We start from the raw sequence: 109568 nt of genomic DNA on the forward strand, positions 1-109568 counted from the left end.
GTCCCTGGGCGGCGGCATCCACTTCACCGGCGAGGGCTATCCGCTGGACCGGCTGGCCGACCGGCTGAAGGCCTTCCAGGACCGCTATGGCGTGCAGGCCTATCTGGAGCCGGGCGAGGCCAGCGTCACCAAGACCACCACGCTGGAGGTGAGCGTGCTGGACATCATCGACACCGGCAAGCTGGTCGCCATCGTCGACAGCAGCACCGAGGCCCACATGCTGGACCTGCTGATCTATCGCGAAGAGGCCAAGCTGCCGCAATCGGGCGAGCATGTCTATCAGATCGCCGGCAAGACCTGCCTTGCGGGCGACATCTTCGGCGAGGCGCGGTTCGAGCGGCCCCTGCAGATCGGCGACCGGATCAGCATCTCGGATGCGGCGGGCTACACGATGGTCAAGAAGAACTGGTTCAACGGCCTGGCCCAGCCCTCGATCGCACTGCGCGACGAGGATGGCAGCATCCGCACCGTGCGCAGCTTTTCCTATGACGAATTCAAGGGCAGCCTGTCCTGACGGCGCCCCCTTTGCGACCCCGCGACAAGGAGAGTGACTTGGCGAAGAAGAACCTGCTCATCATCGGTGCCGGCGGCGTGGCCCAGGTCGTGGCTCACAAGGTCGCGCAATGGGCGGCCGAATTCGGCGACCTGCATCTTGCCAACCGCACCCTGTCCAAGGCCGATGCGATCGTCGAAAGCCTGCGCGCCAAGGGCCATGACATGCCCTTCGCCACCCATGCGCTGGACGCGATGGACCCGGATGCGGTCGAGGCGCTGATCCGCAAGCTGGACGCCGCCATCGTCATCAACGTGGGCACCGCCTTCATCAACATGACCGTGCTGGAGGGCTGCATCCGCACCGGCGCCGCCTATGTCGACACCGCCATCCACGAGGATCCTGCCAAGGTCTGCGAGACGCCGCCCTGGTACGGCAATTACGAATGGACCCGGCGCGAGGACGCGGCGAAGGCGGGCGTTACCGCCATCCTGGGCGCGGGCTTCGATCCCGGCGTGGTCAACGCCTATGCCCGGCTGGCCGAGGACGAATATTTCGACAAGATCGACAGCATCGACATCGTGGACATCAACGCCGGATCGCACGGCCGCTGGTTCGCCACGAACTTCGACCCCGAGATCAACTTCCGCGAATTCACCGGCACGGTGTACAGCTGGCAGAAGGGCGCCTGGCAGGAAAACCGCATGTTCGAGGTGGGCCGCGAATGGGATCTGCCCGTCGTCGGCAAGCGCACCGCGTATCTCTCGGGCCATGACGAGGTCCATTCGCTCTCCGCGCGCTATCCGCAGGCCGATGTGCGCTTCTGGATGGGCTTCGGCGAACATTACATCAACGTCTTCACGGTGCTGCAGAAGCTGGGCCTGCTGTCCGAACAGCCGGTGACGCTGGATGACGGGCGGGACGTCGTGCCGCTGAAGGTCGTCAAGGCGGTCCTGCCCGACCCGGCCAGCCTGGCGCCGGATTACGAGGGCAAGACCTGCATCGGCGATCTGGTCAAGGGCACCCGCGACGGCAAGCCGGGCGAGGTCTTCATCTACAATGTCGCCGACCATGCCGAGGCCTTCGCCGAGGTCGGCAGCCAGGGCATCAGCTATACCGCAGGCGTGCCCCCGGTCGCGGCGGCGATCCTGATTGCGCGCGGTCCCTGGGACGCCGGCAAGATGTGCAATGTCGAGGATCTGCCCGCGCGCCCCTTCCTGGAACTGCTGGGCGAGATGGGCCTGCCCACCCGGGTCATCGACGCCTCGGGCGACCATCCGCTGTAAGCATCGGTTGATCTTTGATGCGCGTCGGGCGGCGGGTCGGAACATCCGGCCCGCCGTCTGCGTTCGACGCTGAAATTGCGTCGGGATGCGGCGTCGATCGGGGGTCTTCATGCCACGTCCCAAGGGACATATGTTTCCGGGCTTCACGGAAAGCGAAAACAGCCGCATGCCGCGACTGGCGAACTGGGCGATCATCGGGATCTTCCTGATCATGGCCTTTTCGGCCGTGGCGGCGGGCCGCGACTTCCTGATGCCGGTGACCATGGCGGGTCTTCTGTTCTTCGTCTTCACGCCGCTGCGCCGCTTTGCCGAACGCCGGGGCATTCCCGACGCGCTGACGGCGGCGGGGATCACCCTGTCGATCCTGTTGACCGTCGCCATCGTCGCCTATGCCGCCAGCGGGCCGCTGAGCCGGGCGATGAACAACATGCCCACGATCAGCGCACAGCTGGAAACCAAGTTCCAGAACGTCCAGGAAAGCCTGTCCGGCCTGCGCGACGCCGCGCAGCGCATCGACGAGGCCCAGTCCTCCGATGACGAGGAGGGGACACGCCCCGCCATCCGCGTCGAATCCGAGGGCCAGACGACGCTTGGCATGGTCATGACCACCACGCCGCTGCTGCTGGGGCAGGTGGTCTTCACGCTGATCCTGCTGTTCTTCATGATTGCCTCGGGCGACCTTCTGTACCTCAAGATCGTGCAGAGCTTCGACCGGCTGCGCGACAAGCGGGGCGCCTATCTGGCGCTGCGCCAGATCGAGGATTCGCTTGGCAACTATCTGGGCGCCATCACCATCATCAATGCCGGTCTGGGTCTGGCCGTGGGTCTGGCGATGTGGGCCTGGGGCATGCCCGGCGCGCTGCTGTTCGGGCTGGGCGCCTTCATCCTGAACTTCATCCCCTATCTGGGGGCCATCGCGGGCGTGGCGATCGCCGGGCTTGTGGCGCTGGTCGTGATGCCGGGCGTCTTCTGGCCGGCGATGGTCGCGGTGACCTATCTGGGGCTGACCTCGCTGGAGGGGCAGATCATCACCCCCTATTTCGTGTCCCGCAGGCTGCAGATGAACACGGTCGTGGTGTTTCTGGCCGTGGCGCTGTGGGCTTGGCTGTGGTCGGTGATCGGGATGGTCATCGCCGTGCCGGTGCTGGTTGTCATGCGCGTGCTGGCCGACCATGTGCCCGGATGGGAGAAGTTCGGCAACTTCCTGGCCGGAGAGGCGCCAGCCGCCCTGGCCGGCGAGGACGAGGACGAGGCCCGCGACCTGGTCGAGGCCGGAGCCGTGGCCGAGGACGAGCCGACCGCCCGCCTGGCCACCGCCGAGGTCTTTGACACCCCGCCCCACGATCCCCGCGGCTGATCGGGTCACAATGGACAGCAGAAAGGGGGCCGGTGCAGACCGGCCCCCTTTCGTCATGTTCGGCATGTCGGGCCCTCGATCAGCCGGCGGGCAGGGAGGGAGCGACCTCGTTCACCGCCGCCTCGATCTGCTGGCAGGTGATCTCGACGGTATTGCCCTGGCTTTCGGCGGCGTCGGCCAGCGACAGTTCTGCCTCGCCCACGGCCACCATGCCCTCGACCCCCTTCTCTTCGGCAGCGGTGCCGGCGGTGGTGTCGCCCTCGGGCAGCAGCCCGATCAGCTGGGTCTGGGCCGCGACGGCCTCGGCGCCGGTGAAGCCCTGATCCTGACAATATTGCAGGATGCCCAGCTGGTTGCGGGCGGCCTCGTAGGTGGCGCCGGTGTCGGGCTCCTGCACGGCCGGAGCCGGAGTGCCGGCCTCCTGGGCCAGGACGGCGGCGGGGGTCAGGGTCAGGCCCAAGGCAATCGCGATGCTGCGGATCATGGTCATGTCTCCATCTTTGTCTGGTCGTGGCAGCCTCCCGGTTTCCAGGCCGGGCGGCGATGCGCCCTTGCTAGACCCGGCGCTTTGGGAATGCCCAGAGGCCGGGGCCCCTTCGGCATCCAGACAGCGAAACCCCGCCGGAACCGGCATTTCCGGCGGGGGTCGGCCAAGCGGAGAGCAGCCACCAAGGGGTGTGACGCGCTCCGGTCCCCGCACGATCGCTTGATCAGTCGCGTGATCGGGTGCGGGCAAATCATGTCGGCGGGTCAACGCCTTGGGGCAGGACACGGGGGGTCATCGTTTCGTGATTGAACTTTGCGGGTCGGGCCCCGGTTGTTCGATCATCTGCGGCACCGATGCCGCGCCCCGAACAATGGACTGGAGACAGCAATGACCCATCCCGTCGAGACGCTGAAGCTGGGTGGCAAGGCCGCCATTCTGGCCACCCTGATGGCCACCGCATCCTTCGCGCAGACCGCCACCACCGAGGCACCTGCCGGCATGACCACGATGGAGGAAGTCGACTTCCCGACCCTGACGACGGTCGAGACCGACGAGGCGGTGGCCGCCGAGATCGTCGCCCAAGGCTACGAGAACGTGGTGGTCGTGCGCACCGATGAGGCGCTGACCGTCGCCGCCGAGCGCGGCGGTGTGCCGACCGAGATGGTCTTCAGCCCCGTCGACGGCACCCTGATGATGGTCGACGGCGTCGAGCCGATGGGGCAGGCCCCGGCCACCGGGACGGACATGGTCGACACGACGGCCTCGACCGATGGCGACGAGCCGATGTCCGAGACGCCCCAATCGACCGACTTCAGCGGTCAGGATGACGTGGTGCTGGATGAACCCACCGGCTCGATTGATGGGGAAGAGACCGATCCCGTCGCCGAGACGATCCCTGCGGAGTCCACCGTTCCCATGACCGGCGAGACCGGTCAGGACGAGGATGGCGGCGCCGAGACGGATGGCACGTCCGACAATGAAGACGTCGAAGGCTGAGCCTGACTGGCCGACGACACGGAAGAACCGGGCCCCGCGCCCGGTTTTTTCATGTCCGGCAGGGCGCGCTCAGACCAGCCCCAGCAGCAGCGGGGTGGCGATCAGCGCGGCCAGCGCGGCGGTCTGGACCAGCAGCATGCCGATGGCGGCAGGCCCCACCTTGGCCAGCCGCACCAGCGAGGTCTTCATGCCGACCGCCGCCACCGCCGCGACCAGCAGCGCCCGCGACAGGGTCGAGGCCGCGTCCACCACCACCCCGGGCACGACATGCGCCGAATTGGCCGCCGCCAGGATCAGGAAGGCCAGCACGAAGCCCGGCAGCAGCGGCGGGCGGGTCTGCGTGCCGGAACTGGCGCGACGCAGGACCAGCGCCGCGATCAGCACCACCGGAGCCAGCAGGGTCACGCGGATCAGCTTGACCACCGTGGCCAGATCGCCGGTCTCGTCGGACACGGAATAGCCCGCGCCCACGACCTGTGCCACATCGTGGATCGTGCCGCCCAGGAACAGGCCCGTCTGGTGCGGGTCCAGCCCCAAAGCCGAGGCCAGCATCGGATAGATGATCATCGCCACCGTCGACAGGGCGGTGACGGTGATGACGGTGAAGGACAGGTCGCGCTCGGTCGTCTCGCGCGCGGGCAGGACCGAGGCGATGGCCATCGCCGCCGAGGCGCCGCAGATCGCCACCGATCCGCCGGTCAGAAGCCCGAAGGCGCGGTCCTGCCCGACCCGTCGGGCCAGCGCGACCGAGGCCAGGATCACCGCGCCGATGGACAGGGCCAGCAGTCCCACGAAGGGCCAGCCGATCGCCGCCACCATGTCCAGCGACACGCGCAGCCCCAACAGCGCCACCCCGATCCGCAGAAGCCCGCGCGCGGCAAAGTCGATGCCCGGCCCGGCCAGGCTGTCCTCGGCCAGCCCGTGCAGCGGCATCCCCAGCAGGATCGCCATCAGCATGACCGGGGCGCCGTAATGGCTGGACAGGAACTGCGCCGCCATCGCGACCGTCACCGCCAGCATCAGGCCCGGCGCCAGCAGGCGGGCGCGGTCGGGCAACTGGGCAAGGCGGGGCAGGGGCATCGGCATCCCGGATCAGATCGGAAGGGTGGGCGGCGAGGGTCGCCCTGAAGGGTTGGCAGGGGCCATGACGGCCCCCGCCCGGGGTCACTGGATGTCGCGGGCGCGCTCGTCGGCCAGCTCGGTCTCGGCCTGGGACACCGCCTCGCGGAAGGTGGCCAGGATCTCCTCTCCGCCATCCACGCTGCCGGTGAACCAGTCATAGACCGGGGCCGCGGCCTCGGTGAAGGCGGCGCGTTCCTCGGCGGTGGGCACATAGACCTCGCCGCCGCCGGCGGTGAACTCCTCGTAGGCGGCGATGGACTTGCGCTTGGGCGAGGCGAAGGTCGCCTGCTGCAGCTGGTAGAAGCCGTCGACGACGATGGCGCGCATGTCCTCGGGCATGGCCATGAAGGTCTCGTTCGACATCCACCACATCGCGCCCATATAGGCATGCCCGTCCAGCGTCAGGTATTGCAGCCCGGCCTCGGGGAAGCGCATGGACATGATGTCGGTGATGCCGTTCGCGGTGCCCTCGACCACATTGGTCTGCAGCGAGGTGAACAGCTCGGCCCAGGGGATCGGCGTGGGCGAGGCGTCCAGCGCGCGCACCAGCTCCTGCGGCAGGTCGGCGACCACGGTGCGCATCTTCAGCCCCGACAGGTCGGCGGGCGTCTGGATGCGGCGCTCGGTATTGGCGAAGTTGCGCCAGCCGCCGGTATTGCCGATGGTCATCAGCCGCAGCATGTCGCCGCTGTCGGCCAGCGCCATGTCGCGCAGGGTGCGGGTGAAATCGCCCGACAGCACGCGTTCGGCCACGCGGTCGTCGGCCATGATATAGGGCAGGTCCAGCACCTGCAGATAGGGGAACAGCCCCGCCGCCCCGTCCGAGGTCGAGATGTAGACGTCGATCGACCCGTCGGCCACGCCCTGCAGGCATTCGGCGCCGTTCGAGCACAGCTGCGTGCCCATGAAGATCTCGACGGCGATGGCGCCGTTCGAGGCCGCCTCGACATGGGACTTGAAGACCTGGAGGCCGTCGTAATCCTCGTCGTTCTCGTTGGAATTGGCGACGGCGCGCAGGGTATAGTCCTGCGCCATCGCCGGGGCGGCCAGCATCAGCGCGGCGGCCAGGGTCAGTGCGGGTTTCAGCATGGTATCCTCCCTAGGTGGTCTTAATCCGCAAAGCCGGTCAGGCGCGGAATGGTCAGCGAGATGGCCGGGACATAGGTGATCAGGAAGATCACGAAGACCTCGACGGCCAGGAACGGCAGGATGGCGCGGGCGATGGTCATGACCTTCTCGCCCGATACGGCCGAGGCCACGAACAGCACCAGCCCCATGGGCGGCGTCGCCAGCCCCACCGTCAGGTTGACGCACATGATGATGGCGAAATGCACGCTGTCCACCCCCATGCCGGTGAAGACCGGGCCCAGGATCGGCGCCAGGATGATGATCGCCGGGCCCGCATCCAGGAACATGCCGACGACGAACAGCAGCATGTTGATCATCAACAGCAGCAGCAGCGGATTGGCGGTCAGCGTCAGGATCCAGTCGGCCATCATCTGCGGCGTCTGCGACAGCGATACGACCGTCTTGAACGACATGGCCGCGCCCACCAGCAGCAGCACCACGGCCGAGGTCAGCGCGGCCCGGCCCAGCACGTCGGGCAGGTCGGCGACCTTCATGGTGCGCAGCACGAACAGGCTGATGATCAGCGCATAGACCGCCGCCACCGCCGCCGCCTCGGTCGGCGTGAAGATGCCGCCCAGGATGCCGCCCAGGATGATGACCGGGGTCATCAGCGGGAAGAAGGCCTTCAGGCTGGCCTGGCCGCGTTCCGGCCAGGTCTGGCGGCGGGCGGCGATGGGAAAGTCGTACTTGTCGGCCATCAGCTTGACGACCGCCATCAGGCCAAGACCCACCAGGATGCCCGGCACGATGCCCGCCAGGAACAGCGCGGCGACGCTTTCGCCCATCACATAGGCATAGATGATCATGATCCCCGAGGGCGGGATGATCGGCCCGATGACCGAGCTGGCCGCGGTGATCGCGGCGGCGAAGCGGCGGGTATAGCCCTGCTTCTCCATCGCCGGGATCAGCATGGACCCAAGGGCCGAGGTATCGGCCACCGCCGAGCCGGACAGGCCCGCGAACAGCATCGAGGACAGGATGTTCACATGCGCCAGCCCGCCCCGGAAATGGCCCATCAGCGCTTGGGCGAACTCGACCAGCCGCAGGGTGATGCCGCCGCGGTTCATCAGCTCTCCGGCCAGCATGAAGAAGGGGATGGCCATCAGCGGAAAGCTGTCCATCCCGTTGTAGAGGTTGCGGTAAAGAAGCGTCAGGTCGCGCTCCTGCCCGTTCAGCCACAGGATCAGGCCGGGGGCGGCCAGCATGCCGAACACGACCGGCAGGCCGACCATCAGGAAGACCAGGAACAGCGGCAGGAACCAGATCAGCGCCATCATTCCGCCCCCCTCAGGCCGGGATCCAGCCCCTCGATCGGCGGCAGGTCCCGCACCCCCGCCAGATCGGCCAGGGTGCGCAGGATCAGTTCCACATTGACCGAGATCAGCAGGACCAGCCCCACCGGGATCGAGGCCATCATCCATCCGCGCGGCACCCGGTACCAGCTGCTGAAATCGACCGAGGTGGGGATGAACAGCGACGCGCTGGCGAAGCGACCGCCAAGGCCGGTGACCTCGCGCCAGCCGATCTGGACGGCCACGACCAGCACCAAGAGCGACAGGCCCAGCAGCAGCAGGTTCAGGATGCGGGCCAGCGTGGCGGGCAGCAGCGCGGGGATCATGTCGATTGCCACGAAGCCGCCGCGCCGAAAGGCCGTGGGCGCCATCAGCCCGGTCATCCACAGCATGCAGAACCGCGCGGCCTCGTCGGGCCAGGCCAGCGCGCTGTTCAGCCCATAGCGCGCGACGACCTGCGCGATGGTCACCGCGACCATCACCGCGATGGCCAGGATGCCCACCGCGCGTCCCGCGCGCAGCAGATGGTCGTTAATCCAGGACAATGGCCGGATCACGGCATGTAGCAGGCTCATCCGGCCCTCTCCCCCCATGTGCAGTCGCAGCGCCCGTCTTGCGGTGCCAGTCTTGCGGTGCCCAGTCTTGCAGTGCCGGTGCGCCTCACCCCGCCCGGCACCGATTGTTCAGGCCGGCGCGATGCCGGCGACGCGCCCGCCATAGAAGGCCAGCGGCGCGCCCTCGCTGACCAGCGCATGCAGCACGCGGCCCAGGATGATCACGTGATCTCCCGCTTCGTGCATGTCGAACTGCGCGCAGTCGAACCGCGCCAGGCAGCGGTCCAGCACCGGCACGCCCTGCGCGTTGCGCGCAAGCCCGGCCTCGTCCAGCGCATTGCGGTTGCGCGCCACCGCCCAGGCCAGGTCGGCCTGGTCGGCGGACAGGACATGGATGGCGAAATGCGCGGCCCGCGCGAAATCCGGCAGGCGCGAACTGGCCCGCGCGGGCGACCACATCACCAGCGGCGGGTCCATCGAGATCGACGAGAAGCTGTTGGCTGTCATCGCGGCGCAGCCCTCGGGGCTGGCGGCGGTGACCACGGTGACGCCGGTCGCGAAGCGCCCGAAGGCGTCGCGCAGCAGCCGCCCGTTCTGCGGGTCGGGAACGAAGCTGAGCGGCGTGGCCTGCGTCATGGCACCTCTTGCCCGAGGGCGGCTTGGTAAAGCTGGAACCACTGGACGCGGCTCAGATCGACCCGTCCGGCATCTGCGATCCGGGCGATCCGCGCAAGCGAATTGGTGCCCAGCACCGGCAGGATCCGCGCCGGGTGGCGCAAGAGGAACGCCACCGCCACCGCCGACCGGTCCACCCCGAAGACCTGCGCCATCGCGTCCAGCGCCTGCCCGAGCGGGCCCTGATCCGTCATCAGCCGTCCGCCGCCCAAGGGCGACCAGCCCATGACGACGTCGCGGCGGCGCTGGTGGAAGGCCAGATCGCCATTGGTGAAGGGCGCGGTCGCGGCCAGCGAGATCTCGATCTGGTTGGTGACCAGCGGCGCCTGCATCGAGCCCTGCAGCAGGTCCACGTCCCAGGGGCGGAAGTTCGACACGCCCACCGCGCGCACCTTGCCGCTGGCGATCAGCCCGTCCAGCGCGGCGCCGGTGTCGTCGGGGTCCATCAGCGGATCGGGGCGGTGGATCAGCAAGAGGTCGATCCGGTCCGTGCCCATGTCGCGCAGCGAATTTTCGACCGAGGTCCGGATATGGTCGCCCGAAGTGTCGTAATGCTTGCAGGCCGCATCCGAGTATTTGCCCATCGGCGCGACGATGTCGCATTTCGTCACGATCTCGATCCGGTCGCGCAGGCCGGGCGCGGCGCGCAGGGCGTCGCCCAGGATGCCTTCGGCGGTGTAGCCGCCATAGATGTCGGCCTGATCCATCGTGGTGATGTCCTGGGCCAGGCAGGCCTCGACCTTGGCCTGCACATGGGCCGGGCTGGTGTCCGGATCGTCGCCGATCCGCCACATGCCATAGACGAGCCGCGACAGGCTCAGATCCTCGGTCAGGGTCACGCGGTTCATCATCAGCGCCTTTCGCCGGTGCCCAGGGGCGTTGAGGGGGTGGTATCAGGGACGCGGCCCTGCACGCGGTTCAGCTGGCAGGTCCGCATCTGCGGCAGCACGCGGCTGCCGAAATGGTCGGCCTCGTCCAGATGGGGATAGCCGGACAGGATGAAGGCGCGGATGCCCATCTTCTGCAGCTCCTCCAGCTTGGTCAGGACCTGATCGGTGGACCCCACGATGGCCGCGCCGCAGCCGGACCGCGCCCGGCCCACGCCGGTCCACAGGTTCGGCTCGATATAGCCCTCCAGATCCGCCAACTCGCGGTTGCGGGCCTGGCGGCTGACGCCAAGCGAGCCGGAATCCAGCGCCCGCTCGCGGATCGCGCGGCCCTGGTCGTCGTCCAGCTGGCTGACCAGATCGCGGGCATAGTCGCGGGCCTCGGCCTCGGTGTCGCGTACGATCACATGGGCGCGAAAGCCGTAATCCAGCGTGCGACCGTATTTGTCAGCCGCCGCATGGGCGGCGCGCATCCGGTCGGCGATATCCTCGGTCTTTTCGGGCCACATCAGGTAGACATCGCAATGCTGCCCGCAAAGGTCCAGCGCATCGGGGGAATAACCCCCGAAATACAGCATCGGCCCCCCGGTCTGGTAGGGTTGCGCCGGATCGGTCGCCACATCGGTGAAGTCGTAGACCTGCCCGTGATAATCGATCCGGTCCTGCGTCCAGGCCTGCTTCAGGATCTCGACCACCTCGCGCGAGCGCTGATAGCGGAAGGGGCTGGGCGCGGTCTCTCCGGGGAAATCGCTGCTGATGACGTTCAGCGTCAGACGGCCCTGCAGCATGTGATCCAGCGTGGCGATGGTGCGGGCCAGCATGATCGGCTGCATCTCGCCGCAGCGGATCGCGGCCAGCAGGTTGATGCGGTCGGTGATGGGCGCGCAGCCCGCCACGAAGGACAAGGTGTCCTGACCCACCTGATAGGAGGACGGGCACAGGATGTTGCCGAAGCCCTGCGATTCGGCCGCCCTGACGATTGCCGAGCAATGCGCCCAGGACGACCGCAGCGACCCGTCGGGCACGCCCAGATGGCGGTAATCGTCCGAACAGAGCGCCGAGAACCAGGCGACCTCGACCTCGCTCAGATCGGCCGAGGTGACGGGAACGACGGTCATGATTTCCTCCCAGGACAGCGCCGGATTTCCCTTTGCATAGCCCTGTCCATGATGTAAATCAATGGTGCATCAATTTTTGGGCGGGGAGCATCGTGGCCGAACCGGGCGACCATCGCAGCGACGCGCTGCCGATTCATCTGCAGATCGCCGAGATGATGATTCGCGACATCGCCGCGGGCCGGCTGGTCGATGGCCAGCGCCTGCCCCCCGAACGCGAGATGGCCGCCGCCCATGCCACCACCGTGCGCACCCTGCGCAAGGCCCTGGCCGAGATGGAGGAGCAGGGCCTGCTGGAGCGCCGCCAGGGATCGGGCAACTATGTGCGCGCGGGCGGGCCGACGCGGGCGGTCTATTCGATGTTCCGGCTGGAACATGCGGTGGGCGGCGGGGGCCTGCCGCGCGCGCGCATCCTGTCGGTCGATCGCCTGCCCAAGGACGCGGACCAGCCCGCCTATGGCAGTTCGGACCATGGCACCCGCTTCCGCAGGCTGCGCTTTCTGGACGACGTCCCCATCGCGGTCGAGGAGATCTGGCTGGATGCGGGCGCGGGCGCGGTCCCGCCCGAGATGGTGCAGGATTCGCTGTATCTGACCTACAAGCGCGCGCTGAAGCTGTGGATCACCCGGGCCGAGGATCGCGTGGGCCTGGGCATCGTGCCGGACTGGGCGCCGCCCGCCTTCGCGCCCCCGCCGGGGCAGGTGACCGCCTTCATCCGCCGCCTGTCCTGGGCGCAGGGGGCCCATGCGGTCGAGTTTTCCCGCACCTGGTACGACACCGAACGGGCGCTGTATGTCCAGCGCCTCATCTGAGGAGATTGCGATGACCACGATGGCGCCCCTGGGCCTGCGCACGATCACCTATGGCGTGATCGGCTGCGGCATGATGGGCCAGGAACACCTGCGCAACATCGCGCTGCTGCCCGGCACCGCGATCGGCGCGATCTATGAGCCCGACCCCGCCATGCGCGCCAGCGCCGCGGCGCTGGCGCCCCGCGCGCGGCTGGTCGACAGCTTCGACGCGCTGCTGGCCGATCCCGATCTGGATTGCCTGCTGATCGCCAGCCCCAACTTCCGCCATGTCGAACAGTTGCAGGCCATCGCCGCCCGCCGTCCCTTGCCGGTGCTGGTCGAAAAGCCGCTGTTCACCGATCCGCGCGATCTGGCCGCCGTGCAGACCTTCGCCGACCGCTATCCCGCCCCGGTCTGGGTGGCGATGGAATACCGCTACATGCCCCCCGTCGCCCGCCTGCTGGCCATGGCGCCCGAGGCCACCGGCGGCATCCGCATGCTGACGATCCGCGAGCACCGCTATCCCTTCCTGTCCAAGGTCGACCACTGGAACCGCTTCAACCGCTATACCGGCGGCACCTTCGTCGAGAAATGCTGCCATTTCTTCGACTTGATGCGGCTGGCCATCGGCGCCGATCCGGTGCGGATCATGGCCATGGGCGGGCAGGCGCTGAACCATCTGGACGAGGATCACGGGGGCCAAACCCCCGACATCTTCGACCACGGCTATGTCGCGGTCGAGTTCGAGGGGGGCGTGCGCGCCATGCTGGAACTGTGCATGTTCGCCGAAGGCGCGCGCTGGCAGGAGGAGATCAGCGCCGTCGGCCCGCGCGGCAAGATCGAGGCCTTCGTGCCCGGCCCGACCCGCTTCTGGCCCGAGGATCTGGGCGCGGCCCCGGTGGCGCAGGTCGTCGTCTCGCCCCGCGATCCCAAGGGGCCGCAGGTCCATGCCATCCCGGTCGATCCGGCCCTGCTGGAGGCGGGCGACCACAACGGCTCGACCTTCTACCAGCATCAGCGCTTCCTGGATCTGGTGCGCGGGCAGCGCCGCACCCCCGAGGTGACGTTGCAGGACGGGATCTGGGCCGTGCGCATGGGGCAGGCCGCGCAGGCCGCGATGACCGAGGGGCGGGTGATCACCCTGTGACGGGCCGCACAGCCGCTGTGCGTCGGAACCCGTCGCCTTTCGGGCGGCAATGGCGCTAGGATCGGCGGCAGCGACCCGCCAGAGACCTGAACGAGGCCCCCATGCGCCACAACACCGCCCGCAGCTATGGCTCGGTCACCCGGACCTTCCACTGGCTGACCGCGCTTCTGATCCTGTCCAATATCGGCCTGGGCCTCTGGGCCGAACGCATCCCGCTGGAGGCGATGGCGCTGAAGGTGCAGGTCTTCTCGGTCCACAAGACCCTGGGGCTGGCGGCGCTGGCGGTGGCGCTGGCGCGGATCGGATGGGCGCTCAGCCAACCCCGCCCCGCCCCCGTCCATCCCGACCGCCGGGCCGAGACGCTGCTGGCCGAGGCGGTGCATTGGACACTCTATGGGGCGATGGTGCTGGTCCCCGTCACCGGCTGGATCGAACACGCCGCGACCGATGGCTATGCCCCGATCCTCTGGCCCCTGGGGCAGGGCCTGCCGCTGGTGCCGAAATCGCCCGCGCTGTCGATGACCATGGCGGGGGTGCATCACATCCTGGCCTGGATGCTGATCGGCTCGATCGCCCTGCACGTGGCGGGCGCGCTGAAGCACGCGCTGATCGACCGCGACGGGGTGCTGGCGCGGATGACGCGCGGGCGGCCTGCGGGGCAGGGCGCGGCCGGCCGCCACCTGATGCCCGCGCTGGTCGCGCTGGCGGTCCTTGGCGCGGGTGCGGCCTATGCCGTGGTGACGCGCCCGCAGGACGCGGGCCCGGCCACGGTGCTGGACCAGGCCGCCTCGGACTGGCGGGTGACCGAGGGCGATCTGGGCTTTGCCGTGGTGCAGATGGGATCACAGATCGAGGGCGGCTTTTCCGACTGGACCGCCGCGATCGCCTTCGATCCCGACAGCGGCTCGGGCGAGGTGCGCGTGACCATCAACATGGACAGCGTCACCATCGGCACCGTGACCGATCAGGCCAAGGGTTCGGATTTCTTCGATGTCGCCACCAACCCCACCGCCGTCTTCGAAGGCACCATCCGCCCCGAGGGCGAGGGCTATGTGGCCGAGGGTCCGCTGACCCTGCGCGGCCAGCAGACGCCCGTGACCCTGCCCTTCACGCTGCAGATCGACGAGGCGGGCGTGGCGCGGATGCAGGGACAGGCCGTGATGGACCGCCGCGACTGGCAGATCGGTGCGGGCTATGCCGACGAATCGACCGTGGGCTTCGAGGTCCAGCTGACCGTCGCCCTGACCGCCGACCGCTGAGGCGGCCCTGACGGGGATGTGCGCTGGCTGACAGGCCCTGTTCGCCCATCGCCAGTTGCCCCCTGGGCCCGTTCCGGCAAGGATGGGCGCAGCTTTACAGGAGATGACCATGCTCAAGACCACCGCCCTGACCGCCGCCTTCGCCCTTGTCGCCGGCGCTGCCCTGGCCGAGCCGCAGGCCTATAGCTTCGACACCTCGCACAGCCAGATCGTGTTTGACTACAACCACCTGGGTTTCTCGACCACGACCGGCATGTTCGGCGACATCACCGGCCAGATCAGCTTCGACCCCGAGGATCCCGCTGCCTCCTCGGTCGAGGCCAGCTTTCCCGTGGCCTCGCTGATGACCGGCTTCGCCGGCCGCGACGAGCATTTCCAGTCGCCCGACTTCTTCGGGGCCGAAGGCGCCGCCCCCGAGGTGACCTTCGTCTCGACCGGCATCGAGGTCACCGGCGACACCACCGCGATGATCACCGGCGACCTGACCCTGAACGGCGTCACGCAGGAGGTCGTGCTGGACACCACCCTGAACCAGCAGGGCAACCACCCGATGGAGAACAAGCCCTGGCTGGGCTTCGACGCCACCACCACCCTGCTGCGCAGCGACTACAACATGGGCATGTTCGCCCCCGCCGTCTCCGACGAGGTCCAGGTGACGATCTCGGTCGAGGCGATGGCCGCCGAGGAATAATCCCCGTCGCTGCCCCGTGCAGCGCGACATTCGGCCCGTGGCGCAGATCCTGCGCTGCGGGCCTTTTGCTTGGCGGCGGGGCGGCTTGGGGTGGGGGTCCCGCGCTGGAAGACGGATCTGTCGCTGCCTAACAAAGGTTCAGTCGTGATTCCCCTGAGATGCCGAAAGCGGCAGGGCTGCAAGTAAAGGTTGCATGACGGGAATTTTACATTCTATGCTGAACGTATCAGTTTCATAAGGTTCGGCCATGGATCACTCGCTGAAGTCTCACATCGCTTTCGCCGCCCTCACGGCACTTGTCGGGCTGCTGGTTCATGGACCGGCAGGGGCCGTTCTCGGTCTTCTGGTCGGGCCGCTCGTGCTTGCGGTCGTGACGGGCGTCGCAAGCTTTGCCCAGAGCGTGAAAACCTCGGTCGACAGAAGCTCGACCGGGCCCATGGGTCGGCACCGGAGCTATCAATCCGTCCAGGGTGTCGCCGCACGCGACGGTCAGCGGGGATCGAACAGGCCCTGACGGCGCGATGCGGCAGGCGACATGGGGCCTGCCCGGAGTCGCTCGGTGATGTCGTGAGCGCCCGCCTGCGGCCCATAGCGATCTTCGGCGCCAAGACATGTCCTGCGGGCCCGGGCAACATGCATCCGGGTTCCTCGGATCCATGCGGAGGGACGTCTTCGACCGAAAACTGGCTGTTCGCTCCGGCGCGGGTCGCAATCGGAGGCCGGCCCGACATGCGTCCTTCGAAACGACGCCGCATGTCCGCTGCCGGAGTTTCCTGAAGGCCGCCCGGTCCCGAGCGACCCTCATTCCGAGGGCGATTTCGGGGCGTGGCAGAGAAAGACCGAAGATCCCCCCCTGCGCTCCGGCTCCACGGAACATCGTGGTGACCCCGACTGGATTCGAACCAGTAACCTGCCCCTTAGGAGGGGGCTGCTCTATCCAGTTGAGCCACGGGGCCATGCCACGGCATCTTTACCGGCCCGATGGGGCGTTTGGCAAGCGCCGGGTGGCGCGCGGGCGGGGCGTCTGTGCCCGGGATGATGGCGGCGGTTGTGGGCATCCCTGTCCTTCGCTAACATCGATCGGTACAAGCCAGGAACGTCCCCCTCATGATCCCCACCCGCGCCCGTCGTCCCCTGACCCTTCGCGACGTGTCCGAGGCGTCGGGCGTGTCCGAGATGACCGTCAGCCGGGTGCTGCGCAACCGCGGCGATGTCTCGGCGGCGACGCGGGAAAAGGTGCTGACGGCGGCCAAGGCCCTGGGATACGTTCCCAACAAGATCGCGGGTGGGCTGGCCAGCCAGCGGGTGAACCTGGTGGCGGTGGTCATCCCGTCCCTGTCGAACCTGGTCTTTCCCGACGTGCTGGGCGGGATTTCCGCCGAACTGGACGATACCGGCCTGCAGCCGGTGATCGGCGTCACCAACTATTCCCCCGCGCGGGAAGAGATGGTGCTGTACGACATGCTGTCCTGGCGGCCCACGGGGGTGATCCTGGCGGGGCTGGAACACAGCCGTGCGGCCCGTGCCATGCTGCAGAATTCGGGCATCCCGGTGGTCGAAATCATGGATGTCGACGGCGAGGGGATCGACACGCTGGTAGGCATCTCGCATATCCGCGCCGGGCGCGAGATGGCGGCGCGGATCCTGGCCGCCGGCTATCGTCGCATCGGCTTTGTCGGCACGCACATGCCCGAGGACCACCGTGCCCGCAAGCGCCTGCTGGGCTTCGAGGAGGGGCTGGCCCTGGAAGGCGTGCAGCTGGAGGCGCGGGAATATTATCAGGGCGGATCGTCCCTGCTGAAGGGCCGCGAGCTGACCGAGCGCATCCTGACCCGCGCGCCGGATCTGGATTTCCTCTATTTCTCGAACGACATGATCGGGGCGGGTGGGCTACTGCACTGCCTGGACAAGGGCATGGACATTCCGGGCCGGATCGGGCTGGCGGGCTTCAACGGGGTCGATCTGCTGGACGGGCTGCCGATCCGGCTGGCCACCACCGATGCCCGGCGCGTCGATGTGGGGCGGCGTGCGGCGCGGCTGGTCTCGGGCAAGGATGTCGCGCCCGAGAACCGGATCATCGCGCTGACGCCGACCTTCCTGCCGGGCGACACGATCCGCGCCGTGCCCGGCTGATCGCTGTGCCGCAGCGGGTCCGGCTTGTGACAAGGCCGGCTTCCGCCTATCTCTGATCCATGCGTATTCCCCTCATCTCCCGCCTTCTGTCCCGTCGGCCGCGCGTTGCGGTCCTTCGCCTGTCCGGCACCATCGGCGGATCGGGCCGGGGGGGCGGGCTGAACGACGCGGCCTTGGCCCCCCTGATCGAGCGCGCCTTCAAGCGCGGCAAGCCCCTGGCGGTGGCGCTGATCGTCAACTCTCCGGGCGGATCGCCGGTGCAGTCCTCGCTGATCGCCGCCCGGATCCGGCGGCTGGCGGAGGAGACGAAAACCCCCGTCCATGCCTTTGTCGAGGATGTGGCGGCCTCGGGCGGCTACTGGCTGGCCTGCGCGGCGGATGACATCTGGGCCGATGATAGCTCGATCCTGGGCTCGATCGGGGTGATCTCGGCCGGTTTCGGTTTTCACGAGCTGATCGACAAATGGGGGATCGAGCGGCGGGTGCATACGGCGGGGGAATCCAAATCGACGCTGGACCCGTTCCGCCCGCAATCGCCCGAGGATGTCGCCCGGCTGCACACGATCCTGGAACCCATCCACGCCGCCTTCAAGGATCATGTCCGGTCCCGGCGCGGGGCGCGGCTGGCCATCGATCAGGACCTGTTCACCGGCGCCTTCTGGGCCGGGCGCGAGGCCGTGCGTCTTGGGCTGGCCGATGGCATCGCCCATCCGGTGCCCAAGCTGAAGGCGCTTTACGGCGACAAGATCCGCTTCGAAGTCCACGGCATGCGCCGGCCCCTGCTGCGCCGCCTCGGGCTCTCCGCCGAGGCGCTGCTGGATGCCGCCGAAGACCGCGCCGCCTTCCAGCGCTTTGGAACCCGGGGATGAGCCTGCGCGTCATCGTCCTGTTCCTGCTGGTCATGATCGTCATCGCCCTTCTGGGCGGTCCCGGCGCCCGGCGCATGTTGAAGAAGATTTTCGGGGTCGGACGACGTGATAAATGAGATTCTGCTGGTGCTGGGCGGCTTGGCCCTGCTGGTGCTGGGCGGCGACCTGCTGGTGCGGGGCGCGGTCAATCTGGCGCTGAAACTGGGCATGACGCCCCTTGTGGTGGGCCTGACCGTGGTGGCCTTCGGCACTTCGGCGCCCGAACTTCTGGTCTCGCTGTCGGCAGCGCTGCAGGGCTCCAGCGGCATCGCGATGGGCAATGTCGTCGGCTCCAACATCGCCAATGTGCTGGTGATCCTGGGGGTGACGGCGCTGATCTCGGTCATCGTGACCAAGGGGCACGACCTGCGCGAAAGCTGGGCGATGATGATCGGCGCCTCGGTCCTTCTGATCGCGCTGTCCTTCGCCGGAGAGATCGGGCGCCTGCAGGGGATCATCCTGCTGCTGGCCCTGGGCGCGGTCCTGTGGCGCCAGCTGACCACCGGGCGCGCCGAGCCCGGCGAACTGGAGGGCGCGGCCCTGGGCGCGGGCTGGGGCAAGATCATCTTCTGGCTGGTGGCCGGGCTGATCGCCCTGCCGATCGGCGCCAACCTGTTGGTGACCGGGGCGACCGTGATCGCCCGCGAGTTCGGCATCAGCGAGACGGTGATCGGCCTGACGCTGGTGGCCATCGGCACCTCGCTGCCGGAACTGGCGGCCTCGGTCGCGGCGGCGCTGCGGGGGCGGGCGGACATGGCGCTTGGCAATGTCGTCGGCTCGAACATCTTCAACATCCTGGCGATCCTGGGCATCACCACCGTGGTGGCGCCGCTGACCGTCCCGCCCGAGATGCTGCGGCTGGACCTGTGGGTCATGCTGGGATCCTCGCTGCTGCTGGCCCCGTTCCTGTTCCGCAGCCTCAGCCTGACGCGGATCGTGGGCGCGGTCTTCGTGCTGGCCTATGGCACCTATGCCTGGGTGCTGCTGTGAGGGGCACGGCGCTGGTCACCGGCGGCGCCCGCCGGCTTGGACGCGCCATGGTGCTGGAACTGGCGCGTCAGGGTCATGACGTCGCCATCCATTATGCGGGCTCGGCCAAGGCCGCCGAGGACACGGCCGACGAGGCGCAGGCCCTGGGCGTGCGGGCGCAGGTCTTTCAGGCCGACCTGCTGGACGCCGATGCCGCCGCCGCGCTGGTGCCGCGGGTGGCAGAAGCGATGGGGCCGTTGACGGTGCTGGTGAACAACGCCTCGATCTTCGAGCATGACACGATCCGCAGCGCCACCATGGCGGGATGGGACCGCCATCTGGGCTCGAACCTCCGCGCCCCCTTCCAGCTGATCCAGGCCTTCGCCGCCCAGGCCCCCAATGCCGTTCCCGACGAGAATGGCGAGCCGCAGGCGCAGGCTCTGGTCGTCAACATGGTCGATCAGCGGGTGCTGAAGCCCACGCCCGAATTCATGACCTATTCGCTGGCCAAGGCGGCGCTGTGGTCGCTGACGCGTACCGCCGCGCAGGGACTGGCCCCCGACATCCGCGTGAACGCGATCGGACCCGGCCCGACCCTGATCGGCACCCGGCAAAGCGCGGATCATTTCGCCGCCCAACGCGCCGCGACGGTGCTGGGCCGGGGCAGCGATCCGCAAGGCATCTCCCAGGCCCTGGCCTATCTGCTGGACGCGCGGGCGGTGACCGGGCAGCTGATCTGCGTGGACGGTGGCCAGCATCTGGCATGGCGCACCCCCGACATGCTGGAGCGCGGCTGACGCACGTTACGGCAGGCGGCGCGGCGTCTTGTCCACGCACCGCAGGGACCGTGGACAAGGCGCGGATTCTGCAAGGTTTTTCCGTCCAGCCCCTAAAGTGGATATAAATTTTCCAGCAAAATCAAAGTCCTTTAGATATGCCTTAATATTGGGCAAGGTCACGGAACTGTAACGATTGCTGGCCGACCACCCCTCTCCCCACAGCTCGCCCACAGGCTTATCCACAGGTTTGGTGGAAAGCTTCCTGCTTGCGTCCGGTCCCCGGAACTTGCAGCGAGGGGCCAGAATCACCACTCTGAAAGACATGACCCAGAAAACCGGCCACGCCCTGATCCAGGACTACCTCAAGACCCTCGACGCCAGCCCGGGCGTCTACCGGATGCTGGATGCGTCCCAGGCCGTCCTCTATGTCGGCAAGGCGCGCGACCTGCGCGCGCGGGTGTCGAACTATGCCCGCCCCTCGGGGCATTCGGGGCGCATCGCGCGGATGATCCGCGAGACGGCCAGCATGATGTTCCTGACCACCCGCACCGAGACCGAGGCCCTGCTGCTGGAGCAGAACCTGATCAAGCAGCTGAAGCCCCGCTACAACGTGCTGCTGCGCGACGACAAGTCCTTCCCCAACATTCTGGTGGCCAAGTCCCACGGCTTTCCGCAGATCAAGAAGCACCGCGGCGCGAAGTCCGAAAAGGGCGACTATTACGGCCCCTTCGCCAGCGCAGGCGCGGTGAACCGCACGCTGACGCAGCTGCAGCGGGTCTTCCTGCTGCGCAACTGCACCGACAGCACCTTCGAGTCGCGCACCCGCCCCTGCCTGCTGTTCCAGATCAAGCGCTGCAGCGCGCCCTGCGTGGGGCGGATCACCGAACCCGACTACAACGCGCTGGTCAGCGATGCCGAGCGTTTCCTGCAGGGCAAGACGACCACCATCCAGTCCGATCTGGCCGCCGAGATGGCCAAGGCCGCCGAACAGATGGAATATGAACGCGCCGCCGCGTTGCGCGACCGCATCAAGGCGCTGACCGCCGTGCAGTCGGTGCAGGCCATCAACCCTAAGGGCGTGGCCGAGGCCGATATCGTGGCCCTGCACATGGAAGGCGGGCAGGCCTGCGTGCAGGTCTTCTTCATCCGCGGCAACCAAAGCTGGGGGAACCGCGATTTCTATCCGCGCCTCGGCGGGGCGGAAAGCCCGGACGAGGTCATGCAGGCGTTCCTCGTGCAGTTCTACGACGACAAGCCGCCACCGCGACAGATCCTGCTGTCCCATGCGCCCGAGGATCCGGAACTGGCCGCCGACATCCTCTCGGACCGCGCGCGGCGCCGGGTCGAGGTGCTGGTGCCCCAACGCGGCGAGAAATCCGACCTGGTGACCAATGCCCTGCGCAATGCCCGCGAGAGCCTCGCGCGGCGCATGTCGGAAAGCGCGACCCAGGCCCGGCTGCTGGAGGGATTGGCCGAGGCCTTTGATCTGCCGGTCGCGCCGCGCCGGATCGAGGTCTATGACAACAGCCACATCATGGGCACCAACGCGGTCGGCGGCATGATCGTCGCGGGCCCCGAGGGCTGGATCAAGAACCAGTACCGCAAGTTCAACATCAAGGGCACCGAGATCACGCCGGGCGACGATTTCGGCATGATGAAGGAGGTGCTGATGCGCCGCTTTCAGCGCCTGCTGAAGGAGGATCCCGACCGCCAGACCGAGGCCTGGCCCGACCTGCTGCTGATCGACGGCGGCGCGGGCCAGGTGAGCGCGGTCGAGGAGATCATGGCCGAGCTGGGCGTCGAGGACATCCCGATGATCGGCGTCGCCAAGGGCCAGGACCGCGACCACGGCAAGGAGGAGTTCCACCGCCCCGGCAAGCGGCCCTTCGCGCTGCGCATGAACGACCCGGTGCTGTATTTCGTCCAGCGCCTGCGTGACGAGGCGCATCGTTGGGCCATCGGCACCCACCGCGCCAAGCGCGCCAAGGCTGTGATGGCCAATCCCCTGGACGAGATCGCGGGCATCGGGGCGGCCCGCAAGCGCGCGCTGCTGACCCATTTCGGCAGCGCCAAGGCGGTCAGCCGCGCGGGCCTGACCGACCTGCTGGCCGCGCCCGGCATCTCGGCCGCGATGGCGCAGAGGGTGCATGATCACTTCAATCCCCGGGGGTGAGGGGTGGCTGGACATGCCCAAAGCCGGGGGCCAGCCCCCGGACCCCCGGGATATTTCGGGACCAATGCAGGGGGAACCGAAGCGAGCGGTGCCGGCCTGCGGACCGGGGCATCGGGGATCGGTCACGGTTTCGGGGGGCACGGGCGGGCGGCGGCATCCCCCCTTTCCAAGCGCGGCGACAGCGACTAGCGTGCCCCCATGCGCTGGAACCTTCCCAATCTTCTGACCCTTCTTCGTCTGCTGGCCGCCCCGGGCGTGCCGCTGATGTTCCTGTATTTCCATCGGCCTTGGGCGGATTGGGCGGCGCTGGCACTGTTCTTGCTGGCGGCGATCACCGACTGGTTCGACGGCTACCTGGCCCGCGCCTGGAAGCAGGAGAGCCGCTTCGGCGCCGCCATGGACCCGATCGCCGACAAGGCGATGGTGGTGATCGCGCTGGTCGTGATCACCGGCTATTCCGGCATGAACCCCTGGCTGATCCTGCCGGTGACGGTGATCCTGTTCCGCGAGGTCTTCGTGTCGGGCCTGCGCGAATTCCTGGGCGACAAGTCGCGCATGCTGGCCGTGACCAATCTGGCCAAGTGGAAGACGACGCTGCAGATGGTCGCGATCTCGGTCCTGTTCCTGGCGACGGGGCTGGCCTATGTCGAACACGGCCACGCCCCCCGCGTGGGCGAGACGGGGCTGGTCTGGTCGGGCAGCTGGGCGGCGCTGGCCACCTATGCCGGGCTGACGCTGATCTGGATCGCGGCGGCGCTGACCGCCTGGACGGGCTGGGATTACTTCGTCAAGGCGCGGCCCTTCCTGAAGGATCCGGGCCATGACGATTGAGATCCTGTATTTCGCCGCTCTGCGCGAGCGCGTGGGCCATCCGCGCGAGACGGTGACCAGCGACGCGCGGACGCCCCGCGATCTGGTGGCCGAGCTGGCCGCCCGGTCCGATGGCCATGCGGCGGCCTTCGCCGACATGGCCGCGCTGCGCTGCGCCGTGGACCAGCAGCTGACCGATCTGGACGCGCCCCTGGGGCAGCCGCGCGAGGTGGCCTTCTTTCCCCCGATGACCGGCGGCTGAGGCCTCATGTCGGCCCGGGTCCAGACCGCGCCCTTTGATCTGGCCACCGAGCTTGCGGGCTTTGGCGCGGGGGCGGGCGCCGTGGTGACCTTCACCGGCCTTGTGCGCGACGACACCGGCAGCCTGGCCGCGCTGGAGATCGAGCATTATCCCGGCATGACCGAGCGCGCGCTGACGGATTACGGGCAGGCCGCCGCCGCCCGCTTCGGCCTTTGTGACTGGCGCATCGTGCATCGCCATGGCCGCATCGCGACGGGCCAGCCGATCATGATGGTGGCCACCGCCGCCCGCCACCGCCGTGCGGCCTTCGAGGCGGCGGATTACCTGATGGACTGGCTGAAATCCCGCGCCCCCTTCTGGAAGCGCGAGATCGGCCAGGACGGCGCGGCGCGATGGGTGGCGGCCAAGACCGACGACGAAGACTCGCTGGCCCGGTGGTGAGCGCCCGGCGCCCCGTCCTTGCGGCCGCGCGGCCATGATCCGGCCCCGCCTGCAGGCGATGCTGCGCGCGAATGCCGAACTGCTGGTTTTTGCGGGGCTGGCACTGTTCGGCCTGTGGGTGGCCTTCTGGGGCGGCTGGTTCTTTGCCGCGCTCGGCGTGGCGGTGGCGCTGGTCGGCGGCAGCCTGGCGCTCGGGGCGCTGCGGCGGGGGCCGTTCCGGCGTCCCGTGGGGGCGCCGGGCGTGGTCGAGATCGTCGAGGGCGCGATCCGCTATTACGGCGCCACCGAGATGGGCGGCGAGATCCCGCTGCGCGACTTGGTCGAGATCCGCCTGCTGCGCCTCGAGGGCCGCGTGCATTGGCGGCTGCGCAGCCAGACGGCCGAGGCCCTGCTGATCCCCGTCGATGCGGCGGGCGCCTCGGCGCTGGCCGATGCCTTCACCGCACTGCCCGGCTTGCACATGGGCACCGTCTCGGCGGCGCTGGCGCAGGTGGCCGATCAGGGCGAGGCGATGCGCACCGTTTGGCGCAGGCCGGTCTGACGCGGCTTGACTTGACCGGCGGGCATTGCCACCTGTGGCCGACCGAAACGCAAGAAAGGCCTCTGCCCCATGTCCATACCCCAGCAGGGCGGCGGCCCCATCGAACATCGCGACCAGCTGGCCGCCTATATCGCCAGCGGCGAAAAGCCCAAGGCCGACTGGCGCATCGGTGTCGAGCACGAGAAGTTCGGCTATGACGATGCGGGCAAGATGCCCTTGCCCTACGAGGGGCCGGTGTCGATCACGGCGATGCTGGAGGGGCTGCGCGACCGCTTCAACTGGACCCCGGTGCTGGAGGCGGGCAAGCTGATCGGGCTGGAGCGCGACGGCGCCAATGTCAGCCTGGAGCCGGGCGGGCAGCTGGAGCTGTCCGGCGCGCCGCTGGAGACGATCCACCAGACCTGCGACGAGGTGAACGGCCATCTGGCCGAGGTCGAGGCCGTGGCCCATGACATCGGCGCGGGCTTCATCGGCTTGGGCGCGGCGCCCATATGGGCGGCCTCCGACATGCCGATGATGCCCAAGGGGCGCTATCGGCTGATGACCGACTACATGGGGCGCGTGGGCACGTTGGGCACGCAGATGATGTACCGGACCTGCACCGTGCAGGTGAACCTGGACTTCGCCTCCGAGGCCGACATGGTGCAGAAGATGCGCGTGGCGCTGGCTTTGCAGCCGGTGGCGACCGCGCTTTTCGCCAATTCGCCCTTCCTGGACAACAAGCCCAACGGGATGAAATCCTGGCGGGCGCATATCTGGCAGAACCTGGACGGCGCGCGCACGGGCATGCTGCCCTTCGTCTTCGAGGAGGGCTTCGGCTATGAGGCCTGGGTCGATTACGTGCTGAACGTGCCGATGTATTTCGTCTATCGCGACGGGAAATACATCGACGCCCTGGGCCAGAGCTTCAGGGATTTCCTGAACGGTCGCCTGCCGGCCCTGCCGGGCGAGGTGCCGACCCTGTCGGACTGGGCCGATCACATGACGACCGTCTTCCCCGAGGCGCGGGTCAAGAAATACATCGAGATGCGCGGCGCCGATGGTGGCCCCTGGCGGCGGCTATGCGCGCTGCCGGCGCTATGGGTCGGGCTGACCTATGATCAGGGCGCGCTGGACGCGGCCTGGGATCTGGTCAAGGGCTGGGACGCCGAGACCCGCGAGGGGCTGCGCGTGGCCGCCGGCCGCGACGGGCTGCAGGCGCAGGCCGGCGGCGTGAAGATGCACGATCTGGCCCGCGAGGTGCTGGCCATCGCCGAAGGGGGCCTCAAGGCCCGCGCGCGGTCCGGCAATGACGGGCTGGTGCCGGACGAGACGCATTTCCTCAATGCGCTGAAGGAAAGCGTGGACAGCGGCAAGGTACCCGCCGACGAGCTGCTGGAGAAATATCAGGGCGTCTGGGGCGGGGATCTGTCGCGGATCTACGACGAATACTCCTATTGACCCGGTGAGCTGCGGCGAGGGCTTCGGGGCGGCGCCCTGCCTCTGCCGAACCCCGCGATCTTGGGCCGGTCAGAGGGATATTTGGGCCAAGATGAAAGCTCTGGCGCACGGGAAGGTGACGCGCGCCGCTGTTGCTTCGGGTTGAACCGAGGCGCGCGTGGTGGCACCCCCACGGGACATTCCGGCGAGGAGGAGCCGTCATGGGTGGTGGTGATGTGATGCAATGGGTCGGGCGGCTGGTCGCGGTCGTCTTCGGGCTGGGGGTGCTGGCCCTGCTGGGCGCGGTGGCCGTGCTGGTCGGCCAGGCCGAGGGCGTGCCGCCGATGCCGGTCTTCCTGGGGCTGGTGGGGCTGGTCGTGTTGATCCTGCTGGCCGGGGCCTGCCTGGCGCTGATCTCGATCGCCGTCTCGGCGCGGCGGGGGGCCGAGGCGCTGCGGCATCTGGCCGGAGCTGCGGTGGCCGGCGATGCGGTGGTGGGCCCCGAGGTCGCGACGCCCGAACCCGTGATGCCCGCACCCGGGGCGCCGGCGGATCAGGGGCCGTTCACGCAGGCCGGCCCGCCCCGGGCGATGGCCGCGCCGCCGCGCGGGGCGGCGCGCCCGAACCGGGTGCTGGTCGCGGAACGCTAGGCGCTATTTTTGACCGATGCGGGGCTCGGTCCCCGACAGCAGGCGGCGGATGTTGGCGTGGTGGCGGATGAAGATCAGCGCCGCCATGAAGGCCGTCACCGCCGCGATGTCCGGCCGCCCCAGGCCCCAGGCAAGGACCGGGGTCAGGGCGGCGGCGATCAGCGCGCTGAGGCTGCTGATCCGGGCGACGGCGGCGACCAGCGCCCAGACCGCGCAGGCGATCAGCCCCAAGGGCCAGTGCAGCGCGGCCAAGGTGCCGAGGAAGGTCGCCATGCCCTTGCCGCCCTTGAAGCCCAGCCAGACCGGGAAGCAATGGCCCAGGAAGGCCGCGCCGCCCGCCAGCAGGCCGGCGGTCTCGCCGCCGAACTGGCGGGCCAGCAGGACCGCGATGGCGCCCTTGCCGCTGTCCAGCAGCAGCGTCGCCAGCGCGGCGGTCTTGTTGCCGGTCCGCAGCACGTTGGTCGCGCCGATATTGCCCGAGCCGATGGCGCGCAGATCGCCCAGACCCATGGCCTTGGTCACGACGATGCCGAAGGGCACGGCGCCCAGAAGATAGCCGAAGATCGTCCAGAGGATCATGCGAGGTCTCCGAAGACGGGGGTGCCCGCGACCCAGGTGCCCAGGACGCGGCCCTGCATGCGGGCGCCGTCGAAGGGGGTGTTCTTGGATTTGGACAGCAGCGCGAAGCGGTCCAGCACGAAGGGCGCGTCGGGATCGAAGAGGATCAGGTCTGCGGGCGCGCCCTCCGACAGCCTGCCGCCGGGCAGGCGCAGGCGGCGGGCCGGGTTCAGCGACATCGCGCGGAAGAGTTGCGGCAGGCTCAGCCCGCCCTGGTGATAGAGCCGCAGGGCCGCGGGCAGCAGGGTCTGCAGGCCCACGGCGCCGGGGGCGGCGGCCTCGAAGGGCAGGCGCTTGGATTCCTCGTCCTGGGGCGTGTGGAAGCTGGCGATGGTGTCGATCAGCCCCTCGGCCACGGCCTGGACCATGGACAGGCGGTCATCCTCGGACCGCAGGGGCGGCGTGAAGCGGAAGAAGGTGCGATAGTCGCCCACGTCGAATTCGTTCAGCGTCAGGTGGTGGATCGAGATGCCCGCCGTCACGTCCAGCCCCGCCTCGCGCGCGCGGATCAGGGCGGGCAGGCTGGCCGCCACCGTGATCTGGTCGGCGTGATAGCGCCCGCGCGTCATCGCGACCAGCGCCAGATCGCGGTCCAGCCCCATCACCTCGGCCATGGGCGAGACGGCGGGGATGCCATAGAGGGACGCGAACTTGCCGCTGGTCGCCACCGCGCCGTGGGTCAGGCCGGGATCCTGCGGATGGCCCATGATCAGCGCATCCAGACCGCGTGCATAGGTCATGCAGCGCGACATCAGCTTGCTGTCACGCACCACGCGCACCCCGTCGGTGAAGGCCACGGCGCCCAGATCGGTCAGGAAGCCGATCTCGACCATCTCGCGGCCCTCGCGGCCCTTGGTCAGCGCGGCCATGTGGCGGATGTTCACCGGCGCATCGGCGGCGCGGCGGGCGACGAATTCCAGCGCCTCGGGCGTGTCGAGGGGGGGCGTGGTGTCGGGGCGGGCGATGATCGTGGTCACGCCCGCCGCCGCCGCCGCCAGACCCGCGCTGCGGAAGCTTTCCTTGTGACGCTCGCCCGGCTCGCCGATCTTGACGCCCCAGTCGATCAGGCCCGGCGCCAGCGCGCGGCCCTGCGCGTCGATGACGGTGGCGCCCTCGGGGGCGGGTTCCTCGGGGGCGCCGCGTCCGGCGATCACGCCATCGGTGACGCGCAGGCTGCCCAGGGCGTCCGTCTGCGCCTCGGGGTCGATCAGGCGGGCATTGCGGAAGATCAGGTCCATCACGGCTCTCCGACGGCGGTGCGGCCACGGCTGGCGCGCAGGTTGCGGGCCAGAAGGTCCAGCGCCGCCATGCGGACGGCGACGCCCATCTCGACCTGGTCCTGGATGACGCTGCGGTTGATGTCGTCGGCCAGCGTGCCGTCGATCTCGACGCCCCGGTTCATGGGCCCGGGATGCATGACGATGGCATCGGGCGCGGCGAGGGCCAGTTTCTCGGCATCCAGTCCGAAGCGGTGGAAGTATTCGCGTTCCGAGGGGATGAAGCCGCCATCCATCCGTTCCTTCTGCAGGCGCAGCATCATGACGACATCGACGCCCTTCAGTCCCTCGCGCATGTCCTCGAAAAGTTCCACCCCCATGTCGCCCACGCCGGCGGGCATCAGCGTGGCGGGGCCGATCAGGCGGATGCGGTTCTCCATCTTGCCCAGGAGGATCAGGTTGGACCGGGCCACCCGGCTATGGGCGATGTCGCCGCAGATGGCGATGGTCAGGCGGTGCAGGCGGCCCTTGGCGCGGCGGATGGTCAGCGCGTCCAGAAGCGCCTGCGTGGGATGTTCGTGCCGCCCGTCGCCCGCATTGATGACCGCGCAGTTCACCTTTTCGGCCAGCAGGTTCACCGCGCCCGATTGCGGGTGGCGCACGACCAGCAGGTCGGGCTGCATGGCGTTCAGCGTGAGCGCGGTGTCGATCAGCGTCTCGCCCTTCTTCACGGAGGACTGGCTGACGGCCATGTTCATCACGTCGGCGCCAAGCCGCTTGCCCGCCAGCTCGAAGCTGGCTTGGGTGCGGGTCGAGTTCTCGAAGAACATGTTGATCAGCGTCATGCCGGCCAGTGCGTCGGAATGCTTGACCGTGCGGCGGTTCAGCGCCGCGTAATCCTGTGCCAGGTCCAGCAGCTCGGTGATCTCGTCGGGCTTGAGATGGTCGATGCCCAGAAGGTGGCGGGCGCGAAAGCTCATGGCGGCCTCTTGCGTCGGGGATCCGAGGGGTCCGGGGATCTATTGCAGATGGCGCAAGGGGCGGCAAGCGCCGGCGGGGGGCCGTCCGCCCCCCGTCGCGTTCCGCGACTCCCCCCGGAGGATATTTGCGGACCGCCGCAGGAGGCATGCAGATCGTGCAATCTGGGCTCTTGCCGGACGCGGCGCGCGGGGCTATGGCAAGGCCATGCAACGGCACCGGTACCGCCCCCATATCCTTGCGACGCTGTCGCTTGGCCTGCCGCTGATCGGCAGCCATCTGGCCCGCATGGCCATCGGGGTGGGCGACACGGTCATGATCGGCTGGTACGGGGTCGAGCCCTTGGCGGCGCTGGTCATCGCGACCTCGTTCTTCCACATCCTGTTCTTCCTGGGCATGGGCTTCGGCACCGGCCTGATGGGGCTGATCGCCAGCCACATCGCCTCGGGCCGCGAGGTCGAGGTGCGGCGCGGCGCCCGGATGGCCCTGTGGCTGTCGGCGGGCTTCGGGCTAGCCGTCATGCCGCTGATGTGGTGGTCCGAGCCGATCCTGCTGAGCCTGGGCCAGACCGCGACCGTGTCCGCCCTGGCGCAGGAATACCTGCGCATCGCGGGCTGGGGGCTGGCCGTCGTGCTGGGGCAGCTGACGCTGGCCTCGTATCTGGCGGCGCTGGAGCGGACGCAGATCGTCATGTGGGTGACGCTGGCCGGGCTGCCCCTGAACCTGTTCCTGAACTGGGTGCTGATCTTCGGCAATCTGGGCGCGCCCGAGCTGGGCGTGCAGGGCGCGGCCATCGCCAGCGTGACGGTGCAGGTGATCCAGCTGCTGGCGCTGGTGGGCTATGCCGCCTGGCTGCCCATCGCCCGGCAGTACAACCTGTTCCAGCGCTTCTGGCGCCCCGACTGGCAGGCCATGCGGCAGGTGGCCTGGGTCGGCTGGCCCATCGGCCTGACCATGGTGGCCGAGGGCGGGCTGTTCGTCGGATCCAACATCATGATGGGCTGGATCGGCACGTCGGAGCTGGCCGCCCACGGGATCGCGCTGCAGATCACCTCGGTCACCTTCATGGCGCATCTGGGCCTGTCCAACGCGGCCACCGTACGGGTGGGCCAGGCCAAGGGGCGCGGCGACCGGGCCTGGATGCGCGATGCGGCGCTGACCATCTGCTGGATGTCGCTGGTCTTCTCGGCCATCTTCATCGCGATCTACCTGCTGTTCGCCGAGGCGCTGGTGCGGCTCTATCTGGACCCCGCCGATCCGCAGGCGCCGCAGATCGTGGCGCTGGGGGCCATGCTGCTGATGTATGCGGCGCTGTTCCAGTTGACCGACGCCTTCCAGGTGATCGCGCTGGGCTTCCTGCGGGGCGTGCACGACACCAACGTGCCGATGTGGATCGCGGGCTTCAGCTATTGGGTCGTCGGCATGCCGGTGGCCTGGGCGCTGGCCTTTCCCCTGGGCTTCGGCCCGGCGGGCCTGTGGCTGGGCATGTGCGCCGGACTGACCGTCGCGGCCGTCCTGCTGATGCGCCGCTTCTGGCGGGGCCATGCGCGCGGGGACTGGACCCGCGCCCCGGCCCCGGTCTAACCTGCCCCGAAAAGGAACCACCCATGCGCCCCGTCTTCGTCCAGTTCCGCTGCGAGCCCGGCACGACCTATCAGGTCGCCGAGGCGATCTATGACCGCGAGGTGGTCAGCGAGCTGTTCTCGACCTCGGGTGATTACGACCTGATCGCCAAGGTCTACATCCCCGAGGACGAGGATGTCGGCCGCTTCCTGTCGGACCGGCTGTTCGACATCCCCCATATCAGCCGCACGCTGACCACGATGACCTTCCGCGCCTTCTGATGCCCCGCTTTGCCCCCTTGCCCGACAGCCTGCCGCAGACCGTCCCCTTCATCGGCCCCGAGACGCTGGAGCGGCGGCGCGGCACCCCCTTCGCGGCCCGCCTCGGCGCCAATGAAAGCGCCTTCGGCCCCAGCCCGCTGGCGGCGCGGGCCATGCGCGAGGCGGTGGGCGGCATCTGGAAATACGGCGACGCCCCCGGCCACGATCTGACCCATGCGCTGGCTACTCAACTGGGCGCGGCGCCCGCCAACATCATGCTGGGCGAGGGGATCGACGGGCTGCTGGGCACGCTCGTGCGGCTGATGGTGGCGCCGGGCGATGCCGTGGTGACCTCGGACGGGGCCTATCCGACCTTCAACTATCACGTGACGGGCTTCGGGGGCGTGCTGCACAAGGTGCCCTATCGCGACGATGCCGAGGATCCGCAGGCGCTGCTGCAGGCCGCCCGTGAAACGCAGGCGCGGCTGATTTACCTGGCCAATCCCGACAACCCGATGGGCAGCTGGCACAAGGGTGCGGCGATCGAGGCGATGCTGGACGACCTGCCCCCCGATTGCCTGCTGGTGCTGGACGAGGCCTATGCCGAATTCGCCCCCGCCGAGGCGATCCCCCGGATCGACCCCGCCGATCCCCGGGTAATCCGGATGCGGACCTTCTCCAAGGCCTATGGCATGGCGGGCGCGCGGATCGGCTATGCGGTCGGCGCCCCGGACCTGATCGCGGGCTTCGACCGCATCCGCAACCATTTCGGCGTCAACCGCATCGCGCAGGCGGGGGCGCTGGCGGCGCTGGCCGATCCCGGCTGGCTGGCCCATGTCGTGGCCTCCGTCACCGCCGCCCGCGACCGCATCGCCCAGATCGGCGCGGAAAGCGGCCTGACCGCGCTGCCCTCCGCCACCAATTTCGTGGCCTTGGACACGCATCGCGACGGCGCCTTCGCCCGCGGCCTCGTGGCCGCGCTGGAGGCCCGCGACGTCTTCGTCCGCATGCCCGGCGTGGCGCCCCTGGACCGCTGCATCCGCATCAGCTGCGCCCCCGACCCAGAGCTGGACGTGCTTGCCAAGGCGCTGCCCGCCGCCCTGCAGGACCTCGCCTGAACCCCTTCTTCTTTGCTGAAATACCCCCGCCGGAGGCGCCCGCAAGCACCCTCGGCGGGCTGGCGGACCTCACATGGCCGCCAGCTGATCCAGCGCTGCGCGCAACCGGGCCAGATCATCGTCCAGAGCGGCCAGCTTGGCTTGGGTCTCCTCGATCACCTCGGCCTCGGCATTTTCCACGAACCTGGGATTGGACAGCCGCTTGCGCAGGCCCTCGGCATCCTTTTCGGTCTTGCCGCGCGCCTTCGACAGCCGCGCCGTCTCGGCCGCCACGTCGATCACCCCGCCGATGGGCAGCGCGAAGCTGGCGCCCTGGGCCGAGACCGCGATCATCCCCTTGCCCGCCGCGCCATCCACCGCCGGGTTGACCCGGGCCAGCCGCTCGATCAGCGGCGCATTGGCGGCCAGCGCCGCGCGGGCCGGGGCATCCGCCTCGGTCACGATCAGGTCCAGCTTCGCGCCTGCCGGCACGCCCATCTGGGCGCGGGCGGATCGCACGGCCTCGATCAGCGCGATCACCCAGTTCATCTGCCGGTCGGCATCCGCGTCGATCAGCTCGGCGCCCAGTTCGGGCCAGTCGCCATGGACCAGCATCTTCGCGCGATCCCCGGTCAGCGCCCACAGCTCCTCGGTGACGAAGGGCATGATCGGATGCAGCATGGCGTAACACTGGTCCAGCACCCAGCCCATCGTGGCCCGCGTCTCCTCGGCATCCGCGCCATCGAACAGGGGCTTGGCGAATTCCACATACCAGTCGCAGACCTTGCCCCAGACGAAGGCGTACAGCCCGCCCGCCGCGTCGTTGAAGCGGTACGAGGCCAGTGCCTCGTCGGTGGCCATCAGCACACGGGCCGTCTCGCCGATGATCCAGCGGTTCACGGTGTTCGCCGGATCAGGCCGGGCCCCGCCGCCGCGCACGCCGTTCATCTCGGCAAAGCGGGTGGCGTTCCACAGCTTGGTGACGAAGTTGCGGTTCACCTCGACATGCTTCGGCCCCAGCTTGGGATCGCGCCCCATCGCCGCCATCGAGGTCAGCGTGAAGCGCAGCGCATCCGCCCCGAAATCATCGACCAGCACCAGCGGGTCGATGACATTGCCCTTGGACTTGGACATCTTCGCGCCCTTCTCGTCGCGCACGAGGCCGTGGACATAGACCGTGTGGAACGGCACGTCACGCGCCACCTCCAGCTGCATCATCATCATCCGGGCGACCCAGAAGAAGATGATGTCGAAGCCGGTGACCAGCACGTCGGTCGGGAAGTATTTCTTCAGCTCCTCGGTCGGCTCCGGCCAGCCGAGCGTCCCGATGGGCCAGAGGCCGGAGGAGAACCAGGTGTCGAGAACGTCGGGATCGCGCCAGACCGGATAGACCAACCGGGTCGGATCCTGGGACAGGTTGTACTCGGCCAGGCTGCGGGCCAGCATCTCGACGGCGGCCTCGCGATCCGCGACCTCGACCACGCGGCTGCGCTCCAGCGGCTGGGGCAGGGCGGCAAGGTCATCGGCACAGAGGGCTGCCACATCGGCGAAATGGGCCGCGCAATGCTGCCGCTCGCCGGCATTGACCAGCCCGTCCGCCAGCAGCCGGAACAGCTCGACCTCGTCCAGCGCCCCGTCGCCCTCATCATCGGCAAAGCCGGATGTCTGCAGGTCCAGCCCATACCACACCGGGATCTGGTGCCCCCACCAGAGCTGGCGCGAGATCGTCCAGGGCTCGATATTCTCCAGCCAGTTGAAATAGACCTTCCTGTGCTGCTCGGGCAGGATCTGGGTGCGGCCGTCGCGGACGGCCTCCAGCGCGGGGCCGACGATGCGCTTGGTGTCCACGAACCACTGGTCGGTCAGCATCGGCTCGATCACCACGCCCGAGCGGTCGCCGAAGGGCTGCATGATGGGCTTGGCCTCCACCACGGGGCGGCGCTCCAGATGCTCGGCGCCGGTCTCGGGCTCGATCTCGCGGTGCAGGTAGGTGACGGCCAGACCCTCGGCGGTGACCTGCTCGATCACTCGGCTGCGGGCCTCGAACCGGTCCAGACCGCGCAGATCGTCGGGCACCAGATTGACCGCCGACACGTCGCCCACATCCTCGCCCTGCGCCGCGCGCGTGGCGATGGCGGCGCTGTCGGCATAGGACAGCCCGTCGCCGCGCATCGCGCCCTTGGTGTCCAGAAGCGTGTACAGCGGAATGCCGTTGCGCTGCGCCACGCCATAGTCGTTGAAGTCATGCGCGCCGGTGATCTTGACCGCGCCGGACCCGAAGGTCGGGTCGGGATAGTCGTCGGTGATGATCGGGATCAAGCGACGGTGTTCCTTCGGGCCCACCGGGATCTCGACCAGCTTCCCCACGATCGGCGCATAGCGCTCATCGGACGGATGCACCGCCACCGCGCCGTCGCCCAGCATTGTCTCGGGCCGGGTGGTGGCGATGCTGATATAGTCGCGCGTCTCGCGCAGGGTGACGCGACCATCCTCGTCGCGTTCCACGTACTCATAGGTGGCACCCCCGGCCAGCGGGTATTTGAAATGCCACATATGGCCCGGAACCTCGCGGTTCTCGACCTCCAGATCGCTGATCGCGGTCTCGAAATGCGGATCCCAGTTCACCAGCCGCTTGCCGCGATAGATGATGCCCTTGTTGTAGAGGTCCACGAAGACCCGGATCACCGCGTCGTGGAAATTCCCCTCCTCGCCCGCGGGCGCACCCGGCGCACCGGACATGGTGAAGGCGTTGCGCGACCAGTCGCAGGAGGCCCCGAGGCGCTTCAGCTGGTTGATGATCGTGTCGCCGGATTCCTGCTTCCACGCCCAGATCTTCTCGACGAAGGCGTCGCGCCCGATCTCGCGCCGGCCCGGTTCCTGACGCTCGGCCATGCGGCGCTCCACGACCATCTGGGTCGCGATGCCGGCATGGTCCTGCCCGGGCTGCCACAGCGTGTCGAAGCCGCGCATCCGGTGCCAGCGGACCAGGATGTCCTGCAGCGTGTTGTTGAAGGCGTGGCCGATATGCAGGCTGCCGGTGACGTTCGGGGGCGGGATCATCACGGTGAAGGTCTCGGCCCGCGAGGCATTGGCGCCGGCGGCAAAGGCGCCGAGCCGTTCCCATTCGGCACTGATCCGGGCCTCGGCGGCCGTGGCGTCAAAGCTCTTGTCCATCGTCATCGCAAATCCCCTTGGTTGGGGACGGGATTACCCAATGCGCGGCCAAAGGCCAAGAGATCCCGTCGCCCCAACGAATCCGGGCTTGGGCCAGACAGTGGATCCGAGGTCAGGGCAGGTCGACGACCGGGGTGAATCCGCCCCAGAACATCCGCTTGCCGTCGAAGGGCATCTGCGGAAAGTCGTGTCCCTCCATCCCCGCCGCCATCTTCGCGGCTGCGGCGTCGCAGGTGGCGCGGTCGGGCCATTCGACCCAGCTGAAGACCGGCACCTCGTCGGGTTTGGCCTGCACGGCGCGGTAAAAATCGGTGACCTTGCCATGGGGCACATCCTCGCCCCAGCATTCGGTCTGGAAGGTGGCGCCCAGATCCGCGAACATCCGGGTCGCGCCTTGGGCCATCTCGACATAGGCCTGCCTGGCGTCCGCCGAAACGGCCAGCACGAAGCCCTGCACATAGGCGCCCCGGCGGCTGTCGCCCACCGTCACGATCGGCGCGAAGCCGCCCCACATCATCCGCATCCCGTCGAAGGGCATCTCGCCCATCAGCGCCATCTCGGGCTCCTGCCCCTCGGCCATCTTCGCGCCGGCGGCATCGGCGGTGGCACGGTCGGGCCATTCGATCCAGCTGAACAGCGGCGCCTCGTTGTCGCGGGCCTGGGTGGCGCGATGGAAATCGGTCTGCGTGCCATGCGGCACATCCTCGGCCCAGCATTCGACCATGCGACGCGCGCCCAGGCGCTGGAACATCGGCCAGGCCTGCCGCGCGTGATCGACATAGGTCTGCCGGTTGGCCACGGGCACGGCCAGCAGAAGCCCGGTGTAATAGGTCATCGTCATCCCCCTGTGTCTGACGGCGCGGGCGCCGGGTCGCCGGCCCCGCAGGACCAAATGTCGCAGGCGGGGTCGGAAAAATCAAACGTCCGGGGGCGTCCGGCGCGCCGCTGGCACCATCCTGCCTGCCCTTGGCCACGCCTGCACGGCCTGCCGGACCCGGGTGTCGACCGGCAGGCGCGCATGGGGCTTTTCCGCCTGCCGGTTTCGTTGAACTGACATCCGTTCCGGCATAGATACGGGCCTTGGCGCACGACTCGTCCGAAGGATCGGAACCCGGCGCTGCCACCTTGGGTTGTGCGAAGGCCACCCGCTCCTGTCTGTGCGAAAGGAACCGCAATGGGACAACAGAAGACCGTCTGGGACAATCCGGCCGAGGTCATCCGACATCTGGCACCGGAACATCCGGTCATGGTCTTCGCGCCGACGGTGCTGCAGGACCGTGCGCGGCAGTTCATCCAGGGCTTTCCGGGGCTGGTGACCTATGCGGTCAAGTCCAATCCCGACGAGGTGGTGATCCAGAACCTGGTCGCCGCCGGCATCCAGGGCTTCGACGTGGCCTCGCCCTTCGAGATCGACCTGATCGGCCGCATGGCCCCCCATGCCGCCCGCCATTACCACAACCCCGTCCGCGCGCGGTCCGAGATCGCGCATGGCGTGGCGCAGGGTATCCGCGCCTGGTCCGTGGACAGCCGGTCCGAACTGGACAAGCTGTTCGACCAGGTGCCGACCGAGGTGGACGGCAAGGGCGTCGAGATCTCGCCCCGCTTCAAGCTGCCGGTGCTGGGCGCCGCCTATGATTTTGGCTCCAAGTTCGGCGCCTCGCCGGAACTGGCCGCCGAGCTGCTGGCCGAGGTCGCGCGGCGCGGCTACGTCCCTTCGCTGACCTTCCATCCGGGCACGCAATGCACCGACCCGATCGCCTGGGAAAGCTATATCCGGGTGTCGAAGGACATCTGCGACATGGCGGGCGTCCGCGCGGTGCGCCTGAATGTCGGCGGCGGCTTCCCCTCGCATCGTGTGGTGGGGGTCGAGCCCGACCTGACCTCGATCTTCCAGGAGATCGCCGACACCACGACCGAGATGTTCGGCACCGACGCCCCGGCGCTGGTCTGCGAGCCCGGGCGCGGCGTCGTGGCCGATGCCTATGCGCTGATCACCCGTGTGAAGGGCGTGCGCGACGGCGGCCATGTCTTCCTGAACGACGGCGTCTATGGCGGTCTGGCCGAGCTGCCGATCATCGGCAATATCGACCGGATCGAGGTGCTGACCCCGCAGGGCCATCCCCGCGCGGGGGATCATGGCGGCCGGGTGATCTTCGGCCCGACCTGCGATTCGGTCGACCGCCTGCCGGGCGAGCTGAGCCTGCCCGAGGATGTGGCCGAGGGGGATTTCGTGATCTTCCACGGCGCCGGCGCCTATTCGACCGTCACCAACACCCGCTTCAACGGCTTCGGCGCCATGAGCCATGCAACCGTGATGGCGCTCTCCTGAACCGTCGGTCCTGCCCCCCTGACGCCGGGAGCAGGACCGCATTGCCCGCCTGAGCGCCGAATCGCGCAAAGGGCAGATTTCCCGCCGCCCTGAATCCTTACGCCGCTCCTGCGTTGGTCCCCAAATATCCTCTGGGGGTCCGGGGGGCGAAGCGCCCCCGGTCTGCGCCAACCACGAATTCAGGCCACCGCGTCCAGGCTTCCCGCAGGCCGCACGCCCAAGGCGGCGCAGACGTCGCGGGTCAGTTCGGGCCGGTTCAGCGTGTAGAAATGCAGCCGGTCCACGCCGCCCGCGATCAGCGCCTCGCACAGTTCAACGCTGAGGCTGGTGGCCAGGGTCCGTTGCGCCTCGGGGCCGTCCAGCGCGGCCATCTGGAACGCCTCCTCGGCCCAATCGGGCACGGTGGTGTTGCAGGTGGCGGCGAAACGCTTGGTCCCGGCCCAGCTCTGCACCGGCAGGATGCCCGGGATGATCGGCACGTCGATCCCGGCGGCGGCGCATTTGTCGCGGAAGCGGAAGAACGTGTCCGCCTCGAAGAAGAACTGGGTGATCGCACTGGACGCCCCGGCCTCGATCTTGCGCTTGAGCCAGGCCACGTCGGCATCGCCGTCGGGGCTGTCGGGATGCGGCTCGGGATAGGCGCCTGCACGGATGGTCATGTCGCCACGCGCGGCGATCGCCTCGATCAGCTCGACCGAATTGGCGAAGCCGTCGCCATGCGGCACGAAGCCGTCCGAGCCCTTGGGCGCGTCGCCGCGCAGGGCCACGATCTCGCGGATCCCGGCATCGGCATAGGATTGCACGATCTCCATCGTCTCGGCCTTGGTGGCCTCGACGCAGGTCAGGTGGGCGGCGACCTGCAGCCCAAACTGGCGGTTGATCGTGGTCACCGCCTCGTGGGTCAGCTGCCGGGTGGTGCCGCCCGCGCCATAGGTGACCGACACGAATTCGGGGGCCAGCGGCGCAAGAACGCGCGCGGCCTCCCACAGCTTGAACGAAGCCTCCAGCGTTTTGGGCGGGAAGAACTCGAAGCTGATCTTCGGCGGGGTCATGGCGAATCCTCTCTGTTGGCGGGACTTGTGCCACGCGGCGCGGCGTGAGACAAATTCATAATCCTCAAGATAAACGTGAAAGCCGCTCATCATGCATCTGGAACTGCGGCATCTGCGCACCGTCCATGCGATCCACGAACAGGGCGGTCTGGCCCGCGCCGCCGAGGCGCTGAACATCACCCAATCCGCCCTGTCCCATCAGGTCAAGGCGCTGGAGGAACAGGCCGGCACCCTGCTGTTCGTGCGCCGCGCCAAGCCCATGAGCCTTTCCGCCGCCGGGATGCGCCTGCTGCGGCTGGCCGAACAGGTGCTGCCGCTGGTCGCCGCCACCGAGGCCGAGTTCAAGGGCGTCGAGGCGGGGCGCATCGGGCGGCTGCACATCGCGATGGAATGCCATGCCTGCTTCGACTGGCTGCTGCCGGTGCTGGACATCTTCCGCCGCAGCTGGCCCGATGTCGACGTGGACATCCGCCAGCGCCTGGCCTTCGGCGCACTGCCCGCGCTTCTGCGCGAAGAGGTCGATCTGGTCATCTCGTCGGACCCCGAGGATCTGGCCGACGTCACCTTCCAGCCGCTTTTCGACTATGCGCCCACGCTGGTCGTGCCTGCGGGCCATCCGCTGATCGCCAAGGGATACGCCGATCCCGCCGATCTGGCGCCCGAGACGCTGATCACCTATCCCATGGACCGCAGCCGGCTGGACGTCTTCAGCCAGTTCCTGACGCCTGCGGGGATCGAGCCCGCCCGCGCCCGCACGGTCGAACTGACGGCGGTGGCGCTGATGCTGGTCGCCTCGGGTCGCGGGGTGGCGGTCATGCCGGACTGGGTGCTGCGGCGCGAGGCGGCCAATCCGGAACTGGCCATGCTGCCCCTGGGCCCGCAGGGCATCCGGCGGCGCCTGTTCGCGGCGGTGCGCACGGCGGATCTGGCGCAGCCCTACATGGCCCATGTCCTGCGCCTGTCGCGAACCGAGCCCCTGCGGATGCTGCGCGGCGCCGTGGCCTGACCCGTTTCGCTTCACATTCCGGCCGGCCTCGCCTAAGAGGCGCCAACCCCAATCTCCGGAGCACCCGATGGCAAGCGCCAATCTGAACGTCATGATCAAGGCCGCCCGCAAGGCCGGGCGCGGCCTCGTCAAGGATTTCCGCGAGGTCGAGAACCTGCAGGTCAGCGTCAAGGGCGCCGGCGATTTCGTCACCCGGGCCGACCGCGAGGCCGAGCGCGCGATCAAGGAAGAGCTGATGAACGCGCGGCCCAGCTATGGCTGGCTGGGCGAGGAGACCGGCGCCGAGCCGGGCGAGGATCCCACCCGCCGCTGGATCGTCGACCCGCTGGACGGGACCACGAACTATCTGCACGGGTTGCCGCATTGGGCCATCAGCATCGCGCTGGAGCACAAGAAGGAGATCGTCGCCGCCGTCATCTTCGACGCCGCCAAGGACGAGATGTTCATCGCCGAGAAGGGCACCGGCGCCTATATGAACGATGCGCGCCTGCGCGTGTCGGGGCGCACCCGGCTGGCCGATTCGGTCTTTGCCACGGGCATTCCCCATGCCGGCACCGGGCCGCTGCCCGCGATGATCCAGGATCTGGCGCAGCTGATGCCGGTCTGCGCGGGCGTGCGGGGCTTCGGCTCGGCGGCGCTGAACCTGGCCTATGTCGCCGGGGGCCGCTTCGACGGCGCGTGGGAGCGCGGTGTCAAGGCCTGGTCCGTGGCGGCGGGCCTCTTGCTGGTGCGCGAGGCCGGCGGCTTCGCCCATGGCATCCGGGAAAACGACGATCCGCTGGAATCGGGCCGGCTTGTGGCCGCCAACCCGACTTTGCTGGAGCCCTTCGCCAAGATCATCCGCGCCCGCGACTAGGCCTGCGGCCCGCGACGGGGCGTCCCGGCCACAGGGGCAGAGTTGCATGACGTGCAACCCTGCCCCCCGCTTGACCTTGCCGGGGGCGGGGCGCAACAGGGACCATCCCCAGAGGCGCGCCCATGTCCGACGACCGATCCCACCCGCCCTACGCCGCCTCTGCCGCCGTCTCGGCGCCGCCGCCGATCCCGCCCCGGACCCCGCCGCCCGTCCGCGACCGCACCCGGCTGGCCATCGCGCTGATGTGCGCGGTCAGCCTGATCTTTGCCTTCCAGGACGTGTTCTCGCGCATTCTGGGGGGCGGCTATCCGCCCGTGCTGATCGTGATGATCCGGTACTGGGTCTTCGCGATCTTCGTGATCGCGCTGGTCGCGCGCCAGCCCGGCGGGCTGAAGCGCGCCATCCGCACCAAGCGCCCGCTGACCCAGATCGCCCGCGGCGTCATCCTGGCGCTGGAGGTCACGCTGATGGTCGAGGCCTTCGTGCAGCTGGGCCTGATCGAGACGCATGCCGTCTTTTCCGTCTATCCGCTGCTGGTCGCGGCCCTGTCCGGCCCGGTCTTGGGCGAATCGGTGGGCTGGCGGCGCTGGACCGCCATCGTCATCGGCTTCACCGGCATCCTGGTGATCCTCAATCCCGGCGGCGGGGTGGTCAGCATGGCGGCGCTGCTGCCCTTCGCGGCCGCGCTGATGTTCGCGCTCTACGGCCTGCTGACGCGGCATGTGTCGCGCGACGATCCGGCGATGGTCAGCTTCTTCTGGACCGGCGTCTCGGGCGCGGTGGCGATGACGCTGATCGGCATCTGGGACTGGCAATGGCTGGCGCCGGTCGACTGGATCTGGATGGCCTGCCTCTGCGCCTGCGGCATGTCCTCGCATTACCTGATGATCCGCAGCTACGAGCTGGCCGAGGCCTCGGCCCTGCAGCCCTTCGCCTATACCCAGCTGGTCTGGGTCAGCTTCCTGGGCGTCTGGCTGTTCGACGAGACCTTGCGCAGCAATGTCGTGATCGGCGCGGCCATCGTGGTGGCGGCCAGCCTGTTCACTCTGTGGCGGCAGCGGAAGACATCGGCATAGGCCAGCCCTCGGGCAGGCGCGGGCCGATGAAGGGCTTGGGGTTGGGCCGGGCCGACAAAGCCAGCGTCAGCCGCGCGGGCGGGGGCGGCACCGCGCCGCCGCCCGACAGGTCCCACCGGGTCACGACCGGCGCGGGCGTGCCATGGATGCGGGCGCGATAGACAGGCAGCGCCTCGGCCACGCGCATGACATAGTTGCGGGTCTCGTCGAAGGGGATCAGCTCGACCCAGTCCACCGGATCGGCGTCGCGGCGCAGGTCGCCGAAATCGCCCAGCCAGCGTGCCGGACGCCCCGGCCCGGCATTGTAGCCCGAGGCGATCAGCGCCACCGAGGGTCCGAAGCGTTCCGTCAGCCCGATCAGATATTGCGATCCGATCCGGGCGTTATAGGCCGCATCATTCGACAGCCGCGCCAGGTCATAAGGGATGCGCAGCTGCCGGGTGACCTGCTCGGCGGTGCCCGGCATGACCTGCATCAGCCCCTGCGCGCCGACCGGGCTGCTGGCGGTGAAGTTGAACTCGGATTCCTGCCGGGCGATGGCCATGACCAGCTCGGGCGGCACACCCAGATCCTCGCGCTCGAGGCCGGTCAGCGGGAAATGCGCGACGGGCCAGATCACCCCCTGGCTGGCCGACTGCTTGGCCAGCCGCAGCCCGTGCCAGGGCGTGCCCGCCTCGTACATCAGGCGCGACATGCGGGCGATGTCCTGGGGCGTCGAGGATTGCGCCAGATGCAGCAGGAAGCGCTGCGCCTCGTCACGACGCCCGCTGGCGATCAGCCACAGGGCGGCGCGGAACTGCCCGTTCTCGCGCAGCGCGCTGCCGCGCCAGTCGGGCAGGCTGTCGATGCCCGGATCGGCCACGGCATAACCGGCGGGCAGGGCGGCGCCGGTCTTCTCCATCGCCAGTTGGCCGTAATAGGTGCCGGGGAAGGCCGCGGCGGCCTGATAGGCGGCCTCTGCGGCGGCGGCGTCGCCAAGCGCCTCATGCGCGCGGCCCTGCCAGTAATGGGCGCGCGATGTGCTGATCGCCGCGCCGACCACGGTTTCCAGATGCCGGAAGTGATCCAGCGCGCGGGCGGGATCATCGGTCTTCAGCGCCGCGAAGCCCGCCAGCCATTCCAGATCGGGATAATGGCGATTGTCGGGGGTCAGGAAATGCGGATGGGCCAGCCGCAGCGCGCGCGGCCAGTCGCCGTTGCGCATCGCCAGCCGCGCGTAATCCACCCGCATCGACGCCCATTGCGCCGGATCGCGCAAGGCCTCCGCACTGGTCGAGGCCGCCAGCATCAGCGCCTGCGCGCCCTCGTGCTGGCGCGCGGCCACCCGCCAGGCGAAGCGGTCCATGGTCAGGCCCGGATCGGCGCGCAGGGGATCGGGCAGGGCCAGGATCAGGTCGTCCACGCCGGCGCGACCGGCCTGCAGCACGATGCGGGCGCGGGGCAGGGGGCGCTGATCCTCGGGCAGGCGGGGCAGCAGGCGTTCGGCATTGGCCCATTCGCCGGCGTCCAACAGGGCCGTCACGCGGGCGGGGATCAGGGCGGTCAGGTCGGGATGGGCGGCCAGCAGCGCGGCCTCGTCCTCGGCGGTCAGGGGCTGGCGGGTGAAGACGGCGGCGCGCATCGCGGCGGCTTCGTTTGCGGGCAGGACCGCGCTCAGCGCCTCCAGCGCCGCGCGGCTTTGGGGCAGGCGGTCCGCGAACCACAGCCGGATGTCGTCGGGATCGGCGCCGGGGCGCAGCTTGGCCTCGCCCCGCGTGATCAGCAGGTCGAGGCCGGGCCAGTCGGGGTTCTCGCGCAGAAAATCGGCATAGTCGGAAAAATCGCCATAGCCCGCGCGCAGGGCATGCCAGCCGACCAGCGCCTCGCCCAAGGGGCCGGCGCGCAGGCCGGCGTCGCGGGCGGTCACCCAGTCCCGCGCCTGCACGGCGGCCAGGGCCAGGGCCATCGCGCCCGGCTCCTCGGCCCGCGCCGGCGGGGCGAAGGGCAGGGCCAGCAGAAGGCCCAAAGCCAGCATGTCACGCAGAAGTCGCATCACCACCCTGTGTCATGGTCAAAGCCCGCCCGTGCAATTCACAACCTTGGCAAGTCCCCCGCCCGGGGATAGGGAGGGCGCCGAACCAGAAAATCCCACCAAGGAGCGTGTCATGTTCAAAGGGTCGCTGCCAGCCCTCGTCACGCCGTTCACTCCGGACGGCGAGCTGGATCTGGACACGCTGAAGGCGCTGGTCGAGTGGCATGTCGAGCAGGGCACGCATGGTCTGGTCCCCGTGGGCACCACTGGCGAAAGCCCGACCCTGACCCATGACGAGCACCGGCTGGTCATCGAGGAGGTCGTGCATGCGGTGAATGGCCGCATCCCAGTCATCGCCGGGGCCGGGTCCAACTCCACCCGCGAGGGCATCGGGCTGCTGCAGCACGCCAAGTCCGTGGGCGCCGATGCGGGGCTGGTCGTCACGCCCTATTACAACAAGCCGACCCAGGCCGGGCTTATCGCGCATTACACCGCGCTGACCGATGCCTGCGACCTGCCGATCATCATCTACAACATCCCCGGGCGCTCGGTCATCGACATGATGCCCGAGACGATGGGCGTGCTGGCGAAGATCCCCTCGATCATCGGGGTCAAGGACGCGACCGGCCGGCTGGAGCGGGTCAGCTGCCAGCGGATGACCTGCGGGCCCGATTTCATCCAGCTGTCGGGCGAGGATGCGACGGCGCTCGGCTTCAACGCCCATGGCGGCGTGGGCTGCATCAGCGTCACCGCGAATGTGGCGCCGAAGCTGTGCGCCCAGTTCCAGGAGGCGACCCTGCGCGGCGATTATGCCACAGCCCTGGCGCTGCAAGATCTTCTGATGCCGCTGCATCTGGCGATCTTCGTCGAGCCGGGGCTGGTCGGCGCGAAATACGCCATGTCGCGCCTGGGGCTGTGCCACGAGCGCGTCCGCCTGCCGCTGACGCCGCTGACCGAGCCGACCCGGCATCTGATCGACGCGGCGCTGGAGCATGCCGGGCTGGTCTGATTTGCGTCCCGCGACGGCGGGGGGCCAGCCCCCCGCACCCCCCGGGATATTTTTGCCAAGATGAAGGGGAGGCGGCGGGGCTGTTGGCCCGGCCGGGTCAGGTCAGGCCCAGGCCGGCGCGCATCACCAGGCGGCGCAGGGGGGCGACGCCATGCAGCCCGCCCAGGGCTGCGGCGCGCAGGTCGCGCAGCGGGCGCAGCTGGACCTGGCTGGCGCGGTTCAGGGCGTCGATGCCCATCAGCCTCGCCTGCGCCTCGGGGCGGCGGGTCCGGTCGTAGCGGGCCAGCGAGGCGGGGCTGCCGGGGTCCTCTCGGCTGAGATCCAGAAGCGCGGACAGATCGGCCAGGCTCATGTTCAACCCCTGCGCGCCGATGGGCGGCAGGACATGGGCGGCCTCGGCGATCAGAGCGGTGCGCGGCCCCGCGAAGCGATGCGCGATCTGGCTGATGATCGGCCATTCAGTCAGGCCCGTGGCCTGGGTCAGGTGCCCTAGCACATCGGCGGAGCGGGCGTTCAGCGCGGCCTCGAAGGCCTCGCGGGGCAGGGCCCTGAGGCGCGCGGTCTCGGCCCCGCTCTCCATCCAGACCACGGCCGAGGACGGCGTGCCGTCGCGGTCGGGCAGGGGCACCAGCGTGAAGGGCCCGCCCGAGCGGTGCACCTCGGTCGAGATGTTGTGATGCGGGCGGTCATGGGTGACGGCGAAGGCCAGCGCCTTCTGGCCATAGCGCAGCGTGCGGGCGCCGATGCCGAGCGCGCGGCGCACCGGGGAGGTGCGCCCGTCGGCGGCGATCAGCAGGCGCGCGCGCAGCCGCTGGCCGTCGGTCAGGGTGACCACCACGCCCTCGGTCCGGGGCAGGACGGCGGCGGTGCCGGTGCCGGGGCGGAAGCGCACATTGGGCATCTGGGCCAGCCGGGCCGAGATCTCGCGCCGCAGCAGCCAGTTGGGCAGGTTCCAGCCAAAGGGCTGGTCGCCGATCTCGGCGGCGTCGAAGTCGCGGATCTGCCGGGGCACGGGCCGGTCGCCGCCCGCATCGACGATGCGCATGATCTGCAGCGCGGTGGCATGGGGGGCCAGCCGTTCCCACATTCCGATGCGCTCCAGAAGCCGGACCGAGGGCATCAGGAAGGCGGTCGAGCGCAAGTCGGCGCCCGCCGCCCCTTCCTCGGTCACCGGGGGGGCGGGATCGACGCAGAGGGTCGAGAATCCCTCGGCCCCAAAGGCCGCCGCGGCGATCAGCCCGGCGATGCCGCCGCCCGAGATGAGGATGTCGATGTCGTCGATGGTCGTGCCGGTCATGGAAGCATCCCCGCTTGCGTGTCGGCCCATCCTGCCCGCCGGGCGCGTCAGGGGGAAGGGGGGACGCTGTCGCAGGCCAGCTCCAGCCCGCGCAGGAAGCCCGTCAGGTCCTGGGTCTGGTGCTGGACATGGGGCCCGGGCGCGCCGGTCAGCGCCTCGGGGCCGTGGCGGCCCGTGCCCACCAGCACCGTGCGCATCCCCAGGCTGTGCGGCACGATCAGGTTGCGGGGATCGTCCTCGAAGAAGGCGGCCTGGCGCGGGTCGATCCGGGCCGCCGTCAGGACGCGGTCGAAGGCCTCGGCCCCGGGCTTGGGGTGAAAGCCGGTCTCCTCGATGCCATAGACCGCCTCGAACAGATCCTCGGGCAGGTGCCGCGCGGCCAGCACGCGCCGGGCATAGGCCGCATCGCCATTGGTGTGGATGATCCGCCGCCCCGGCAGGGCCGCGATGGCCTGCGCCAGATCGGGATCGGGGGTCAGCACCGAGAAGTCGATGTCATGCACGTCGGCCAGATAGTCGGCCGGGTCCATCGCATGCTCGGCCATCAGCCCGGCCAGCGTGGTGCCATGCAGGCGCCAGTACTCGGCCCGCAGGCGGTTGGCATGATCCTGCGGCACGCCCAGGCTGCGCATCATCCAGGCGGTCATCCGCGTCTCGATCTGCGCGAAGAGCTGCGCCTCGGGCGGGTAGAGGGTGTTGTCCAGATCGAAGATCCAGACCCGAACGTTTGAAAAATCCATGCCGCAGGGCATAGCTGGACCGGCGCGCGCTTGCAATTTGCAAGCGCAGGGCCAATCGTCGGGTCCATGAAAGATGCCTATTCCCTGATCCTGACCGCCATCGAGGGCGGCACCTATCGCCCCGGCGACCGTCTGGTCGAATCCGAGCTGGCCGAGCGCTTCGGCGTCAGCCGCACCCCCGTGCGCGAGGCCCTGCAGCGGCTGGAGACGCAGGCCATGCTGGTGCGCGACGGGCGCAGCCTGATCGTGGCCTCGCTGGATCACAACCAGCTGGCCGAGCTGTACACCGTGCGCGCGGAACTGGAGGCGCTGGCCGGGCGCCTGGCTGCCCGCCACGCCACCCCCGAGGAGGTGCGCGTGCTGGCCCAGATGGTCGACGAGGACCGCCGCGCCAAGGGCGACCCCGAGGTCCTGGCGCGCAGCAACAAGCGCTTCCACCGCCAGATCCACCTGGCCTCGCACAACCGCTATCTGGTCCAGCAGCTGGATCTGGTGCATCGGACGATGGCGCTGATGGCGCGGACCTCGCTGGCCGCCGAGGGGCGCGGAGAGACGGCGCTGGCGGAACATGGCCGCATCGTGGACGCGATCGCCGCGGGGGACGGGCAGGCCGCCGACCGCGCGCTGCGCCAGCACATCTCGATGGCCTGGGAGACGCGGCTGAGGCTGGACGCGCGGGCCGGTGGCTGAGGCCCCGACGACCGTGGTGCCGCCGACCCTGGCCCCGCCGTCCGCAATCCGAGTGATCGAGACGCAGGCCGATCTGGACGAGGGCTGCGCCCATCTGGCCGCCATCTGCCCGGTCTGGGCGCGCGTGCTGCCCGACGTGCACCCCCTGCCGCTGCGCCGAAGCGCGGACGGCTTCGCGGCCATGGCCAGCGCCATCGTCGGGCAGCAGATCTCGGTCGCCGCCGCCGGGGCGATCTGGGCGCGGCTGCAGGCGGCGGGCCTGACCGACGAGGCCGCGATGCGCGACGCCTCGGACGAGGATCTGCGCGCGGCGGGCCTCTCGCGGCCCAAGCAGCGCTATCTGCGGGGCATCGCCGGGGCCGGGCTGGACTGGGCGGGCCTGCGCGCGCTGCCCGACGACCGGGCGGTGGCCGCGCTGGTGGCCCTGCCCGGCGTGGGCGTCTGGACCGCCGAGATCTACCTGAAATTCGCCCTCGGTCGCGCCGATGTCTTCGCGGCGGGCGATCTGGCCCTGCAGGAGGCCGCGCGGATCATGTACGACCTGCCCGCCCGCCCCGGCCCTGCCGCGCTGCGGGCGCTGGCCGAACCATGGCAGCCGTGGCGCGCGGTTGCGGCGCGGGGGCTGTGGGCCTATTACCGGCTGGCCAAAGGACGCGAGGGAACGACATGACCGAGACGCTGACATCCGCCCGCAAGGGCCCCGCCAAGGCCTCTTCGGTGGTGGTCTTCCTGCATGGCTACGGGGCGGACGGATCCGACCTGCTGGGTCTGGCCGATCCGCTGGCCCCGCATCTGCCGCAGACGGCCTTCTATGCCCCCGACGCGCCCGAGCCGTCGCGCAACAATCCGATGGGCAACCAGTGGTTCCCGATCCCCTGGCTGGACGGCTCGTCCGAAGAGGATGCCCGCTCCAGCATGGGCCGATCGGTCACGATGCTGAACGCCTTTCTGGACAAGGTGCTGGCCGACGAGGGACTGACGCCTGAGCGCATGGTGCTGGTCGGTTTCTCGCAGGGCACGATGATGGCGCTGCATGTCGCGCCGCGCCGCGCGGAGGCGGTGGCGGGGATCGTCGGCTTCTCGGGGCGCCTGCTGGTGCCCGAAACCCTGGCCGAAGAGGCGCGGGTCAAGCCGCCAGTCCTGCTGATCCACGGCGATCAGGACGAGATGGTCCCCTTCGACGACATGGCGCTGGCGGGCCAGACCCTGCAGGAGGCGGGCTTCACCGTCTATGGCCATGTGATGGAGGGCACCGGCCACGGCATCGCCCCCGACGGGCTGTCCGTGGCGCTGGCCTTCCTGCGCGAGCGCCTGCCCGACTGACAGGCCTTCCCCGGGCCCTCTCGCATTTGCCTCCGCATCGCGCATCCCAGGCAGGCGGCCTGCCGCCGCCTGTCATGCGCACGTCACGCCCGACCGCTATGGGCTGGTTTGTTGATGCGAATAGATGCGGGGGGCTTGCCAGAAACCCGACGCCAGATATAGTCGAGGCAACGGATCTGACGGGCGCCCCGGTCAACCCCTTGGGGCAGACGGGAAGTCGCTATGCTGGACGACCATCACCATACGGATTTCAGAACCCAGTTCGTGCGCGAACCGGCCAGCCTGCGCCATTACCCGGCGCTGGTGCTGAATGCCGATTACCGCCCGCTCAGCTATTATCCCCTGTCGCTCTGGCCCTGGCAGGAGGCGATCAAGGCGGTGTTCCTCGACCGCGTCTCGATCATCGCGGAATACGACCACGAGGTCCGAAGTCAGCGACAGGCCTTCCGAATCCCTTCGGTCGTCGTGCTGAAGGATTATGTCCGACCCCAGAAGCGCGTGGCATTCACGCGCTTCAATCTTTTTCTGCGGGACGAATTCTGCTGCCAGTATTGCGGCGCCAAGGGCGACCTGACCTTCGACCATGTCGTGCCCCGGTCCCGGGGCGGGGTGACCAGCTGGGAAAACGTCGTCGCGGCCTGCTCGCCCTGCAACCTGAAGAAGGCCAATCGCAGCCTGCGCCATTCCGGCATGCATCTGCGCAAGCCCGCCCGCCAGCCCTCGGCCGACGAGATGCACGCGATCGGGCGGCGCTTCCCGCCCAATCACCTGCATGAAAGCTGGATGGATTTTCTCTATTGGGATGCCGAACTCGACAGCTGAGGCGGCGCGCCTGCCGCCGTCAGGTCAACTGTCGTGGTCATGCCCGTTGCGCTGGCCCAGATGCAGCAGCAGCGCCGCGCCAAGCGTCACCACCAGGATCGCCGCAGGAGGCACGCCTGCCGACAGGCCGAACCACAGCGTCAGCCCGGCAGCCAGGATGACGGCAGCGATCAGCATCAGGAAATGGGTCAGCGGCATGGGGCACTCCTCTCCTTGACCCTCAATATGGGCCGGGGCCGGGCAATTGAAAAGCCCACCTGTCGGGGGATGCGCGCTTCCGCGCCACCGGGCCGTCATTTGCGCGGTTTTGACGCAGCACAGGCCGGGCGGGGCCTTGACCGGTGGGGCGGGCGTGACTAGATGCTGTGGTCGAGGACGACCTCCCCCATATCGGGATGCAGCACCGGGACGACCCGAAGACTGGAACGAGGTATCCGTCATGCCCTGGCTTCTTCTTCTCATCGCCGGCCTGCTCGAGATCGTCTGGGCCAGCGCGATGAAATATTCGCAAGGCTTTACCCGCGTCACCCCCACGGCCATCATGCTGGTCGCCATGATCGCTTCCTTCTGGCTCTTGGCCCTGGCGATGCGGCAGCTTCCGTTGGGGACCGCCTACATGGTCTGGACGGGCATCGGCGCGGTGGGCAGCTTCATCGTCGGCGTGGTGTTCCTGGCCGAGCCGGTGACCGCCCTGCGCATGGCCGCCGCCGGGATGATCGTGGCGGGCATCGTGACTATGAAGCTGGCCTCCTGACCCCCGCCCCAGCCCCCGACGCCGCCCCTTGCGTCCCGCGACGGCCGGGGGCGCTCGCGCCCCCCGGACCCCCCGCCGCCCCCCGCTGCGGACAGAAAACAGCCGCAATCGGCCCCCGGTGGTAATTTCCTTCCGCCCCGGGGGATGCTAAAGCCACCTTCAGCCAAAGGAGATCCGCCATGCCCGCCTATCGTTCCCGCACCACCACCCATGGCCGCAACATGGCCGGCGCACGTGGCCTGTGGCGCGCGACCGGGGTGAAGGAGGGCGATTTCGGCAAGCCGATCATCGCCATCGTCAACAGCTTCACCCAGTTCGTGCCCGGCCATGTCCATCTGAAGGACCTGGGCCAGCTGGTCGCCCGCGAGGTCGAGGCGGCGGGCGGCATCGCCAAGGAGTTCAACACCATCGCCGTCGATGACGGCATCGCCATGGGCCATGACGGCATGCTCTATTCGCTGCCCTCGCGCGAGATCATCGCCGATTCGGTCGAATACATGGTCAATGCCCATTGCGCCGACGCGATGGTCTGCATCAGCAATTGCGACAAGATCACGCCGGGCATGCTGATGGCGTCCCTGCGGCTGAACATCCCCACCGTCTTCGTCTCGGGCGGCCCGATGGAGGCCGGCAAGGTCGTCCTGCAGGACGGGCGCGTCAAGGCGCTGGACCTGGTCGATGCCATGGTCGCGGCGGCCGATGATTCGGTCTCCGAGACCGATCTGGCCGCGATCGAGCAGGCGGCCTGCCCGACCTGCGGGTCCTGTTCCGGCATGTTCACCGCCAATTCCATGAACTGCCTGACCGAGGCCCTGGGCCTGTCGCTGCCCGGCAACGGGTCCACGCTGGCCACCCATGCCGACCGCAAGCGGCTGTTCGTCGAGGCGGGCCACCTGATCGTCGATCTGGCCAAGCGCCATTACGAGGGCGACGATTACGGCGTCCTGCCGCGCAACGTCGCCAGCTTCGCGGCCTTCGAGAACGCGATGACGCTGGACATCGCGATGGGCGGCTCGACCAACACGGTCCTGCACCTGCTGGCCGCGGCGCACGAGGCCGAGATCGACTTCACCATGTCCGACATCGACCGCCTGTCGCGCAAGGTCCCGGTCCTGTGCAAGGTCGCCCCCGCCAAGGACGACGTGCATATGGAGGATGTCCACCGCGCCGGCGGGATCATGGCGATCCTGGGCCAGCTGGACCGGGCGGGGCTGCTGGACACCTCGGTGGGCAGCGTCCATTCGGGCACGCTGGCGCAGGCGCTGGACCGGTGGGACGTGTCGCGCACGACCTCGGCCTCGGTCCATGACTTCTACCGCGCCGCGCCGGGCGGCGTGCCCACGCAGACCGCCTTCTCGCAGGCCAACCGCTATGACGACGTGGATCTGGACCGCGAAGGCGGCGTGATCCGGTCGTCCGAGCATGCCTTCTCGCGCGATGGCGGTCTGGCGGTCCTTTATGGCAACCTGGCCGAGGATGGCTGCATCGTGAAGACGGCGGGCGTGGACGATTCGAACCTGACCTTCGAGGGCCCGGCCCATATCTTCGAAAGCCAGGACGATTCGGTCAGCGCCATCCTGACCGGCAAGGTCAAGTCGGGCGAGGTCGTGCTGATCCGCTACGAAGGCCCGCGCGGTGGCCCCGGCATGCAGGAGATGCTGTATCCGACCAGCTACCTGAAATCGAAGGGTCTGGGCAAGGAATGCGCGCTGGTCACCGATGGCCGCTTCTCGGGCGGCTCCTCGGGGCTCTCGATCGGCCATGTCTCGCCCGAGGCGGCCGAGGGCGGCGCGATCGGCCTGGTCGAACAGGGCGACCTGATCCGCATCGACATCCCCAACCGCAAGATCGAGCTGCTGGTCGATGACGCCACCCTGGCCGCGCGGCGCGCCACCCGCGAGGCGGAGGGCTGGAAGCCCGCCAAGCCCCGCAAGCGCAAGATCACCACGGCGCTGCGCGCCTATGCCGCCATGACCACCAGCGCCGCCAAGGGCGCGGTCCGGGTCGTTCCGGACTGATCCCTTCTTCTTTGCCCAAATACCCTCAAGACCGCCGGTCCGATCTGCCCTGCCTGGGAAGGACGGACCGGCAGCCCCTCACCCCAGGGGCCCCGGGCGCCGTTCCTCGGACAGCATGACATTCGCCTCCACCTGCCCCACGCCGGGCAGGGTCATGATCCGCCGCCGCAGGATGCGCTCGAAATCGCTGATGTCGCGGGCGGTGATCCGCAGCCGGTAATCGAACTGCCCCAGCACATGCTGGACCAGCTGCACCTCGGGAATAGCGGTCACGGCGCGCTCGAACTCCTCCAGGCTGGTGCGGCCCTTCGCGGCCAGCCGGATGCCCAGAAACACCGTCACCCCGAACCCCAATGCGGCAGGGTCCAGCACCACCCGCCGCCCCGCGATCACCCCCTGATCCGTCAGCCGCTTGATGCGCCGCCAGGCGGCAGGCTGCCCGATCCCCACCGCCCGGCCCGCATCCGCGGCGCTGCGCGTGGCGTCCCCCGCCAGCACCCGCAGGATGGCCAAATCGGTCGCGTCCAAGCCTGTCACAGCGGCAGCTCCGCACTGTCCTTGATGGTGGCGATCAGCATCAGTGCCTCCAGTTCCGCGATATGCGGCAGGGTCAGGATGCGGTCGCGATAGACCTGCTGCCAATGCGCCATGTCCCGCGCGATGACCGAGGCGCGCCAGTCCACGCTGCCCAGAAAGCTCTGGATCTCGATCACCTCGGGCACCTCGCGCAGGGCGGCCAGGAATTCGTCGAAGGCGCGGGGGTTGGTCTTGTCCAGCGTGAAGCGCAAGCTGACCTCGACCTCCCAGCCCATCGCGCGCCAGTCGATGCGCGCCTGCACGCCCTTCAGCACGCCCGCCTCGCGCAGCCGCTCCAGCCGCCGCCACAGGCTGGCAGGCGTGATCCCGGCCCGCTCGGCCAGCACGGCCATCGGCGCCGCGGGATCGGCCAGAAGCTGGCGCAGAATGCGGCGATCGGTCATATCGGGCATGAATTTCATGAAATCAGCCTATCAGCGCATGATCTTTTCGAAAAGAGGAGGAATTCCTTATGCCCTTGCATGGCAGCGGCGCGACGGACGGGATAAAACGCTGTCAGCACATCGAAAGGACTTCCCCATGCGCGTTTACTATGACCGCGACTGCGACGTGAACCTGATCAAGGACGCCAAGGTGGCCATTCTTGGCTATGGCAGCCAGGGCCATGCCCATGCCCTGAACCTGCGCGACAGCGGCGCCCGGAACGTCGTCGTCGCCCTGCGCGAGGGCAGCCCCTCCGCCAAGAAGGCCGAGGGCGAGGGCCTGAAGGTCATGGGCATCGCCGAGGCTGCCGCCTGGTGCGACGTGATCATGTTCACCATGCCCGACGAACTTCAGGCCGAGACCTACAAGAAATACGTCCATGACAACCTGCGCGACGGCGCGGCCATCGCCTTCGCGCACGGCCTGAACGTGCATTTCGGCCTGATCGAGCCCAAGCCCGGCGTCGACGTGATCATGATGGCCCCCAAGGGCCCCGGCCATACCGTGCGCGGCGAATACACCAAGGGCGGCGGCGTGCCCTGCCTGGTGGCCGTCCACCAGAACGCCTCGGGCAAGGCGATGGAGATCGGCCTGTCCTACTGCTCGGCCATCGGCGGCGGCCGCTCGGGCATCATCGAGACCAATTTCCGCGAGGAATGCGAGACCGACCTCTTCGGCGAGCAGGCGGTCCTCTGCGGCGGCCTGGTCGAACTGATCCGCATGGGCTTCGAGACGCTGGTCGAGGCCGGCTACGAGCCCGAGATGGCCTATTTCGAATGCCTGCACGAGGTCAAGCTGATCGTCGACCTGATCTATGAGGGCGGCATCGCCAACATGAACTACTCGATCAGCAACACCGCCGAGTACGGCGAATACGTCTCGGGCCCGCGCATCCTGCCCTATGACGAGACCAAGGCGCGCATGAAGGCGGTCCTGAAGGACATCCAGACCGGCAAGTTCGTGCGCGACTTCATGCAGGAGAACGCCGTGGGCCAGCCCTCGTTCAAGGCCACCCGCCGCATCAATGACGAGCACCAGATCGAACAGGTCGGCGCGAAGCTCCGCGAGATGATGCCCTGGATCAGCAAGGGCAAGATGGTCGACCGCGCCCGCAACTGATCTGTCGCAAGCCGGGGGTTTCACACCCGTCGCCGAAAGGGCCTCGGACCGGTGGCGCCCCATCCGGCGACCCCCCGTGGGATATTTCGACCAAGATGAAGCGCAGGCTTTCATCTTGGCGCAAATATCCCGGGGGGAGTCCGAAGGACGGGGGGCAGCGCCCCCCTTCCTGCTTCAGCCGTCCAGCTTGTCCTGCGTGCGGGTCTGGAAGTCCCCCGCGTCATGGCGCTCGTGCAATTGCCCGGAGGGCTCGCCCGAGACGTTGTTGACCATGATGCCCCGCTGCACGGCGGGACGCGCGGCGATCTCGGCCTGCCAGCGGTGGACATGCGTGTAGCTTTCCGCGTCGAGGAAGGTTGCCGCCTCGCCATAGGCGCCGCCGGTGATCAGGCGCCCGTACCACGGCCAGATCGCCATGTCGGCGATGGTATAGTCCTCGCCCGCGATGAAGCGCGTCTCGGCCAGGCGCTTGTCCAGCAGGTCCAGCTGGCGCTTGACCTCCATGGTGAAGCGGTCGATCGCATATTCGATCTTGATCGGCGCATAGGCGTAGAAATGCCCGAAGCCGCCGCCCAGATAGGGGCCCGCGCCCATCTGCCAGAAGAGCCAGTTCAAGGTCTCGGTCCGCGCCGCCAGATCGGTGGGCAGGAAGGCGCCGTATTTCTCGGCCAGATACAGCAGGATGGATCCGGATTCGAACACCCTCTGCGGCGGCGATACCGAATGGTCCATCAGCGCGGGGATCTTGGAATTGGGGTTCACGCCCACGAAGCCGCTGCCGAACTGGTCGCCGTCGCCGATCTTGATCAGCCAGGCGTCGTACTCGGCGGCATGACCGGCCTCCAGCAGCTCCTCCAGCAGGATGGTGACCTTCTGCCCGTTGGGGGTCGCCAGCGAATACAGTTGCAGCGGATGGCGGCCCACCGGCAACGCGCGGTCGTATTGCGCGCCGGCGGTCGGCTTGTTGATGCTGGCGAACTGGCCGCCGTTTTCCGTGCCGGGGGTCCAGACCTTCGGCGGGGTATAGTCGTCGCTCATGGCATATCCTGTCATTGACCTTGGACCCAAGGATGGGGGCGGCTCCGGCGAACATCAACGGGCTTTGCAAATGTTCCTATTATGTTCTATCATGTCCCCATGCTGCCGCCCCGCAATCCCGACCTGCGCCTGAAGGCCCGTGGTGCCGATACCCGCCCCGAGGGGCGGTTCGAGCGGCTGACCCACCGGCGCGAGGATGATGGCTGGGACATTCCCGAGGATCAGACCCTGCTGCGCACCGAGGTGACGATCGAGGAGCCGCGCAGCATCCTCACCCGCAACAGCTCGCCCGATATCTCCTTCGACCGCTCGATCAATCCCTATCGCGGTTGCGAGCATGGCTGCATCTACTGCTATGCCAGGCCCAGCCATGCCTGGCTGGGCCTGTCGCCGGGTCTGGATTTCGAGACCAAGATCACCGCCAAGCCTCAGGCCGCCGCGCTTCTGGCGCGCGAACTGGCCCGGCCTCGCTACAAGCCCGCGCCCATCGCGTTGGGGACCAACACCGATCCCTACCAGCCGGTCGAGGCGCAGCTGGCGATCATGCCCGGCCTGCTGCGGGTGCTGCGCGACTGGAATCACCCGGCCACGCTGATCACCCGCGGCGCGACGGTGCTGCGCGACATCGACCTCTGGGCAGAACTGGCGGCGCGCGATCAGGCCGCCGTGGGGGTCAGCATCACCACGCTGGACCCCGATCTGGCCCGGGTGATGGAGCCGCGCGCGCCCACCCCCGCCACCCGCCTGCGGATGATCCGAGAGCTGTCCCGCGCCGGCATCCCCGTGCGCATCATGGTGGCTCCGGTCATCCCCGTCCTGACCGAGCCCGAGATCGAGGCGATCCTGACCGCCGCCCGCGAGGCGGGGGCCAGCACCGCCAGCATGATCGCCCTGCGCCTGCCGCACGAGGTGGCGCCGCTGTTCCGCGACTGGCTGGAGCGGCACCGCCCCGGCATGGCCGCGCATGTCATGAACCGCGTGCAGGCGATGCGCGGCGGGCGCGACAACGACCCGCGATTCGGGCATCGCTTCAAGGGCGAGGGGGTCGAGGCCGATCTGGCTCGGCAGCGCTTCCGGCTGGCGCGCAGGCGGCTCGGCTATCGCGAGGGCAGTCCGCCGCTGGATTGCTCGCGCTTCGGGCCGCCGCCCCGGGCCGGGGACCAGCTGTCGCTGTTCTGACCCGCAGCCTCAGGGGCGTCGCCCGATGGTCAGCCTGTCGCTGCCGGGCGTGCCGCTGAAGGCGCCAAGGCGGGCGGTGATCTGGTCCAGCGCCGGGCGGGGCCCCTGCGGGCGGCTGTCTAGGGCGGCGCGCATGGCGCGCAGATGCTCGGGCATGGTCCCGCAGCAGCCGCCGATGACCCGCACGCCCATGTCGCGCGCCAGACAGGCGTAGTCGGCCATCAGCTCGGGCGTGCCGTCGTAATGCAGATGCCCGTTCTGCAGATGCGGCACTCCCGCATTGCCCTTGGCGATGATCGGGCGCTCGGTGCCCGAGGCGACCAGCCCGGTCACCGTGCGCAGAAGGTCCGAGGCGCCGACGCCGCAATTCGCGCCATAGGCCACCGGCGGGTTGGGCAGGGTCTCGACCGCGGCGGCCAGTTGCGCCGGCGTCACGCCCATGATCGTGCGCCCCGCCGTGTCGAAGCTGAGGCAACCGCACCAAGCCATGCCCACCCGCCGCGCGGCGGTGGCGGCGGCGCGCAGCTCGTCCAGCGAGGCCAGGGTCTCGACCCACAGGATGTCGGCGCCGCCGTCGCGCAGCGCCTCGGCCTGCTCGTGGAACATCTCGACGGCGCGGGCCTGGGTCAGGCTGCCCATCGGGGCCATGATCTCGCCGATCGGGCCCATGCTGCCGGCGACGATGACGGGGCGTCCGGCGCGGTCGGCCTCGGCGCGGGCGATCTGGGCGGCAAGGCGGTTCAGCTCGGTCACGCGGGCGCCGGCGCCGTGCAGGCGCAGCCGGCTGGCATTGGCGCCGAAGCTGTTGGTCAGGAAGAGGTCGGACCCGGCCTCGATGGCGCCGCGATGATGGGCGGCGATGCGGTCGGGATGGGTGGCGTTCCAGATCTCGGCGGGGGTCGCCGGGTCCAGGCCCATGTTGAAGAGCGCCGTGCCGGTCGCGCCGTCCGCCAGCACATGGGGGCGGGTGGCCAGCATCCGGGACAGCGCATCGGTCATCGTCACTTCCTCGCCCAGAGCGCCACAGCCCCGCTTGCCCGGACCTCACGCCCCTTGCGGATCATGCCATGCGGGGAGGGGCGCGCCCATGAAACAAATGAAAAACCGCGCCGGTTTCCCGGCGCGGCAAAGATCGTCCGACGATCCCTTCGGGGATCAGTCGCGGTCGCGGTCGTCGCTTTCGCCGTCATCGGCGCCGCCGATGTCGTCGAACAGTTCGGCGATCTCGAATTCGGCCTCGGCATCGGCCTCGTCGGCGATGTCGCGGATCGACTTGCCCTGCGCCTGCAGCTCGGCCTCTTCGGGCGAGCGGGCGACGTTCATGGTGATCGTCGCCTCGACCTCCGGGTGCAGCACGACGGTGACGTCATGCAGGCCCAAATCCTTGATCGGCTCGCGCAGCACGACCGACTTGCGGTCGACCGTGAAGCCGGCCTCGGTCGCGGCATCGGCGGCGTCACGCGTGGTGACCGAGCCGTAGAGCGCGCCCGAATCGGAGGCCGAGCGGATGACCACGAAGGTCTGGCCGTCCAGCTTTTCGGCGATCTTCTGGGCTTCGGCCTTGGATTCCGCATTGCGGGTTTCCAGCTGGGCCTTCTGGCCTTCGAACGCCTTGATGTTGGCCTCGGAGGCCCGCATCGCCTTGCCCTGCGGCAACAGGTAGTTGCGCGCGAAGCCCTGCTTGACGTTCACGACTTCGCCCATCTGGCCAAGCTTGGCCACACGTTCCATCAGGATGACTTGCATCGTTCAGGTCTCCTTACTTGATGACATAGGGCAGCAGGGCCAGGAAGCGGGCGCGCTTGATGGCACGGGCCAACTCGCGTTGCTTCTTGGCCGAGACGGCGGTGATGCGCGAGGGCACGATCTTGCCGCGTTCGCTGATATAGCGCTGCAGCAGGCGGGTGTCTTTGTAGTCGATGGCCGGAGCATTCTCGCCCGAGAACGGGCAGACCTTGCGGCGGCGGAAGAACGGTTTGTTTGCCATGTCTCAGATCCTCTCAGTTCCGGTCGCGGCGTTCGCCGCCACGGTCACCGTCACGGGGACGATCGTCACGGGGACGGTCGCCACGGTCGGGACGGTCGCCCCGGGGACGGTCGCCGCGATCGCCACGGTCACCGCGCTCGCCACGCTCTTCGCGCTTCTGCATCTGGACCGAGGGGCCTTCCTGATGCTCGTCCACGCGGATGGTCATCACGCGCATCACGTCATCATGCAGGCGGGCCAGGCGTTCCATCTCGAGCACGGCGCCCGAGGGGGCGTCGGTGCGCAGGAAGGCGTAATGGCCCTTGCGGTTCTTGTTGATCTTGTAGGCGAGGGTGCGGACACCCCAATATTCGTTTTCCACGACCTTGCCGCCGTTATCGGCGAGTACGGTCGAGAAATGTTCGATCAGCCCTTCGGCCTGCGTGTTCGACAGGTCCTGGCGGGCGATCAGCACATGCTCGTAGAGGGGCATGGCGATCCTTTCGGGTGCTGTGCGCATTTCATCGACGGGTCGGCCCTTCCGCACCCGTCACGAGAGGCTGCGCTGTTATGGAAATCCAGGCGGAAGGATGGGGTCTTCTAGCAGCGAATGCTGCGGATGCAAGGTGATTCGGCTGGCGGGGGCATGGTGGGAGGCGTGGTCGGGGGGCTGCCGCCCCCGGCCGCAGGGCGGCCTCCCCCGCGGGTATTTGGGCAAAGAAGAAGGGCGGGGGCTTGCGCCGCCGGCCGGGGGCGGGCCATCCTGCCGCCCAGGGTGACCAAGAGGCGGGGGCGGGCATGGCGCTGGAAGATGCGAAGACGCAGGTGGATCAGGCCTTCACGCGCGAGAGCTTGCGCGGGCTGTCCTTCGAGAATGCCTTCGGCGGGGCGACGAGTTTCCTGCGCCGGCGCTATACCAAGGATCTGGCGGGCGTCGATCTGGCGGTGACGGGCATTCCCTTCGATCAGGCGGTGACGCACCGGCCCGGCACGCGCTTCGGGCCGCGCGCGATCCGCGAGGCGTCCACGCTGCAGGCCTTCGACGCGCCCTATGGCTGGGGCTACGATCCGTTGGCGCTGCTGGACGTGGTCGATTACGGCGACATGGCGTTCGATTATGCCAATACCCGCGAGGTGCCCGGGCGGATCGAGGCGCATATCGGCGCGATCCTGGATGCCGGGGTGGCGCCCGTGACCTTGGGCGGTGATCATTCGATCACGCTGCCGATCCTGCGGGCGGTGGCGGCACGGCGCGGCCCGGTTGCGCTGATCCAGTTCGACGCGCATTCCGACACTTGGGTGGATGACGACCCGGAGCGGATCGATCACGGGACCTTCCTCTACAAGGCGATCCGCGAGGGGGTGGTCGATCCCGCCGCCAGCGTCGCGGTGGGCATCCGCACCGACAATCCCGACACGATGGGGGTGACGATCCTGGATGCGCCGATGGTCCATCGCGAGGGGGTCGAGGCGGTGCTGGCGCGGGTGCGGGCCGTGGTGGGCGACCGCCCCGTCTATGTGACCTTCGACATCGACGCGCTGGACCCGGCCTTCGCGCCGGGCACCGGGACGCCCGTCTGGGGGGGGCTGGCCGGCTGGCAGGCGGCGGCCCTGCTGCGCGGGCTGGCGGGGGTGGATCTGATCGGCGGCGACGTGGTCGAGGTCTCGCCGCCCTATGACACGACGGGGGCGACGGCGATCGCCGGGGCGCATGTCGCGCTGGAGCTGATCGCACTCTATGGCTGGACCCGGCGGTGATCTGTGTCCCGCGACGCCCGGGGGGCCTCCTGCCCCCCGGAGCCCGCTGCGGATATTTGCGGGCCCAGGCAGGCCATGTGCCGCTTGTCGTGTCGCCGGCGCGGGGGTAAGCCGCTGGCATGTTGCCCGAAGACCGCCTGATCCAGATCCTGCAACGTTTCGAGTTTCTCGAGGCGCGGCTGAATGCCGGCGCTGCGCCCGACCAGATCGCCGCGATCAGCCGGGAATATGCGGATCTGCGGCCGGTGGTCGCGCAGATCGGGCTGTGGCGCGCCGCGCAGGACGGGCTGTCCGAGGCCCGCGCCATGCTGGGCGATCCCGAGATGCGCGGTCTGGCCGAGGACGAGCTGCGCCGCCTCGAGGCCGGGCTGCCCGCGCTGGAACAGGCGTTGCGGCTGGCGCTGCTGCCCAAGGACGCCGCCGACGCGCGCCCGGCCATCGTCGAGATCCGCCCCGGCACCGGGGGCGACGAGGCGGCGCTGTTCGCGGGCGACCTTCTGGAGATGTATCGCCGCCATGCCGAGGGGCAGGGCTGGCAGTTCCAGATGCTGGACCTGACCCGGACCGAGCTGGGCGGCGTCAAGGAGGCCACGGCCCGGATCGAGGGCGAGGGGGTCTTTGCCCGGCTGAAATACGAATCCGGCGTGCACCGGGTGCAGCGCGTGCCCACCACCGAATCGGGGGGCCGCATCCATACCAGCGCCGCCACCGTGGCCGTCCTGCCCGAGGCCGCCGAGGACGTGGTCCTAGACATTCCCGCGGGCGACATCCGCATCGACACGATGCGCGCCAGCGGGGCGGGCGGCCAGCATGTGAACACCACCGATTCGGCGGTGCGGATCACCCACCTGCCCACCGGCATCGTCGTCACCAGCAGCGAGAAGTCGCAGCACCAGAACCGCGCCAATGCCATGGCCGTGCTGCGCGCGCGGCTTTATGACATGAGCCGCGCGGCGGCGGATGCGGAACGCTCGGCCGACCGCAAGTCGCAGGTGGGCAGCGGCGATCGCAGCGAACGCATCCGCACCTACAATTTCCCGCAGGGCCGCATGACGGATCACCGCATCAACCTGACGCTCTATGCGCTGGACCGGATCATGGCGGGCGACCTGTCCGAGATCATCGACGCGCTGACCGCGCATGACCAGGCCGCCCGGCTGGCGGAGGCGGAATGAACCTGTCGCAGGCCCAGGCCGAGGGCGCGGCGCTGCTGCGCGCTGCCGGCATCGAGGGCGGCGCCCGCGATGCCGACCGCATCCTGGCCGCCGTGCTGGAGATCGAGCCCGGTCGGCTGCGCATCACCGAGGATCTGGCGCTGACCGAGGAGCAGGCGGCGCGCTTTCACCACGGCATCGCCGCGCGGGCGTTGCGCCAGCCGGTGGCGCAGATCGTGGGGTTCCGCGATTTCTGGGCGCATCGCTTTCAGGTCACCCGCGACACGCTGGACCCCCGCCCCGAGACCGAGGCGCTGGTCGAGGCGGCGCTGGCCCGCCCCTGGCGCAGCGTCCTGGATCTGGGCACCGGGACGGGGGCGATCCTGATCTCGCTTCTGGCGGCGCGCCCGGGCACGACGGGCCTGGGGACCGACCTGTCCGAGGCGGCGCTGCAGGTCGCCCGCTTCAATGCGCGCCGGATCGGGGTGAATGCCCGGTTCCGGCAGGCCGACTGGCTGGAGGGGATCGCCGGGCCCTTCGATCTGATCGTCTCGAACCCGCCCTATATCGCCGCGGCCGAGATGGCGGGGCTGGACGCGGACGTGCGCGACTGGGAGCCGCGCATGGCGCTGACCGATGGCGGCGACGGGCTGGGCGCCTATCGCGTCATCGCGGCGGGGGCGCGGGCGCTGCTGTCGCCCTCGGGCGCGGTGCTGGTCGAGATCGGCCCCAGCCAGGGGGCGACGGTGCGCGCGCTTTTCACAGACCAGGGCGCACAGGCGCGGGTGCTGCCCGATCTGGACGGGCGCGACCGGGTCGTGCTGGCCGATTTCGCGGAAAGGGACGGGCCCCCCGACTGACCCACGTCCCGCTCGCGCGGATGTGCGGCAGTTTTTGCTTGTCTAAGCGCGCGCGACATGGTTAGTCGGCGGCGTGCGACAGCCACAAGCCGCCGTCGCATGGGTCAGCCTGACACTGCCTGTTCCGAAAGGGCGCGCAACCGCGCCATCGACGGGACTGGGCAGGGGCTGAACGGAGAGGTCACCAGCCCCCGTAACCGTCCGACACCGCCGTCCAGTTCATGCTGGCATCCCGACGCCCGGAAACATTTACAGACAGTCTGATGAGATCATCAAAATCCCGCTCGCGTAGCAAATCGAACCGCCAGCGCACGCTGGGAAACATCACCAATCGCGTCTTCGACAGCTCGGGACCCGAGGGCAAGGTGCGTGGCACCCCCCAGCAGATCATCGAGAAATACCTGACGCTGGCGCGCGACGCCCAGCTGTCCCATGATCGCGTGGCCGAGCAGAGTTTCCTTCAGCATGCCGAGCATTACACGCGCATGCTGGGCGAGGCGAACAAGGAAATGGCCGATCGCCAGGGCCGGCCCGAGGATGACGGCTATCAGTCCAGCATGGGCGGCCATGGCTATCATCAGGGCGGCAACGGCCAGAACGGCAACTCGAACCACGGCTATCAAAGCGCCGGGAATTCCGGCCAGAGCGGCTATTCGGGCGACAGCAATGCCCGCCAGGACAACAACCGCGACCGCTCGCGCGACAATCAGAACCGGGACGGCCAGAACCGGGATGGTCAGAACCGCGACTACCAGCAGCGGGACAACCAGAACCGTGACGGCCAGAACCGCGATCATCAGCAGCGGGACAACCAGCAGCGGGACGCGTCGAACCGGGACAATCAGCCCCGGGACAATCAGCGCGACAACCAAAACCGTGACAACCAAAACCGGGATGGCCAGAACCGCGACAACCAGAACCGCGACCAGCAGGGTCGTGACCAGCAAAGTCGTGACGGCGGACAGCGGGACCAGCAGACTCGCGACAGCCAGCCCCGCGACACCGCGCCGCGGGAAGCGCAGCCCCGCGTGTCGCGGTCGCGCCGCGAGCCCCGCGACAACAACGACCCGCGCAATGCCGAAGCTGCGGCACCGCTGGAGCCCGGCCTGCCCGATTTCCTGACCTCGCGCGAGAACGAGGGGGCCGCTCCGGTGATCACCCCCGAATCCGAAGTCCGGTCCGAGGGCCCGACGGAGGCCACGCCCAAGCCCGTCCGCACGCGGACCCCGCGCGCCAAGGCGCCGCGCCCGGCGCCCGATGCGGCTTCCGGCGATGGACTGCCGGGCGATGCGGCCCCCGCCGCGCCGACGCGCAGCCGCCGCAAGCCGGTGGTGCGGGACGAGGCGCCCGCGCCGGCCTCCGACCCGCAGGACAGCACGCAGGACTGATCCCCCGACCGGATCGTCAGTTGCGACGGGGCGCGCCGCAAGGCGCGCCCTTTGTCATGTTATGGAGGCCGTTTTCAGGCCGGCAGGTTACGTTCCCTGGACGCAGGACCGGCCCGAAAGCAGGCCCGCACGTTTCCTCCAGTTCCGCCCGAATATCCCGGCAGAAGTCCCAGAGCGCCAAAGCCCGGGGCAGTTTCCAAAATTACGCCTCGCGTGCCGCCTTCAGCGCCCGGGCGAGGGTGCAGAACCGTTCCAGCTCGATCTCTTCGGCGCGGGCGGTGGGGGGGATGCCCGCACCTTCCAGCAGCGCCTCGATGTCCGGATGCAGGCCGCGCAGGCTGGCGCGCAGCATCTTGCGGCGCTGGTTGAAGCCCGCGCTGGTGACCTGCGTCAGGACCGCCGGATCGGCGGGAAAGCGGGGCTCGGGCAGGGCGGTCAGGTGGACGACGGCGGAATGAACCTTGGGCGCGGGGGTGAAGGCCTCGGGCGGCAGGGTCATCACGATGCGCGCCTCGGCCCGCCACTGCGCCAGCAGCGCCAGCCGCCCATAGGCCTTGGAGCCGGGCCTGGCGATGATGCGCTCTGCCACCTCCTTCTGGAACATCAGTGTCAGGGACTGCCAGAAGGGCGGCCAGTCGCGGGGCGTCAGCCAGCGGATCAGCAGCTCGGTGCCGACGTTGTAGGGCAGGTTCGCGGCGATGCGGATGGGCGGCGTCAGATGGGCCAGCGGGTCGATGGCCAGCGCGTCGCCGGTGATCACCGTCAGCCGCCCGGGATAGGCGGCGGCGATCTGCTCCAGCGCGGGCCGGGCGCGGGGGTCCTTCTCGATGGCCAGCACATGGCGGGCGCCGCAGGCCAGAAGGCCGCGCGTCAGCCCGCCCGGACCGGGCCCCACCTCCAGCACGTCGCAGCCGGTCAGGTCACCCGCCTGCCGCGCGATCTTGTGCGTCAGGTTCAGGTCCAGCAGGAAGTTCTGGCCCAGCTGCTTCTTGGCGCTCAGGTCGTGCGCGGCGATCACCTCGCGCAGCGGGGGGAGGTTGTCGATCATGGCTGGTGCCGGACCGGGGGTTTCACACCCGTCGCCGGGCGGTCTTGACCCGATGGCGCCCGCCCGGCGACCCCCCGTGGGATATTTTTGCCAAGATGAAGGGGCAGGCGGGCCTCGGCCATCCCGGCGGCCATCCGCAGGGCGGCGATGGTCGAGGCGGGGTCCGCGATCCCGCGACCCGCGATGTCGAAGGCGGTGCCGTGGTCGGGAGAGGTGCGGATGAAGGGCAGGCCGAGCGTGACGTTCACGCCGCCCGCGAAATCCAGCGTCTTGATCGGGATCAGCGCCTGGTCGTGATAGGTGCAGACGGCCGCGTCATAGGTTGCGCGAGCGGGGGCATGGAACATCGTGTCGGCGGGCAGGGGGCCGGTCAGGTCCATCCCCTCGGCCTGAAGCCGGGCGATCAGGGGAGCGATCATGTCCGCTTCGGTGCGGCCCATCGTGCCGCCCTCGCCCGCATGAGGGTTCAGGCCCGCGACCGCGATGCGGGGGTTGGGCAGGCCGAAATCGCGGATCAGCGCGGCATGGGTCAGCCGGATCGCCTGCTCCAGCGCGGCCTCGGTCAGGGCAGCGGGAACCTCGGACAGGGGGATGTGGATCGTCGCGGGCACCACCCGGCAGGGCGGCGTCACGCTGGTCGAGGCCAGCATCATCGCCACCGGCACCCCGCCCGCCAGATGGGCCAGGTATTCGGTATGGCCGGGAAAGGCGAAGCCCGCGCCCTCCTTCAGGGCCTGCTTGCTGATGGGCGCGGTGGTGATCGCCGCCACCCGGCCCCCCAGCGCCAGATCGACCGCGCGGGCGATCACCGCGATCACATCCGCCGCATGGGCGGGATCGGGGCGGCCCGGGGTCGCGGGGCCCGCGAAGTCGTGGCGCAGCACCGGCAGATGGCCGGGGGGCACCGGGTCGGATGGGTCCGCGACCTCCGTGAAAGCGCAGCCCTGCGGCAGGTGGCGCGGATCGCCCAGCCAGACCAGATCGACGCCCGAGGCCAGCGCCAGCGGCGCCAGTTCCGGGCCCACGCCCGCGGGCTCACCGCAGGTCAGAAGGATGCGCGCCATCAGGGGCGCCGGATGATCGCGTCGGCGCGCAAATCGGCCAGAAGCCCCTCGGCGGCGGTGTTGATCTTGCGGTTGAACAGCTCGTTCCGGACCGCCTCGCGGGTGGGCACGCCGCCGGCCTCGGGCTGCTGCGGAACCGCCGCCTCGACGCCATCCTCGGGCAGGGCGGTCACCGGAACCTCGGCCTGGGCGGCCAGCGCGGGCTGGCGCGAGCACAGCATCACCAGATCGGCGCCGGCGCCTGCGGGAACGACCCCCGCCTCGTCCGCGTCCAGCGAGGCCAGCCGCGCGGCGATGCCCTGCGGGATCGCCCCCTGGCCCGCCGTCTGGCGCTGCACCTGGGCCGCCGCCTCGGGGCCGGCCTGCAGGTACAGATCGTCGCAGCCGCGCACCGTCGCCGCCAGCGCCGCCGCATCCTGGACCGAGGCCAGCCGCAGCGTCAGGTAATCCAGCACCTGCTCGCGCGCGCCGGGGCGCAGCGTGCCCTGCACGTCGCGCAAAAAGAACAGCACCACCGCGCCCTCGACCGGCAAGGGCGGGCTGACCTGCCCGGGCTGCAGCGAGGCGATGATCGGGCGCAGCGAGGGCGGCAGGTTGTCCAGCGCCAGCAGCTCCAGCCGCCCGCCCGCCTCGGCCGAGGGGGTGGCTGAATAGGCGCGGGCGGCCTCGGCGAACTGCGCCTCGTTCGGGCGCGACCCGGCGATGCGCTCGGCCAGCTGCAGGGCCTGCGCCTCCTGGCCCGGAGGGGCGGGGATGATCAGTTCCGACAGCAGCACGCGGTCGATGATCGGCGTCTCGATCGCGCGCTGCAGTTCCTGATCGACCTCGGCATCCGAGATCTGGGTGCGCGGCAGCAGTCGGGCGCGCACGACCTCGCGCCAGACGGTGCCCGCCTCGATGAAGTCGCGAAACACCCCGTCCTCGACGCCGGCGCGTTCCAGCTGGGCGATGAAGCCCGCCGCGTCCAAACCGGCGCGGGCGGCGAATTCCTCCATCCCCTCCTGCAGGCCCTCGGGCGTGATCTCGATGCCGATCTCGGCGGCGGCCTGGATCCGCAGCCGGTCGTCGATCAGCGCCTCGCGGGCGGCCTCGATGCCGGCCTCGGGGGCGCCGATCACCTGCATGAACCGCATCCGCTGATCGACCTCATAGCCGGTGACCACGGACTGGTTCACATAGACGGCGGGCGCGAACAGGTTCTGCGCCAGGGCGGGTGCCACGGCGCCCGTGGCGATCACCGCCGCCAGCGCGATGCCCGAAAGGAAATGCCGCATGTCTGCCCTCATCCTCGTTTGTTGGCGCCAGATTAGCGCATACAGTTGCGACGCGCCACCGTGCCCGGCCCGTCCTGCTGCATCCCGAATCCGCCCAAGCGCACCGACAGCTCCAGGCTGGTCTCGGCGCGCAGCAGATCCGAGCTGGAGAAGCGCCGCGACAGGCCGGTTTCCACCGTGATGCATTCGGTGCGATAGGCCACCCGCAGGGCGGCGCGCTGCGCCCGGTCGGCGGCGAAATCATAGCGGGTCTCGGCCTCGCCCCACCAGCCGCGCGCGATCTGCCAGCCGACATTGGCGGCCAGTTCGCTGGCATTGGTGTCGCGGCCCTCGGCCTCGTCGCGGTCGATCCAGATATAGCCCGCCGACAACTGCAGGTTGGGGCGCAGCCAGCCCACCCGCAATTCGTTGCGCGAGACGGCGAAATCGTCGCCGAACAGCGCGCGGTTGGCGACGGCCAGCCCGGTGCCGCTGTCGTAATGCGCCGCCAGCAGCCAGTCGGAGCTGCGCCCGCCCAGGGGGCTGTCGGGGTCCAGATTGTCGGCGTCGCGCGCACGCAGGATGCGCCCGCCGGTCACGCCCAGGGACCAGCCGGTCGGGTCGATCCGCGTCCAGGTGGCGCCGATATTGGCGCGCAGCCCGGTCTCGCGCGCGTCCCAGCCAGGAAAGCGGTTGTCGGAATACAGGTTGCCCTCGTCGAACTCGATCAGGCGGCTGTCCTCGTTGGGAATGTCGTCATCCTTCCCGCGCGGCGAGAACAGCACCTGCACCACCGGCTCGACCAGATGCGTGGCGCCGCCCGCTCCGCCCGCCAGCGGCCAGCGCAGTTCCACGCCCACCTGCGGATCGACGCGGGTCACCACATCGTCGAAGCGGTCGTCCTGCGCGATGCGGTACAGGTCGGCATCCAGCGCGACCAGCCCCGCCGCCATCACCCCGCCGGTCAGGATCTTGCTGCGCCGCCAGTCGAGGCCGACCGAGGCCCGCGCCACGTCCCGCCCGATCCGGTTCTGGTCCGAGGGTCGCCTGTGCGCATGGGCCGACCATTCCAGCAGCGCCTCGCCGCCGATCAGGGCCGGGACCATCCGCCGCTGCCAGATCACGTCGGCTACCTGCGCGGGCGAGGTGGCGTTGTCCTCGTCCTCGCGCAGCGAATCATAGGTGCCGACCCGGCCCCAGATCATCTTGTCGCGGCGCACCCGCTCCAGCGAGACGCCGCTCCACAACCGGTCGGCATCTGTGATGCCGTAATCCAGCAGATAGGCCCGGTCGGAGGCCGTCTGCACCTGCACGGACAGGCGATAGTCGCGCGGCAGCAGGAACTGCGCGGCGCCGAAGACATAGCCCCGCGTCTCGCCGGGGCGCAGGTCGTCGCGGCTGATCGCGCCGTTCCATTCCGTCGCACCATTGGAGAAGGCCTGGCGATAGCGCAGCTCCAGCGTCCGGGTCCGGTCCAGCGAGACATAGGGCGTCACCGTCACATCGGCCTGATCGCCCAATGTCTGGAAATAGGGCAGCTTCAACCCGAACCCCAGCCCCGAGGTCGTGCGGATCTGCGGCCGCAGAAAGCCCGACCGCCGCTCGACCGTCGGATCGGGCGCGGTCACGGTGAAGGGCGCATAGGCCAGGGGCACGCCGAAGGCGCGCAGCTGCGGCCGGTCGAAGGTGATCAGCCGGGTCTGCGCGTCATGGGTGATGCTGCGGGCGCGGATCTCCCACAGAGGGGTGGGGTCGCTGGCGCAGATCTGGCAGGACGAGGCCACCACCTGCGTCAGCTCGCTGATGCGGCCGTCCTCGCGCCGCTCCAGCCGGGTGGCGGCCAGCTGCAATTCGCGCGCCAGCACCAGCCGGGCGCCCAGCACGATGCCGTCGCGCAATTCGCGGTCCAGCTGGGCGCTGTCCCCGATCAGGATCGCATCGGAGGCGGGATCGTCGCTGTCGGGATCCGCGCCGGGGCGGGACAGGTGGATCGGCCCCTCGATCGTCAGATCGCCCGAGGCCCCGTCCACGACGATGCGCGAGGCGACCAGCCGCGACCCCTGATACCAGACGACCACGCCGCCCCCCGCGACCAGCGTGCGGTCGCCCTGCAGCTGGATCGTGTCGGCCAGCACCGTCGCGGGCCCCGCATCCGCGGCGGGCGCGGTGCTGCCGGGCAGGGTCACCCCCGTCTGCGGAGCGACGGCGGCGGGGTCCTGCGGCGTGGGCGTGCGGTCGCCCACCGGCGCGCGGCCCAGGGTCTCGGCCTCGGGCGCCAGCGCGGTCACGCCCCCGTTCATCGTCCCGCGTGTCTGGCCCGGCATCCCGGTCAGCCCGGGCATGCCGGGGCCGTCGGCATCGTCGAAGATCGACTGCGCGGCGACAGGCCCGGCCAGCAGCGCCAGCACGACCCCGGCCCGCAGGACGCGCCTCAGCCGCCCGGCAGCGGGCGCGGCCCACAGGTCCTTCGTCACGATGCGCGCGCTCATCCGTCCTCCCGCTTCAGGATCAGGCCCAGGGCCAGCATCGCGCCGACCAGAACCGGGGTCCAGGCCGCCATCGCGGGCGGGATCTGTCCGTTGTCGCCCAGAACCTGCGCCAGATTGCGCAGAAAGAACAGCGCGATCCCGGCGCCGAAGGCCAGCAGCACCGCGCCTCCGGCATTGCGCCCGCGCATGTGCTGCATGGTGAAGGCGGCGGCGATCATCACCATCGCGCCCATCACGAAGGGCCGCGCCAGCTCCATCTGGAACCAGACCCTGTGGCGCGCGGCGGAAAAGCCCGCGCGCTCCAGCCCGGCGATGAAGGCGGGCAACTGCCAGACCGGCACCGATTCGGGGCGCCCGAAGCCCTCGCGGATGCGCTGCGCGGTCAGATCCGAGGCCAGTGTCATCGACGCGCTGCGCGTCACCCCGGCCTGCGGATTGTCGCGGTCCAGCGCAAAGTCGCTGACCTGATGCAGCTGCCAGGCGCCGGGCGTCAGCCGCGCCTCGCGCGCCTCGATCCGGCGCACCGGCCCTGCCTCGGCATCAAAGACCAGAAAGCTGGCGTCGTACAGCGTCACCGCATCGGGGCTGGCGCGGCGGGCGCGGATGACGATCTGCCCCGCCTCGCGCCCGTCCTCCTGCATCGCCTGGCGCAGCCAGACGGCGCTGTCGCCCACGCTGACCGTCTGGCTGCCCTCGCGCCCGATCTCGGCCACCGCCTCGTCATAGATCGAGCCCGTCGCGGCGACGATCGGGTTCAGCAATCCCACCGTCAGCGCCCCCAGGGCCAGCGCCGCCGCCACCGGCGCCGCGATCACCCGCAGGGCCGAGCGCCCCGAGGCGCGGATGGCCACCATCTCGGAACTGCGGGCCAGCCCCAGGAACAGCGCGATCCCGGCCAGCACGGTCATCAGCGGCAGGATCGCGTAGAAGCTGCCCGCGATGTTCAGCGCCGCCAGCCGCGCCGCCCCCGACAGCCCGATCTGGCGGTCCGAAAAGCGGCGGATCATCTCGATCATGTCGATCAGGAACAGGATCAGCAGGAACACCCCCGCGATCATCACGAAGCTGCGCAGGAAGCGGCAGGCGACATACCACGCCAGGATCATGCGGGGGCCCCCCGCGCCGTGCCCGCGCCGGGACGCGGCCCCCGGGGCCGTGCGGCCAGCCATAACAGTCCCGCGCAAAGCAGCGCGCCCGCCAGCGCCGGCAGATACAGAAGCGGCCACAGGTCCACGTCGCGCCCGACCCGCTCGGCGGCGGCATTCGACAGGAACTGGACCGCGATCAGCGCCCCGATCGCCCAGCCCACCTGCCGCCAGACGCCGAAGCGGGAGAACCCGCCGATCATCAGCGCGGCAAAGCCGATCATCGCCGCGACGGGCGACAGCAAAGGCTGGGCGATCCGCTCATGCGCCTCGCGCCGCGCATCGCCGGGGGTGGCGCCGGTCGCCTCCAGCAGCGCGGCATCGGGCGACAGCAGCCGCAAGGTGCCGTAATCGCGCAGATCGCGCCCCCGCTGCCCGCCGCCCGCGAACATCGCCCCCACGTCATAGCTGAACTCGGCGAATCGCGTCACCGACAGGTCCGGCCCGTCGGCGCCCGCCCGCATGTTCTGGACCATCCCCTCCAGCAGGACCAGCACCGGGCCGGTCTCGGCGCGCACCACCAGCGCCTCCTGCGCGGTATAGGTGACCTGCGCCGCCGGATCGCGCCCGTCCTCGATGAACAGGTCCAGCAGCCGCCCGTCGCTTGCGATGTCGCGGATGAACAGCGTGACGCCGGCCCCCGGATACTGGAAGGCGCCGGGCCGCAGGAACTGCGCGGTCACGTTCTCGGCGATCTCGGCCGACCGGTCCGCCAGCCGCGCGCGCGCCAGGGGCACCAGCCCGTGGACCAGCATCGCCACCATCACCCCCACGAAGACGCCGAAGACCAGCACCGGCCGCGCCAGCCGCCACGGGCCCAGACCCGCCGCCTGCATCGCCACCAGCTCGGATTCGCCCGACAGGCGGTTCGTGCCATAGGCGGTGGCCGCGAAGGCCGCGACCGGCAGCACCACCGAGATCACCAGAGGCAGCGTCAGCGCCGTGAATTCCAGCACCACCAGCGCCGTCTGGCCGTCGTTCAGCAGGTCGTCGAACAGCCCCACCGCCCGGTTGATCCAATAGACCGACACCAGCACCAGCGCGAAGAACCCGAACAGCGTCAGCAGCTGACCAAGGATGTAGCGGTCGATCCGGGGCATGGGCGGCCTTCTTGCGCGTGACACTCGGTCCTGCTTAGCGGCAAGGGCGCCTCTGGAAAAGGGCCGGGCAGGGGTCTAGGGTCGGGCGCAACCAGACGTGAGGACCGTTTCCATGACCCATCCTGTCGAAATCAATTTCACCGAGGTCGCCCCCGATCAGCTGGCGGATCATCCCGGCCGCGTGGCCATCCTTCTGACCGCGCATGACAAGCTGCCGGGCAAGCTGCCCCGCGCCGCCCAGGACGCGGCCATGCGCGCGCTGGCCTCGAAGGCCGGACAGGCGCTCAAGCCCGGCCAGGCGATGGAACTGGCCTTCCCCTCGGGCATGGCCGCCGAGGCGCTTGTCCTGATCGTGCTGCCCAATGCCTCGACCCAGGCCGAGGCGCGCCGCGCCGGCGCCGTGCTGGGCGCGAAGCTGGGCCGCAGCCACACGCTGGTCTTCGCCGGCGGCCACAAGCTGGCGGGCGAGGTCGCGTTGGGCCTCGCGCTGCGCGGCTATGACTTCTCGGTCTACCAGACCAAGCCCCCCAGTGACGCGCCCGACCAGGGCAGCGCCACCCTCCCCGAATCCGAAGGCCAGGCGCCCCATGCGGTCTTGGGCGACGCGCAGGCCGATGACCGGCTGGAGGGGCCTGCCGCCCCGGTGTCCGAGAAGGCGCGCGTGACCATGATGGTCAAGGAGCCCGAGGTGCTGGCCAAGGCCGCGCAGGACGCCGCCGCCGTGGCCGAGGGCGTGTTCTTCACCCGCGATCTGGTGAACGAGCCTGCGAACGTGCTGACCACCTCCGACTTCGCCGACCGCCTGCTGGCGATGCAGGAGATCGGGCTGGAGGTCGAGGTGCTGGACGAGGACGAATTGGCCAAGCTCGGGATGCGCGCCCTGCTGGCCGTGGGCCAGGGCAGCGAAAGCCCGACCAAGGTGGTGGTCATGCGCTGGAACGGCGGGGCCGGCGAGGCGCCGCTGGCGCTGGTCGGCAAGGGCGTGGTCTTCGACACCGGCGGCATCTCGATCAAGCCGGGCGCCGGCATGGAGGAGATGACGATGGACATGGGCGGCGCCGGCGTCGTGGCGGGCGTCATGCGCACGCTGGCGCTGCGCCGTGCCAAGGCGAATGTCGTGGGCCTCGTGGGTCTGGTCGAGAACATGCCCGACGGGCGCGCCTATCGTCCCGGGGACATCCTGAAATCCATGAAGGGCGACACGATCGAGGTCGTCAACACCGACGCCGAGGGCCGCCTCGTGCTGGCCGACGTGATGTGGTACGCGCAGGAACGATTCAAGCCCCGCGCGATGATCGATCTGGCCACGCTGACCGGCGCGGTCATCACCGCGCTCGGCCATGACAATGCCGGGGTGTTCAGCAATGACGACGCGCTGGCCGACCAGATCCTCGCCGCCGCCAAGGCCGAGGGCGAGGGGGCCTGGCGCCTGCCCCTGGGCCCGTCCTATGACGGGCTGATCAAGTCGCGCCTGGCCGACATGAAGAACTCGGGCGGCCGCGCGGCGGGCTCGATCACCGCCGCGCAGTTCCTGGCGCGCTTCGTGCGCGAGGACCAGCCCTGGGCCCATCTCGACATCGCGGGGGTGGCCCTGCCGCCCGCCGCCACCGATCTGGCGCCGCGCGGCGCGACGGGCTGGGGCGTGATGACGCTGGACCGCCTGGTGCGCGACGGGTTCGAGACCCGGTGACCCGCGCAACGCCCGCAGCCTGTGCACGCCCTGTGCACGGGCTGTGCCTGCCCGGTGCACGCCCTGTGAGGGCCGATCCCCAGCAATCGCTGGCCCTCCGCCCCTCCGCACCGGGGCCGTCCTTCTCCGCACCGCGCGCTGCCGTTGCGCGCCCGTTGCGCGGGGGGGCCTGATGGGCAAGGCGCTCTTCTACCACCTGACCCGCTCGCCCGCCGAAGCGCTGCTGCCGGTCCTTCTGACGAAGGCGCTGGCCGCCGGCTGGCGGGTCGAGCTGCGCGCCCCCGACGAGCAGCGCCTCGACCATCTCGACCGCCAGCTCTGGCTGGCCGAGGACTTTCTGCCCCATGGCATCGCCGGCGGCCCGCATGACGCCCGCCAGCCGGTCCTGCTGACTTTGCCCGGCCAGCCCCCCGCCAACAGCCCCGCCTGCCTGATGGCGCTGGACGGCGTCGAGGTCGCCCCGCCCGAAGCGACCACGCTGGACCGCACCTGCATCCTCTTCGACGGCGGAGACAGCACTGCCGTCGACCGCGCCCGCACCCAATGGCGCGCCCTGACCGGCGCCGGCATCGAGGCCGAATACTGGTCCGAGGACTCAGGCCGGTGGGCCAGAAAACGCTAAAGAATCAACGCTTAGCCCGCTTTAGCAAGCAGACCCTCACCCCGCCAAGTGCCGCCTGCCACCACCTGACAGCGCCCGGCCAACACCCCGCCCCGATCCAGCTTCGGTCTGCAAATATCCCCGGGGGGTGAATTGGCCGCAGGCCAAGAGGGGGGCAGGCAGCCCCCCTTTTCCCCCGCCCGCGGCGACGTCCGACGTCCGAGGTCTCAGACCTCCGCATGCCCCGCCAGCCGCGCATGCAGATCCTCGCGCCTCAGCTCGGCCTTGGCACCCTGCATGACCGCGCGCCCCCGCTCCATCACCAGGAACCGGTCGCCCAGATCCCAGGCAAAGTCGAAGAACTGCTCGACCAGCACGATGGCCATGTCGCCCCGGTCGCGCAGGGCGGCGATCACCCGCCCGATCTGGGCGATGATGTTGGGCTGGATGCCCTCGGTCGGCTCGTCCAGCAGCAGGACGCGCGGCCTGGTGATCAGCGCCCGGGCGATGGCCAGCTGCTGCTGCTGCCCGCCCGACAGATCGCCGCCGCGCCGATGCGCCATCTCGGCCAGCACCGGGAAGCTGTCGAAGATCTCGTCGGGGATGCGCCGCTCGGCGCGGGGCAGGCAGGCGAAGCCCGTCTCCATGTTCTCGCGCACGGTCAGCATCGGAAAGATCGCCCGGCCCTGCGGGACATAGCCCACGCCCATCCGCGCCATCCGCTGCGCCGCCAGGCGCTCCAGCACCTGCCCGTCATGGCGGATCTCGCCACCCGAGCGGGGATGCCGCCCCGCCAGCAGGTTCATCAGCGAGGTCTTGCCCACCCCGTTGTTGCCCATCACGCAGGTGACCTCGCCGGGCCGGGCGGTGATGTCGATGCCGTGCAGGATCTGGCTGCCGCCGTAATGCAGGGTCAGGTTCGTCGCTTCCAGCATCCTATCGCCCCAGATAGACGTCGATGACGTCGGGATTGCGGGTCACATGGTCCAGCGACCCCTCGGCCAGCACGGACCCCTGATGCAGCACCGTGACCTTGCAGTTCAGGCGGCGCACGAAATCCATGTCATGTTCCACCACGACCACCGCCCGGCTTTCGGCCAGACGGCACAGCAGCGAGGTCGTCTGCTCGCGTTCCGCCAGCGTCATGCCGGCGGCGGGTTCGTCGACCAGCAGCAGGCGCGGCTCCTGCGCCAGCAGCATGCCGATCTCCAGCCACTGCTTCTGGCCGTGGCTCAGCTCTCCGGCGCGGCGATCCACGGCGTCCGACAGCCCCACCTCGGCGGCCAGTTCGGCCACCCGGGCGACCGAGACCGACGACGGCCGCCAGCCCAGCACGGAAAACGGGCTGCGGTCAGCCTTCAGCGCCATGGTCAGGTTGTCGGCCACCGACTGATCCTCGAAGACGGTGGGGCGCTGGAACTTGCGCCCCACGCCCTCGCGGGCGATCTGCGCCTCGTTCATCTTCAGCAGCGACTTGCCCGTCTCGCCAAAGCGGACCTCGCCCTCGTCGGGGCGGGTCTTGCCGGTGACGATGTCCATGAAGGTGGTCTTGCCCGCGCCGTTCGGGCCGATGACGGCGCGCAGCTCCACCGCGTTGATGGAAAAGGACAGGTTGTTGATGGCCTTGAACCCATCGAAGGACTTGCTGATCCCGCTGACCTCCAGCAGCGCGCTCATGCCCGGTCCCCCTTGCGGCCGATCAGGTCGAAGATCCCGGCGATGCCCTTGGGCGCATAGAGCGTGACCAGCACGAAGGACAGGCCAAGCGCCACCTGCCACCAGTCCACCCAGTTCACCACATAGCCCGGCAGGTTGATCGAGGGTGCCCGCCCCCCGGTGAACCATGTCGACAGCAGCGACACGACGAAGGCCCCGATGACGGCGCCATACAGCCGCCCCCGTCCGCCGATCGCCACCCAGACCGCCAGATAGATCGAGGCGATGGGCATCATCTCGGCCGGGTTGATGATCCCGGCCTGCGGGTAATACAGCGCGCCGGCGATGGCGGTGATCATCGCGGCCAGCGTGAAGACGACCAGCTTGAACCCCTCGACCGGATAGCCCAGGAACCGAACCCGAGTCTCGTCATCGCGGATCGCGCGGGTCACGCTGCCGAACTTGCCCGAAACCAGCCAGGCGGCAATCACGTAGAACAGCCCCAACGCCAGGGCCGAGGCCCAGAGGAACCACACCGACAGCCGCGCCTGGCCCACATGGTCCAGCCCCGGCAGGTTCTGCAGCCCCGACAGCCCGTTGTTGCCGCGAAAGCCGCTGTCGTTCTGAAACAGCCACAGGGCCAGCGCCAGGGTCATCGCCTGCGTCAGGATCGACAGATAGACGCCGTTCACGCGGCTGCGGAAGGCCAGCCAGCCGAAGACCAGCGCCAGCAGCCCCGGCACCGCCACCACCAGGATCAGCTGCAGCGTCAGGGAATGCGCAAAGCCCCAGACCATCGGCAGCTCGGCGCTGCCGACCACGCCGAAGATCTGGTTGGTGACGCCGTCGCGCAGCTCCTGCGGGGTGAAGGGGATGGGGTTGCCGGACAGGGACGCCGCGACGATGCCCTCGGTCCGGGCATACATCAGCCATTGCCCGATCATGTAGCCGCCAAGCGCGAAGAACGCCATCTGGCCAAGCGACAGGATGCCCAGATAGCCCCAGACCAGATCCATCGCCACCGCCGCCAGCGCCAGGCACAGGGTCATACCGAGCGTCTTGACCATCGAGGTCGGGATGGCCCCCGTCCCATAGGCCGCGCTGAGCAGGGTGACCGTGATCGTGAACACCGCCAGCACCGCCAGCACGATCAGCGTCGAGGGGGTGCGCAGGATGAAGGGGGTTCGGGTCATGCGCTATGCCTCGGCCGCGCGGCCCTTTTGCGGGATGATCCCGCGGGGCCGGAACTGGATGAAGATGATGATGAAGAGGATCATGAAGGTCTGCGCCGCCAGCGTGTTGCCGGGGTTGAAGCTTTCGATGACCTTGGACAGCCCGCCGATCAGCGTGGCGCCCGCCAGCGTGCCCCAGATGTTGCCGACACCGCCCACGACCACGGTCATGAAGCTCTGCACGATGTATTGCTGGCCGATCTCGGACGTGACCTGCGCGAAGAGGCCGATGGCCACGCCCGCGATCCCGGCGATGCCCGAGCCGAGGCCGAAGGTCATCATGGCGATGCGGTCGGGGTTGATGCCCATGGAGGCCGCCATGCCGGGGTTCTGGGTGACGGCGCGGACCTCCAGCCCCAGCCTGGTGCGCTTCATGATGAACAGGAACAGCCCCAGAAACAGCAGCGCCAGCACGAAGATCGCCACCCGGATCGAGCTGATCGAGATGACGTCGTTGATGGTGATCGACCCCTCCAGCCAGGCGGGCGCGGTCAGCGGGCGGGCCTGCGTGCCGAAGATGTTCTTGGCGAGCTGCTGCAGCGCGATGGACACGCCGAAGGTCGCCAGCAGCGTCTCCAGCGGGCGATGCGCCAGATGGCGAATGACCAGCCGGTAGAGGACCACCCCCGCGCCGAAGGTCACCGCGAAGGCCAGGGGCAGCGCCACCACCAGCGACAGGGTGCGGTCGGCGATCAGCGTCTGCACGGTGTAGCCGGTATAGGCGCCCATCATGATGAATTCGCCATGCGCCATGTTGATGACCCGCATGACGCCGAAGGTCACGGCCAGCCCGATGGCGGCCAGGAAGTAGATCGAGGCCAGCGACAGCGCGTCCAGCCCCAGATCGATCCCCTGCATCGCGCCAAGCCGCACCTGCGCGCGGATCTGGGCGGCGCGGGCGGCCTCGGTGACAGCGGGGTCGGGCTCGGCATAAAGTTCGTAGACGCGATGGGCATCCAGGGCGGCCTGCACCTCGGCCTCGGTCGCGGCGGGGGGGACGGTGCCGGCATCCTCCAGCGCCTCATAGGCGCGGTCGCGGGCATCGGGATCGGACAGATCGGCCACGGGCACGCCGCCCACCCTGCCGTCGGACAGGTTCGCCGCCAGCGCCGCGCGCTGTTCGGCCGAGGTCAGGCGCGGTTCCAGCACGCCCTCGGACACCAGCAGCGCGATGGCGGCCTCGCGGGGAAGGTCGTCGCCGTCGATGGAGATCTCGCGGGCGACATTGCCCTGCGGTTCCTCGGTCGCGACCACCCGGCGGGTGACCAGCAGCGGGTTCAGCGCGGCGCGGAAATCCAGGCTGACATCGCCGGCCAGATCCTCGATGGCGGTGACGCGGGCCTCGCTGTTCTCGCCCACCTGGATGGTCAGCAGCCGCTCCAGCCGGGCCTTGCGGGCGGCCAGCGTCGGATCGGGGTCGTCCAGGGCAGCGCGCAGCGCGGTCAGCTGCTCGAACGAGCCGCCGCGCGCCAGCGAATCAAGTGCGGCCCTGCGCCGCGAGGGGTCGGGATCGTTCAGCGCGCCCGCGACCAAGGCCGATTCGATGACGCCGCGCACGCCCGAATTGGGCCGCAGCATCTGCGGATCGGCCTCCGGGACCGGCTGTCCGGTCACCGCGTCGGTGGCCGCGTCGTCGTCGCCGATGATGACCGCGCGCCCGTCCTCGGTCAGGCCCAGCTGGCGTTCCGACCAGGCCTGCAGCAGCGCCAGCCCCTCGGGGCCGGTGGCGGCGATCTGGGCGACCAGGGGCTCGACGGTCAGGCGCGAGGGACGTTCCAGCCCTTCGAGATTGTCGGCGATCACCGCCTCCAGCGCCGGATTGGCCTGGGCACAGATCGGCATCAACAGGGCCGCAAGAAGCGGCAGAACACGTCCGAGGCGGGTCACGCGGGGGGATTCCTTCGGCAAGAGGGACCCGGGCGACACGCGCCGCCCGGGCCAGGGGATCAGTAGTTCGACTGGACCTGCACGCAAGTTTCGGTCTCGGTGTTGAACATCCCGCAGGACTGGCCGGGCCAGTCCGCCTCCAGCACCGCCGATTCAGGCAGGAAGTCGGTCCAGGCGTCGCCCGGCACGGGTTCGGTCTGGCTGACGATGTCGAACTGGCCGTCGTCGCGGATCTCGCCGATCAGGACGGGCTTGGTGATGTGGTGGTTGGGCAGGACGGTGGCGGTGCCGCCGGTCAGGTTCGGTACCTCGACGCCCACGATCGCGTCCAGCACCGGGTCCACATCGGTGGTCCCCGCCGCCTCGACCGCCGCGACCCAGGCATTGAAGCCGATCACCGTCGCCTCCATCGGGTCGTTGGTCACGCGATCCTCGTCGCCGGTGAAGGCCTTCCACTCCTCGATGAAGGCGGTGTTCACGTCGCTTTCGGCGGTCTGGAAGTAGTTCCAGGCGGCCAGATGGCCGACCAGATCGGCGGTATCCAGACCCGACAGTTCCTCTTCGCCGACCGAGAAGGCCATGACCGGGATGTCGTCCGCCGAGACGCCCGCCGCCGCCAGCTCCTTGTAGAAGCCCACATTGGCGTCGCCGTTGATGGTCGACACGACGCCGACCTTCTTGCCGCCCGCGCCAAGCGCCACGACATCGGCCACGATCCGCGACCAGTCCGAATGGCCGAAGGGGGTGTAGTTGACGAAGATGTCCTCGGGCGCGGTGCCGTTATCCTTCAGATAGGCGTCCAGGATGTTGTTCGTGGTGCGCGGATAGACATAGTCGGTGCCCAGCAGCGCCCAGCTTTCCACGCCCAGCTCGTCGCGCATGTAGTCGACGGCGGGGATCGCCTGCTGGTTCGGCGCGGCGCCGGTATAGATGACGTTCTTGGACGATTCCTCGCCCTCGTACTGCACCGGATAGAACAGGAGGCCGTTCAGCTCCTCGATGACCGGCAGGACGGACTTGCGGCTGACCGAGGTCCAGCAGCCGAAGATCGCATCGACCTCGGACACGGTCAGCAGCTCGCGCGCCTTTTCGGCAAACAGCGGCCAGTCCGAAGCGGGGTCGACCACCACCGCCTCCAGCGGGCGGCCCAGCACGCCGCCCTTGGCGTTCTGCTGCTCGACCAGCATCAGGACGGTGTCCTTCAGCGTGGTTTCCGAAATCGCCATCGTGCCCGACAGCGAATGCAGCACGCCGATCTTGATCGGCTCGCCTTCCTGCGCATGGGCGGTGTGGGCCAGCGTCAGCGCGCTGGTCATCAACATGATCCTGGTCAGCTTGGTCATCATACCCCTTTTCCCCCCGGCACGTTGGCCGGTGTCCCTGTCGTTGTTCTGGAAGGGCCCCGGCCCTTGCAGATGCAGAAAGAGCGCAAAAACGGGCAGTTGGACAGGAATAGGGCAGGTCTGGGGCGACCCGCACCGACCCTGGCGCGGGCTTGGGCAGATGCAGGGGCAGATGCCTGCCGTTTAGGCAGTCCTAGGCCGGACGCGGCGTCAGACCCCCCTGTTCGATCAGGAAATCGACGATCCTGTCCACGCCCTGCCCGTGGCGCAGCTGCGCCATGACCACGGGCCGCGTGCCCCGCGCCTCATGTGCATCCTTTTCCAGCAGCACCGGGTCGACGCCGACATGCGGGGCCAGATCGGTCTTGTTCACCACCAGCAGGTCGGATCGCGCCAGACCGGGGCCGCGCTTGCGGGGAATGTCCTGCCCCGCCGCCGTGTCGATCACATAGATCGTCAGGTCGGCCAGCTCCGGGCTGAAGGTCGCGGCCAGATTGTCGCCGCCCGATTCGATCAGGATCAGATCCAGATCCGGGAATTGTTCGTTCAGATCGGCGATGGCGGCCAGGTTGATGCTGGCATCCTCGCGGATGGCGGTATGGGGGCAGCCGCCGGTCTCGACCCCGCGGATGCGCTCGGCGGGCAGGACCTGCGCGCGCATCAGCGCCTCGGCATCCTCGCGGGTGTAGATGTCGTTGGTGATTACCGCCATCGACAGGCGGGGGGCCAGCGCGCGGGCGATCTGTTCGGTCAGCGTGGTCTTGCCGGAGCCGACGGGGCCGCCGATGCCGACGCGCAAGGGTCCGTGTGGGGAGGGGCCGTTGAGGCTCATGAGCGGAAGATCCTTGTGGTCATGGTTTCATGGCGCATGGCAGCCATCTCGGCCCCCCATGCGGCGCTGGCAAGATCATCCTCGGTCGCGCGGGCCGCACGGGCGGCGCGGGTCAGGACTCCGGGCTGAAGGGCGGCCAGCATCCGCTGCCCCTCGACCGGGCCAAGCGGCAGGAACCGCACGGCGGCGCTGATCAGGCCCGCGACCTGCGCCTGCAGGAAGGCGGCGATGACCTCGGGCGTGGGCAGGTCGAGGGGCGCGCAGGCCCGCCCGAAGGCCACGGGCAGGGCGGCGGGGGGCTGCGGGCCGCCGGTCAGCGCGGTCACGTTGCCGGCAAAGGCCGTGCCCTGCTCGACCGTTTCCAGCAGGCGCTGGCGGGACAGGCAGGCCGCGCGGGCCAAATCGTCCAGCGCGGCCAGGTCGGCCCCGGGTCGCAGCGCCAGCGAGACCAGCACCGCATCCGTCCAGCCCGCGCCATGGTCGAGCCAGTCGGCCAGCCAGTGCGGCAACGTGGCGCGGGTGACCGCGCCGCCATCCATCGCTTCTTCCAGCCCCTGAGACCAGGCAAAGCCGCCCACCGGAAAGGCGGGCGACAGCATCTGCCACAGGCGCAGGCGGGCAATATCCGAAGAGGTCGGGTCTGGGGGGGCCGGGTCAGGCGTGATCATGGGCCGGGTGGTCGTGCCCAAAAGTGTGCCCGCTGCTGTGGCTGTGCCCACTGCTCCGGCTGTGGCTGGAGGCCTGCGCGGAGCCGGACGAACTCTGCGCGCTGGCATGGCTGTGGATCTGTTCGCCGGCGCCATGGGGATGGCCGTCGGCGGGGCCATGATCATGGCCGAAGGTGCGGCCATGGCCATAGGCGCCGCCCTCGGGGCGGAAGGGGATGTCCTTGTGCACGATCTCGGCCCCCAGCTTCTTCAGCATCGCCTCCAGCACGTGATCCTGGCGGATGATCAGGCGGTCGGCCTCGATCCGGCAGGGCGTGTGGCGGTTGCCGATATGCCAGGCCAGGCGCGGCAGGTTGCCTCGGATGACGATCACCGGTTCGGGCGCGGCGCGCACGACGACCTGGCGGCCGTCCGACAGCTCGAACGCGTCGCCGTCGTCCAGACTGGTCACCTCGGGCAGGTCGACCATGAAGACGCCCCCCGCGAAGGACAGGCGCTTGCGGCGCAACAGGCGGCCCTCGTAATCCAGCGCAATCTCTCCGTCGAAGGGCGCGGGCGCGTTGCGGATGATGGTATGAGCGGTTGTGGTCATGATGTGTCCTCCCTCAGAACAGGAAATAGCGTTGTGCCAGTGGCAGTTCCGTCGCGGGCTCGCAGGTCAGCAATTCTCCGTCGGCGCGCACCTCGTAGCTCTCGGGATCGACCTCGATCGCGGGCATCGCGTCGTTCAGGATCATGTCGCGCTTGCCGATGTCGCGGGTATGCTCCACGGCGATCAGGGTCTTGGACAGCGCGGCGCCTGCCCCCGCCTCCAGCCCCGCCTTGGACAGGAACAGGGCCGAGGCACGGCGCGTATGGCCCCACATCGGGCGTGAGAACATCGGTTGCACCGGGATCGAGCCGTTGGGATCGCCCATCTGCGCCACGCTGATCAGCCCCCCGACCAGCACCATCTCGGGCTTGGCGGCGAAGAAGGCAGGCGACCACAGCACCAGATCGGCCCGCTTGCCGGGCGTGATCGAGCCGATATGCGCGCCGACCCCCTGGGCGATGGCCGGGTTGATGGTGTATTTCGCGATATAGCGCCGCGCGCGCAGGTTGTCGTTCTGGCCGGTTTCCTCGGGCAGGCGGCCGCGCTGCTGGCGCATCTTGGAGGCCGTCTGCCAGGTGCGGATGATCACCTCGCCGATCCGGCCCATCGCCTGACTGTCGGACGAGATGACCGAGAACGCGCCCAGATCGTGCAGGATATCCTCGGCGGCGATGGTCTCGCGGCGGATGCGGCTTTCGGCGAAGGCCACATCCTCGGGAACACGCCTGTCGAGGTGATGGCACACCATCAGCATGTCCAGATGTTCCTCGATGGTGTTGCCGGTATAGGGCCGCGTCGGGTTCGTGGACGAAGGCAGGACGTTGCCCATCCCCACCATGCGGATGATGTCGGGGGCATGGCCGCCGCCCGCGCCCTCGGTGTGATAGGCGTGGATGGTGCGGCCCGCGATGGCGGCCATCGTATCCTCGACGAAGCCCGATTCGTTCAGCGTGTCGGTGTGGATCATCACCTGCACGTCGAACTGGTCGGCGACCGTCAGGCAGTTGTCGATGGCGGCGGGGGTGGTGCCCCAATCCTCGTGCAGCTTCATCGCGCAGGCGCCGGCGCGGATCTGCTCGATCAGAGGCGCGGGCAGGCTGGCATTGCCCTTGGCGGCGATGCCGACATTCATCGGCAGATCGGCGCAGGCCTCCAGCATCCGGGCGATGTGCCAGGGACCCGGCGTGCAGGTGGTGGCCAGCGTGCCATGCGCGGGGCCGGTGCCGCCGCCGAGGATCGTGGTCACGCCCGAATGCAGGGCGTGGTCGATCTGCTGGGGGCAGATGAAGTGGATGTGGCAGTCGAAGCCGCCGGGGGTCAGGATGCGGCCCTCGCCGGCGATGATCTCGGTGCCGGGGCCGATGATCAGGGTGACGCCGGGCTGGGTGTCGGGGTTGCCGGCCTTGCCGATGCCCGCGATCAGCCCGTCCCTGATGCCGACATCGGCCTTGACGATGCCCTGATGGTCGAAGACCACGACGCCGGTGATGACCGTGTCCATGGCGCCGCCCGCGCGCGTGACCTGGGACTGGCCCATGCCGTCGCGCACGACCTTGCCGCCGCCGAACTTGACCTCCTCTCCGGGGATGGTCAGGTCGCGTTCGACCTCGATGATGATCTCGGTATCGGCCAGACGGATGCGGTCGCCGGTGGTGGGACCGTAGAGCCCTGCATAATCGGCCCGTGACAGCGTGGTCATAGCGCCCCCATGATCTGGCCGCGAAAGCCCTGCACGATGCGGTCGCCAGCATAGCCAACGAGCGTCACCTCGCGCGACTGGCCGGGTTCGAAGCGGACGGCGGTGCCCGCCGGGATCGCCAGCCGCATGCCGCGCGCGGCGGCCCGGTCGAAGTCCAGCGCCGGGTTGGTCTCGGCGAAATGATAGTGGCTGCCGACCTGGATGGGCCGGTCGCCGGTATTGGCGATCATCAGGGTCAGCGTCTGGCGGCCCTCGTTCAGGGTGATGTCGCCGGGTGCGGGGAAGATCTCTCCGGGGATCATGGGCGGTTCCGCAGGATGGCCCAGGCCGCCACGCCCAGAGCCGCGATCATCGCGATCGTCGCCAGGTGGTCGCCATGGACCAGCAGATGCGTCCAGGACACGCTGTCATGATGGCCGGGATGGGCAAGGGCCAGGGACGGGAAAAGCACTGCGGCAAGGATCAGGCGTGTCATTCTGCGGCCTCACGGATGGGGTGGTGGACGGTGACCAGCTTGGTGCCGTCGGGAAAGGTGGCCTCGACCTGCACCGATTCGATCATGTCGGGGATGCCGGGCATGCATTGATCCGCCGTGATCACATGCGCGCCCGCCTGCATCAGGTCCGCGACCGTGCGGCCATCGCGGGCGCCCTCGACGACGAAATCGGTGATCAGCGCGATCGCCTCGGGGTGGTTCAGCTTGACGCCGCGCGACAGACGGCCACGCGCCACCATGGCGGCGACCGAGACCATCAGTTTCTCGCGTTCGCGGGGGGTAAGGTTCATCTCAGACCTGCCAGATGCGGGGAAGGGGATCGGGGCGAAGGACGGCCAGCAGCCGGTTGATCTGGCGGCGCAGGGGCCAGTTGTCGGCGGCCAGCAGGCGAATCACCAGCCGGCCCGGCGGTGCGCTGGCCGCGCCGCTGACCCCGGGTTCGTCCAGCACCGCGCGCACGGCGTTGAGGCGGTCGGGCGCGTCCGGGGCGATCAGCGCCAGCGTGGCCAGCGCGCGCGCGCCGTCCAGAAGGGCCGGGCCCGACAGGCGCGGCAGGGTGGCGTCGTCCAGCGCGAAGGCGTCGTGATGGATCACCCGGCCCGCGCGGCGCACGATGCGGCGGTCGCGCAGATGCAGGGTGGCGGGACGCTCGCCCATGGCCAAGCGGCCCAGCACCAGCATCTCCAGCAGCAGGCAGCCCGCATCCGGGGCCAGATCGACCGAGGTCCGGCGGTCCAGCCGCGCGCCGTCATAGAGGATCGTTTCCTGCGGCAGCCAGTCCAGCCAGCCGCCCGCGCCCACCGTCAGCGTGACGCTGGCCTCGGCCGGGCCGCCGGTGGCGCGATAGGCGCGTTCCGCCGTCTGCGTGGTGGCCAGCGCCCGGGTGCCCGGTCGCAGATCGACGCCGAAGGCCAGCCGGTCGTCCGAGGCAAGCCCGCCCGAGGTGTTCAGGAAGACGATCTCGGGCAGGCGCGCCGTCACGCGCGGCAGCATCGCCTTGGCCGAGCCCTGCTGCGCCAGATCGATCAGCCCACGCGGGCCGAAGGCCACCCGGGCCCTGCCGTGGCTGCGCTGCATGCGGATCAAGGGGGCGGAACTGTCGAACATGAGGGCAGGGGGCGCCGCCACCCGGGCGGGGTCAACTGACGCGCCGCGATTTCCTGCTAATAGGGTGGGCATCGCGCCGCGTTCTGCCGCATAGATAGGCAGGTTGCCTGCGATTGCAGCGCGCCTTGCGTGGTGTCAGGCCGGCTGGTCCAGCATCGCGTTCAGCAGGCGGCGGCGGGCAGGGGGGATGGCGCGGATCTCGACCCCGGTGAAGACATGCATGGTCTTCAGCACCGGATCGACCACCGCGTGATCGCTGACCCAGCCCCCCATTGCCAGATAGCTGCGCAGCAGCGGCGGCATCATCGCCATGGCCTGCTTGGGATCGGGCTGGCGCAGCCGCAGCGCGCGGGCAAAGCGAAACACCAGTGGCGCCTTGACGCGGGGCCACCAGCGGCGCGGGGCCAGGTGGCGTTCCTTCAGCATGGCGAAGGCCTCGGCATGGGTTTCCGGCTCGCAGCCGATGAAGCTGGAGCAGCCGAACAGCATCTCGACCCCGGTCTCTTCGACGAAGCGGGTCAGGGCGGCCCAGGCCACGCGGATCACCTGCGGATCGCGGCAGTCGGGATGCAGGCAGAATCGCCCCATCTCGACCATCGGCCCCTCGAACCGGCCAAGCGCTGCCAGATCGTAGAACTGCGCCGAATAGCTGCGCGCGATCTGCGAGCCGTCGGCCAGCGGCAGGAAGCGATAGCTGCAGACCAGCGCGCCGGTCGCGGCCTCCTCGATCAGCATGTGGTGGCAGTCGGCGTCCAAGGCATCGGCCTCCAGCGCCTGCCCGTCATCCGCCTGTCCGGTGCGCGCGACGAAGGCCAACCAGCGCAGCCGCTGCGAGGCGCGCAGGTCGTCGGGCGTTGCGGCCAGTCGGGCACGGTAGCGGCCCTTGCTCAGCGGTTGCATCACGCGCCCCTTGGTCGGTGTCGGGGCATCATAGACCCGACATGTGTCGAAAGCACGACCGCCCATCAGGTTCGGCCCTGCATAATTCGCCAGCCTGCCGCAGGGATGGGCAGTCGGGCGTCGCGATCAGTCCAGCCGGTCGCCCAGCACGTCCTCGACATAGATGCGCCGCGTCAGGTGGATCACCACGATCAACAGCGGCGTGGCCAGGATCACCGAGGCCGGGCCGAACAGCGCCCCCATCGCCACGATGGCCAGGATGGTCAGGGCGGGCGGCAGCTGGACCGCGTATTTCTGGATCATGGGCATCAGCACCTCGCCCTCGAAGACCTGGATGACGGTGAACAGGATCGCCACGTAGAGCGCGGTCTGCAGCCCCTGGGGCGCCGCGACGACGACGGCGATGGCGCCCGACAGGAAGGGACCGATGATGGGCACGACATTGGTCAGCCCGGCGATCACCGCCAGGATCAGCGCCAGCGGCACCTCCAGCATCCACAGCCCGATCCCGGCTAGGATCGCCACGATCAGCATGTCCAGCGCCTGCCCGCCCATCCACAGCGCCAGCTGCGTGCCCAGCTCGTCCAGGATCTGCGCGGCGCGGCCCCGGCGGGGCAGGGGCACCAGCCGGATCAGGCCGCCGCGATAGAGGTCCGCCTCCATCGCGATGTAGATCGACAGGATCAGCAGCAGGAACATCGAGGTGAGCCCGCCGAAGACCGAGCTGATCCCGCCCAGAACCATCCCGAAGATGTCGGGCAGCCGCTCGGCCAGGCGCGTGGCGTTGTCCTCGATGTCCGCCGTCTCGCTGTCCTGGACCTGCTCGATCATCTGTTCGCCGAAGGGCAGCGAGGCGAACCAGCCCTCGACCGCCCCCCAGGATTCGGGCAGGGACGAGATCAGCTGGCCGAACTGGTCCGACACGGCGGGGCCCGCGAGGCGGACCATCAGCGCGATGGCGGCGACGACACCCAGCAGCACCACAAGAACGCCCAGCTTGATGCTGAGCCCGACCAGCCTGTTCAGCCCCCGAGCCCCCGCCCGCAGGGCGATGGCGATGAGGATCGCGGCAAAGGCGATCAGCAGCAGGTTCGACCAGAACCAGGCCGCCGCAATCAGAAGCGCGATCAGGGCGATGGCCACGACCATGCCGAGGGACAGGGAGCGGGGCGGCGGCCCGGCCGGTGCGGCTGCGGCGGGCGGCGGGGGGGCGGCGCGCAGGTCGGTCATGGGCTCTCCGTTTCGTGATCCCCCGGACAAGCCCGAGGCGGGGGCTGCGGTTCCCTCTCGCCGGGGGGTTCCCCGGGCCAGTGCGCTTGCCGCAGGCGGGCAAGCCTGCTAACCGGACGCGGATTTCCCGACACGGCGGGCCCCGGCCCGCGCAGCAGACAAGGTGAACACCCATGGCCATCGAACGCACGCTTTCCATCCTCAAGCCCGACGCCACCCGCCGCAACCTGACCGGCAAGATCAACGCCAAGTTCGAAGAGGCCGGCCTGCGCATCGTCGCCTCCAAGCGCATCCACCTGTCGCCCGCGCAGGCCGGCAAGTTCTACGAGGTCCACAAGGACCGTCCCTTCTATGGCGAACTGGTCGAGTTCATGGCCTCCGAGCCGGTCGTCGTGCAGGTCCTGGAAGGCGAGAACGCCATTGCCAAGAACCGCGAAGTGATGGGCGCGACCAACCCGGCCAATGCCGACGAGGGCACCATCCGCAAGGAATTCGCCCTGTCGATGGGCGAGAATTCGGTCCACGGGTCCGACGCCGCCGACACCGCCAAGGACGAGATCGCCTTCTTCTTCTCGGGCCTCGAACTGGTCGGCTGATCGGCCGTCCTGTCGACGATTGCCGGAAAGGGGCCCCTCGCGGGCCCCTTTTTGTTGGCGGTGCCGCGCGGGGGGTCGGTTGCGGCAGGACCGCGCGCAGGCTATGCCGTTCGGCAACGCAATGATTTCAGGGGGGACCGCCATGCGGGCATTCGTGTTTCCGGGCCAAGGCGCGCAGACCATCGGGATGGGGCGCGACCTGGCGCTGGCCTATCCGGCCGCGCGCGATGTCTTCGACGAGGTGGATGCCGCCCTGGGCGAGGCCCTGTCGGCGCTGATCTGGGAGGGGGATGCGGACCGGCTGACCCTGACCAGCAACGCCCAGCCCGCGCTGATGGCGACCTCGATCGCCGCCTTCAGGGCGATGGAATCCGAGGGCATCAACATCATGGATGCCAATTTCGTCGCGGGCCACTCGCTTGGCGAATATTCGGCGCTCTGCGCGGCGGGGTCGCTGACCCTGTCCGACACCGCCCGCCTGCTGCGCCTGCGCGGCCAGGCCATGCAGGAGGCCGTGCCGGTCGGCATCGGCGCCATGGCCGCGATCCTGGGGCTGGATTTCGAGACGGTCGACCGCATCTGCCGCGAGATCGGCGGCGACGAGGTCGTGCAGGCCGCCAATGACAACGATCCGGCGCAGGTGGTGATCTCGGGCCACAAGGGCGCGGTCGAGGCGGCCGGCGCGGCGATGAAGGCGGCGGGGGCCAAGCGGGTGCTGATGCTGCCGGTCTCGGCGCCCTTCCATTCGGTGCTGATGCAGCCGGCGGCGGCGGCCATGGCCGATGCGCTGGCCGGCGTGGACATCCAGCCCCCCGCCGTGCCGCTGATCGCCAATGTCCGCGCCGAGGCGGTGATCGAGCCCGGCGCCATCCGGCGTCTGCTGGTCGAGCAGGTCACCGGCACCGTGCGCTGGCGCGAATCCATCGCCAACCTGGCCGGGGCCGGCGTGACCGAGTTCTGGGAGATCGGCGCGGGCAAGGCCCTGTCGGGGATGATCAAGCGGACGGCGCGCGACGTGACGGTGCGCAACGTGGGCGTGCCCGCGGACGTGGCCGCGCTGAAGGGCTGAGCGGCGGACCGGGGCGCTGCCCCGGACCCCGGGGGTATTTGGACAAAGAAGAAGAGGCTTGGGATGTTCGATCTGACGGGAAAGACGGCGCTGGTGACGGGGGCCTCGGGCGGGATCGGCGGCGCCATCGCCGAGGCGCTGCACCAGGCGGGTGCGACGGTGGCCCTGTCGGGCACCCGCGAGGCGCCGCTGCGCGCGCTGGCCGACAAACTTGGTGATCGCGCTCATGTCGTGACCGCCGATCTGGGCGATCCGGCCTCTGTCCTGGCGCTGCCCAAGGCCGCCGCCGAGGCGATGGGGTCGGTCGACATCCTGGTCAACAATGCCGGGATCACCCGGGACAACCTGTTCATGCGCATGTCGGACGAGGAATGGGCGCAGGTGCTGGACGTGAATCTGGGCAGCGTCTTCAAGCTGTCGCGGGGCGTGCTGCGCGGCATGATGAAGGCGCGGTGGGGGCGGATCGTCAACATCACCTCGGTCGTGGGCGCCACGGGCAATCCGGGGCAGGGCAACTATGCTGCCGCCAAGGCCGGGGTGGTGGGCATGTCCAAGTCGCTGGCCTATGAGGTGGCCAGCCGGGGCATCACCGTGAACTGCGTGGCGCCGGGCTTCATCGCCACCCCGATGACCGACAAGCTGACCGAGGATCAGAAGGGCAAGATCCTGACCCAGATCCCCGCGGGCCAGATGGGCAGCCCCGAGGATATCGCCGCAGCGGTGCTGTATCTGGCCAGTCCGGCCGCCGGCTATGTCACCGGCGCCACGCTGCATGTGAATGGCGGCATGGCCATGATCTGACAGGGGCGGCGCGGCCGCAACGCCGCGCCGCAAACCGTGCGAAAGCGGTTGCATGAAGGTTCATGGGTGCTATATCCCCGCCTTTAGCAGCAGGGGAACCGCCCTGTGCTGAACCGGACCTGTCGCGTCCGTGCAAAACTGGGCGGATGCCCGCGAGAATGAGGATATGACATGAGCGATATCGCTGATCGCGTGAAGAAGATCGTGGTCGAGCATCTGGGTGTCGACGAGGACAAGGTGGTTGAATCCGCCTCGTTCATCGACGACCTAGGTGCCGACAGCCTCGACACCGTCGAGCTGGTCATGGCTTTCGAGGAAGAGTTCGGGATCGAGATCCCCGATGACGCCGCCGAGACCATCCAGACCGTCGGAGACGCGGTGACCTTCATCAAGGGCGCGGTCTGACCGACGCTCGGCGCCGCGCCTCGGTGCGGCCAGTCTGACGGCGCCTCCCGCAAGGGGGGCGCCGTCTCTCGTTGCGGGAACCCTGCGCCGCCCGGTCGTGTTGGAGAGGCGAACCCGACAAGAGGAGCCTGACATGGCCGTCAACGTGAAGGGGCTGACCGACAATGCCCGCAAGACCGCAATCTCGGAACTGAATGCCCGCCTGGCCGACGGTCTGGCGCTGTCGCTGGCGATCAAGCAGGCCCATTGGAACATCAAGGGCCCGAACTTCATCGCCGTCCACGAGCTGCTGGACGTCGTCTATGCCCGCCTGCAGGAGCATCTGGACATCTTCGCCGAGCGCGTCCAGATCCTGGACGGTACCGCCTTGGGCACCGCCGAGACGGTCGCCCGGGCGACGACGCTGCAGGAATACCCGACCGACCTGACGAAATCCGCCGACCATATCGCCCAGATCTGCGACCGCATGCGCGATCACGGGGAAAAGCTGCGCGCCGCGATCGACATGACCGACGAGGCGGGCGACGCGAACACCGCCGACATCTTCACCGCAGCCTCGCGGACGGCCGACAAGGACCTGTGGTTCCTGGAAAGCCATCTGGAGTGACGGCATTGCTGCGGGCGCCCCGAGGCGCCCGCACGGGCCCTTAGCGGCCCAGCTTGGCGTGGACTTCGTCCAGATCGACTTCGCCCAGGGGCATCTTGTTGTCCGGATTGTCGAAATCATAGCGGAACAGCTGGAAATCGTCCTTGTAGATTTCCCAGATCAGGTGACGTGACAGGTCGTCGAAATACTCGCTGACCTTGTGCGCCCGCTTGGGGCCATGCCCCTCGGATTCGTTGAAGCGCGGGACCTCGGCCAGATCCAGCGAGACGGGCGTTTCGGCCTCTTCCAACACCTTCTGCATGCCCTCGTTGAAGGCTTCGGTGAAGAAGATCTGGTCGTAGCGTCCGCCATTCACGATGAAGGTCGAGATATGGCCCGACATGGCCGACCAGTGGATGTCCGGATCCATCGGCTTGCGGAACCGGATGGTGTCGCGGGCGAACAGCAGGAAGCGGCGGAAGCTGGCGATCTGGTCGAATTCGAAGCCGTTCTCGGGCGAGCCCACGTCGATCCCGTAGCGCTGCACCAGTTGCGGCACCAGGTTGCCGCGATAGCGATTCCCGTTGCGCTGGATCCCCGCGATCTTGTCGAAGAAGGACGACAGCAGCCGCGCATAGGGGTTGCGCACGCAGGTGAAGGTCACCGCCTCATGGGCATTGACCGCGCGTTCGATCGCCTCGTGGCTATGATCCTGCGACCACTTGTGCATCCCGTCCTTGGAATCGTGGATGTCGCCGTCAAAAAAGCGTCCCTGATCCGAATAGAACATGATCTGGCCGATCGTCGAACATGCGCATTTCGGCACGACCCGATAGATCATGCTTTCGCTTTCCGTCATCCAAACGCCGGGAAACCCCATCGTGAACCTACTCCGTATACGCTGCGGCCCTGCAAATGATGGCCGGATGCCGTCCTGCTTGTCCCAACGACAAAAATGGTTACACACACAAACCAAAAGCCGGAGAGATTTTCAACGCCTTACGTTGATTCAAGTGTAATCAGTCATCGGACACCGCAGCACACATGGCCCGCATTGCCTTCATCCTGCTCACACACAAGGACCCCCAGGGGGTCATCGACCAGGCCCGGCGGCTGACGGCCACCGGTGATTACGTGTCGATCCATTTCGACAAGCGCGCGCCCAAGGCGATGTTCCAGCAGATCAAGGACGCGCTTGGCGATCATCCCGGCGTGGCATTTGCATCACGACGGCTGCATTGCGGATGGGGCGAGTGGTCCCTTGTCGCCGCCACGCTCGAGGCGCTGCGTGCGGCCGAGAAGGCCTTTCCGCAGGCCACGCATTTCTACATGCTGTCGGGCGACTGCATGCCGATCAAGTCGGCGGAATTCGCGCGCAACTTCCTCGAGGCCGAGGAATGCGACTATATCGAAAGCTTCGATTTCTTCGACAGCGACTGGATCAAGACCGGCTTCAAGGAGGAGCGGCTGATCTATCGCCACTGGTTCAACGAGCGCACCCAGAAATGGCTGTTCTACACCAGCTACGAGCTGCAGAAGCGCTTCAATCTGACGCGCGACGTGCCCAAGGACATCCAGGTGATGATCGGGTCGCAATGGTGGTGCCTGCGCCGCCAGACGGTCGAGGCGATCCTCGAGCTGATCCGCCAGCGCCCCGAGATCGTGCGCTTCTTCAGCACGACCTGGATCCCGGACGAGACCTTTTTCCAGACGCTGGTGGCCCATCTGGTGCCCCGCAAGCAGATCCGCACCCGGACGCTGACCTTCCTGATCTTCACCGATTACGGGATGCCGGTCACCTTCTACAACGACCAGTACGACCTCCTGCTGCGACAGGGCTACCTGTTCGCCCGCAAGATCAGCCCCGAGGCGCTGGACCTGCGCGAGAGGCTGGGGGCGCTGTGGCAGACCCAGGGCCTGGATTTCGCCATCGCCGCCGAGGGACGCCAGCTCTTCGGCTTCCTGACCGGTCGCGGCCGGATCGGGCGGCGGTTCGCCCCCCGCTTCTGGGAAACCGACGGCAGCCTGGGGCACGAGCGGGTCGTGCACATGGTCGTCGCCAAGAAATGGCACATCGCCAAGCGCCTGACCGCCGCCATCCGCGACCGGACCGAGGTGCCCGCGGTCGATTACGTCTTCAACGAGCAGGAGGCCAACCTGCCGGACATGGGCGGGGTGGCCAATTCGGTCGGCAAGCGGGAACGCCATCGCCGGGCGCTGGTCAAGCTGATGTTCGAACAGTTCGACTCCCGCCAGCTGGTCTTCTGCGTGGACCCCTCGGCCCTGGCCCTGATCGCGGATTTCGATGGCGACCGGGCCGAGACGCGGGTCCTGTTCATCGACAGCCGCTTCGACGACGATTATGTGCGTGGCCATATGGCCCGGGTGGGGCTGGTCAGCCCGGACGCGCCTCCCGACATGGTCGATCGCCTGCTGCCGATCATGCGCAGCGATCTGGAACACGAGGCCGACCGGGTGAAGGAGGCGGGCTTCCGCCGCCTCTCGACCCTGTCCGAGACGGCCGGGACCGACCGGAACGCCGCCGCCCTGGCCGAGTTTCTGGACATCACCCCGGACGAGGCCCGCGCCCTGGCCGAAACCCCCTACCTCTTCGACGACTAGGAGACAGATCCCATGGCCTTCACCTATGACGACAGCAACATCTTCGCCCGCATCCTGCGCGGCGAGATCCCCAACGACACCGTGGCCCAGAACGACCATGCCCTGGCCTTCCGCGACATCCAGCCCAAGGCGCCGCGTCACGTGCTGGTCATCCCCAAGGGCCGCTATGTCAGCTTCGACGACTTCGCCGCCAATGCCACCGAGGCCGAGATCACCGCCTTCATGCGGCTCTGCGCGCAGGTCTGCACGCTGGAAGGCATCGGGCTGGAGACGGGCGAGGGCTTCCGCGCGATCACCAATGCCGGCACCCATGGCGTGCAGGAGGTGCCGCATTTCCACCTCCACATCATGGGCGGCGCCGTCATGGGCCCGATGATCGGCGCCCGCAACTGATCCGCCGCCCCCCTCACCGGGGGGGATGTCATCTTGGCAGAAATATCCCGGGGGAGTCCGCAGGACGGGGGCAGCGCCCCCTTCCCCCCTCGCCGCCCCGCTCAGTCGCGGGTCAGCTCGACGAAGACGTCCTCCAGGTCGGCCTGCTCGGTCGCCACGTCCAGGATCGGCACGCCCGCCCCCCGCAGCACGTCCAGGATCTGGTCGGCCCGCAGCCGCGAGGGCGGATAGCTGATCGCCAGCCGCCCGTCGGGCCGGATCTCGCTGCGCGCGCCCGGGGGCAGGGGCGGCAGGGTCACCGGGCCGCCCGTGTCCAGCACCATCGTCTTGCCGTCGGTGCGCGACAGCAGGGTCTGGGTGTCCTGCCGCACCACGACCTGGCCGTGGTTGATGATGGCGATCTCGTCGCACATCTGCTCGGCCTCTTCCAGGTAATGGGTGGTCAGGATGATGGTCATGCCCTGCTCGTTCAGGCGGCGGACGTTCTTCCACAGCATCTCGCGCAGGGTGATGTCGACGCCGGCGGTGGGCTCGTCCAGCACCAGGATATGCGGCCGGTGGACCAGCGCCTTGGCCAGCAGCAGGCGCCGCTTCATCCCCCCCGACAGGGACCGGGCATAGGCATTGGCCTGATCGGTCAGGCCCACCAGCGCCAGCAGCTCGTCCGTCCAGCGCTCGGCCTTGGGCACCCCATAGAGGCCCGCCTGCACCTCGAGGCTGGCGCGGGGGGTGAAGAACGGGTCCATGTTCAGTTCCTGCGGCATCACCCCGATGGCGGCGCGCGACTGGCGCGGGTTCACGTCCTGATCGAAGCCCCAGATCGTGACCCTGCCCGCCGTCTTGTTCACCAGCCCCGCCAGGATGTTGATCATCGTCGACTTGCCCGCCCCGTTCGGGCCCAGAAGCCCGAAGATGCTGCCCGCGGGAATGTCCAGGTCGATCCCCTTCAGCGCCTCCTTGGCCGGGGCCGGTCCCTGGGCGGCATAGGTCTTGGACAGACCCTGGATGCGGATGGCGTCGGACATGGGGCGCTCCTTGCAGTGCTTGCGAAGCCGGGCGGCGCTGCGCTATGGGGGTTAGACCAGATGCCGCCCGCCGCCACAAGAAGGCCAGCCATGACAGAGCACGTGACGCCCGAGACCCCGCTCTCCACCAATACCGGCCCCGAGGCGCGGACCCGTCCCGCCCCGGCCACCCAGATCGTCACCCGCTGGCGCGTCAGCTGCGACGGCGACGACACGGCGGGCCTCGGTCATCCGCGCGTCTGGCTGGCGATCTCGCCCGAGGCGGGCTTCGTCGATTGCGGCTATTGCGACAAGCGCTTCGTGATCGACCGCGATCACGCCCATGACGACCACTAGGGCCTGACGCCCCGGCCGATCTCCGTCCCGGCCCGGCGCGGGCCGACCGCCCCCATCGAGGGGGCCGTCACCCCGGGGTGGCTGCGCCACCCGTCCCGGCCCCGCCCTTGGCGCCCTTGCCCCGGCAGCGGTCCGAGCAATAGCGCACCTGATCCCAGTCCCGTTCCCATTTTTTGCGCCAGGTGAAGGGCAGCCCGCAGGCGGCGCAGATCTTGGTCGGCAGGTCGGACTTGCGGCGCATCTTGGGCATGGGGGTCCCCGGGGTCACTGGAAGATCGCAGGCAGCCGTGGCAAAAGGCGGGCCAGACCACAGCACGAGGGGCAGATGATCATGGACGACGCATTCGGCAAGGGCTGTCACCTGCATCTGATCGACGGATCGGCCTTCATCTTCCGCGCCTATCACGCGCTGCCCCCCCTGACGCGCAAGTCGGACGGGTTGCCGGTGGGGGCTGTCGCGGGGTTCTGCAACATGCTCTGGCGCTATGTGCAGACCGATGACGGGCATACCGCCCCCACCCATGCGGCGGTGATCTTCGACCATTCCTCCAAGACCTTCCGCAACGACATCTACCCGGCCTACAAGGCGCAGCGCCCCGAGCCGCCCGAGGATCTGCGCCCGCAATTCCCGCTGACCCGCGACGCCACCCGCGCCTTCAACATCGCCTGCATCGAGACCCAAGGCTACGAGGCCGACGACATCATCGCCGCCATGGCCTGCGCCGCGCGCGATGCCGGGGGCACCGCCACGATCATCAGCAGCGACAAGGACCTGATGCAGCTGATCGGCGACGGCGTGGACATGCTGGACCCGATCAAGAACAAGCTCATCGGCCGCGACGAGGTGTTCGAGAAGTTCGGCGTCTTCCCCGACCGCGTCGTGGACGTGCAGGCCTTGGCCGGCGATCCGGTGGACAACGTGCCGGGCGCGCCGGGCATCGGCATCAAGACCGCCGCCCTGCTCATCCAGGAATACGGCGATCTGGAAACGCTGCTGGACCGCGCCGCCGAGATCAAGCAGCCCAAGCGCCGCCAGACCCTGATCGACCATGCCGAGCAGATCCGGATCTCGAAGCGCCTCGTGACGCTGGATTGCGACACGCCGCTGGAGGTGACGCTGGAAAGCCTCGCCGTGCAGCGTCCCGATGCTGAGCGCCTTGTGGCCTTCCTGTCCGAGATGGAGTTCCGCACCCTCACCAACCGCGTGGCCGAGGTGCTGGGGGCCGAGGCGCCCGCCATCCAGGCCGCCCCCGCCAGCGACGCGCCCGCAGCCCCCGAACAGCCCGCCATCGACGCCTCCGCCTATGAGACGGTGACCGACATGGCGGCGCTGGAGCACTGGATCGCCGCGATCCGCGAGACCGGCCATGTCGCCATCGACACCGAGACGACGGGTCTGGACGAGATGCGGGCCGATCTGGTCGGCCTCTCTCTGGCGGTCGCGCCGGGGCGGGCCTGCTACATCCCGGTGGGCCATGTCGCGGGGGGCGACGACCTCTTCGGCCAGTCGGCGCGGGTCGAGGGCCAGCTGGATCTGGAGCAGGTGCTGGCCGCGCTGAAGCCGGTGCTGGAGGATCCAGGCGTCCTCAAGATCGGCCAGAACATGAAATACGACTGGAAGATGCTGGCCCGCCACGGGATCGAGATGACGCCCTTGGCCGACACGATGCTGATGTCCTATGCCCTGAACGCCGGCACCCACAATCACGGCATGGACGAGCTGGCCGAGCGTTACCTCGGCCACAAATGCATCCCCATCAAGGAGCTGATCGGCACGGGCAAGTCCCAGCTGAATTTCGCGCAGGTGGCGATCGACAAGGCCGCCCCCTATGCCGCCGAGGATGCCGACGTGACCCTGCGCCTCTGGCAGCATTTCGCGCCGATGCTGCCCGCGCAGAAGGTCTCGACCACCTATCACACGCTGGAACGCCCGATGATCCCGGTGCTGGCGCAGATGGAGATGGCGGGCATCCGCATCGATCCCGACGTGCTGCGGCGCATGTCCAACGTCTTCGCCCAGAAGATGGCGCAGCTGGAGGACGAGATCCACGGCCTTGCCGGGCAAAGCTTCAACATCGGCTCGCCGAAGCAGCTGGGCGAGATCCTGTTCGACAAGATGGGTCTTTCGGGCGGCAAGCAGGGCAAGACCGGGGCGTTCTCGACCAGCGCCGACGTGCTCGAGGATCTGGCCGCCGAGGGCCACGACCTGCCCGCCCGGGTGCTGGACTGGCGCCAGATCGCCAAGCTGAAATCGACCTATACCGACGCGCTGCCGACCTATGTCCATCCCGAGACGGGCCGCGTCCATACCAGCTATTCGATCACCGGCGCGCAGACGGGGCGGCTGTCCTCGACCGAGCCGAACCTGCAGAACATTCCGATCCGCACCGAGGAAGGCCGCCGCATCCGCCAGGCCTTCATCGCGCCCGAGGGCTATCGCCTCGTCAGCCTCGACTACAGCCAGATCGAGCTGCGCATCCTCGCCCATGTCGCCGACATCCCGGCGCTGAAGCAGGCCTTCCGCGAGGGCATCGACATCCACGCCATGACCGCCAGCCAGATGTTCGGCGTGCCCGTCGAGGGGATGGATCCGATGATCCGCCGCCAGGCCAAGGCGATCAACTTCGGCGTCATCTACGGCATCTCGGGCTTCGGGCTGTCGCGCAACCTGCGCATCCCGCGGGCCGAGGCGCAGGCCTTCATCGACACCTATTTCGAACGCTTCCCCGAGATCCGCGCCTATATGGACAAGACCGTGGCGGATGCGAAACAGGACGGCTACGTCACCACACTCTTCGGCCGCCGCATCAACACTCCCGGCATCAACCAGTCGGGCCCCGCAGCCGGCGGCGCGCGGCGCGCGGCCATCAACGCCCCCATCCAGGGCGCCGCCGCCGACATCATCCGCCGCGCGATGATCCGCATGCCGGATGCCATCGCGGATCTGCCCGCCCGGATGCTGCTGCAGGTCCATGACGAGCTGGTCTTCGAGGTCCGCGACGATGCCGCCGCCCAGCTGATCGACACCGCGCGGATCATCATGGAGGCCGCCGCCGAACCCTCGGTCCGGCTCTCGGTGCCCCTCGTCGTCGATGCGGGGCAGGGCGCCAACTGGGCCGAGGCCCACTGACCCCTCCTGCATTGGTCCGTAAATATCCCACGGGGGTGCGGGGGTGGGAAACCCCCGCGCGGCGGAGGCGTCACACGGCCGAGGAGTGGCTGCCCTCGGCCGCCGCATAACTATCCAGCGCCTGCGCCACCAACCGCGTCATGGGCTGCCCTTCGGGGGTGATCCGCAGCGTCCCACCCTCCAGCACGACCACGGGGGCGAAGCGGCGCAGAAGCGGCGCATAGATCAGCCCCTGCTGATCGATCGACAGGCAGAAGCGGTCGCGGATCTCATCCAGATCGATCCGGAAATCGCACATCAGCGCCTCGATCATCCGGCCCCGCCAAGCGTCCTCCGCGCGGAAGGCATGGCCCCGGGTCACCGGCGCGCGGCCCGACCGGACCGCCCCCACATAGACCCCGGTGGCCGGCGCGTTCTGCGCGTAACCCTGCGGATAGCGCGAGATCGACGAGGCCCCCAAGCCCAGCAGGACCTGCGCCGCATCGTCGGTATAGCCCTGAAAGTTGCGGCGCAGCTGCCCCTGCCCGGCGGCCAGCGCCAGCCGGTCATGGGGTCGCGAGAAATGGTCGATGCCGATCTGGCGGAAGCCGTCCTGCAGGAACAGCGCGCGGGCGGTGTCGAACAGCGCCAGCCGGGCCTCGCCGTCGGGCAGGGCGGCCTCGGGGATCATCACCTGCCGCTTGGACATCCACGGCACATGGGCATAGCCGTACAGCGCCACCCGGTCGGGGGCCAGCGCCAGCAGCTGCTGCACCGTCTCGGCCATCCGCGCCCCGGTCTGGTGCGGCAGCCCGTAAAGGATGTCGGCGTTCAGCCCTGCGATGCCGTGATCGCGGATCAGCCGGACGGCCTCGGCAGTCAGCGCAAAGCTTTGCGGCCGACCGATCGCCTCCTGGATCAGCGGATCGAAATCCTGCACCCCGATCGAGGCCCGGGTCATCCCCGCTTCGGCCAGGGCGGCCATGCGCGGGGCGTCGATCTCGGTCGGGTCGATCTCGACCGAGAACTCGCCCCCCGGCGCCATCGGGAAGGCCTCGAAGATCGCCCCGGCCAGCTTGCGGACCAGCGCCGGCGTCAGCAGGCTGGGCGTGCCGCCGCCCCAATGCAGCCGCGACAGGACCACGCCCTGCGGCAGCCGCCGGCGCATCTGGCGCAGCTCGACCAGCAGCGTCTCGACATAAGCGGCGACCGGGGCCAGGCTCTGCGTGCCCTGCGTGCGGCAGGCGCAGAACCAGCACAGGCGCTTGCAAAAGGGGACATGGACATACAGCGACACCGCCGTGCCGGGCAGGATGGCCCCCATCCAGTCCCCCACCAGATCGCCATCGACCCCCGGCCCGAACTGGGTCGCGGGCGGATAGCTGGTATAGCGGGGCGCGCGTGCCTCGAACAGGCCGGCACGTCTGAGTTGCGAAATCTGTTCCATGCGCCTAGGGTAGTTCCAGAATGCGCACATCCACCTTGACCCAGATCAAATCCGGCCCCTCGGGCCCCGTGGCGCACGATCAGGTGCGCTGCTCGGACTGTCCCATCCGCTATCGGGCCGTCTGCGCCCAATGCGAGGGCGACGAACTGGCGCATCTGGAGCAGATCAAGTTCTATCGCAGCTTCGAGGCCGGCCAGCCCATCGTGTGGGAAGGCGACCGGATGGATTTCGTGGCCTCGGTCGTCACCGGCGTCGCCGCCCTGACCCATGTGCTGGAGGACGGGCGCACCCAGATGGTGGGCCTGCTGCTGCCAAGCGACTTCCTGGGCCGCCCGGGCCGCGCGCTGGCGGCCTACAACGCCACGGCCGCGACCGATGTCGTGCTGTGCTGCTTTCGGCGCGCGCCCTTCGACAAGATGATGCAGGCCACCCCGCATCTGGCGCATCGCCTGCTGGAGATGACCCTGGACGAGCTGGACGCGGCCCGCGAATGGATGCTGCTTCTGGGCCGCAAGACCGCGCGCGAGCGTCTGGCCTCGTTCATCGCCATCATCGCGCGCCGCCAGGCGGCGCTCAGCAAGTCCCGCCCCGCCGGCCGGATGGAGCTGGAGCTGCCTTTGTCCCGCGAGGCCATGTCCGACTATCTGGGCCTGACGATCGAGACGGTCAGCCGCCAGATCACCGCCCTGCGGCGTGACGGGGTGATCGAGGTGGCGGGCAAGCGCGGCGTGATCGTCACCGACTATGCCCGGCTGGTCGAGCAATCGGGCGATGACAGCGACGGCGGCCTGCCCAGCTGAGCGCTGCCGCATCTCCTCCATTTCATCTTGGCAGAAATATCCCGGGGGGAGTCCCGGAACGGGACGGGGGGCTGGCCCCCTCTTTTCATCCCGTTCCCCCTCTGCTAACCCGCCCATTCCCGGTCGCAGCCTACCCGGGTCACAAAAACAAGGGTCACGACATGAACACCACGCTCGTCTGCTCGGGCGGCCTCGATTCCGTCTCGCTGGCCCATGTGCTGGCCGGTCAGGGCCGCCTGTCCCGCATCGTCAGCTTCGATTACGGCCAGCGCCACCGCAAGGAGCTGGATTTCGCCGAACTCTGTGCCCGCCGGCTCGAGGTGCGCTTTCATCTGGTCGACCTGTCGGGCCTGGGGGCGGCGCTCGGGGGATCGGCCCTGACGGATGATCTGGCGGTCCCCGACGGCCATTACGCCGAAGAGACGATGCGCGTCACCGTCGTCCCCAACCGCAATGCCATCATGCTGACCGTGGCCTTCGGCATCGCGGCGGCCCAGGGCGACGCGGCGGTCGCGGCGGCGGTGCATGGGGGCGACCACTTCATCTATCCCGACTGCCGCCCGGCCTTCACCGACGCCTTCGCCGCCATGCAGGACGCGGCGCTGGACGGCTATGCCCAAATCGCCCTGCACGTGCCCTTCGTCCATGCGACCAAGGCCGACATCGTCACCGCCGGCGCCAAGGCGGGCACGCCCTTCGCGCAGACCTGGTCCTGCTACAAGGGGGGCGCGCACCATTGCGGACGCTGCGGCACCTGCGTCGAACGACGCGAGGCCTTCGATCTGGCCGGCATCGCCGATCCGACCGAGTACGAGGATCCCGATTTCTGGCGCAAGGCCGTCGCCGCCCATGCCGCAGGAGGGGCGTGATGTTCCGCATCAGCAAGGAATTTCATTTCAGCGCCTCGCACCGGCTGGACCATCTGGCCGCCGATCACCAATGCGCCCGCCTGCACGGGCACAATTACATCGTCGTGGTCGAGCTGTCCGCCCCCGACCTGAACGCCGACGGCTTCGTGCGCGACTATCACGAGCTGGCGCCCTTGAAGGCCTATCTGGACGGGCAGTTCGACCATCGCCACCTGAACGACGTGCTGGACATGCCCTCGACCGCCGAAAACCTGGCCCGGCACCTCTTCGACTGGTGCCGCGCCCGCTGGCCCGAGACCAGCGCCGTCAAGGTCAGCGAGACCCCCAAGACCTGGGCGGAATACCGGCCATGACCGGCGCCGAGAAACCGCTGCGCATCGCCGAGATCTTCGGCCCGACCATCCAGGGCGAGGGCGCGCTGATCGGCCTGCCCACCGTCTTCGTGCGTGCGGGGGGCTGCGACTATCGCTGCGCCTGGTGCGATTCGATGCATGCCGTGGACAGCGCCTATCGCGAGACCTGGGCGCCGATGAGCACGGCACAGGTCTGGGACCGGGTGCGCGAGCTGTCCGGGGGGGGGCCCCTGACGGTCTCGCTGTCGGGCGGCAACCCGGCCATCCAGGATTTCGGCCCGCTGATCGCGATGGGCCGGGCCGAGGGATACGGCTTTGCGCTCGAGACGCAGGGCTCGGTCGCGCGGGACTGGTTCTCGGAGCTGTCGATGCTGGTCCTCAGCCCCAAGCCGCCCTCCAGCGGCGAGCATCCCGATTGGGCGGCTTTCGAGGCCTGCCTTGCGGCGGGGCAGGGGGCGGAGGCCGTGGTCATGAAGATCGTGGTCTTCGACGATGCCGACTATGCCTGGGCGCAGGAGGTGGCGGGCCGCTATCCCGACCTGCCGCTGGTGCTGCAGCCGGGCAATCCCGAGGTCGATCCCGCCGTCCCGGTCGCGGCGCAGGACGTGGCCGACCGGCTGTTGTGGCTGGTCGAGAAGGTCACCGCCGATGGCTGGTTCCGCCCGCGCCTGCTGCCGCAGCTGCATGTCATGCTGTGGGGAAACCGGCGCGGCGTCTGATCCGCGTCCCGCGACGGCCGGGGGGACTAGCCGTCCCCCCGCACCCCCCTGCGCGCCGGTCTTTGGAAGTGGCCCCTCAGCGGGCCAGTAAGACCGGCACCTTGGCCTGTTCCAGCATGTTGCGCGTCGCGCCCCCCAGGATCGCCTCGCGCAGGCGCGAATGGCCATAGGCGCCCATCACCACCAGATCCGCGTCGATCTCCAGCGCGCGTCGGTTGATCTCGTCACTGATGCGCGGGGCAGTGCGGGCCAGCACCGCGATCTGCGTGCGCACCCCGTGGCGGGTCAGCATCTGCGCCAGCGCCCCGCCCGGATCCGAGCGCTCGGGCCCCACATTACGCGGGTCGATGCAGGTCAGCTCGACCAGCTCCGCCGCGCGCAGCAGAGGCAGGGCGCGACGGATGGCGGCCAGTGCCTCGGTCGACTGGTTCCACGCGACCAGCACCCGGCGCGGCGGCATCGCCGCCGGCCGGTCGGGCGGCAGGACGAGGACCGGGCAGGCGCCCTCGAACAGGGCAGCTTCGGTCACCACCTCGGCATCGCCCGGCTGACCCTTCAGGTAGGGGCTGGCCAGCACGGTCAGGTCCGAGAACCGCGCCCGCAGCCCGACCAGCCCGGAGATGCCGCCGGTTTGGGCGACCGCCGCCTCGCAGGACCAGCGCAGATCGGCGCTGCGGGCCAGATGCTGGCGGACCTGCGCGTCCAGCGCCTTGGCATCCTCCAGCGCGCTGTCGATCGCCTCCTGCAGTCCATAGGGGGTGCCGCCGGGAAAGAAATACCCCACCTGGCTGTGATCCACCCCCAGACAGAGGATGTCCAGATGCGCGTCCTGGGCCACCGCCAGTTGGACGGCACCATCCAGCTGCGCAAGCTGCGCGGGGTCGCTGAGGACCGTCAGGATCGTCTTGTAGGCCATGTTCGCCTCCTGCTGTGAAGACGTCCAATCTGGACCGTTCCGTCAGCAGCCGCCTTGATCCCGATCAATCCCCGGGTTTGACGCAGATCAAGGTTCCGTACCCGCCGCTGGCCTATCTCCCCGGGATCGGACCGCCCCCGTCGTTGATTCGGCAAAGGGGCGGGCGGACGGTCGCAAAGGGGGACGAGGTCGGCATGTCGAACATTGTGAAACTGATCCTGCTGGGGGGGATGACGCTGTTTGCGGCAATCGGCGCCAACCTGGCCCGGGATCCGGCCTATATGGTCAACGCGCTGACGGTGATGCTGGTCGCGGGCGGCATGTTCCTGTGGACCGTGCGCCGCATCGACGAACCCGTGGCCGTCGCCAATCCCAACGAATACATGGACGGCGTGGTGCGCGCCGGCGTCGTTGCCACCATGGGCTGGGGGCTGGTCGGATTTCTGGTCGGCGTCGTCATCGCCTTCCAGCTGGCCTTTCCGGCGCTGAACTTCAGCGACCTGACGCAGGGCTACCTGAACTTCGGCAAGCTGCGCCCGCTGCATACCAGCGCGGTGATCTTCGCCTTTGGCGGCAACGCCCTGATCGCCACCAGCTTCTACGTGGTCCAGCGCACCTCGGCGGCGCGGCTCTGGGGCGGCAATGCGGCCTGGTTCGTCTTCTGGGGCTACAACCTGTTCATCGTGCTGGCGGCCACCGGCTATATCCTGGGCGCTACCCAGTCCAAGGAATATGCCGAGCCCGAATGGTATGTCGACCTGTGGCTGACGATCGTCTGGCTGACCTATCTGGCGGTCTTCCTGGGCACGATCATCAAGCGCCGCGAGCCGCATATCTACGTCGCCAACTGGTTCTATCTGGCCTTCATCATCACCATCGCGATGCTGCATGTGGTCAACAACCTGTCGGTGCCGGTCAGCATCTGGGGCAGCAAGTCCGTGCAGGTCTTCAGCGGCGTGCAGGATGCCATGGTGCAATGGTGGTACGGCCACAACGCGGTCGGCTTCTTCCTGACCGCCGGGTTCCTGGGCATGATGTACTACTTCATCCCCAAGCAGGCCGAGCGTCCGGTCTACAGCTACAAGCTGTCGATCATCCACTTCTGGGCGATCATCTTCCTCTATATCTGGGCCGGTCCGCACCACCTGCATTACACCGCGCTGCCCGAATGGGCCGCGACCCTGGGGATGGTGTTTTCCATCATGCTGTGGATGCCCAGCTGGGGCGGCATGATCAACGGGCTGATGACCCTGTCGGGAGCCTGGGACAAGCTGCGCACCGATCCGATCATCCGCATGATGGTCGTCGCCGTGGGCTTCTACGGCATGGCCACCTTCGAGGGGCCGATGATGTCGATCAAGTCGGTCAACTCGCTGTCGCATTACACCGACTGGACCATCGGGCACGTCCATTCCAGCGCGCTTGGCTGGAACGGGATGATCACCTTCGGCGCGCTCTATTACCTGACGCCGCGCCTGTGGGGGCGTGACCGGCTCTACAGCCTGCCGATGGTCAACTGGCACTTCTGGTTGGCGACGATCGGCATCGTTCTCTACGCCAGCTCGATGTGGGTCACCGGCATCATGGAGGGGCTGATGTGGCGCGAGGTCGACCAGAACGGCTATCTGGTCAACGCCTTCGCCGACACCGTCGCCGCCAAGTTCCCGATGTATGTCGTGCGCGGCCTGGGCGGGGTCCTGTACCTGGCCGGTGCCATCATCATGGCCTGGAACCTTTGGGCGACCGTCGCCCGCCAGCCCAAGTCCGTCTCCACCGCCATCGCCGTTCCGGCCGAGTAAGGGATACCCGTCATGGCCATTCTGGACAGACACAAGATCATCGAACGGAACGCCACGCTGCTGCTGGTGCTGTCCTTCCTGGTCGTCTCGATCGGCGGCATCGTGCAGATCACGCCGCTGTTCTACCTGGAGAACACCATCGAGAAGGTCGAGGGCGTGCGTCCCTACACGCCGCTGGAGCTGACGGGGCGCGACATCTATGTCCGCGAGGGCTGCTATGTCTGCCACAGCCAGATGATCCGCACGATGCGCGACGAGGTCGAACGCTATGGCCATTACAGCCTGGCGGCGGAGTCGATGTACGACCACCCCTTCCAGTGGGGATCCAAGCGGACCGGGCCGGATCTGGCCCGGGTGGGCGGGCGCTATTCCGACGAATGGCACATCGACCACCTGACCGACCCGCAATCGGTGGTGCCCGAATCGATCATGCCCAAATATGCCTTCCTGCTGGACCGGGTGATCCGCCCCGACCATATCGGCGAGCGGGTGCGGGCCGACCGGGCGGTGGGCGTGCCCTATGACGACGCGATGGTGCAGAACGCGGTGGCCGATTTCCGCACCCAGGCCGATCCCTTCGGGGACGCGGCGGGGCTGCAGGAGCGCTATCCCGGCGCGCAGCTGCGCAACTTCGACCGCCAGCCGCAGCTGACCGAGATGGACGCCCTGATCGCCTATCTGCAGGTGCTGGGCACGATGGTCGATTTCTCGACCTTCGAACCCGATCCGAACCGCTGAGGGGGCATCATGGAAACCTACAGCTTTCTTCGCACGCTTGCCGACAGCTGGGCCCTGCTGGCGCTGACGCTGGTCTTCGTGGGGGTGGTGATCTTCGTCTTCCGCCCCTCGGGCCGCCGCGCCCAGAAGGATGCCGCCGAAAGCATCTTCCGCAATGAAACCCGTCCTGCCGAGGACAAGCCCAAGGAGGACGAATGATGTCCGACACCCCCCGCGACCCGGCAGACGACCACGCCTCGCCCGCCAATCCCGACAACCAGATCGGGCTGGGCCGGCAGAGCGCCGATGCCGACCATGCCGCCAAGATCGCCGGCGACATCCCCCCGCGCACGGCCCCCGATGCGCCGGTCACGCCCCGGGCCAAGGCCCGCCGCGCGGGCAAGCGCCACGGCGTGGCCCAGCAGGAAACCCCCTCGACCGGGCACCAGTGGGACGGGATCACCGAATACGACAACCCGATGCCGCGCTGGTGGCTGTGGACCTTCTACGCGACGATTGTCTGGGCCTTCTTCTATGTGATCGCCTATCCGGCCATCCCGATGCTGACGCAGGCCACGCAAGGGGTGCTCAAGACCAACGCCCGGACCGAGGTCGCCGCCGAGATCGAGCGCTTTGCCCAGGCCAATGCCCCGGTCCAGACCGCGCTGGTCGCGGCCGAGCTGGACGACATCCCCGCCGATCCGCAGCTGCTGGGCTATGCCACCAATGCCGGCGCGGCGCTTTACCGGACCTGGTGCACGCAATGCCACGGGGCCGGGGCGGCGGGCGGGCCGGGCTATCCCAACCTGCTGGACGACAGCTGGCTGTGGGGCGGCAGCCTGGCCGACATCCACCTGACGCTGCAGCACGGCATCCGCGATCCGCTGGACTCTGATACCCGCTATTCCGAGATGCCGCGCTATGGCACCGACGAACTGCTGGAGCCCACGCAGATCGTGCAGGTCGCAGGCTATGTCCGTTCGCTGTCGGGCCTGGACCATGACGCCGCCGATGCGGCCGAGGGGGCCGGGATCTATGCCGACAATTGCGCGGCCTGCCACATGGACGACGGCAGCGGCGACCGGGGCCAGGGCGCGCCTGCGCTGAACGATCAGGTCTGGCTCTATGGCAGCGACCCCGAGACGCTGGTCCGCATCATCAGCCAGGGCCCGTATGGCGTCATGCCCGCCTGGAGCGACCGCCTGTCCGAGGCCGAGATCCGGTCACTGGCGGTCTATGTTCACGGATTGGGCGGCGGCGAGTAGCCCCTCCCGATCCCGGCTTTCCGCCCGAGGCCTGCCCTCGTGCGGAAAAGTCCGGTCCCCCGGTCTGTTCGCGCGTTCCTCGGGGGACCGGCACCTTCTTCGTGGCCCAAGGGTCGCGATCCCAGCTTCCGTGCCAGTCACATCTGGGCGGAGGGCCGGCCCCCGGTCTGTTCGCGCGTTCCTTGGGGGCCGGCAGCTTTTCAGGCGACCAGTTCGCCGCGCAGCGAATTCGCCGCGCTTTCCACGATCCGCACGGCGCGCAGATCGCCCACCTGCACGGCATCGGTCTGCACGAAGACCGAATGCAGATAGTCCGACTTGCCGATCATCTGCCCGGGCTCGCGGCCCGCCTTCTCGAACAGCACGCCCACGGTGCGGCCCACCATGTCCTGCTGGACCGCCTTCTGCTGGCGGGTCAGCAGGGCCTGCAATTCCTGCAACCGGGCATCGGCCAGTGCCGGATCGACCTCGGGGCGGTCGAAGGCCGGGGTGCCCGGGCGGGGCGAATAGCGAAAGCTGTAGGCCATGGCGAAGCCGACCTTCTCGATCAGGTCCAGCGTGTCCCGGTGGTCCTGATCGGTCTCTCCGGGAAAGCCCACGATGAAATCGCTGGTCAGCAGGATGTCGGGCCGGGCCTTGCGGATGCGGTCGATCAGGCGCAGGTACTGCTGGGCGGTATGCTTGCGGTTCATCGCCTTCAGCACCCGGTCGCTGCCCGACTGCACCGGCAGGTGCAGATAGGGCATCAGCTGCGGCACGTCGCGATGCGCGGCGATCAGATCGTCGCCCATGTCGTTGGGATGGCTGGTCGTATAGCGGATGCGGTCCAGCCCGGCCACCTCGCCAAGCGCGCGGATCAGGCGGCCGAAGCCCCATTCCCCGTCCGCGCCCGTCCCGTGCCAGCCATTGACGTTCTGGCCCAGCAGGGTGATCTCGCGCACGCCGCGCGCCACCAGATCGCGGGCTTCGGACAGGATGCGCTCGACCGGGCGGCTGACCTCGGCGCCCCGGGTATAGGGGACGACGCAGAAGGCGCAGAACTTGTCGCAGCCCTCCTGCACGGTCAGGAAGGCGGCAGGCGCGCGCCGCGTTGCGCGGGGCGCGGGCAGGTGGTCGAACTTGTCTTCCTCGGGGAAGTCGGTCTGGATCGCGGGGATCTCGCCCCGCGCCATGGCAGGCAGGCGGTGATAGGTCTGCGGCCCCACGACCAGATCGACCAGCGGCATCCGGCGGATGATCTCGGCCCCCTCGGCCTGCGCCACGCAGCCCGCCACGCCGATCTTCAGATCCGGGCGCGCGGCCTTCAGCGGCTTCAGGCGCCCCAGATCGGAATACAGCTTCTCGGCGGCCTTCTCGCGGATATGGCAGGTGTTCAGCAGGACCATGTCAGCATCTGACTGATCCTCGGTCAGCACATAGCCCTCGGCGCCCATCGCCTCGGCCATGCGCTGGCTGTCATAGACGTTCATCTGGCAACCATAGGTCTTGATGAAAAGCTTTTTCGTGGCCGGAATGCTGGCGGTCATGTCATGCTGTCCTTGGAGGTCGCGCAGCGATACAGCAAAGACGGGCTTTTGGAAAGGCACGGGATGGAGAGCGACCTGACGGGCATCCCCAATATCGGCCCCGCCACCGCGCGGTCGCTGATCGCGGCGGGCGTGAGGGACGCGCACGCGCTGCGCGCGATGGGGGCCGATGCGGCCTATCGCGCGCTGCTGACCGCCGGGGAACGCCCGCATTTCATCGGCTATTACGTGCTGCACATGGCCCTGCAGGGGCGCCCGTGGAACGACTGCAAGGGCGACGAGAAGGCCGCCCTGCGCCAGCGCTTCGACGCGCTGGTGGCCGAGGTCCGGGGCGTGCCCCTGTCGGGGATCGAGGCGGCGCTGGACGAGTTGGGCCTGCGCCGCCCCTGAGGCTACTCTCCCGCCTGCCGCGTCTCGAACTGCAGGCCCGTCGCGCTGCGGTTGGG

Annotated in this window: 112 protein-coding genes, 1 tRNA gene and 1 pseudogene (2 of these 114 cut by a window edge); 60 read left to right on the forward strand and 54 right to left on the reverse strand. The window is 69.0% G+C overall.

The genetic code is table 11. The features are described 5' to 3' along the window. The 3 genes from FA743_RS03860 to FA743_RS03870 form a co-directional block, all read left to right on the forward strand. A protein-coding gene (locus FA743_RS03860) for a carboxynorspermidine decarboxylase (RefSeq protein WP_136884562.1) crosses the window boundary here: on the forward strand, positions 1–514 show its 3' portion. The gene continues 587 nt to the left of window position 1, outside the view; the window shows 514 of its 1101 coding nt (coding positions 588–1101); its start codon lies beyond the left edge, outside the window; its stop codon occupies positions 512–514. Between the two features lie 38 nt (positions 515–552). Then, positions 553–1779 carry a saccharopine dehydrogenase family protein gene (locus FA743_RS03865; protein WP_136884563.1) on the forward strand — a complete coding sequence of 409 codons (1227 nt, stop codon included), beginning with the start codon at positions 553–555 and terminating at the stop codon, positions 1777–1779. 166 nt (positions 1780–1945) lie between these two features. Continuing rightward, entirely contained in the window at positions 1946–3136 is a 1191-nt protein-coding gene (locus FA743_RS03870) for an AI-2E family transporter (protein ID WP_246054821.1), read from the forward strand. 79 nt (positions 3137–3215) lie between these two features. Here FA743_RS03870 and FA743_RS03875 read toward each other — a convergent pair whose 3' ends face one another. Continuing rightward, positions 3216–3626, reverse strand: a complete 411-nt coding sequence (locus FA743_RS03875; RefSeq protein WP_136884565.1) for a pore-forming ESAT-6 family protein — start codon at positions 3624–3626, stop codon at positions 3216–3218. A gap of 384 nt (positions 3627–4010) precedes the next feature. Between FA743_RS03875 and FA743_RS03885 the strand changes: the two genes are divergently transcribed. Then, complete coding sequence (locus FA743_RS03885) at positions 4011–4619, forward strand: hypothetical protein (RefSeq protein ID WP_169308758.1); 609 nt, start codon at positions 4011–4013, stop codon at positions 4617–4619. A 69-nt stretch (positions 4620–4688) separates the two neighbouring features. On the opposite strand, the gene FA743_RS03890 is transcribed toward FA743_RS03885, so the two are convergent. The 7 genes from FA743_RS03890 to FA743_RS03920 all read right to left on the reverse strand — a co-directional run bounded on the left by FA743_RS03890 (position 4689) and on the right by FA743_RS03920 (position 11395). Further along, the gene (locus FA743_RS03890; RefSeq protein WP_136884568.1) at positions 4689–5699 is read right to left on the reverse strand and encodes a YeiH family protein; all 1011 of its coding nucleotides are present in this window, start codon (positions 5697–5699) and stop codon (positions 4689–4691) included. Between the two features lie 84 nt (positions 5700–5783). Beyond that, a complete protein-coding gene (locus FA743_RS03895; protein ID WP_136884569.1) occupies positions 5784–6830 on the reverse strand; it encodes a TRAP transporter substrate-binding protein in 1047 nt (348 codons plus the stop codon). A gap of 20 nt (positions 6831–6850) precedes the next feature. Beyond that, the gene (locus tag FA743_RS03900; protein WP_136884724.1) at positions 6851–8143 is read right to left on the reverse strand and encodes a TRAP transporter large permease; all 1293 of its coding nucleotides are present in this window, start codon (positions 8141–8143) and stop codon (positions 6851–6853) included. Continuing rightward, entirely contained in the window at positions 8143–8736 is a 594-nt protein-coding gene (locus FA743_RS03905; protein WP_136884570.1) for a TRAP transporter small permease, read from the reverse strand. The genes FA743_RS03900 and FA743_RS03905 overlap by 1 nt, the downstream gene beginning before the upstream one ends. Positions 8737–8844: 108 nt before the next feature. Further along, positions 8845–9351: a flavin reductase family protein gene (locus FA743_RS03910; protein WP_136884571.1), complete on the reverse strand. Its 507-nt coding sequence runs from the start codon at positions 9349–9351 to the stop codon at positions 8845–8847. Beyond that, positions 9348–10238: an aldo/keto reductase gene (locus FA743_RS03915; RefSeq protein WP_136884572.1), complete on the reverse strand. Its 891-nt coding sequence runs from the start codon at positions 10236–10238 to the stop codon at positions 9348–9350. Before FA743_RS03915 ends, FA743_RS03910 begins: the two co-directional genes overlap by 4 nt. 2 nt (positions 10239–10240) lie before the next feature. Further along, a complete protein-coding gene (locus tag FA743_RS03920; RefSeq protein WP_136884573.1) occupies positions 10241–11395 on the reverse strand; it encodes an LLM class flavin-dependent oxidoreductase in 1155 nt (384 codons plus the stop codon). A 92-nt stretch (positions 11396–11487) separates the two neighbouring features. Here FA743_RS03920 and FA743_RS03925 point away from each other — a divergent pair, with 92 nt between their 5' ends. From FA743_RS03925 to FA743_RS03945, 5 genes are all read left to right on the forward strand, one after another. Continuing rightward, positions 11488–12204 (forward strand): GntR family transcriptional regulator, encoded by a 717-nt coding sequence (locus FA743_RS03925; RefSeq protein ID WP_342774359.1) that lies wholly within the window; start codon positions 11488–11490, stop codon positions 12202–12204. A 19-nt stretch (positions 12205–12223) separates the two neighbouring features. Continuing rightward, positions 12224–13330: a Gfo/Idh/MocA family protein gene (locus FA743_RS03930; RefSeq protein ID WP_136884726.1), complete on the forward strand. Its 1107-nt coding sequence runs from the start codon at positions 12224–12226 to the stop codon at positions 13328–13330. A 101-nt stretch (positions 13331–13431) separates the two neighbouring features. After that, positions 13432–14589, forward strand: coding sequence for a cytochrome b/b6 domain-containing protein (locus FA743_RS03935; RefSeq protein WP_136884574.1), 1158 nt, complete (start codon positions 13432–13434; stop codon positions 14587–14589). A gap of 109 nt (positions 14590–14698) precedes the next feature. Continuing rightward, a complete protein-coding gene (locus FA743_RS03940; protein WP_425467163.1) occupies positions 14699–15280 on the forward strand; it encodes a YceI family protein in 582 nt (193 codons plus the stop codon). Between the two features lie 247 nt (positions 15281–15527). Continuing rightward, positions 15528–15794 (forward strand): hypothetical protein, encoded by a 267-nt coding sequence (locus FA743_RS03945; protein ID WP_136884576.1) that lies wholly within the window; start codon positions 15528–15530, stop codon positions 15792–15794. Positions 15795–16159: 365 nt separating this feature from the next. On the opposite strand, the gene FA743_RS03950 is transcribed toward FA743_RS03945, so the two are convergent. Beyond that, positions 16160–16236 (reverse strand) — tRNA-Arg (locus FA743_RS03950). A gap of 151 nt (positions 16237–16387) precedes the next feature. Here FA743_RS03950 and FA743_RS03955 point away from each other — a divergent pair. The 11 genes from FA743_RS03955 (at position 16388) to FA743_RS04005 (ending at position 26365) form a co-directional block, all read left to right on the forward strand. Beyond that, on the forward strand, positions 16388–17413 hold the full coding sequence (locus tag FA743_RS03955; RefSeq protein WP_136884577.1) for a LacI family DNA-binding transcriptional regulator: 1026 nt from the start codon (positions 16388–16390) through the stop codon (positions 17411–17413). 59 nt (positions 17414–17472) lie between these two features. After that, positions 17473–18282: a S49 family peptidase gene (locus FA743_RS03960; protein ID WP_136884578.1), complete on the forward strand. Its 810-nt coding sequence runs from the start codon at positions 17473–17475 to the stop codon at positions 18280–18282. 105 nt (positions 18283–18387) lie between these two features. Further along, the gene (locus FA743_RS03965) at positions 18388–19311 is read left to right on the forward strand and encodes a calcium/sodium antiporter (protein ID WP_136884579.1); all 924 of its coding nucleotides are present in this window, start codon (positions 18388–18390) and stop codon (positions 19309–19311) included. Continuing rightward, positions 19308–20087, forward strand: a complete 780-nt coding sequence (locus tag FA743_RS03970) for an SDR family oxidoreductase (RefSeq protein ID WP_281281761.1) — start codon at positions 19308–19310, stop codon at positions 20085–20087. The genes FA743_RS03965 and FA743_RS03970 overlap by 4 nt, the downstream gene beginning before the upstream one ends. Before the next feature lie 304 nt (positions 20088–20391). Further along, positions 20392–22242 (forward strand): excinuclease ABC subunit UvrC, encoded by a 1851-nt coding sequence (gene uvrC, locus FA743_RS03975; protein WP_136884580.1) that lies wholly within the window; start codon positions 20392–20394, stop codon positions 22240–22242. 198 nt (positions 22243–22440) lie between these two features. Next, positions 22441–23073, forward strand: a complete 633-nt coding sequence (gene pgsA / locus FA743_RS03980; RefSeq protein ID WP_135313946.1) for a CDP-diacylglycerol--glycerol-3-phosphate 3-phosphatidyltransferase — start codon at positions 22441–22443, stop codon at positions 23071–23073. Further along, entirely contained in the window at positions 23069–23314 is a 246-nt protein-coding gene (locus FA743_RS03985) for a MoaD/ThiS family protein (RefSeq protein ID WP_135314486.1), read from the forward strand. The genes pgsA and FA743_RS03985 overlap by 5 nt, the downstream gene beginning before the upstream one ends. Before the next feature lie 6 nt (positions 23315–23320). Next, positions 23321–23755: a molybdenum cofactor biosynthesis protein MoaE gene (locus FA743_RS03990; RefSeq protein WP_136884581.1), complete on the forward strand. Its 435-nt coding sequence runs from the start codon at positions 23321–23323 to the stop codon at positions 23753–23755. A gap of 34 nt (positions 23756–23789) precedes the next feature. After that, complete coding sequence (locus FA743_RS03995; RefSeq protein WP_136884582.1) at positions 23790–24296, forward strand: hypothetical protein; 507 nt, start codon at positions 23790–23792, stop codon at positions 24294–24296. A gap of 69 nt (positions 24297–24365) precedes the next feature. Then, the gene (locus FA743_RS04000) at positions 24366–25736 is read left to right on the forward strand and encodes a glutamate--cysteine ligase (protein ID WP_136884583.1); all 1371 of its coding nucleotides are present in this window, start codon (positions 24366–24368) and stop codon (positions 25734–25736) included. Between the two features lie 200 nt (positions 25737–25936). Further along, positions 25937–26365 (forward strand): hypothetical protein, encoded by a 429-nt coding sequence (locus tag FA743_RS04005; RefSeq protein ID WP_136884584.1) that lies wholly within the window; start codon positions 25937–25939, stop codon positions 26363–26365. A gap of 3 nt (positions 26366–26368) precedes the next feature. On the opposite strand, the gene plsY is transcribed toward FA743_RS04005, so the two are convergent. Genes plsY through FA743_RS04020 form a run of 3 tightly spaced genes read right to left on the reverse strand, consistent with a single transcriptional unit; the run spans position 26369 to position 29180 of the window. Next, positions 26369–26944, reverse strand: coding sequence for a glycerol-3-phosphate 1-O-acyltransferase PlsY (gene plsY / locus FA743_RS04010; protein ID WP_136884585.1), 576 nt, complete (start codon positions 26942–26944; stop codon positions 26369–26371). Next, the gene (gene pyrC, locus FA743_RS04015; RefSeq protein WP_136884586.1) at positions 26941–28221 is read right to left on the reverse strand and encodes a dihydroorotase; all 1281 of its coding nucleotides are present in this window, start codon (positions 28219–28221) and stop codon (positions 26941–26943) included. Before pyrC ends, plsY begins: the two co-directional genes overlap by 4 nt. Then, positions 28221–29180, reverse strand: a complete 960-nt coding sequence (locus FA743_RS04020) for an aspartate carbamoyltransferase catalytic subunit (protein WP_136884587.1) — start codon at positions 29178–29180, stop codon at positions 28221–28223. Before FA743_RS04020 ends, pyrC begins: the two co-directional genes overlap by 1 nt. 205 nt (positions 29181–29385) lie before the next feature. On the opposite strand from FA743_RS04020, the gene FA743_RS04025 reads away from it, so the two are divergent. The 3 genes from FA743_RS04025 to FA743_RS04035 are packed head-to-tail and all read left to right on the forward strand — an operon-like array spanning position 29386 to position 32119. Further along, positions 29386–30762, forward strand: a complete 1377-nt coding sequence (locus tag FA743_RS04025) for an MATE family efflux transporter (protein ID WP_136884588.1) — start codon at positions 29386–29388, stop codon at positions 30760–30762. Positions 30763–30785: 23 nt separating this feature from the next. Then, a complete protein-coding gene (locus tag FA743_RS04030; protein WP_136884589.1) occupies positions 30786–31022 on the forward strand; it encodes an Lrp/AsnC family transcriptional regulator in 237 nt (78 codons plus the stop codon). Continuing rightward, positions 31022–32119 (forward strand): pyridoxal phosphate-dependent aminotransferase, encoded by a 1098-nt coding sequence (locus tag FA743_RS04035; protein WP_136884590.1) that lies wholly within the window; start codon positions 31022–31024, stop codon positions 32117–32119. The genes FA743_RS04030 and FA743_RS04035 overlap by 1 nt, the downstream gene beginning before the upstream one ends. A gap of 69 nt (positions 32120–32188) precedes the next feature. On the opposite strand, the gene FA743_RS04040 is transcribed toward FA743_RS04035, so the two are convergent. Next, the gene (locus FA743_RS04040; RefSeq protein ID WP_136884591.1) at positions 32189–35278 is read right to left on the reverse strand and encodes a valine--tRNA ligase; all 3090 of its coding nucleotides are present in this window, start codon (positions 35276–35278) and stop codon (positions 32189–32191) included. A gap of 106 nt (positions 35279–35384) precedes the next feature. After that, complete coding sequence (locus FA743_RS04045; protein ID WP_136884592.1) at positions 35385–36107, reverse strand: DUF1428 domain-containing protein; 723 nt, start codon at positions 36105–36107, stop codon at positions 35385–35387. A 339-nt stretch (positions 36108–36446) separates the two neighbouring features. On the opposite strand from FA743_RS04045, the gene FA743_RS04050 reads away from it, so the two are divergent. Beyond that, the gene (locus tag FA743_RS04050; RefSeq protein ID WP_136884593.1) at positions 36447–37601 is read left to right on the forward strand and encodes a type III PLP-dependent enzyme; all 1155 of its coding nucleotides are present in this window, start codon (positions 36447–36449) and stop codon (positions 37599–37601) included. 179 nt (positions 37602–37780) lie between these two features. Here FA743_RS04050 and metF read toward each other — a convergent pair whose 3' ends face one another. Beyond that, positions 37781–38653 carry a methylenetetrahydrofolate reductase [NAD(P)H] gene (gene metF, locus FA743_RS04055; protein ID WP_136884594.1) on the reverse strand — a complete coding sequence of 291 codons (873 nt, stop codon included), beginning with the start codon at positions 38651–38653 and terminating at the stop codon, positions 37781–37783. Positions 38654–38744: 91 nt separating this feature from the next. On the opposite strand from metF, the gene FA743_RS04060 reads away from it, so the two are divergent. The 3 genes from FA743_RS04060 (at position 38745) to FA743_RS04070 (ending at position 41591) form a co-directional block, all read left to right on the forward strand. Beyond that, positions 38745–39659: a LysR family transcriptional regulator gene (locus FA743_RS04060; RefSeq protein ID WP_136884595.1), complete on the forward strand. Its 915-nt coding sequence runs from the start codon at positions 38745–38747 to the stop codon at positions 39657–39659. A 67-nt stretch (positions 39660–39726) separates the two neighbouring features. After that, positions 39727–40515, forward strand: a complete 789-nt coding sequence (locus FA743_RS04065) for an inositol monophosphatase family protein (protein WP_136884596.1) — start codon at positions 39727–39729, stop codon at positions 40513–40515. A 122-nt stretch (positions 40516–40637) separates the two neighbouring features. Continuing rightward, positions 40638–41591, forward strand: a complete 954-nt coding sequence (locus tag FA743_RS04070) for a DMT family transporter (RefSeq protein ID WP_136884597.1) — start codon at positions 40638–40640, stop codon at positions 41589–41591. Here the strand turns inward: FA743_RS04070 and FA743_RS04075 are convergent. After that, entirely contained in the window at positions 41557–43623 is a 2067-nt protein-coding gene (locus FA743_RS04075) for a lytic transglycosylase domain-containing protein (protein WP_136884598.1), read from the reverse strand. The genes FA743_RS04070 and FA743_RS04075 overlap by 35 nt on opposite strands. Before the next feature lie 112 nt (positions 43624–43735). On the opposite strand from FA743_RS04075, the gene dapA reads away from it, so the two are divergent. Further along, on the forward strand, positions 43736–44611 hold the full coding sequence (gene dapA, locus FA743_RS04080; RefSeq protein WP_136884599.1) for a 4-hydroxy-tetrahydrodipicolinate synthase: 876 nt from the start codon (positions 43736–43738) through the stop codon (positions 44609–44611). A 97-nt stretch (positions 44612–44708) separates the two neighbouring features. Here the strand turns inward: dapA and FA743_RS04085 are convergent, their stop codons facing one another. Both FA743_RS04085 and FA743_RS04090 read right to left on the reverse strand, forming a co-directional pair. After that, on the reverse strand, positions 44709–45908 hold the full coding sequence (locus FA743_RS04085; RefSeq protein ID WP_136884600.1) for a UbiH/UbiF family hydroxylase: 1200 nt from the start codon (positions 45906–45908) through the stop codon (positions 44709–44711). 47 nt (positions 45909–45955) lie between these two features. Beyond that, positions 45956–46648: a pyrimidine 5'-nucleotidase gene (locus FA743_RS04090; RefSeq protein ID WP_136884601.1), complete on the reverse strand. Its 693-nt coding sequence runs from the start codon at positions 46646–46648 to the stop codon at positions 45956–45958. Between the two features lie 66 nt (positions 46649–46714). Between FA743_RS04090 and FA743_RS04095 the strand changes: the two genes are divergently transcribed. From FA743_RS04095 to FA743_RS04110, 4 genes are all read left to right on the forward strand, one after another. Further along, on the forward strand, positions 46715–47338 hold the full coding sequence (locus tag FA743_RS04095) for a GntR family transcriptional regulator (protein WP_136884602.1): 624 nt from the start codon (positions 46715–46717) through the stop codon (positions 47336–47338). A gap of 46 nt (positions 47339–47384) precedes the next feature. After that, positions 47385–48008 (forward strand): DNA-3-methyladenine glycosylase family protein, encoded by a 624-nt coding sequence (locus FA743_RS04100; protein ID WP_136884728.1) that lies wholly within the window; start codon positions 47385–47387, stop codon positions 48006–48008. Then, a complete protein-coding gene (locus FA743_RS04105) occupies positions 48005–48661 on the forward strand; it encodes an alpha/beta hydrolase (RefSeq protein ID WP_136884603.1) in 657 nt (218 codons plus the stop codon). Before FA743_RS04100 ends, FA743_RS04105 begins: the two co-directional genes overlap by 4 nt. A 222-nt stretch (positions 48662–48883) precedes the next feature. Beyond that, positions 48884–49483 (forward strand): HNH endonuclease, encoded by a 600-nt coding sequence (locus FA743_RS04110; RefSeq protein WP_136884604.1) that lies wholly within the window; start codon positions 48884–48886, stop codon positions 49481–49483. Between the two features lie 24 nt (positions 49484–49507). On the opposite strand, the gene FA743_RS20220 is transcribed toward FA743_RS04110, so the two are convergent. Beyond that, complete coding sequence (locus FA743_RS20220; RefSeq protein ID WP_169308761.1) at positions 49508–49681, reverse strand: hypothetical protein; 174 nt, start codon at positions 49679–49681, stop codon at positions 49508–49510. A 241-nt stretch (positions 49682–49922) separates the two neighbouring features. Between FA743_RS20220 and FA743_RS04115 the strand changes: the two genes are divergently transcribed. After that, a complete protein-coding gene (locus tag FA743_RS04115; RefSeq protein ID WP_136884605.1) occupies positions 49923–50237 on the forward strand; it encodes a DMT family transporter in 315 nt (104 codons plus the stop codon). A gap of 179 nt (positions 50238–50416) precedes the next feature. Continuing rightward, a complete protein-coding gene (ilvD, locus tag FA743_RS04120) occupies positions 50417–52255 on the forward strand; it encodes a dihydroxy-acid dehydratase (RefSeq protein WP_136884606.1) in 1839 nt (612 codons plus the stop codon). Between the two features lie 78 nt (positions 52256–52333). Here the strand turns inward: ilvD and FA743_RS04125 are convergent, their stop codons facing one another. Both FA743_RS04125 and FA743_RS04130 read right to left on the reverse strand, forming a co-directional pair. Then, entirely contained in the window at positions 52334–52792 is a 459-nt protein-coding gene (locus tag FA743_RS04125) for an Lrp/AsnC family transcriptional regulator (protein ID WP_136884607.1), read from the reverse strand. Beyond that, entirely contained in the window at positions 52789–53244 is a 456-nt protein-coding gene (locus FA743_RS04130) for an Lrp/AsnC family transcriptional regulator (RefSeq protein ID WP_136884608.1), read from the reverse strand. The genes FA743_RS04125 and FA743_RS04130 overlap by 4 nt, the downstream gene beginning before the upstream one ends. Before the next feature lie 127 nt (positions 53245–53371). Between FA743_RS04130 and ilvC the strand changes: the two genes are divergently transcribed. Further along, positions 53372–54394: a ketol-acid reductoisomerase gene (ilvC, locus tag FA743_RS04135; protein WP_136884609.1), complete on the forward strand. Its 1023-nt coding sequence runs from the start codon at positions 53372–53374 to the stop codon at positions 54392–54394. 174 nt (positions 54395–54568) lie between these two features. On the opposite strand, the gene yghU is transcribed toward ilvC, so the two are convergent. Further along, the gene (gene yghU / locus FA743_RS04140; protein WP_211242191.1) at positions 54569–55432 is read right to left on the reverse strand and encodes a glutathione-dependent disulfide-bond oxidoreductase; all 864 of its coding nucleotides are present in this window, start codon (positions 55430–55432) and stop codon (positions 54569–54571) included. Between the two features lie 81 nt (positions 55433–55513). Here yghU and FA743_RS04145 point away from each other — a divergent pair, with 81 nt between their 5' ends. Beyond that, positions 55514–56611 (forward strand): PA0069 family radical SAM protein, encoded by a 1098-nt coding sequence (locus FA743_RS04145; RefSeq protein WP_136884611.1) that lies wholly within the window; start codon positions 55514–55516, stop codon positions 56609–56611. A 9-nt stretch (positions 56612–56620) separates the two neighbouring features. Here the strand turns inward: FA743_RS04145 and bmt are convergent, their stop codons facing one another. The 4 genes from bmt to rpsF form a co-directional block, all read right to left on the reverse strand. Continuing rightward, complete coding sequence (gene bmt, locus FA743_RS04150) at positions 56621–57610, reverse strand: betaine--homocysteine S-methyltransferase (RefSeq protein ID WP_136884612.1); 990 nt, start codon at positions 57608–57610, stop codon at positions 56621–56623. Between the two features lie 156 nt (positions 57611–57766). After that, positions 57767–58357: a 50S ribosomal protein L9 gene (gene rplI, locus FA743_RS04155; protein WP_136884613.1), complete on the reverse strand. Its 591-nt coding sequence runs from the start codon at positions 58355–58357 to the stop codon at positions 57767–57769. Between the two features lie 13 nt (positions 58358–58370). Beyond that, entirely contained in the window at positions 58371–58598 is a 228-nt protein-coding gene (gene rpsR / locus FA743_RS04160; protein ID WP_136884614.1) for a 30S ribosomal protein S18, read from the reverse strand. Between the two features lie 13 nt (positions 58599–58611). Further along, on the reverse strand, positions 58612–59070 hold the full coding sequence (gene rpsF / locus FA743_RS04165; protein ID WP_136884615.1) for a 30S ribosomal protein S6: 459 nt from the start codon (positions 59068–59070) through the stop codon (positions 58612–58614). A gap of 305 nt (positions 59071–59375) precedes the next feature. Between rpsF and speB the strand changes: the two genes are divergently transcribed. The 4 genes and pseudogenes from speB to FA743_RS04185 form a co-directional block, all read left to right on the forward strand. Continuing rightward, the gene (gene speB / locus FA743_RS04170) at positions 59376–60335 is read left to right on the forward strand and encodes an agmatinase (RefSeq protein ID WP_136884729.1); all 960 of its coding nucleotides are present in this window, start codon (positions 59376–59378) and stop codon (positions 60333–60335) included. A 119-nt stretch (positions 60336–60454) separates the two neighbouring features. Further along, positions 60455–61510: a peptide chain release factor 1 gene (gene prfA, locus FA743_RS04175; RefSeq protein WP_136884616.1), complete on the forward strand. Its 1056-nt coding sequence runs from the start codon at positions 60455–60457 to the stop codon at positions 61508–61510. Further along, positions 61507–62349 carry a peptide chain release factor N(5)-glutamine methyltransferase gene (prmC, locus tag FA743_RS04180; RefSeq protein ID WP_136884617.1) on the forward strand — a complete coding sequence of 281 codons (843 nt, stop codon included), beginning with the start codon at positions 61507–61509 and terminating at the stop codon, positions 62347–62349. The genes prfA and prmC overlap by 4 nt, the downstream gene beginning before the upstream one ends. A gap of 263 nt (positions 62350–62612) precedes the next feature. Further along, positions 62613–62859: pseudogene (locus tag FA743_RS04185) on the forward strand (DUF4167 domain-containing protein); the annotation flags it as partial. Between the two features lie 1080 nt (positions 62860–63939). Here FA743_RS04185 and rsmA read toward each other — a convergent pair. Genes rsmA through lptF form a run of 6 tightly spaced genes read right to left on the reverse strand, consistent with a single transcriptional unit; the run spans position 63940 to position 71836 of the window. Next, entirely contained in the window at positions 63940–64785 is an 846-nt protein-coding gene (gene rsmA, locus FA743_RS04190; protein WP_136884618.1) for a 16S rRNA (adenine(1518)-N(6)/adenine(1519)-N(6))-dimethyltransferase RsmA, read from the reverse strand. Further along, entirely contained in the window at positions 64782–65852 is a 1071-nt protein-coding gene (pdxA, locus tag FA743_RS04195) for a 4-hydroxythreonine-4-phosphate dehydrogenase PdxA (RefSeq protein ID WP_169308763.1), read from the reverse strand. The genes rsmA and pdxA overlap by 4 nt, the downstream gene beginning before the upstream one ends. Beyond that, a complete protein-coding gene (locus FA743_RS04200; RefSeq protein WP_136884620.1) occupies positions 65849–67123 on the reverse strand; it encodes a peptidylprolyl isomerase in 1275 nt (424 codons plus the stop codon). Before FA743_RS04200 ends, pdxA begins: the two co-directional genes overlap by 4 nt. Before the next feature lie 32 nt (positions 67124–67155). Beyond that, positions 67156–69591 (reverse strand): LPS-assembly protein LptD, encoded by a 2436-nt coding sequence (locus FA743_RS04205; protein WP_246054822.1) that lies wholly within the window; start codon positions 69589–69591, stop codon positions 67156–67158. Then, the gene (lptG, locus tag FA743_RS04210; RefSeq protein WP_136884621.1) at positions 69588–70697 is read right to left on the reverse strand and encodes an LPS export ABC transporter permease LptG; all 1110 of its coding nucleotides are present in this window, start codon (positions 70695–70697) and stop codon (positions 69588–69590) included. The genes FA743_RS04205 and lptG overlap by 4 nt, the downstream gene beginning before the upstream one ends. Then, positions 70694–71836 (reverse strand): LPS export ABC transporter permease LptF, encoded by a 1143-nt coding sequence (gene lptF / locus FA743_RS04215; RefSeq protein ID WP_136884622.1) that lies wholly within the window; start codon positions 71834–71836, stop codon positions 70694–70696. Before lptF ends, lptG begins: the two co-directional genes overlap by 4 nt. 112 nt (positions 71837–71948) lie before the next feature. Between lptF and FA743_RS04220 the strand changes: the two genes are divergently transcribed. Next, on the forward strand, positions 71949–73526 hold the full coding sequence (locus FA743_RS04220; RefSeq protein ID WP_136884623.1) for a leucyl aminopeptidase: 1578 nt from the start codon (positions 71949–71951) through the stop codon (positions 73524–73526). A 172-nt stretch (positions 73527–73698) separates the two neighbouring features. Then, positions 73699–74148, forward strand: a complete 450-nt coding sequence (locus tag FA743_RS04225) for a DNA polymerase III subunit chi (RefSeq protein WP_136884624.1) — start codon at positions 73699–73701, stop codon at positions 74146–74148. A 206-nt stretch (positions 74149–74354) separates the two neighbouring features. On the opposite strand, the gene urtE is transcribed toward FA743_RS04225, so the two are convergent. The 15 genes from urtE to FA743_RS04295 form a co-directional block, all read right to left on the reverse strand. Further along, positions 74355–75062 (reverse strand): urea ABC transporter ATP-binding subunit UrtE, encoded by a 708-nt coding sequence (gene urtE / locus FA743_RS04230; RefSeq protein ID WP_136884625.1) that lies wholly within the window; start codon positions 75060–75062, stop codon positions 74355–74357. Position 75063: 1 nt separating this feature from the next. After that, complete coding sequence (urtD, locus tag FA743_RS04235; RefSeq protein WP_136884626.1) at positions 75064–75804, reverse strand: urea ABC transporter ATP-binding protein UrtD; 741 nt, start codon at positions 75802–75804, stop codon at positions 75064–75066. After that, complete coding sequence (gene urtC / locus FA743_RS04240) at positions 75801–76976, reverse strand: urea ABC transporter permease subunit UrtC (RefSeq protein ID WP_136884627.1); 1176 nt, start codon at positions 76974–76976, stop codon at positions 75801–75803. The genes urtD and urtC overlap by 4 nt, the downstream gene beginning before the upstream one ends. 3 nt (positions 76977–76979) lie before the next feature. Further along, positions 76980–78857: an urea ABC transporter permease subunit UrtB gene (gene urtB / locus FA743_RS04245; RefSeq protein ID WP_136884731.1), complete on the reverse strand. Its 1878-nt coding sequence runs from the start codon at positions 78855–78857 to the stop codon at positions 76980–76982. A 104-nt stretch (positions 78858–78961) separates the two neighbouring features. Continuing rightward, positions 78962–80245 carry an urea ABC transporter substrate-binding protein gene (urtA, locus tag FA743_RS04250; protein WP_136884628.1) on the reverse strand — a complete coding sequence of 428 codons (1284 nt, stop codon included), beginning with the start codon at positions 80243–80245 and terminating at the stop codon, positions 78962–78964. A gap of 193 nt (positions 80246–80438) precedes the next feature. Then, on the reverse strand, positions 80439–81077 hold the full coding sequence (ureG, locus tag FA743_RS04255; RefSeq protein WP_136884629.1) for an urease accessory protein UreG: 639 nt from the start codon (positions 81075–81077) through the stop codon (positions 80439–80441). Then, complete coding sequence (locus FA743_RS04260; RefSeq protein WP_136884630.1) at positions 81074–81745, reverse strand: urease accessory protein UreF; 672 nt, start codon at positions 81743–81745, stop codon at positions 81074–81076. The genes ureG and FA743_RS04260 overlap by 4 nt, the downstream gene beginning before the upstream one ends. Then, on the reverse strand, positions 81732–82337 hold the full coding sequence (locus FA743_RS04265; protein ID WP_136884631.1) for an urease accessory protein UreE: 606 nt from the start codon (positions 82335–82337) through the stop codon (positions 81732–81734). The genes FA743_RS04260 and FA743_RS04265 overlap by 14 nt, the downstream gene beginning before the upstream one ends. A 13-nt stretch (positions 82338–82350) precedes the next feature. After that, positions 82351–84036 carry an urease subunit alpha gene (gene ureC, locus FA743_RS04270; protein WP_136884632.1) on the reverse strand — a complete coding sequence of 562 codons (1686 nt, stop codon included), beginning with the start codon at positions 84034–84036 and terminating at the stop codon, positions 82351–82353. Beyond that, on the reverse strand, positions 84033–84338 hold the full coding sequence (locus FA743_RS04275; RefSeq protein ID WP_136884633.1) for an urease subunit beta: 306 nt from the start codon (positions 84336–84338) through the stop codon (positions 84033–84035). Before FA743_RS04275 ends, ureC begins: the two co-directional genes overlap by 4 nt. Beyond that, on the reverse strand, positions 84335–84511 hold the full coding sequence (locus FA743_RS20225; protein WP_169308762.1) for a hypothetical protein: 177 nt from the start codon (positions 84509–84511) through the stop codon (positions 84335–84337). Before FA743_RS20225 ends, FA743_RS04275 begins: the two co-directional genes overlap by 4 nt. Then, positions 84508–84822 (reverse strand): urease subunit gamma, encoded by a 315-nt coding sequence (locus tag FA743_RS04280; protein WP_136884634.1) that lies wholly within the window; start codon positions 84820–84822, stop codon positions 84508–84510. The genes FA743_RS20225 and FA743_RS04280 overlap by 4 nt, the downstream gene beginning before the upstream one ends. 1 nt (position 84823) lies before the next feature. Beyond that, on the reverse strand, positions 84824–85639 hold the full coding sequence (locus tag FA743_RS04285; protein WP_136884635.1) for an urease accessory protein UreD: 816 nt from the start codon (positions 85637–85639) through the stop codon (positions 84824–84826). Positions 85640–85774: 135 nt separating this feature from the next. Then, positions 85775–86539: a GNAT family N-acetyltransferase gene (locus FA743_RS04290; RefSeq protein ID WP_136884636.1), complete on the reverse strand. Its 765-nt coding sequence runs from the start codon at positions 86537–86539 to the stop codon at positions 85775–85777. Between the two features lie 126 nt (positions 86540–86665). Then, the gene (locus tag FA743_RS04295; protein WP_136884637.1) at positions 86666–87769 is read right to left on the reverse strand and encodes an AI-2E family transporter; all 1104 of its coding nucleotides are present in this window, start codon (positions 87767–87769) and stop codon (positions 86666–86668) included. 173 nt (positions 87770–87942) lie between these two features. Here FA743_RS04295 and ndk point away from each other — a divergent pair, with 173 nt between their 5' ends. The 5 genes from ndk (at position 87943) to dps (ending at position 91247) form a co-directional block, all read left to right on the forward strand. Next, positions 87943–88365 (forward strand): nucleoside-diphosphate kinase, encoded by a 423-nt coding sequence (gene ndk, locus FA743_RS04300; protein ID WP_135313891.1) that lies wholly within the window; start codon positions 87943–87945, stop codon positions 88363–88365. A gap of 142 nt (positions 88366–88507) precedes the next feature. Then, complete coding sequence (gene fabD / locus FA743_RS04305; RefSeq protein ID WP_136884638.1) at positions 88508–89434, forward strand: ACP S-malonyltransferase; 927 nt, start codon at positions 88508–88510, stop codon at positions 89432–89434. A gap of 63 nt (positions 89435–89497) precedes the next feature. After that, the gene (gene fabG, locus FA743_RS04310) at positions 89498–90235 is read left to right on the forward strand and encodes a 3-oxoacyl-ACP reductase FabG (protein WP_136884639.1); all 738 of its coding nucleotides are present in this window, start codon (positions 89498–89500) and stop codon (positions 90233–90235) included. A 171-nt stretch (positions 90236–90406) separates the two neighbouring features. Next, the gene (locus tag FA743_RS04315) at positions 90407–90640 is read left to right on the forward strand and encodes an acyl carrier protein (protein ID WP_042251881.1); all 234 of its coding nucleotides are present in this window, start codon (positions 90407–90409) and stop codon (positions 90638–90640) included. 133 nt (positions 90641–90773) lie between these two features. Further along, positions 90774–91247: a DNA starvation/stationary phase protection protein Dps gene (gene dps, locus FA743_RS04320; RefSeq protein WP_136884640.1), complete on the forward strand. Its 474-nt coding sequence runs from the start codon at positions 90774–90776 to the stop codon at positions 91245–91247. Between the two features lie 40 nt (positions 91248–91287). Here the strand turns inward: dps and FA743_RS04325 are convergent, their stop codons facing one another. Beyond that, positions 91288–92106 (reverse strand): sulfotransferase family protein, encoded by an 819-nt coding sequence (locus tag FA743_RS04325; protein ID WP_136884641.1) that lies wholly within the window; start codon positions 92104–92106, stop codon positions 91288–91290. Positions 92107–92270: 164 nt separating this feature from the next. Here FA743_RS04325 and FA743_RS04330 point away from each other — a divergent pair, with 164 nt between their 5' ends. Together FA743_RS04330 and FA743_RS04335 are read left to right on the forward strand one after the other, a co-directional pair. Beyond that, positions 92271–93848 (forward strand): DUF5928 domain-containing protein, encoded by a 1578-nt coding sequence (locus FA743_RS04330; protein WP_136884642.1) that lies wholly within the window; start codon positions 92271–92273, stop codon positions 93846–93848. 12 nt (positions 93849–93860) lie between these two features. Further along, the gene (locus FA743_RS04335) at positions 93861–94241 is read left to right on the forward strand and encodes an HIT domain-containing protein (protein WP_136884643.1); all 381 of its coding nucleotides are present in this window, start codon (positions 93861–93863) and stop codon (positions 94239–94241) included. Between the two features lie 101 nt (positions 94242–94342). Here the strand turns inward: FA743_RS04335 and FA743_RS04340 are convergent, their stop codons facing one another. Continuing rightward, positions 94343–95266: an ABC transporter ATP-binding protein gene (locus FA743_RS04340; protein WP_136884644.1), complete on the reverse strand. Its 924-nt coding sequence runs from the start codon at positions 95264–95266 to the stop codon at positions 94343–94345. A 174-nt stretch (positions 95267–95440) separates the two neighbouring features. Between FA743_RS04340 and FA743_RS04345 the strand changes: the two genes are divergently transcribed. Next, positions 95441–95602: a zinc-finger domain-containing protein gene (locus FA743_RS04345; protein WP_407947066.1), complete on the forward strand. Its 162-nt coding sequence runs from the start codon at positions 95441–95443 to the stop codon at positions 95600–95602. 67 nt (positions 95603–95669) lie between these two features. Here FA743_RS04345 and FA743_RS04350 read toward each other — a convergent pair whose 3' ends face one another. After that, positions 95670–95852 (reverse strand): DUF2256 domain-containing protein, encoded by a 183-nt coding sequence (locus FA743_RS04350; protein ID WP_135313882.1) that lies wholly within the window; start codon positions 95850–95852, stop codon positions 95670–95672. A gap of 81 nt (positions 95853–95933) precedes the next feature. Here FA743_RS04350 and polA point away from each other — a divergent pair, with 81 nt between their 5' ends. Next, positions 95934–98732 (forward strand): DNA polymerase I, encoded by a 2799-nt coding sequence (gene polA, locus FA743_RS04355; protein WP_136884645.1) that lies wholly within the window; start codon positions 95934–95936, stop codon positions 98730–98732. A gap of 70 nt (positions 98733–98802) precedes the next feature. Here the strand turns inward: polA and hemN are convergent, their stop codons facing one another. Then, on the reverse strand, positions 98803–100158 hold the full coding sequence (gene hemN, locus FA743_RS04360; RefSeq protein ID WP_136884646.1) for an oxygen-independent coproporphyrinogen III oxidase: 1356 nt from the start codon (positions 100156–100158) through the stop codon (positions 98803–98805). A gap of 20 nt (positions 100159–100178) precedes the next feature. Between hemN and fnrL the strand changes: the two genes are divergently transcribed. The 4 genes from fnrL (at position 100179) to queE (ending at position 102899) form a co-directional block, all read left to right on the forward strand. Continuing rightward, positions 100179–100958, forward strand: coding sequence for a transcriptional regulator FnrL (gene fnrL / locus FA743_RS04365; protein ID WP_136884647.1), 780 nt, complete (start codon positions 100179–100181; stop codon positions 100956–100958). A 161-nt stretch (positions 100959–101119) separates the two neighbouring features. After that, the gene (gene queC / locus FA743_RS04370; RefSeq protein ID WP_136884648.1) at positions 101120–101827 is read left to right on the forward strand and encodes a 7-cyano-7-deazaguanine synthase QueC; all 708 of its coding nucleotides are present in this window, start codon (positions 101120–101122) and stop codon (positions 101825–101827) included. Beyond that, positions 101827–102180, forward strand: a complete 354-nt coding sequence (queD, locus tag FA743_RS04375) for a 6-carboxytetrahydropterin synthase QueD (RefSeq protein ID WP_136884649.1) — start codon at positions 101827–101829, stop codon at positions 102178–102180. Before queC ends, queD begins: the two co-directional genes overlap by 1 nt. Beyond that, positions 102177–102899, forward strand: a complete 723-nt coding sequence (queE, locus tag FA743_RS04380; RefSeq protein WP_136884650.1) for a 7-carboxy-7-deazaguanine synthase QueE — start codon at positions 102177–102179, stop codon at positions 102897–102899. The genes queD and queE overlap by 4 nt, the downstream gene beginning before the upstream one ends. 76 nt (positions 102900–102975) lie before the next feature. Here the strand turns inward: queE and FA743_RS04385 are convergent, their stop codons facing one another. Beyond that, a complete protein-coding gene (locus FA743_RS04385) occupies positions 102976–103815 on the reverse strand; it encodes a universal stress protein (protein WP_136884651.1) in 840 nt (279 codons plus the stop codon). A 194-nt stretch (positions 103816–104009) separates the two neighbouring features. Between FA743_RS04385 and ccoN the strand changes: the two genes are divergently transcribed. The 4 genes from ccoN to ccoP are packed head-to-tail and all read left to right on the forward strand — an operon-like array spanning position 104010 to position 107596. Next, the gene (ccoN, locus tag FA743_RS04390; protein ID WP_136884652.1) at positions 104010–105614 is read left to right on the forward strand and encodes a cytochrome-c oxidase, cbb3-type subunit I; all 1605 of its coding nucleotides are present in this window, start codon (positions 104010–104012) and stop codon (positions 105612–105614) included. Positions 105615–105626: 12 nt separating this feature from the next. Further along, on the forward strand, positions 105627–106352 hold the full coding sequence (ccoO, locus tag FA743_RS04395; RefSeq protein ID WP_136884653.1) for a cytochrome-c oxidase, cbb3-type subunit II: 726 nt from the start codon (positions 105627–105629) through the stop codon (positions 106350–106352). A gap of 9 nt (positions 106353–106361) precedes the next feature. Continuing rightward, positions 106362–106550 carry a CcoQ/FixQ family Cbb3-type cytochrome c oxidase assembly chaperone gene (locus FA743_RS04400; protein WP_136884654.1) on the forward strand — a complete coding sequence of 63 codons (189 nt, stop codon included), beginning with the start codon at positions 106362–106364 and terminating at the stop codon, positions 106548–106550. Beyond that, the gene (gene ccoP / locus FA743_RS04405; protein WP_136884655.1) at positions 106550–107596 is read left to right on the forward strand and encodes a cytochrome-c oxidase, cbb3-type subunit III; all 1047 of its coding nucleotides are present in this window, start codon (positions 106550–106552) and stop codon (positions 107594–107596) included. Before FA743_RS04400 ends, ccoP begins: the two co-directional genes overlap by 1 nt. A 200-nt stretch (positions 107597–107796) precedes the next feature. Here ccoP and miaB read toward each other — a convergent pair whose 3' ends face one another. Next, complete coding sequence (gene miaB, locus FA743_RS04410; protein ID WP_136884656.1) at positions 107797–109122, reverse strand: tRNA (N6-isopentenyl adenosine(37)-C2)-methylthiotransferase MiaB; 1326 nt, start codon at positions 109120–109122, stop codon at positions 107797–107799. A gap of 63 nt (positions 109123–109185) precedes the next feature. On the opposite strand from miaB, the gene FA743_RS04415 reads away from it, so the two are divergent. Further along, the gene (locus FA743_RS04415; RefSeq protein ID WP_136884657.1) at positions 109186–109512 is read left to right on the forward strand and encodes a TfoX/Sxy family protein; all 327 of its coding nucleotides are present in this window, start codon (positions 109186–109188) and stop codon (positions 109510–109512) included. Positions 109513–109514: 2 nt separating this feature from the next. Here the strand turns inward: FA743_RS04415 and FA743_RS04420 are convergent, their stop codons facing one another. After that, positions 109515–109568, reverse strand: the end of a protein-coding gene (locus tag FA743_RS04420; protein ID WP_136884658.1) for an alpha/beta hydrolase family protein. Its footprint extends 1257 nt past the window's final position; 54 of the gene's 1311 nt are visible here — the last part of the coding sequence; its start codon lies off the right edge, out of view; it ends in the stop codon at positions 109515–109517.

Source organism: Paracoccus gahaiensis (assembly GCF_005048225.1).
Classification (GTDB): Bacteria; Pseudomonadota; Alphaproteobacteria; order Rhodobacterales; family Rhodobacteraceae; genus Paracoccus; species Paracoccus gahaiensis.

Excerpts from the sequence above, each read along its gene's own strand:
- FA743_RS03870 (WP_246054821.1), top strand. The coding sequence starts at position 1,946 with ATGCCGCGACTGGCGAACTGGGCGATCATCGGGATCTTCCTGATCATG.
- FA743_RS03875 (WP_136884565.1), bottom strand. The coding sequence starts at position 3,626 with ATGACCATGATCCGCAGCATCGCGATTGCCTTGGGCCTGACCCTGACC.
- FA743_RS03885 (WP_169308758.1), top strand. The coding sequence starts at position 4,011 with ATGACCCATCCCGTCGAGACGCTGAAGCTGGGTGGCAAGGCCGCCATT.
- FA743_RS03890 (WP_136884568.1), bottom strand. The coding sequence starts at position 5,699 with ATGCCCCTGCCCCGCCTTGCCCAGTTGCCCGACCGCGCCCGCCTGCTG.
- FA743_RS03895 (WP_136884569.1), bottom strand. The coding sequence starts at position 6,830 with ATGCTGAAACCCGCACTGACCCTGGCCGCCGCGCTGATGCTGGCCGCC.
- FA743_RS03900 (WP_136884724.1), bottom strand. The coding sequence starts at position 8,143 with ATGGCGCTGATCTGGTTCCTGCCGCTGTTCCTGGTCTTCCTGATGGTC.
- FA743_RS03905 (WP_136884570.1), bottom strand. The coding sequence starts at position 8,736 with ATGAGCCTGCTACATGCCGTGATCCGGCCATTGTCCTGGATTAACGAC.
- FA743_RS03910 (WP_136884571.1), bottom strand. The coding sequence starts at position 9,351 with ATGACGCAGGCCACGCCGCTCAGCTTCGTTCCCGACCCGCAGAACGGG.
- FA743_RS03915 (WP_136884572.1), bottom strand. The coding sequence starts at position 10,238 with ATGAACCGCGTGACCCTGACCGAGGATCTGAGCCTGTCGCGGCTCGTC.
- FA743_RS03920 (WP_136884573.1), bottom strand. The coding sequence starts at position 11,395 with ATGACCGTCGTTCCCGTCACCTCGGCCGATCTGAGCGAGGTCGAGGTC.
- FA743_RS03930 (WP_136884726.1), top strand. The coding sequence starts at position 12,224 with ATGGCGCCCCTGGGCCTGCGCACGATCACCTATGGCGTGATCGGCTGC.
- FA743_RS03935 (WP_136884574.1), top strand. The coding sequence starts at position 13,432 with ATGCGCCACAACACCGCCCGCAGCTATGGCTCGGTCACCCGGACCTTC.
- FA743_RS03940 (WP_425467163.1), top strand. The coding sequence starts at position 14,699 with ATGCTCAAGACCACCGCCCTGACCGCCGCCTTCGCCCTTGTCGCCGGC.
- FA743_RS03945 (WP_136884576.1), top strand. The coding sequence starts at position 15,528 with ATGGATCACTCGCTGAAGTCTCACATCGCTTTCGCCGCCCTCACGGCA.
- FA743_RS03955 (WP_136884577.1), top strand. The coding sequence starts at position 16,388 with ATGATCCCCACCCGCGCCCGTCGTCCCCTGACCCTTCGCGACGTGTCC.
- FA743_RS03960 (WP_136884578.1), top strand. The coding sequence starts at position 17,473 with ATGCGTATTCCCCTCATCTCCCGCCTTCTGTCCCGTCGGCCGCGCGTT.
- uvrC (WP_136884580.1), top strand. The coding sequence starts at position 20,392 with ATGACCCAGAAAACCGGCCACGCCCTGATCCAGGACTACCTCAAGACC.
- pgsA (WP_135313946.1), top strand. The coding sequence starts at position 22,441 with ATGCGCTGGAACCTTCCCAATCTTCTGACCCTTCTTCGTCTGCTGGCC.
- FA743_RS03990 (WP_136884581.1), top strand. The coding sequence starts at position 23,321 with ATGTCGGCCCGGGTCCAGACCGCGCCCTTTGATCTGGCCACCGAGCTT.
- FA743_RS03995 (WP_136884582.1), top strand. The coding sequence starts at position 23,790 with ATGATCCGGCCCCGCCTGCAGGCGATGCTGCGCGCGAATGCCGAACTG.
- FA743_RS04000 (WP_136884583.1), top strand. The coding sequence starts at position 24,366 with ATGTCCATACCCCAGCAGGGCGGCGGCCCCATCGAACATCGCGACCAG.
- FA743_RS04005 (WP_136884584.1), top strand. The coding sequence starts at position 25,937 with ATGGGTGGTGGTGATGTGATGCAATGGGTCGGGCGGCTGGTCGCGGTC.
- plsY (WP_136884585.1), bottom strand. The coding sequence starts at position 26,944 with ATGATCCTCTGGACGATCTTCGGCTATCTTCTGGGCGCCGTGCCCTTC.
- pyrC (WP_136884586.1), bottom strand. The coding sequence starts at position 28,221 with ATGGACCTGATCTTCCGCAATGCCCGCCTGATCGACCCCGAGGCGCAG.
- FA743_RS04020 (WP_136884587.1), bottom strand. The coding sequence starts at position 29,180 with ATGAGCTTTCGCGCCCGCCACCTTCTGGGCATCGACCATCTCAAGCCC.
- FA743_RS04025 (WP_136884588.1), top strand. The coding sequence starts at position 29,386 with ATGCAACGGCACCGGTACCGCCCCCATATCCTTGCGACGCTGTCGCTT.
- FA743_RS04030 (WP_136884589.1), top strand. The coding sequence starts at position 30,786 with ATGCGCCCCGTCTTCGTCCAGTTCCGCTGCGAGCCCGGCACGACCTAT.
- FA743_RS04035 (WP_136884590.1), top strand. The coding sequence starts at position 31,022 with ATGCCCCGCTTTGCCCCCTTGCCCGACAGCCTGCCGCAGACCGTCCCC.
- FA743_RS04040 (WP_136884591.1), bottom strand. The coding sequence starts at position 35,278 with ATGACGATGGACAAGAGCTTTGACGCCACGGCCGCCGAGGCCCGGATC.
- FA743_RS04045 (WP_136884592.1), bottom strand. The coding sequence starts at position 36,107 with ATGACCTATTACACCGGGCTTCTGCTGGCCGTGCCCGTGGCCAACCGG.
- FA743_RS04050 (WP_136884593.1), top strand. The coding sequence starts at position 36,447 with ATGGGACAACAGAAGACCGTCTGGGACAATCCGGCCGAGGTCATCCGA.
- metF (WP_136884594.1), bottom strand. The coding sequence starts at position 38,653 with ATGACCCCGCCGAAGATCAGCTTCGAGTTCTTCCCGCCCAAAACGCTG.
- FA743_RS04060 (WP_136884595.1), top strand. The coding sequence starts at position 38,745 with ATGCATCTGGAACTGCGGCATCTGCGCACCGTCCATGCGATCCACGAA.
- FA743_RS04065 (WP_136884596.1), top strand. The coding sequence starts at position 39,727 with ATGGCAAGCGCCAATCTGAACGTCATGATCAAGGCCGCCCGCAAGGCC.
- FA743_RS04070 (WP_136884597.1), top strand. The coding sequence starts at position 40,638 with ATGTCCGACGACCGATCCCACCCGCCCTACGCCGCCTCTGCCGCCGTC.
- FA743_RS04075 (WP_136884598.1), bottom strand. The coding sequence starts at position 43,623 with ATGCGACTTCTGCGTGACATGCTGGCTTTGGGCCTTCTGCTGGCCCTG.
- dapA (WP_136884599.1), top strand. The coding sequence starts at position 43,736 with ATGTTCAAAGGGTCGCTGCCAGCCCTCGTCACGCCGTTCACTCCGGAC.
- FA743_RS04085 (WP_136884600.1), bottom strand. The coding sequence starts at position 45,908 with ATGACCGGCACGACCATCGACGACATCGACATCCTCATCTCGGGCGGC.
- FA743_RS04090 (WP_136884601.1), bottom strand. The coding sequence starts at position 46,648 with ATGGATTTTTCAAACGTTCGGGTCTGGATCTTCGATCTGGACAACACC.
- FA743_RS04095 (WP_136884602.1), top strand. The coding sequence starts at position 46,715 with ATGAAAGATGCCTATTCCCTGATCCTGACCGCCATCGAGGGCGGCACC.
- FA743_RS04105 (WP_136884603.1), top strand. The coding sequence starts at position 48,005 with ATGACCGAGACGCTGACATCCGCCCGCAAGGGCCCCGCCAAGGCCTCT.
- FA743_RS04110 (WP_136884604.1), top strand. The coding sequence starts at position 48,884 with ATGCTGGACGACCATCACCATACGGATTTCAGAACCCAGTTCGTGCGC.
- FA743_RS20220 (WP_169308761.1), bottom strand. The coding sequence starts at position 49,681 with ATGCCGCTGACCCATTTCCTGATGCTGATCGCTGCCGTCATCCTGGCT.
- FA743_RS04115 (WP_136884605.1), top strand. The coding sequence starts at position 49,923 with ATGCCCTGGCTTCTTCTTCTCATCGCCGGCCTGCTCGAGATCGTCTGG.
- ilvD (WP_136884606.1), top strand. The coding sequence starts at position 50,417 with ATGCCCGCCTATCGTTCCCGCACCACCACCCATGGCCGCAACATGGCC.
- FA743_RS04130 (WP_136884608.1), bottom strand. The coding sequence starts at position 53,244 with ATGCCCGATATGACCGATCGCCGCATTCTGCGCCAGCTTCTGGCCGAT.
- ilvC (WP_136884609.1), top strand. The coding sequence starts at position 53,372 with ATGCGCGTTTACTATGACCGCGACTGCGACGTGAACCTGATCAAGGAC.
- yghU (WP_211242191.1), bottom strand. The coding sequence starts at position 55,432 with ATGAGCGACGACTATACCCCGCCGAAGGTCTGGACCCCCGGCACGGAA.
- FA743_RS04145 (WP_136884611.1), top strand. The coding sequence starts at position 55,514 with ATGTTCTATCATGTCCCCATGCTGCCGCCCCGCAATCCCGACCTGCGC.
- bmt (WP_136884612.1), bottom strand. The coding sequence starts at position 57,610 with ATGACCGATGCGCTGTCCCGGATGCTGGCCACCCGCCCCCATGTGCTG.
- rplI (WP_136884613.1), bottom strand. The coding sequence starts at position 58,357 with ATGCAAGTCATCCTGATGGAACGTGTGGCCAAGCTTGGCCAGATGGGC.
- rpsR (WP_136884614.1), bottom strand. The coding sequence starts at position 58,598 with ATGGCAAACAAACCGTTCTTCCGCCGCCGCAAGGTCTGCCCGTTCTCG.
- rpsF (WP_136884615.1), bottom strand. The coding sequence starts at position 59,070 with ATGCCCCTCTACGAGCATGTGCTGATCGCCCGCCAGGACCTGTCGAAC.
- speB (WP_136884729.1), top strand. The coding sequence starts at position 59,376 with ATGGCGCTGGAAGATGCGAAGACGCAGGTGGATCAGGCCTTCACGCGC.
- prfA (WP_136884616.1), top strand. The coding sequence starts at position 60,455 with ATGTTGCCCGAAGACCGCCTGATCCAGATCCTGCAACGTTTCGAGTTT.
- prmC (WP_136884617.1), top strand. The coding sequence starts at position 61,507 with ATGAACCTGTCGCAGGCCCAGGCCGAGGGCGCGGCGCTGCTGCGCGCT.
- rsmA (WP_136884618.1), bottom strand. The coding sequence starts at position 64,785 with ATGATCGACAACCTCCCCCCGCTGCGCGAGGTGATCGCCGCGCACGAC.
- FA743_RS04200 (WP_136884620.1), bottom strand. The coding sequence starts at position 67,123 with ATGCGGCATTTCCTTTCGGGCATCGCGCTGGCGGCGGTGATCGCCACG.
- FA743_RS04205 (WP_246054822.1), bottom strand. The coding sequence starts at position 69,591 with ATGAGCGCGCGCATCGTGACGAAGGACCTGTGGGCCGCGCCCGCTGCC.
- lptG (WP_136884621.1), bottom strand. The coding sequence starts at position 70,697 with ATGATCCTGGCGTGGTATGTCGCCTGCCGCTTCCTGCGCAGCTTCGTG.
- lptF (WP_136884622.1), bottom strand. The coding sequence starts at position 71,836 with ATGCCCCGGATCGACCGCTACATCCTTGGTCAGCTGCTGACGCTGTTC.
- FA743_RS04220 (WP_136884623.1), top strand. The coding sequence starts at position 71,949 with ATGACCCATCCTGTCGAAATCAATTTCACCGAGGTCGCCCCCGATCAG.
- FA743_RS04225 (WP_136884624.1), top strand. The coding sequence starts at position 73,699 with ATGGGCAAGGCGCTCTTCTACCACCTGACCCGCTCGCCCGCCGAAGCG.
- urtE (WP_136884625.1), bottom strand. The coding sequence starts at position 75,062 with ATGCTGGAAGCGACGAACCTGACCCTGCATTACGGCGGCAGCCAGATC.
- urtD (WP_136884626.1), bottom strand. The coding sequence starts at position 75,804 with ATGAGCGCGCTGCTGGAGGTCAGCGGGATCAGCAAGTCCTTCGATGGG.
- urtC (WP_136884627.1), bottom strand. The coding sequence starts at position 76,976 with ATGACCCGAACCCCCTTCATCCTGCGCACCCCCTCGACGCTGATCGTG.
- urtB (WP_136884731.1), bottom strand. The coding sequence starts at position 78,857 with ATGCCGATCTGTGCCCAGGCCAATCCGGCGCTGGAGGCGGTGATCGCC.
- urtA (WP_136884628.1), bottom strand. The coding sequence starts at position 80,245 with ATGACCAAGCTGACCAGGATCATGTTGATGACCAGCGCGCTGACGCTG.
- ureG (WP_136884629.1), bottom strand. The coding sequence starts at position 81,077 with ATGAGCCTCAACGGCCCCTCCCCACACGGACCCTTGCGCGTCGGCATC.
- FA743_RS04260 (WP_136884630.1), bottom strand. The coding sequence starts at position 81,745 with ATGATCACGCCTGACCCGGCCCCCCCAGACCCGACCTCTTCGGATATT.
- FA743_RS04265 (WP_136884631.1), bottom strand. The coding sequence starts at position 82,337 with ATGACCACAACCGCTCATACCATCATCCGCAACGCGCCCGCGCCCTTC.
- ureC (WP_136884632.1), bottom strand. The coding sequence starts at position 84,036 with ATGACCACGCTGTCACGGGCCGATTATGCAGGGCTCTACGGTCCCACC.
- FA743_RS04275 (WP_136884633.1), bottom strand. The coding sequence starts at position 84,338 with ATGATCCCCGGAGAGATCTTCCCCGCACCCGGCGACATCACCCTGAAC.
- FA743_RS20225 (WP_169308762.1), bottom strand. The coding sequence starts at position 84,511 with ATGACACGCCTGATCCTTGCCGCAGTGCTTTTCCCGTCCCTGGCCCTT.
- FA743_RS04280 (WP_136884634.1), bottom strand. The coding sequence starts at position 84,822 with ATGAACCTTACCCCCCGCGAACGCGAGAAACTGATGGTCTCGGTCGCC.
- FA743_RS04285 (WP_136884635.1), bottom strand. The coding sequence starts at position 85,639 with ATGTTCGACAGTTCCGCCCCCTTGATCCGCATGCAGCGCAGCCACGGC.
- FA743_RS04290 (WP_136884636.1), bottom strand. The coding sequence starts at position 86,539 with ATGCAACCGCTGAGCAAGGGCCGCTACCGTGCCCGACTGGCCGCAACG.
- FA743_RS04295 (WP_136884637.1), bottom strand. The coding sequence starts at position 87,769 with ATGACCGACCTGCGCGCCGCCCCCCCGCCGCCCGCCGCAGCCGCACCG.
- ndk (WP_135313891.1), top strand. The coding sequence starts at position 87,943 with ATGGCCATCGAACGCACGCTTTCCATCCTCAAGCCCGACGCCACCCGC.
- fabD (WP_136884638.1), top strand. The coding sequence starts at position 88,508 with ATGCGGGCATTCGTGTTTCCGGGCCAAGGCGCGCAGACCATCGGGATG.
- fabG (WP_136884639.1), top strand. The coding sequence starts at position 89,498 with ATGTTCGATCTGACGGGAAAGACGGCGCTGGTGACGGGGGCCTCGGGC.
- FA743_RS04315 (WP_042251881.1), top strand. The coding sequence starts at position 90,407 with ATGAGCGATATCGCTGATCGCGTGAAGAAGATCGTGGTCGAGCATCTG.
- dps (WP_136884640.1), top strand. The coding sequence starts at position 90,774 with ATGGCCGTCAACGTGAAGGGGCTGACCGACAATGCCCGCAAGACCGCA.
- FA743_RS04325 (WP_136884641.1), bottom strand. The coding sequence starts at position 92,106 with ATGGGGTTTCCCGGCGTTTGGATGACGGAAAGCGAAAGCATGATCTAT.
- FA743_RS04330 (WP_136884642.1), top strand. The coding sequence starts at position 92,271 with ATGGCCCGCATTGCCTTCATCCTGCTCACACACAAGGACCCCCAGGGG.
- FA743_RS04335 (WP_136884643.1), top strand. The coding sequence starts at position 93,861 with ATGGCCTTCACCTATGACGACAGCAACATCTTCGCCCGCATCCTGCGC.
- FA743_RS04340 (WP_136884644.1), bottom strand. The coding sequence starts at position 95,266 with ATGTCCGACGCCATCCGCATCCAGGGTCTGTCCAAGACCTATGCCGCC.
- FA743_RS04350 (WP_135313882.1), bottom strand. The coding sequence starts at position 95,852 with ATGCCCAAGATGCGCCGCAAGTCCGACCTGCCGACCAAGATCTGCGCC.
- polA (WP_136884645.1), top strand. The coding sequence starts at position 95,934 with ATGGACGACGCATTCGGCAAGGGCTGTCACCTGCATCTGATCGACGGA.
- hemN (WP_136884646.1), bottom strand. The coding sequence starts at position 100,158 with ATGGAACAGATTTCGCAACTCAGACGTGCCGGCCTGTTCGAGGCACGC.
- fnrL (WP_136884647.1), top strand. The coding sequence starts at position 100,179 with ATGCGCACATCCACCTTGACCCAGATCAAATCCGGCCCCTCGGGCCCC.
- queC (WP_136884648.1), top strand. The coding sequence starts at position 101,120 with ATGAACACCACGCTCGTCTGCTCGGGCGGCCTCGATTCCGTCTCGCTG.
- queD (WP_136884649.1), top strand. The coding sequence starts at position 101,827 with ATGTTCCGCATCAGCAAGGAATTTCATTTCAGCGCCTCGCACCGGCTG.
- queE (WP_136884650.1), top strand. The coding sequence starts at position 102,177 with ATGACCGGCGCCGAGAAACCGCTGCGCATCGCCGAGATCTTCGGCCCG.
- FA743_RS04385 (WP_136884651.1), bottom strand. The coding sequence starts at position 103,815 with ATGGCCTACAAGACGATCCTGACGGTCCTCAGCGACCCCGCGCAGCTT.
- ccoN (WP_136884652.1), top strand. The coding sequence starts at position 104,010 with ATGTCGAACATTGTGAAACTGATCCTGCTGGGGGGGATGACGCTGTTT.
- ccoO (WP_136884653.1), top strand. The coding sequence starts at position 105,627 with ATGGCCATTCTGGACAGACACAAGATCATCGAACGGAACGCCACGCTG.
- FA743_RS04400 (WP_136884654.1), top strand. The coding sequence starts at position 106,362 with ATGGAAACCTACAGCTTTCTTCGCACGCTTGCCGACAGCTGGGCCCTG.
- ccoP (WP_136884655.1), top strand. The coding sequence starts at position 106,550 with ATGTCCGACACCCCCCGCGACCCGGCAGACGACCACGCCTCGCCCGCC.
- miaB (WP_136884656.1), bottom strand. The coding sequence starts at position 109,122 with ATGACCGCCAGCATTCCGGCCACGAAAAAGCTTTTCATCAAGACCTAT.
- FA743_RS04415 (WP_136884657.1), top strand. The coding sequence starts at position 109,186 with ATGGAGAGCGACCTGACGGGCATCCCCAATATCGGCCCCGCCACCGCG.